The organism is Amycolatopsis sp. QT-25 (assembly GCF_029369745.1).
GTDB lineage: Bacteria > Actinomycetota > Actinomycetes > Mycobacteriales > Pseudonocardiaceae > Amycolatopsis.
The window spans coordinates 680028-795370 of sequence record NZ_CP120210.1; the positions used below are offsets into that span (position 1 = coordinate 680028).

General features: G+C 69.3%; 107 protein-coding genes and 3 pseudogenes (1 of these 110 only partly in view). 69 read left to right on the top strand and 41 right to left on the bottom strand.

Annotated elements, in window-relative coordinates; genetic code table 11:
- The 4 genes from glmM to P3102_RS03445 all read left to right on the top strand — a co-directional run.
- On the top strand, positions 1-1129 hold the 3' portion of the coding sequence (gene glmM / locus P3102_RS03430) for a phosphoglucosamine mutase (protein ID WP_276366441.1). Its footprint begins 206 nt before the window's first position; 1129 of the gene's 1335 nt are visible here — the last part of the coding sequence; the start codon falls outside the window, past its left edge; it ends in the stop codon at positions 1127-1129.
- A 136-nt stretch (positions 1130-1265) separates the two neighbouring features.
- The gene (locus P3102_RS03435) at positions 1266-1577 is read left to right on the top strand and encodes a hypothetical protein (protein ID WP_276366443.1); all 312 of its coding nucleotides are present in this window, start codon (positions 1266-1268) and stop codon (positions 1575-1577) included.
- Positions 1574-4066, top strand: coding sequence for a hypothetical protein (locus P3102_RS03440; RefSeq protein ID WP_276366444.1), 2493 nt, complete (start codon positions 1574-1576; stop codon positions 4064-4066). Before P3102_RS03435 ends, P3102_RS03440 begins: the two co-directional genes overlap by 4 nt.
- A gap of 29 nt (positions 4067-4095) precedes the next feature.
- On the top strand, positions 4096-4569 hold the full coding sequence (locus P3102_RS03445; RefSeq protein WP_276366445.1) for a hypothetical protein: 474 nt from the start codon (positions 4096-4098) through the stop codon (positions 4567-4569).
- Between the two features lie 4 nt (positions 4570-4573).
- On the opposite strand, the gene P3102_RS03450 is transcribed toward P3102_RS03445, so the two are convergent.
- Positions 4574-5506 carry a cytochrome P450 gene (locus P3102_RS03450; protein WP_276366447.1) on the bottom strand — a complete coding sequence of 311 codons (933 nt, stop codon included), beginning with the start codon at positions 5504-5506 and terminating at the stop codon, positions 4574-4576.
- Between the two features lie 39 nt (positions 5507-5545).
- On the opposite strand from P3102_RS03450, the gene P3102_RS03455 reads away from it, so the two are divergent.
- The 5 genes from P3102_RS03455 (at position 5546) to P3102_RS03475 (ending at position 10964) form a co-directional block, all read left to right on the top strand.
- Positions 5546-7240: a fatty acyl-AMP ligase gene (locus P3102_RS03455; protein WP_276366448.1), complete on the top strand. Its 1695-nt coding sequence runs from the start codon at positions 5546-5548 to the stop codon at positions 7238-7240.
- Complete coding sequence (locus P3102_RS03460) at positions 7230-7535, top strand: acyl carrier protein (RefSeq protein ID WP_276366450.1); 306 nt, start codon at positions 7230-7232, stop codon at positions 7533-7535. The genes P3102_RS03455 and P3102_RS03460 overlap by 11 nt, the downstream gene beginning before the upstream one ends.
- 138 nt (positions 7536-7673) lie before the next feature.
- A complete protein-coding gene (locus tag P3102_RS03465) occupies positions 7674-7988 on the top strand; it encodes a hypothetical protein (protein WP_276366451.1) in 315 nt (104 codons plus the stop codon).
- The gene (locus tag P3102_RS03470; RefSeq protein WP_276366453.1) at positions 7988-10399 is read left to right on the top strand and encodes a hypothetical protein; all 2412 of its coding nucleotides are present in this window, start codon (positions 7988-7990) and stop codon (positions 10397-10399) included. The genes P3102_RS03465 and P3102_RS03470 overlap by 1 nt, the downstream gene beginning before the upstream one ends.
- A 28-nt stretch (positions 10400-10427) precedes the next feature.
- Complete coding sequence (locus P3102_RS03475; RefSeq protein ID WP_276366454.1) at positions 10428-10964, top strand: hypothetical protein; 537 nt, start codon at positions 10428-10430, stop codon at positions 10962-10964.
- A 106-nt stretch (positions 10965-11070) separates the two neighbouring features.
- On the opposite strand, the gene P3102_RS03480 is transcribed toward P3102_RS03475, so the two are convergent.
- The gene (locus P3102_RS03480; RefSeq protein ID WP_276366456.1) at positions 11071-11895 is read right to left on the bottom strand and encodes an alpha/beta hydrolase; all 825 of its coding nucleotides are present in this window, start codon (positions 11893-11895) and stop codon (positions 11071-11073) included.
- 129 nt (positions 11896-12024) lie between these two features.
- Here P3102_RS03480 and glmS point away from each other — a divergent pair, with 129 nt between their 5' ends.
- From glmS to tsaE, 8 genes are all read left to right on the top strand, one after another.
- The gene (gene glmS, locus P3102_RS03485) at positions 12025-13887 is read left to right on the top strand and encodes a glutamine--fructose-6-phosphate transaminase (isomerizing) (protein ID WP_276366457.1); all 1863 of its coding nucleotides are present in this window, start codon (positions 12025-12027) and stop codon (positions 13885-13887) included.
- Positions 13888-13900: 13 nt separating this feature from the next.
- Positions 13901-15340, top strand: coding sequence for an NAD(P)H-hydrate dehydratase (locus P3102_RS03490; protein WP_276366460.1), 1440 nt, complete (start codon positions 13901-13903; stop codon positions 15338-15340).
- Between the two features lie 234 nt (positions 15341-15574).
- Complete coding sequence (locus P3102_RS03495) at positions 15575-16390, top strand: DeoR/GlpR family DNA-binding transcription regulator (protein WP_276366461.1); 816 nt, start codon at positions 15575-15577, stop codon at positions 16388-16390.
- A complete protein-coding gene (gene xylB, locus P3102_RS03500; RefSeq protein ID WP_276366463.1) occupies positions 16380-17807 on the top strand; it encodes a xylulokinase in 1428 nt (475 codons plus the stop codon). The genes P3102_RS03495 and xylB overlap by 11 nt, the downstream gene beginning before the upstream one ends.
- Positions 17808-17811: 4 nt before the next feature.
- Positions 17812-18903, top strand: a complete 1092-nt coding sequence (gene ugpC, locus P3102_RS03505; protein ID WP_276366465.1) for a sn-glycerol-3-phosphate ABC transporter ATP-binding protein UgpC — start codon at positions 17812-17814, stop codon at positions 18901-18903.
- Positions 18904-18931: 28 nt separating this feature from the next.
- Positions 18932-20071: an alanine racemase gene (gene alr, locus P3102_RS03510; RefSeq protein WP_276366468.1), complete on the top strand. Its 1140-nt coding sequence runs from the start codon at positions 18932-18934 to the stop codon at positions 20069-20071.
- Entirely contained in the window at positions 20068-21165 is a 1098-nt protein-coding gene (locus tag P3102_RS03515) for an alpha/beta hydrolase (RefSeq protein ID WP_276366469.1), read from the top strand. Before alr ends, P3102_RS03515 begins: the two co-directional genes overlap by 4 nt.
- Positions 21165-21629, top strand: coding sequence for a tRNA (adenosine(37)-N6)-threonylcarbamoyltransferase complex ATPase subunit type 1 TsaE (tsaE, locus tag P3102_RS03520; RefSeq protein ID WP_276366471.1), 465 nt, complete (start codon positions 21165-21167; stop codon positions 21627-21629). Before P3102_RS03515 ends, tsaE begins: the two co-directional genes overlap by 1 nt.
- A 63-nt stretch (positions 21630-21692) precedes the next feature.
- Here tsaE and P3102_RS03525 read toward each other — a convergent pair whose 3' ends face one another.
- The 4 genes and pseudogenes from P3102_RS03525 to P3102_RS03540 all read right to left on the bottom strand — a co-directional run bounded on the left by P3102_RS03525 (position 21693) and on the right by P3102_RS03540 (position 26739).
- On the bottom strand, positions 21693-23033 hold the full coding sequence (locus tag P3102_RS03525) for a carboxyl transferase domain-containing protein (protein WP_276366472.1): 1341 nt from the start codon (positions 23031-23033) through the stop codon (positions 21693-21695).
- Positions 23030-24451 (bottom strand): acyl-CoA synthetase, encoded by a 1422-nt coding sequence (locus tag P3102_RS03530; RefSeq protein ID WP_276366474.1) that lies wholly within the window; start codon positions 24449-24451, stop codon positions 23030-23032. The genes P3102_RS03525 and P3102_RS03530 overlap by 4 nt, the downstream gene beginning before the upstream one ends.
- Before the next feature lie 135 nt (positions 24452-24586).
- Positions 24587-25383, bottom strand: a protein-coding gene (locus tag P3102_RS03535) for an IS5 family transposase (RefSeq protein ID WP_276371037.1) whose coding sequence is annotated in 2 segments (ribosomal slippage) — positions 24587-25047 and positions 25047-25383 — 798 coding nt in all. Because the reading frame shifts where the segments join, the coding sequence is not laid out codon by codon here.
- Between the two features lie 58 nt (positions 25384-25441).
- Positions 25442-26739: pseudogene (locus P3102_RS03540) on the bottom strand (IS701 family transposase).
- Positions 26740-27083: 344 nt separating this feature from the next.
- Here P3102_RS03540 and tsaB point away from each other — a divergent pair.
- The 3 genes from tsaB to tsaD are packed head-to-tail and all read left to right on the top strand — an operon-like array spanning position 27084 to position 29265.
- A complete protein-coding gene (gene tsaB, locus P3102_RS03545) occupies positions 27084-27743 on the top strand; it encodes a tRNA (adenosine(37)-N6)-threonylcarbamoyltransferase complex dimerization subunit type 1 TsaB (RefSeq protein WP_276366476.1) in 660 nt (219 codons plus the stop codon).
- Positions 27740-28219: a ribosomal protein S18-alanine N-acetyltransferase gene (rimI, locus tag P3102_RS03550; RefSeq protein WP_276366477.1), complete on the top strand. Its 480-nt coding sequence runs from the start codon at positions 27740-27742 to the stop codon at positions 28217-28219. Before tsaB ends, rimI begins: the two co-directional genes overlap by 4 nt.
- Complete coding sequence (tsaD, locus tag P3102_RS03555) at positions 28219-29265, top strand: tRNA (adenosine(37)-N6)-threonylcarbamoyltransferase complex transferase subunit TsaD (RefSeq protein ID WP_276366479.1); 1047 nt, start codon at positions 28219-28221, stop codon at positions 29263-29265. The genes rimI and tsaD overlap by 1 nt, the downstream gene beginning before the upstream one ends.
- Here the strand turns inward: tsaD and wecB are convergent.
- The 3 genes from wecB to P3102_RS03570 all read right to left on the bottom strand — a co-directional run bounded on the left by wecB (position 29262) and on the right by P3102_RS03570 (position 31497).
- A complete protein-coding gene (gene wecB, locus P3102_RS03560) occupies positions 29262-30413 on the bottom strand; it encodes a UDP-N-acetylglucosamine 2-epimerase (non-hydrolyzing) (RefSeq protein WP_276371607.1) in 1152 nt (383 codons plus the stop codon). The genes tsaD and wecB overlap by 4 nt on opposite strands.
- Positions 30414-30519: 106 nt before the next feature.
- Positions 30520-30699: a peptidase gene (locus P3102_RS03565; RefSeq protein WP_276366481.1), complete on the bottom strand. Its 180-nt coding sequence runs from the start codon at positions 30697-30699 to the stop codon at positions 30520-30522.
- A gap of 21 nt (positions 30700-30720) precedes the next feature.
- The gene (locus P3102_RS03570) at positions 30721-31497 is read right to left on the bottom strand and encodes a choice-of-anchor P family protein (RefSeq protein WP_276366483.1); all 777 of its coding nucleotides are present in this window, start codon (positions 31495-31497) and stop codon (positions 30721-30723) included.
- 428 nt (positions 31498-31925) lie between these two features.
- Between P3102_RS03570 and xrtP the strand changes: the two genes are divergently transcribed.
- Complete coding sequence (gene xrtP / locus P3102_RS03575) at positions 31926-32429, top strand: exosortase P (RefSeq protein ID WP_276366484.1); 504 nt, start codon at positions 31926-31928, stop codon at positions 32427-32429.
- Positions 32429-33817 (top strand): glycosyltransferase, encoded by a 1389-nt coding sequence (locus tag P3102_RS03580; protein ID WP_276366486.1) that lies wholly within the window; start codon positions 32429-32431, stop codon positions 33815-33817. The genes xrtP and P3102_RS03580 overlap by 1 nt, the downstream gene beginning before the upstream one ends.
- A gap of 14 nt (positions 33818-33831) precedes the next feature.
- Here P3102_RS03580 and P3102_RS03585 read toward each other — a convergent pair whose 3' ends face one another.
- Positions 33832-35757, bottom strand: coding sequence for an N-acetylmuramoyl-L-alanine amidase (locus P3102_RS03585; protein ID WP_276366487.1), 1926 nt, complete (start codon positions 35755-35757; stop codon positions 33832-33834).
- 141 nt (positions 35758-35898) lie between these two features.
- Here P3102_RS03585 and P3102_RS03590 point away from each other — a divergent pair, with 141 nt between their 5' ends.
- From P3102_RS03590 to groL, 3 genes are all read left to right on the top strand, one after another.
- A complete protein-coding gene (locus P3102_RS03590; protein WP_276366489.1) occupies positions 35899-36561 on the top strand; it encodes an HAD-IA family hydrolase in 663 nt (220 codons plus the stop codon).
- A gap of 207 nt (positions 36562-36768) precedes the next feature.
- Positions 36769-37062: a co-chaperone GroES gene (gene groES, locus P3102_RS03595; RefSeq protein ID WP_007031106.1), complete on the top strand. Its 294-nt coding sequence runs from the start codon at positions 36769-36771 to the stop codon at positions 37060-37062.
- 100 nt (positions 37063-37162) lie between these two features.
- Positions 37163-38776, top strand: a complete 1614-nt coding sequence (gene groL, locus P3102_RS03600; protein WP_276366492.1) for a chaperonin GroEL — start codon at positions 37163-37165, stop codon at positions 38774-38776.
- A 339-nt stretch (positions 38777-39115) separates the two neighbouring features.
- Here the strand turns inward: groL and P3102_RS03605 are convergent, their stop codons facing one another.
- A complete protein-coding gene (locus P3102_RS03605) occupies positions 39116-39436 on the bottom strand; it encodes a WhiB family transcriptional regulator (protein ID WP_007031108.1) in 321 nt (106 codons plus the stop codon).
- A gap of 230 nt (positions 39437-39666) precedes the next feature.
- Between P3102_RS03605 and P3102_RS03610 the strand changes: the two genes are divergently transcribed.
- The 5 genes from P3102_RS03610 to P3102_RS03630 all read left to right on the top strand — a co-directional run bounded on the left by P3102_RS03610 (position 39667) and on the right by P3102_RS03630 (position 44063).
- Positions 39667-40581 (top strand): MerR family transcriptional regulator, encoded by a 915-nt coding sequence (locus P3102_RS03610; protein ID WP_276371608.1) that lies wholly within the window; start codon positions 39667-39669, stop codon positions 40579-40581.
- A 9-nt stretch (positions 40582-40590) separates the two neighbouring features.
- Positions 40591-41430 carry a hypothetical protein gene (locus P3102_RS03615; protein ID WP_276366494.1) on the top strand — a complete coding sequence of 280 codons (840 nt, stop codon included), beginning with the start codon at positions 40591-40593 and terminating at the stop codon, positions 41428-41430.
- A 140-nt stretch (positions 41431-41570) separates the two neighbouring features.
- Positions 41571-42167 carry a response regulator transcription factor gene (locus tag P3102_RS03620; RefSeq protein WP_003073605.1) on the top strand — a complete coding sequence of 199 codons (597 nt, stop codon included), beginning with the start codon at positions 41571-41573 and terminating at the stop codon, positions 42165-42167.
- A gap of 378 nt (positions 42168-42545) precedes the next feature.
- On the top strand, positions 42546-43118 hold the full coding sequence (locus P3102_RS03625; protein WP_276371610.1) for a sigma-70 family RNA polymerase sigma factor: 573 nt from the start codon (positions 42546-42548) through the stop codon (positions 43116-43118).
- Positions 43119-44063: an anti-sigma-D factor RsdA gene (locus tag P3102_RS03630; protein WP_276366496.1), complete on the top strand. Its 945-nt coding sequence runs from the start codon at positions 43119-43121 to the stop codon at positions 44061-44063. It abuts the gene before it with no gap.
- 91 nt (positions 44064-44154) lie between these two features.
- Here the strand turns inward: P3102_RS03630 and P3102_RS03635 are convergent, their stop codons facing one another.
- Positions 44155-44541 carry a DUF5319 domain-containing protein gene (locus P3102_RS03635; RefSeq protein WP_005166667.1) on the bottom strand — a complete coding sequence of 129 codons (387 nt, stop codon included), beginning with the start codon at positions 44539-44541 and terminating at the stop codon, positions 44155-44157.
- Positions 44542-44676: 135 nt separating this feature from the next.
- Here P3102_RS03635 and guaB point away from each other — a divergent pair, with 135 nt between their 5' ends.
- The 3 genes from guaB (at position 44677) to P3102_RS03650 (ending at position 47632) form a co-directional block, all read left to right on the top strand.
- Entirely contained in the window at positions 44677-46188 is a 1512-nt protein-coding gene (gene guaB / locus P3102_RS03640; RefSeq protein ID WP_125680005.1) for an IMP dehydrogenase, read from the top strand.
- Positions 46189-46245: 57 nt separating this feature from the next.
- Positions 46246-46371, top strand: a complete 126-nt coding sequence (locus P3102_RS03645) for a hypothetical protein (RefSeq protein ID WP_276366498.1) — start codon at positions 46246-46248, stop codon at positions 46369-46371.
- A gap of 127 nt (positions 46372-46498) precedes the next feature.
- A complete protein-coding gene (locus tag P3102_RS03650; RefSeq protein ID WP_276366500.1) occupies positions 46499-47632 on the top strand; it encodes a GuaB3 family IMP dehydrogenase-related protein in 1134 nt (377 codons plus the stop codon).
- A gap of 132 nt (positions 47633-47764) precedes the next feature.
- Here P3102_RS03650 and P3102_RS03655 read toward each other — a convergent pair whose 3' ends face one another.
- Positions 47765-48133, bottom strand: a complete 369-nt coding sequence (locus P3102_RS03655) for a hypothetical protein (RefSeq protein ID WP_276366502.1) — start codon at positions 48131-48133, stop codon at positions 47765-47767.
- Positions 48134-48253: 120 nt separating this feature from the next.
- Between P3102_RS03655 and P3102_RS03660 the strand changes: the two genes are divergently transcribed.
- The 3 genes from P3102_RS03660 to P3102_RS03670 all read left to right on the top strand — a co-directional run bounded on the left by P3102_RS03660 (position 48254) and on the right by P3102_RS03670 (position 52217).
- On the top strand, positions 48254-49960 hold the full coding sequence (locus tag P3102_RS03660) for a GMC family oxidoreductase (RefSeq protein ID WP_276366503.1): 1707 nt from the start codon (positions 48254-48256) through the stop codon (positions 49958-49960).
- 9 nt (positions 49961-49969) lie between these two features.
- Entirely contained in the window at positions 49970-50692 is a 723-nt protein-coding gene (locus tag P3102_RS03665) for a maleylpyruvate isomerase N-terminal domain-containing protein (protein WP_276366505.1), read from the top strand.
- A 79-nt stretch (positions 50693-50771) separates the two neighbouring features.
- Entirely contained in the window at positions 50772-52217 is a 1446-nt protein-coding gene (locus P3102_RS03670; RefSeq protein ID WP_276366506.1) for an FAD-binding oxidoreductase, read from the top strand.
- Here the strand turns inward: P3102_RS03670 and P3102_RS03675 are convergent.
- Both P3102_RS03675 and P3102_RS03680 read right to left on the bottom strand, forming a co-directional pair.
- Entirely contained in the window at positions 52214-53659 is a 1446-nt protein-coding gene (locus tag P3102_RS03675; RefSeq protein WP_276366507.1) for an aldehyde dehydrogenase family protein, read from the bottom strand. The two genes, P3102_RS03670 and P3102_RS03675, sit on opposite strands and share 4 nt — an antisense overlap.
- Positions 53660-53678: 19 nt before the next feature.
- Positions 53679-54713 (bottom strand): zinc-dependent alcohol dehydrogenase family protein, encoded by a 1035-nt coding sequence (locus P3102_RS03680; RefSeq protein WP_276366509.1) that lies wholly within the window; start codon positions 54711-54713, stop codon positions 53679-53681.
- A 433-nt stretch (positions 54714-55146) separates the two neighbouring features.
- Between P3102_RS03680 and guaA the strand changes: the two genes are divergently transcribed.
- The gene (gene guaA, locus P3102_RS03685; RefSeq protein ID WP_276366510.1) at positions 55147-56703 is read left to right on the top strand and encodes a glutamine-hydrolyzing GMP synthase; all 1557 of its coding nucleotides are present in this window, start codon (positions 55147-55149) and stop codon (positions 56701-56703) included.
- 289 nt (positions 56704-56992) lie between these two features.
- Here the strand turns inward: guaA and P3102_RS03690 are convergent, their stop codons facing one another.
- Positions 56993-57235: a hypothetical protein gene (locus P3102_RS03690; RefSeq protein WP_276366512.1), complete on the bottom strand. Its 243-nt coding sequence runs from the start codon at positions 57233-57235 to the stop codon at positions 56993-56995.
- Positions 57228-58499, bottom strand: a complete 1272-nt coding sequence (locus tag P3102_RS03695) for a PspC domain-containing protein (protein ID WP_276366513.1) — start codon at positions 58497-58499, stop codon at positions 57228-57230. Before P3102_RS03695 ends, P3102_RS03690 begins: the two co-directional genes overlap by 8 nt.
- Before the next feature lie 110 nt (positions 58500-58609).
- On the opposite strand from P3102_RS03695, the gene P3102_RS03700 reads away from it, so the two are divergent.
- The 3 genes from P3102_RS03700 to P3102_RS03710 are packed head-to-tail and all read left to right on the top strand — an operon-like array spanning position 58610 to position 60857.
- Positions 58610-59965 (top strand): ATP-binding protein, encoded by a 1356-nt coding sequence (locus P3102_RS03700; protein ID WP_276366515.1) that lies wholly within the window; start codon positions 58610-58612, stop codon positions 59963-59965.
- A gap of 40 nt (positions 59966-60005) precedes the next feature.
- Positions 60006-60680 (top strand): response regulator transcription factor, encoded by a 675-nt coding sequence (locus P3102_RS03705; RefSeq protein WP_005165099.1) that lies wholly within the window; start codon positions 60006-60008, stop codon positions 60678-60680.
- Between the two features lie 24 nt (positions 60681-60704).
- Positions 60705-60857 carry a hypothetical protein gene (locus P3102_RS03710; RefSeq protein WP_276366518.1) on the top strand — a complete coding sequence of 51 codons (153 nt, stop codon included), beginning with the start codon at positions 60705-60707 and terminating at the stop codon, positions 60855-60857.
- Between the two features lie 58 nt (positions 60858-60915).
- Here the strand turns inward: P3102_RS03710 and P3102_RS03715 are convergent, their stop codons facing one another.
- Both P3102_RS03715 and P3102_RS03720 read right to left on the bottom strand, forming a co-directional pair.
- Positions 60916-61257, bottom strand: a complete 342-nt coding sequence (locus P3102_RS03715; RefSeq protein WP_276366520.1) for a hypothetical protein — start codon at positions 61255-61257, stop codon at positions 60916-60918.
- Positions 61254-62192 carry a DMT family transporter gene (locus P3102_RS03720; RefSeq protein WP_276366522.1) on the bottom strand — a complete coding sequence of 313 codons (939 nt, stop codon included), beginning with the start codon at positions 62190-62192 and terminating at the stop codon, positions 61254-61256. The genes P3102_RS03715 and P3102_RS03720 overlap by 4 nt, the downstream gene beginning before the upstream one ends.
- A 102-nt stretch (positions 62193-62294) precedes the next feature.
- Here P3102_RS03720 and P3102_RS03725 point away from each other — a divergent pair, with 102 nt between their 5' ends.
- Both P3102_RS03725 and P3102_RS03730 read left to right on the top strand, forming a co-directional pair.
- Positions 62295-63227: a LysR family transcriptional regulator gene (locus tag P3102_RS03725; protein ID WP_276366523.1), complete on the top strand. Its 933-nt coding sequence runs from the start codon at positions 62295-62297 to the stop codon at positions 63225-63227.
- Positions 63228-63298: 71 nt separating this feature from the next.
- Positions 63299-63967, top strand: a complete 669-nt coding sequence (locus P3102_RS03730; protein ID WP_276366525.1) for an alpha/beta hydrolase — start codon at positions 63299-63301, stop codon at positions 63965-63967.
- Between the two features lie 51 nt (positions 63968-64018).
- On the opposite strand, the gene P3102_RS03735 is transcribed toward P3102_RS03730, so the two are convergent.
- From P3102_RS03735 to P3102_RS03765, 7 genes are all read right to left on the bottom strand, one after another.
- Complete coding sequence (locus P3102_RS03735) at positions 64019-65065, bottom strand: serine/threonine-protein kinase (protein WP_276366527.1); 1047 nt, start codon at positions 65063-65065, stop codon at positions 64019-64021.
- Positions 65066-65078: 13 nt separating this feature from the next.
- Positions 65079-66698 carry a serine/threonine-protein kinase gene (locus tag P3102_RS03740; RefSeq protein ID WP_276366528.1) on the bottom strand — a complete coding sequence of 540 codons (1620 nt, stop codon included), beginning with the start codon at positions 66696-66698 and terminating at the stop codon, positions 65079-65081.
- Between the two features lie 219 nt (positions 66699-66917).
- A complete protein-coding gene (locus P3102_RS03745) occupies positions 66918-67760 on the bottom strand; it encodes a hypothetical protein (protein ID WP_276366530.1) in 843 nt (280 codons plus the stop codon).
- Positions 67761-68015: 255 nt separating this feature from the next.
- Entirely contained in the window at positions 68016-69287 is a 1272-nt protein-coding gene (locus P3102_RS03750; protein WP_276366532.1) for a hypothetical protein, read from the bottom strand.
- A 338-nt stretch (positions 69288-69625) separates the two neighbouring features.
- Positions 69626-69931, bottom strand: coding sequence for a hypothetical protein (locus tag P3102_RS03755; protein ID WP_076163084.1), 306 nt, complete (start codon positions 69929-69931; stop codon positions 69626-69628).
- A gap of 239 nt (positions 69932-70170) precedes the next feature.
- Positions 70171-70458: a chorismate mutase gene (locus P3102_RS03760; RefSeq protein ID WP_276366535.1), complete on the bottom strand. Its 288-nt coding sequence runs from the start codon at positions 70456-70458 to the stop codon at positions 70171-70173.
- A gap of 166 nt (positions 70459-70624) precedes the next feature.
- Positions 70625-71044 carry a DUF1707 domain-containing protein gene (locus tag P3102_RS03765; protein ID WP_276366537.1) on the bottom strand — a complete coding sequence of 140 codons (420 nt, stop codon included), beginning with the start codon at positions 71042-71044 and terminating at the stop codon, positions 70625-70627.
- Positions 71045-71134: 90 nt separating this feature from the next.
- Here P3102_RS03765 and pcrA point away from each other — a divergent pair, with 90 nt between their 5' ends.
- Positions 71135-73552 carry a DNA helicase PcrA gene (gene pcrA, locus P3102_RS03770; RefSeq protein WP_276366538.1) on the top strand — a complete coding sequence of 806 codons (2418 nt, stop codon included), beginning with the start codon at positions 71135-71137 and terminating at the stop codon, positions 73550-73552.
- 694 nt (positions 73553-74246) lie between these two features.
- Here pcrA and P3102_RS03775 read toward each other — a convergent pair.
- Positions 74247-74933: a M23 family metallopeptidase gene (locus P3102_RS03775; protein WP_276366540.1), complete on the bottom strand. Its 687-nt coding sequence runs from the start codon at positions 74931-74933 to the stop codon at positions 74247-74249.
- Positions 74934-75540: 607 nt separating this feature from the next.
- Here P3102_RS03775 and P3102_RS03780 point away from each other — a divergent pair.
- From P3102_RS03780 to P3102_RS03820, 9 genes are all read left to right on the top strand, one after another.
- Positions 75541-77424, top strand: coding sequence for a hypothetical protein (locus P3102_RS03780; protein WP_276366543.1), 1884 nt, complete (start codon positions 75541-75543; stop codon positions 77422-77424).
- Positions 77421-77780, top strand: a complete 360-nt coding sequence (locus P3102_RS03785) for a hypothetical protein (RefSeq protein ID WP_276366544.1) — start codon at positions 77421-77423, stop codon at positions 77778-77780. The genes P3102_RS03780 and P3102_RS03785 overlap by 4 nt, the downstream gene beginning before the upstream one ends.
- Before the next feature lie 117 nt (positions 77781-77897).
- On the top strand, positions 77898-79067 hold the full coding sequence (sucC, locus tag P3102_RS03790) for an ADP-forming succinate--CoA ligase subunit beta (RefSeq protein WP_125796400.1): 1170 nt from the start codon (positions 77898-77900) through the stop codon (positions 79065-79067).
- Position 79068: 1 nt separating this feature from the next.
- Complete coding sequence (sucD, locus tag P3102_RS03795) at positions 79069-79956, top strand: succinate--CoA ligase subunit alpha (RefSeq protein ID WP_276366546.1); 888 nt, start codon at positions 79069-79071, stop codon at positions 79954-79956.
- Between the two features lie 307 nt (positions 79957-80263).
- Complete coding sequence (locus P3102_RS03800; RefSeq protein ID WP_276366547.1) at positions 80264-81097, top strand: DUF5336 domain-containing protein; 834 nt, start codon at positions 80264-80266, stop codon at positions 81095-81097.
- 137 nt (positions 81098-81234) lie between these two features.
- Positions 81235-82662 (top strand): DUF6350 family protein, encoded by a 1428-nt coding sequence (locus P3102_RS03805; protein ID WP_276366549.1) that lies wholly within the window; start codon positions 81235-81237, stop codon positions 82660-82662.
- 76 nt (positions 82663-82738) lie between these two features.
- Positions 82739-83356: a phosphoribosylglycinamide formyltransferase gene (gene purN / locus P3102_RS03810; protein ID WP_276366550.1), complete on the top strand. Its 618-nt coding sequence runs from the start codon at positions 82739-82741 to the stop codon at positions 83354-83356.
- Positions 83353-84915: a bifunctional phosphoribosylaminoimidazolecarboxamide formyltransferase/IMP cyclohydrolase gene (gene purH / locus P3102_RS03815; RefSeq protein ID WP_276366552.1), complete on the top strand. Its 1563-nt coding sequence runs from the start codon at positions 83353-83355 to the stop codon at positions 84913-84915. Before purN ends, purH begins: the two co-directional genes overlap by 4 nt.
- A gap of 230 nt (positions 84916-85145) precedes the next feature.
- Positions 85146-85907, top strand: coding sequence for a hypothetical protein (locus P3102_RS03820; protein WP_276366554.1), 762 nt, complete (start codon positions 85146-85148; stop codon positions 85905-85907).
- Here the strand turns inward: P3102_RS03820 and P3102_RS03825 are convergent.
- Positions 85904-86608 carry an SRPBCC domain-containing protein gene (locus tag P3102_RS03825; protein ID WP_276366555.1) on the bottom strand — a complete coding sequence of 235 codons (705 nt, stop codon included), beginning with the start codon at positions 86606-86608 and terminating at the stop codon, positions 85904-85906. The two genes, P3102_RS03820 and P3102_RS03825, sit on opposite strands and share 4 nt — an antisense overlap.
- Positions 86609-87000: 392 nt before the next feature.
- Between P3102_RS03825 and P3102_RS03830 the strand changes: the two genes are divergently transcribed.
- From P3102_RS03830 to P3102_RS03860, 7 genes are all read left to right on the top strand, one after another.
- A complete protein-coding gene (locus P3102_RS03830; RefSeq protein WP_276366557.1) occupies positions 87001-87705 on the top strand; it encodes a hypothetical protein in 705 nt (234 codons plus the stop codon).
- Complete coding sequence (locus tag P3102_RS03835; protein WP_276366558.1) at positions 87702-89312, top strand: DNA polymerase Y family protein; 1611 nt, start codon at positions 87702-87704, stop codon at positions 89310-89312. The genes P3102_RS03830 and P3102_RS03835 overlap by 4 nt, the downstream gene beginning before the upstream one ends.
- Positions 89313-89314: 2 nt before the next feature.
- A complete protein-coding gene (locus P3102_RS03840; protein ID WP_276366560.1) occupies positions 89315-89467 on the top strand; it encodes a hypothetical protein in 153 nt (50 codons plus the stop codon).
- A 3-nt stretch (positions 89468-89470) separates the two neighbouring features.
- Positions 89471-92824, top strand: coding sequence for an error-prone DNA polymerase (locus tag P3102_RS03845; RefSeq protein WP_276366561.1), 3354 nt, complete (start codon positions 89471-89473; stop codon positions 92822-92824).
- A 106-nt stretch (positions 92825-92930) separates the two neighbouring features.
- Positions 92931-93440 (top strand): hemerythrin domain-containing protein, encoded by a 510-nt coding sequence (locus tag P3102_RS03850; RefSeq protein WP_276366563.1) that lies wholly within the window; start codon positions 92931-92933, stop codon positions 93438-93440.
- A gap of 67 nt (positions 93441-93507) precedes the next feature.
- Complete coding sequence (locus tag P3102_RS03855; protein WP_276366564.1) at positions 93508-93990, top strand: VOC family protein; 483 nt, start codon at positions 93508-93510, stop codon at positions 93988-93990.
- Between the two features lie 157 nt (positions 93991-94147).
- Positions 94148-94771 carry a pentapeptide repeat-containing protein gene (locus tag P3102_RS03860; protein WP_276371611.1) on the top strand — a complete coding sequence of 208 codons (624 nt, stop codon included), beginning with the start codon at positions 94148-94150 and terminating at the stop codon, positions 94769-94771.
- Between the two features lie 70 nt (positions 94772-94841).
- Here the strand turns inward: P3102_RS03860 and P3102_RS03865 are convergent, their stop codons facing one another.
- Positions 94842-97496, bottom strand: coding sequence for a glycohydrolase toxin TNT-related protein (locus P3102_RS03865; protein WP_276366566.1), 2655 nt, complete (start codon positions 97494-97496; stop codon positions 94842-94844).
- A 154-nt stretch (positions 97497-97650) separates the two neighbouring features.
- Between P3102_RS03865 and P3102_RS03870 the strand changes: the two genes are divergently transcribed.
- Entirely contained in the window at positions 97651-97950 is a 300-nt protein-coding gene (locus tag P3102_RS03870; RefSeq protein ID WP_276366568.1) for a DUF3017 domain-containing protein, read from the top strand.
- Positions 97951-97956: 6 nt separating this feature from the next.
- On the opposite strand, the gene P3102_RS03875 is transcribed toward P3102_RS03870, so the two are convergent.
- Entirely contained in the window at positions 97957-99129 is a 1173-nt protein-coding gene (locus P3102_RS03875) for an MFS transporter (RefSeq protein WP_276366569.1), read from the bottom strand.
- Positions 99130-99260: 131 nt separating this feature from the next.
- Positions 99261-99522: pseudogene (locus tag P3102_RS03880) on the bottom strand (helix-turn-helix domain-containing protein); the annotation flags it as partial.
- A 421-nt stretch (positions 99523-99943) separates the two neighbouring features.
- Here P3102_RS03880 and P3102_RS03885 point away from each other — a divergent pair.
- The 3 genes from P3102_RS03885 (at position 99944) to P3102_RS03895 (ending at position 102075) form a co-directional block, all read left to right on the top strand.
- On the top strand, positions 99944-100462 hold the full coding sequence (locus P3102_RS03885; RefSeq protein ID WP_276366571.1) for a TrmH family RNA methyltransferase: 519 nt from the start codon (positions 99944-99946) through the stop codon (positions 100460-100462).
- A 22-nt stretch (positions 100463-100484) separates the two neighbouring features.
- Complete coding sequence (locus tag P3102_RS03890; protein WP_276366573.1) at positions 100485-101129, top strand: spermidine synthase; 645 nt, start codon at positions 100485-100487, stop codon at positions 101127-101129.
- Between the two features lie 367 nt (positions 101130-101496).
- Positions 101497-102075: a GNAT family N-acetyltransferase gene (locus tag P3102_RS03895; RefSeq protein WP_276366575.1), complete on the top strand. Its 579-nt coding sequence runs from the start codon at positions 101497-101499 to the stop codon at positions 102073-102075.
- Here P3102_RS03895 and P3102_RS03900 read toward each other — a convergent pair whose 3' ends face one another.
- Both P3102_RS03900 and P3102_RS03905 read right to left on the bottom strand, forming a co-directional pair.
- The gene (locus tag P3102_RS03900) at positions 102076-102663 is read right to left on the bottom strand and encodes an HhH-GPD-type base excision DNA repair protein (RefSeq protein WP_276366577.1); all 588 of its coding nucleotides are present in this window, start codon (positions 102661-102663) and stop codon (positions 102076-102078) included.
- Positions 102664-102701: 38 nt separating this feature from the next.
- Positions 102702-103580 carry a LysR family transcriptional regulator ArgP gene (locus P3102_RS03905; RefSeq protein WP_276366580.1) on the bottom strand — a complete coding sequence of 293 codons (879 nt, stop codon included), beginning with the start codon at positions 103578-103580 and terminating at the stop codon, positions 102702-102704.
- Between the two features lie 66 nt (positions 103581-103646).
- On the opposite strand from P3102_RS03905, the gene P3102_RS03910 reads away from it, so the two are divergent.
- Complete coding sequence (locus tag P3102_RS03910; RefSeq protein WP_276366581.1) at positions 103647-104261, top strand: LysE/ArgO family amino acid transporter; 615 nt, start codon at positions 103647-103649, stop codon at positions 104259-104261.
- Here P3102_RS03910 and P3102_RS03915 read toward each other — a convergent pair whose 3' ends face one another.
- From P3102_RS03915 to P3102_RS03925, 3 genes are read right to left on the bottom strand one after another with little or no spacing between them, the layout of a single operon-like run.
- A complete protein-coding gene (locus tag P3102_RS03915) occupies positions 104262-104432 on the bottom strand; it encodes an aldo/keto reductase (RefSeq protein ID WP_346660157.1) in 171 nt (56 codons plus the stop codon). It lies immediately after the preceding gene.
- Positions 104360-105085, bottom strand: a complete 726-nt coding sequence (locus P3102_RS03920; RefSeq protein ID WP_276366585.1) for an aldo/keto reductase — start codon at positions 105083-105085, stop codon at positions 104360-104362. The genes P3102_RS03915 and P3102_RS03920 overlap by 73 nt, the downstream gene beginning before the upstream one ends.
- A gap of 4 nt (positions 105086-105089) precedes the next feature.
- Complete coding sequence (locus tag P3102_RS03925; RefSeq protein WP_276366586.1) at positions 105090-105950, bottom strand: NAD-dependent epimerase/dehydratase family protein; 861 nt, start codon at positions 105948-105950, stop codon at positions 105090-105092.
- A gap of 46 nt (positions 105951-105996) precedes the next feature.
- Between P3102_RS03925 and P3102_RS03930 the strand changes: the two genes are divergently transcribed.
- On the top strand, positions 105997-106500 hold the full coding sequence (locus P3102_RS03930; RefSeq protein ID WP_276366588.1) for an Lrp/AsnC family transcriptional regulator: 504 nt from the start codon (positions 105997-105999) through the stop codon (positions 106498-106500).
- 371 nt (positions 106501-106871) lie between these two features.
- On the opposite strand, the gene P3102_RS03935 is transcribed toward P3102_RS03930, so the two are convergent.
- The 3 genes from P3102_RS03935 to P3102_RS03945 all read right to left on the bottom strand — a co-directional run bounded on the left by P3102_RS03935 (position 106872) and on the right by P3102_RS03945 (position 109079).
- Positions 106872-107867, bottom strand: a complete 996-nt coding sequence (locus P3102_RS03935; protein ID WP_276366590.1) for a DUF2203 family protein — start codon at positions 107865-107867, stop codon at positions 106872-106874.
- Positions 107868-107888: 21 nt separating this feature from the next.
- Positions 107889-108485, bottom strand: coding sequence for a hypothetical protein (locus tag P3102_RS03940; protein ID WP_276366591.1), 597 nt, complete (start codon positions 108483-108485; stop codon positions 107889-107891).
- A gap of 81 nt (positions 108486-108566) precedes the next feature.
- Positions 108567-109079, bottom strand: a complete 513-nt coding sequence (locus tag P3102_RS03945; RefSeq protein WP_276366593.1) for a hypothetical protein — start codon at positions 109077-109079, stop codon at positions 108567-108569.
- A 238-nt stretch (positions 109080-109317) separates the two neighbouring features.
- Between P3102_RS03945 and P3102_RS03950 the strand changes: the two genes are divergently transcribed.
- A complete protein-coding gene (locus P3102_RS03950) occupies positions 109318-110541 on the top strand; it encodes an NADP-dependent isocitrate dehydrogenase (RefSeq protein WP_276366595.1) in 1224 nt (407 codons plus the stop codon).
- Between the two features lie 195 nt (positions 110542-110736).
- Positions 110737-111042 (top strand): SH3 domain-containing protein, encoded by a 306-nt coding sequence (locus P3102_RS03955; protein WP_276366596.1) that lies wholly within the window; start codon positions 110737-110739, stop codon positions 111040-111042.
- A gap of 60 nt (positions 111043-111102) precedes the next feature.
- Here the strand turns inward: P3102_RS03955 and P3102_RS03960 are convergent.
- Positions 111103-111846, bottom strand: a pseudogene (locus tag P3102_RS03960) (MBL fold metallo-hydrolase).
- Positions 111847-111902: 56 nt separating this feature from the next.
- Between P3102_RS03960 and P3102_RS03965 the strand changes: the two are divergent.
- Both P3102_RS03965 and P3102_RS03970 read left to right on the top strand, forming a co-directional pair.
- Positions 111903-112709, top strand: coding sequence for an exodeoxyribonuclease III (locus tag P3102_RS03965; RefSeq protein WP_276366598.1), 807 nt, complete (start codon positions 111903-111905; stop codon positions 112707-112709).
- Positions 112710-113168: 459 nt separating this feature from the next.
- A complete protein-coding gene (locus P3102_RS03970) occupies positions 113169-114077 on the top strand; it encodes a hypothetical protein (RefSeq protein ID WP_276366600.1) in 909 nt (302 codons plus the stop codon).
- 354 nt (positions 114078-114431) lie between these two features.
- On the opposite strand, the gene P3102_RS03975 is transcribed toward P3102_RS03970, so the two are convergent.
- A complete protein-coding gene (locus P3102_RS03975; protein WP_276366601.1) occupies positions 114432-115316 on the bottom strand; it encodes a glycoside hydrolase family 19 protein in 885 nt (294 codons plus the stop codon).
- Between the last annotated feature and the right edge of the window lie 27 nt (positions 115317-115343).

Genomic DNA, 115343 nt, shown 5'->3' on the forward strand with positions numbered 1-115343 from the left:
CGGTGCCGACGTGCTCCGCCTCGGCGTCCTCCCGACGCCCGCGGTCGCGTACCTGGTCGGCGCGCTCGAAGCGGATCTCGGCGTGATGATCTCCGCCTCCCACAACCCCATGCCCGACAACGGCATCAAGCTCTTCGCGGCGGGCGGGCACAAGCTCCCCGACGGGATCGAGGACGAGATCGAAGCCGGTCTCGCCGCTCCCGTCACCCGTCCGACCGGCATCGGCGTCGGCCGCGTCAAGGACGTCGCGGACGCGGGTGACCGCTACATCCAGCACCTGCTGTCGGCCACCCCGCACCCGCTCGCGGGTCTGCGTGTCGTCGTCGACTGCGCCAACGGCGCGTCCTCCTTCGCCGCTCCAGAGGTCTACCGCAAGGCCGGCGCCGAGGTCGTCGCGATCCACGCCGACCCCGATGGCGTGAACATCAACGAGCACTGTGGGTCGAATCACCCGGACGCGTTGCGCGCGGCCGTCGTCGAGCACGGCGCCGACCTCGGGATCGCGCACGACGGTGACGCCGACCGCTGTGTCGCCGTGGACGCCGCGGGGGAACTCATCGACGGCGACCAGATCATGGCCGTCCTCGCGCTCGCTCTCGCCGAGACCGGTGAGCTGACCAAGAACACCCTGGTCGCGACCGTGATGAGCAACCTCGGCCTGCACCTGGCGATGCGCGCGCACGGCATCGACCTCGTCACCACCGCCGTCGGCGACCGTTATGTGCTCGAGAAGCTGCGCGCGAGCGGGTTCGCACTCGGTGGTGAGCAGTCCGGCCACGTCGTCCTTCCCGCCTACGCGACCACCGGCGACGGTCTCCTCACCGCGCTGCGGGTGATGAGCCGCATGGCGTCCACCGGCAAGTCGCTCGCCGAGCTCGCCGCCGTCATGAACCGCCTGCCGCAGGTGCTGGTGAACGTCCCGGTGGCGGACAAGGCGGCGGTCGCCGTCTCGGCCGCGGTCCGTGACGCCGTCGGCGCCGTCGAGGCCGAACTCGGCGAAGAAGGCCGTGTCCTGCTGCGCCCGTCGGGCACCGAGCAGCTGGTCCGCGTCATGGTCGAGGCCCCCGCGCACGACACCGCACAGGCGGCCGCGGACAGGCTCGCGGGAGTCGTCTCTTCTGCCTCGTAAGTCCTCTCGCGTTCTTCCCAAGTCGCTGCGCGCGAGTTACCGGCCCGGTACATTCCGTGGGCAAGGAGCGGCACCGGGAGGGCTTGGGCCACGTCTGATCTCCGCAGCAGATCGTTGCCCAGGATGAGGGGGAGACATGGCAGGCGGTCACCAGGTCGATCCGCAGGCGTTGACACAGGCGGCCAAGGCACTGCGCGACATTCCGAAGCACGCCTTGGCGCAGCCGTTGGCCGCGGTCAAGGACATCCAGCTGGTCGCGATGGACTTCGGGCAAGGGCACCAGGAGAGCTACGGCCCGTATCGGCCGGCCGTCACGCGGCTGGCCAACATGGCCGACAGCTACCTCAAGGCCGCTGACCTGTTCGCGCAGAAGCTCGACGCTTCAGGGGGCAAGTACGAGGCCAACGAGGCCGAGACGAGCCAGTCCGTGAAGGCGACCGGCCGATGACCGCCCGGGAAGAAGACGACCTCCCGACCCGTGCCGAGGTCGAACAGATCATCAACGACGAGCGGATCCCGTGGGACGTCCGGCGTGATCTCGCACTGCAGTACATCGACTACATCGAGGACGAAGACCCCGACGAGGTCGGCTTCGCCGGCGACGAGGACAAGAACGGTTTCCGTGACGCCGTAAAGGCGCAGATGAAGATCAGCGAAGGCGATCTCAACGGGAACAACTTCTGGGGCGGGATGCTGTCCGACGTCCAGGTGATCAACAGCCTGGAAGACAGCGTCCAAGTCGCTTACGGCAACGCGAAGGGCTACGTCGACAAGCTCGCCGAAGAGGGCAGGCAGGCGAATCAAAAGGCCAATGCCGACGCCAGGACGGGTCTCGACCAGATGGCCGCCAAGGCGAGTGCGACCAATCCCGCGGCGGAAACTTCGGATCAGATCCTGGATTTCGGCAAGCCGTCGTTCCGGAACATCGAGATCTTCGTTCCGCTCTACAACCGCTCGGTGGCGGCGGTGCGTTCCGGTGCTCCCGCCGACATCGACCAGTTGCGCGAGTTGTACGACCAGCAGCGGAAGATCCCGTTCGGCAAGTTCGCGGCCGGTGCCGAGGAGTTCACCAAGCTGAAGGAAGCGGTCGCGGCCTCCTCCGGTGATGTTTCCGGTGAGATGAAGAAGAACCTCGGCGGCTGGGAGGGCGCCGCCGCGGACCAGGCGCGGACCTACCAGCAGAACTACGAGGCCAAGACGAAGGTCGTCTCCGACGCCGCGGAGCACGCGGCCGTCGCGATGACGACGGCGGCCGGTTCGGTCGCGAAGTTCTGCCGCGACAAGGCCGACTGGATGATCAAGGCGTCGTGCGACCGGCTCGGCGAGGTGACCGCGCAGGATCTGGACCGGATCATCCGCATCGCGGAGCTCGGTGACAACGCCAGCCAGGACGATTTCAAGCACTGTTCGAAGTTCCTCGACCAGCAATCGCGCGACCTGATCGACGACGACGACTGCGACCTCGACGAAGAGACGACCAAGCACATCATCGGACAGGTCAAAAGCTACCTGTCGGGGACTTTCAACACTTTCTACTCGCAATACCTGACCGACTTCAAAACCATGTGCGGCAACACCCACGCCGCGGTCGCCGGGGCTTGGCAAGGCCTGACCGACTTCTTCAGCCAGCTCGAAGAGAACCCGTTCGCCGATCTCGACGCGGCGGCCGGGACTTCGGACGGTGGGTTCAAGACCGGTGCGGGATCGGACGACGGCGGCGGTCGTACCGGCGGCCCCGGCCCCGGAAGCGGCGCAGGCGGCGACACGACGCCGATCGGCGACACGAAGCCCCCGGCCCCACCGGCCCCACCAGCACCGCCGACCCCTCCGGACCCGAACATCAACCCGATCACGGACAAGCCGCTCGAAGTCGATCCGGATACCGGCGAGGCGTACCCGATCGATCCGCGCACCGGCGAGGCCGTGAAGCCAGAGAGCCCGGAAAGTGTCACCGTCGAGCAGGGCGATCACAAGATCTCCATGGCCGAGCCCGGCAAGGACGGCAAAATGGGGATCTCGGTCGATGACGGCACGGGACACGCGAAGGACTACAAGCTCGACTTCGGTGACCCGCGGCCCTTGCCGGACGGCACCCCGAACCGTGGCCCCGGCGCCGACGCGGCGGGCGGCGCGATCCACCGCGACACCGCGCAACGGCCGGACGCTCCGCATACCGATGACCAGGTGTTCGAACCCGGCCCGGACGGCAAGATCCACATCGAAGACGGCGATCTCAAGATCACCGCCGAGCGGCCGGACGGTCCTGACGGGCCCACTCGGGTGACGGTCGACGACGGCAGTGGCGAGCCGACGACGTACACCTTGGGTGGAGAGAGCCCTACGGCGAAAACGGCCGGTGGCGCCTCCGAGGCGAACATTCGTCCGGACGCCGTGATGCCCGGCGGCGAACACGTCGCCGAACAGGTTCCCGGTCAGCCGGTGGAAGCGGTGGCGAGGGAACACGCGGTCGCGCAGACCGCTTCCGGACCGGTGGAATCGGTTGCCCACGGCGCGCGGACATCCGAGGTTCCGGCCTCCGGCGCGGTCGAAGTCCCGGCCGCCGCCACCGAGCAGACCACGCCCGCGGCGGCTTCGGACTCGACGTCACCGCAGTCGCTGGGCAACCCCATGGGTGACGACGGCCTCGGCGAGACCTCCGACCCCTCGGGTGCCGGTGGCGGCGCGGCCACGCCCTCGACCTCGGGCCTCGGCTCGGCGCCGGGCGGGAACGGCGATCAGTCCGCCGCGGTCATGGGCGGGATGGGCATGATGGGCGGCGGCATGCTGGGTGGTGCCGGAGCGGGCGGCAGCGGTGGCGAGGACCAACAGCGCACCTCGAGTGGTTACCGCGTCGACGGCGGGCTCTTCGACACCGCGACGTCGAGCAGCCGGATCAGCGGTTCGCTCGACGACGACGGCGTCATCGGATTCCGTTAGCGGCCGGCATCGGCGAGGAAGGACTGATCGTGGGTTCCGAGGACGCGCTTGCCGCGATGAAGAGCAGATTGGCGGGTCTGGAGAGCGAGAACTCCGCCAGGATGGCTCTGCTCGACAAGCGCCGTGAAGAGGCGCTCGCCGAGGCCAAGGAGAAGTTCGACAAGCAGTCGAAGACCCAGGGCGGCGTCATCGTCCGGTTGCAGGAGCGCAACCGCAAGGCCAAGGCCGCGGGTGGCTGGGCGACCGAGGCGACGCTGGGTGAGAAGGCCGAGGACGACGGCGACTTCGGGTTCGAAGAGGACGAGGCCGAGAACGAACGCCGCGCCGGGTACCGGACGGCCGACGAGCCGCCGAGCGCGTACCGGCCGGCTCCTCCCGCACCGCAGGGACCCCCGCCGCCTCTGGCCCCGGTCGCCGAGGAGCGGCCGGCCGGGCGGCATCGGCGGGCGGCCGCACGTGGTGACGACGACGATTTCGCCGACACCGACTGGCTGGCGACCTGAGTTCTCAGGTCCGCAGCGCCACGATGGCCCGCTCGACGCCGTGGAAGACGGCGTGCTCCTTGTATCGCACGTCTTCGGCGACGTGGTCGGGAGTCAGGATCTCGGCAAGGGCGCGAAGCGCCACTTCGCCCTCGGCGATCGCGACTCGCGAACCGGGACAGGTGTGCCGTCCGAGGCCGAACGCGAGTTCGGCGTCGGGGCCAAGGGGGATGGCCAGTTTGTCCCCGGCGGCCAAGTCCTTGCCCGCCAAGGAGAACGGCGCGATCACGCGGCGCGCGGCGAAGCGGGTCGGGGCGATTTCGTGGATCAGGCCGCGTACGTCGTCGAGGACGTCTGGGCGGCGTAGCGTTTCAAGGGCGGCGAGGGCGAGGAAGTTCATGGAGTTCTCGAACGCCGCGTGGGCGAGCATCACGGGCGTGATCATCAGCTCGTCTTCGGTGATCCGGCCCGCTTCGTGCGCTTCGCGGAGCAACGCCAGCCCGCCGCCTTCGACGGCCGTCGCCTTGAGGAAGAACATCGCGACCCTGAGCGCGGCGGTGTCGGCTCCGGCGGGCCCGCCCGACCACACGTCCAGGTTCGCGGCGGTCTCCGAGAGATTCGTCAGCAGCTTCTCGCCGAGTGGCTCGACCGTGCCGAGCACCGCCTCCGTCACCCTGGCCGCCGCCGGCCTGGCGAAATCGGCCACCAGGTCGAAGCGCGAAAGCGACTTTAGCGGGCTAACCGCGATCCGGAGGTCGGCGAGCACGGCGTCCGGCAGGGGCTCCACCAGGGCGATGACCTCCTTGACGACCGCGCGCAGCCGCCGGTGGTCCGCGCCGTCCATCAGCAGGAGGTTCGGGGTCTCGGCGGCGGCGCCGCCGGGGTTCGAGCTGAGTTCGCGGTCGCGCAGCGCCTTGACGCGGTCCGCCGGATCGTCCAGCACGAAGAAGTCGTCCACGCTCGTATGATGCCCATGCCGCGGCCGGAGGATGTGCCAGTGCCCTCGAAACTGTCCGCAGAAGTGCCCGACGAAGTGTTGCGGACCCCGCTCGTACGCCGTCTACTCGAGCGCGCCGAGGTCGAGCGCCCGGCGTACACGCATCTCGACTGCTCGAACCGGCACGAACCCGTCGAGGACACGCTGACCTGGGCCGAGCTCCTCGTCCACGTCCGCGCAGTCGCGGCGAAGCTGCGTGAGCTGATCCAGCCGGGAGACCGGGTCGCGATCACGGCGCGGCAGGACCTCTCTTACGTCGTCGCGTTCTTCGGCGCGCTGTACGCCGGCGCCGTGGCGGTGCCGCTGTCCGCTCCGGACGTCCGCGCCCACCGCGAGCGACTCGTCGGAGTACTCGATGACTGCGACGCCGACATCTGGCTCACGTCCGAAGCGCTGGTCGGACGGCTGACGGAGTTCGCCGAGGCCGAGCGGGTTCCGGCACCACGCGAGATCGTCGCCGTCGACACCCTGCCGCTGGATCCGGCGGACCGATCCCTGCCGTCGCCGGTTTCCCCCGAGGACCCCGCCTACCTGCAGTACACCTCCGGCACGACGCGGGCACCGGCCGGAGTGGTCATCACGCATCGGGCGCTGTCGGCCGCTTGCTGGCAGATCTGCGACGCCTACGACGTCGGCGAGCACACGACGTGCGTCGGCTGGATCCCGTTCTTCCACGACATGGGGCTGGCGCAACTGCTCGCCGGGACGATGCACGCCGGCGGCCGGACGGTGTTCATCGCGCCGCTGGAGTTCATCTGGCGCCCGGAACGCTGGCTGCTGCTGATGTCGGCGTACCCGAACACGCTCACGGCGGCCCCGAACTTCGCGTACGACCTGGTGACCGAGGCCGTGCCCGAGGCGAACCGCGCCGAGTACGACCTCTCGACCGTGTCGGTCGCGCTCAGCGGCAGCGAACCGGTCCGGGCGGCGACCGTCCGGGAGTTCCTCGCGGCGTACGAGCCCCACGGCTTCCCGAGGGGCGCGTTCCGGCCGTCCTACGGTTTGGCCGAGGCGACCGTCTACGTGGCCAGCGGTGATTCCCAGGGCCCGGTGGTGACCGAAGTGGACGGCCGCGAGGTCGTGGAGATCGGCTGGCCACGGGGGCAGCGGGTCCGCGTCGTCGCCCTGTCGGATCACGTTTTGCCCGCTAAAGTCGACCTGGGCGCGACGGGGGAGATCTGGGTCAAGGGGCCCAACGTGGCGGCCGGGTACTGGCGGCGTCCGGAGCTGACCGCCGAGGTGTTCGACGCCGAACTCGACGGGGAAGGCGGCTGGCTCCGCACCGGCGACCTCGGCACGATCCGGGACGGCAGGCTTTCCGTGACCGGCCGCCTGAAGGATCTGATCATCATCGACGGCCGCAACCACAGCCCGCACGACATCGAAGAGACGGTCGCCGCCGCCCACCCCGTCCTCGGGCCGGAACGGGTCGCCGCCTTCTCGGTCGACGGTGACGAAGGCGAAGGCGTCGTCGTGGTCGCCGAGCGCGCCCGGAAGGCTTCCGACTTCGACGAATCCGAGATCGCGCGGGCCGCCACCCGCGCCGTCGCCGAGCGGCACGACGTGCGTCTCCGGGCCTTCTTCCTGGTGAAACCCGGCGGATTGCCGCGGACCTCCAGCGGCAAGGTCGCGCGTTCCGCGGCCAGAACGCGGTACTGGACGTCGGATGGGACAGAATCCCCCCATGGCAGCTGACGCGAGCGAGTACGTCGACGAGATCAAGGCCCTCGTCTGCGAGACCTTCGACGTCGATCCGGACACCATCGACGAGAACACGCCCTTCGCGGAGATGGGCGTCGATTCCCGGCGCCGCGTCCGGCTCCTGGCGACGGTCGAGGTGGAGTTCGGTGTGGACCTCGACCTCGACGAGCTGGATCGCCTGGTCGACATCCGGGGCGCGGCGACCGTTCTCGCCGAGGCCGTCGAGGCGGGCGCGAAACCGCGAAAACGCGGCCTACCAGGCTTCTTGCGCCGAAATCGTTTGAGTTAGCAAAGGTGTGAATGTTCCTGCGGTCTCGATGACCGATGGGTACATTCTGTGTGCATATGCGACGGCACCTGAGGCCACCGGCGTGCGTCGTAGGTAGGACAACGAGGCGAATACAGCGGGACGAAGGGGGCACCGGTCATGCCGGACGGGGGCTACAAAGCCGATTCAGAGGCGATGCTCACGGCGTCGACGTCGTTGGAGCGCGCGGCTGAGAACACGACGTCCGAAGCAGGGAAGGTGGGGCCGACCCAGGTTCAGCCCGCGGACTTCGGCCGGGTGCACAAGGACTACCAAAAGGGCTACGCCACCGGAATTCTCGCCATTTCCGACGCGATGAAGGGCTACGCGGGCCAGCTCACCCAGCTCGCCGGCGGGGTCAGCACCGCGTCGACCCGCTACACCTCTTCCGACCAGGCGAACGCCGCGGCTGCCAACAAGGCGGGAGCGCAGTAATGAGTAAACCGACGCCCGCCCAGATCACGGAAATCCTGAACGACCCCTACATCACGCAGGGCACCAAAGACGCGCTGCTGAACCCGTTCGTCAATCAGGAAGAAGCGTACAAGAAGGCCGTCGCCGAGCGTGATTCGAACGCGGCCGGGGACAAGAAGCAGAAGGCCGCCGCCGAAAAGGCGGACAAGGACCTCGATTCGTTGGCTCGCCCGGCGGGGGGTGGTTCGACGACCAAATCCGACCAGGTGCTCGATCTCGCGAAGCCTGCGCTGGACTTCTTCTCCGAATGGTCCGACCAGGTCTGGAACAAGATGCCGGACAAGCCGTCCGACATCAATTACAAGACCGACATCTGGGACCGGTTCCACGAGAACCGGGAAATCAATTTCCAGAAGATGTTCGACGAGGTCGAGGATCTCGGCGACGCCAAGAAGGCCGTCGAGCAGACCAGGACCGACGCGACTTCGGCGCTGACCACGCTCTTCCACGATTGGAAGGGACAGGGCGCGACGGCCGCGAAGGTCAAATACGAGCAGCGGATTCAGCCGGACGCCCAAGAACTCATCGCGCAGATGGACGGCGTCATCAAACTGGTGCCGTCGACCATCGACAAGATCTACAGTGCGCTCAAGCTGAAGGTCGACGAAACGCTGAAGCTCCGCGTCGACAAGGTCGCCACGGCGCCGTTGTACATCGCGAAGCAGGTTGTCGAAATCGCGAACGGCAAGGTCGATTCCAAAGAGAAGCTCATGGACGTCGCGTACTGGCTCGACTCCGCGTGCCCTGGCAACAATCTCGCCGAACGGCTGCGTCACGACGATTGCAATTTGAACGACGAGAACAAGGAATACGCGATCGGGGCCGCGAAACAGTGGCTGAAGGGTTCGTTCGCCACTGAGTTCGGCGAACGGTACGAAAACTTCAAGAAGCTCTGCAAGAACGCGACCGACACGATCAACACGCAGTATCACGAGCTTTCGCGGTTCATGGAGGACTACACGAACCCGTTCCCCGCGCCCGGAGCCGAGAAGCCGCCCGTCGACGACGGCAAGGGCAAGGGCAACGACAACGGCGGCGGAAACAACGGTGGTGGAAACAACGGCGGCGGCACCGGCGGTGGAAGCGGGAGTGGTGGTGGAAGCGGCAGCGGGGGCGGTGCCAGCACGCCGCCCGCCGCTTCGGTTCCCGAGGCGCCGAAACCGGAAGACAAGCCCGCCGAGGGCACGAACCCGGTGACCGGCAAGCCGCTCGAGCTGGATCCCGAGACCGGCAAGCCGTACCCGATCGACCCGGCGACGGGTGAGGCGATCAAGGACGGCGTCGACGGTCAGGACACCATGACCGTCCAAAAGGGCGACAACAAGATTGAGATGTCCGAGCCGGATAAAGACGGCAAAATGGACATCAAGGTCGACGACGGCAAGGGCAACGAGAAGGACTACAAGCTCGACTTCGGCGACCCGAAGGGTGAAGAAGGCAAGGACGCCAAGGACGGTAAGCCCGGCGAAGAGGGCAAGGACGGCGAGTTCGGGCCCAAGGGCGCGGTCAAGGAAGGCGAACCCGGCGCCGACGGCGTCTACCGGCCCGGCCCGGACGGCAAGATCCACATCCAGGACGGCAACCTCAAGATCACCGCCGAACAGCCGCAGGGGCCGAACGGCCCGACCGTGGTGACCGTCGACGACGGCAAGGGTGAGCCGACCACGTACACCCTCGACGAAAAGGGCGAGAAGAAGGAACTCAAGCCCGGCGACGTCCTCGATACCGATGACCTCAAGAACGGTCTCGACGACCGGAATCCCGGCAATCCGCAGCCCGGCAAGGTCGAAGACGTCCAGCCGATGCCCGCCCCGGCCGATGGCATCGCGCCTGCCGGTGGTGGTGGCTTCAGCGCTCCGGGCGGCGTCGAAGTCGGTGCCGGTGTCGGCGGGGAAGGGACCGCCGCGGAGACCGGCGGGGGTGCTTCGGGTGCCGGTGGCGATGGCACCGTGCCTGCCGCCAGTGGCGGTGGAGGCGGCGGCGGCTTCGAGGGCGCGCTCGGTGGCGCCATCGACGGCGGTGCGGCGGCTTCGCTGAACGAAGCCGGTTCGCTCGAAGCGGGCATTCAGACCGGGGGCGGCGCGCAGCCGGCCGGGGCCGACGCCGGTCTCGGGGTGGCTCCCGGCGGGATGGACCCGGCGCCCGCGGGTGCGGGTGCGGCTGCCGGCAGCTCGCCCGCCGGAATGGGCGGCATGATGGGCGGAATGGGTGCCATGGGCGGCGCGGCCGGTGGTGGTGGGGGTGACACGCAACGCGGGTCGAGCCAATATCGCGTCGAAGGTGGCATTTTCGAGACCAGTGGCGCGGGCGGCCGGATCAGCGGCTCGCTCGACGACGAGGGTGGCGACCGTTCGATCAGTTACGAGCGATGATCGGTAGCCGGGGAACGAGGGAGGACCGATGAGCGCTGTCGACCGGCTGGCGGCCGCCATGTCCAGGCAGGACGCCGCCATCACGGAGCAGTTGGAGCAGCGCGGGCTGCGGGAGCGGCATCTCGCCGACGCCAAGGCCCAGGCGATGGAAACCATGCAGAAGGACGCCGCCGTCCACGACAAGTACGCGGCCCACATGCAGGAGCTGGGGAAGCGGAGCAAGGAGGCGGGCGGCTGGCTGACCGGCAAGACGACCGCCGACCGCAGCCACATGATCGGCTTCGACATCGAGGACGACGACAAGCCGCACGCCCGGTTCGCCGAGTTCGGCGCCCGGCCCGACACCCCGGCGCCGCTGCCGCCGCCTCCTCCAGTCGCGCCGGGGGTGCCCGGGATCCCGGCGACGGTGGACGTCCCGCCCTCGGTACCGGCGCCGTCGCCCGCACCGGGCGCCGCGGCGCCCGAAGCGCCCGGGACACCCGCGCGTCGTCGAGGCCGCCACGCGCGCGACGACAAGGGGTTCGACGACGACGACTTCTCGAACAACTCGTGGATGGTCGACTGAGCGACAGTTCAGGGCCCGGCTCATCAGAGCCGGGCCCTTTGTTTTGCCCACCTCGCCCCTGCGGCGCCAGAGCGCGTTTAGGGGGCTAAACGCGCTCCGGAGCGGGTCAGGCGGCGGGTTCGTCCTGGGCGTCGATCGGGGCGCGTTTGACGTCGGCGTCCAGCAGGGGCTGGTACTTCGCCGTCCCCGTCAGATGCGTGAGGAAGAACGCGGTGAACAGCGCCCTCGTCAGCTGCTGGGTCCTGCGGTGCGGCTTCCCGTGCAACAGCAGCTGGCTCCAATGCCTGCCCTCGGTGACGCCGAGGTGCGACGACTTCCCGAGCCTCCGCAGCTGCACCGGCCCGCCCCACGCGTCCGCGATGGCCTCGGCGTGCCCGACCGGCGGCGCGACCAGGTCTTCGCCCGCCGCGAGATGCAGACCGGGCGCGGTCACCGACCGGGCCGACACGGTGGCCGGCGGCAGGGTCTGCGCGGGGGTGATGGTCGCGACGGCGCGAATCTCGGGCCGATCGTCGTTCTCGGCGGCCTGTCCGGCGGCGAGCACCGCCGAACCGCCGCCCGTCGAGTGTCCCGCCAAGCCGAGCTTCGCCGGGTCGACGCTGATGCCGTCCGGCCCGAGGCGGACCGTCGTGATCAAGTCGAGCGTGGTGAGCAGATCGCCGGCCAGCAGCCGGTGCGAAGGCAGCGGCCCGCGCTGGGTGGCCGGGGCCGCCGCGACGATGCCCCAGCTCGCGAGGTGCCGGAGCAGGTGCCGGTAGCTCCCGGTCGGCTGCAACCAGCCGTGCCCGAACGCGATCGCGGGCAGACCGAGCCCGGTACGGGGGGTGAACACGACACCGGGGAGTCCGACCAGGGCGAGGTTGCCGCGCAGCACCTCGTGCGGACCTGGGTGAGACAGCTCCGCGAGCAGCTGCTTGGGCTTGCTGGCCATGCCCGTGACCTTACTGCCCGCACCCCCGTCCGGCCCGCGCGCCGCCCCGCGCATCGCGTTTAGCCCGCTGAAGGCGACGCGTGGGCGCCCGGGCGAAGGGGCCGGATTTCCGTCGTTAGGCTGGCGGCCGTGTGTGGAATCGTGGGATACGTCGGACACCGCCCGGCTCTGGACGTCGTCATCGGCGGGCTTCGCCGGATGGAGTACCGCGGCTATGACTCGGCGGGCGTAGCCGTCCTCGACGGCGCAGGAACGCTGAACGTCGAGCGCAAGGCAGGGCGCCTGGCCAACCTGGAGACCCAGCTCGACACGGTCGGCAGGGACGCCTTCACCGGCACCGCCGGCATGGGCCACACCCGCTGGGCCACCCACGGCGCCCCGGTCGACCGCAATTCGCACCCGCACCGCGACGCCTCCCAGCGCGTCGCCGTCGTGCACAACGGCATCATCGAGAACTTCGCCGCCCTGCGCGCCGAGCTCGAGGCCGACGGCATCGAGATGGCGAGCGACACCGACTCCGAGACCGCCGCGCATCTGATCTCCCGTGCCTACACCGAAGGTGACACGAAGGGCGACTTCCCGGCCAGCGTCGCCGCGGTGTGCCGTCGCCTCGAGGGCGCGTTCACCCTGGTCGTGACCATCGCCGACCGGCCGGACACCGTCGTCGCGGCCCGCCGTTCGTCGCCGCTGGTCGTCGGCGTCGGCGAAGGGGAGCATTTCGTCGCTTCCGACGTCGCAGCGTTCATCGAGCACACCCGCGAGGCGGTCGAGCTCGGCCAGGACCAGCTCGTCGTGATCACCCGCGAGGGTTACGAGGTCACCGACTTCCACGGTGACGCCGCCCAGGCCAAGCCGTTCACCGTCGACTGGGACCTCTCGGCCGCGGAAAAGGGCGGCCACGAGTACTTCATGCTCAAGGAGATCGAGGAGCAGCCGGAGGCGCTGGCGAACACGCTGCGCGGCCACTTCGACGGCGGCCGGATCATCCTCGACGAGCAGCGCATCTCCGACCAGGACCTGCGTGACGTCGACAAGGTCTTCGTCGTCGCCTGTGGCTCCGCGTACCACTCCGGTCTCGTCGCCAAGTACGCCATCGAGCACTGGTGCCGCCTCCCGGTCGAGGTCGAGCTGGCCAGCGAGTTCCGCTACCGCGACCCGGTGCTGGACCGCGCGACGCTGGTCGTCGCCGTCTCCCAGTCGGGTGAAACCGCGGACACCCTCGAAGCCGTCCGCCACGCGCGCGAGCAGAAGGCCCGCGTCCTGGCCGTTTGCAACACCAACGGCGCGCAGATCCCGCGTGAGTCCGACGCCGTCCTCTACACGCACGCCGGTCCGGAGATCGGCGTCGCCTCGACCAAGGCGTTCCTCGCGCAGATCGCGGCCAACTACCTGGTCGGCTTGGCGCTCGCGCAGGCCCGTGGCACCAAGTACCCGGACGAAGTCGCCCGCGAGTTCGCTGAACTGGAGGCCATGCCGGCCGCGGTGCAGAAGGTTCTGTCCACTGTGGACCAGGTCCGTGACCTCGGCCGCCGGATCGCGGACTCGAAGGCCGTGCTGTTCCTCGGCCGTCACGTCGGTTTCCCGGTCGCCCTCGAAGGCGCGCTGAAGCTCAAGGAACTGGCGTACATGCACGCCGAGGGTTTCGCCGCGGGCGAGCTCAAGCACGGGCCGATCGCGCTGATCGAAGAAGGTCTGCCCGTCGTCGTGGTGATGCCGTCGCCGAAAGGGCGCGCGGTGCTGCACTCGAAGCTGGTGTCGAACATCAGCGAGATCCAGGCACGCGGCGCCCGCACGGTCGTGATCGCGGAGGAGGGCGATGAGACCGTCCGCCCGTTCGCCGACGAACTGATCGAGATCCCGGCCGTCCCGACCTTGCTTCAACCGCTGGTCTCCACGGTGCCGCTGCAGGTGCTGGCCGCCGAGATCGCCCGCACGCGTGGGTACGACGTGGACAAGCCGCGTAACCTGGCGAAGTCGGTCACCGTCGAGTAAGACCGGAGGCGTCGTGCAGGGAATCTGGACCACGGAACGGGTTCGCGCGGCGGAGGACCGGTTGCTCGCCGTCACGCCGGACGGCGAGCTCATGCGGCGGGCGGCTTTCGGTCTCGCGGTGCACGCCGTCGAACTGCTGGCCGGGCACGCGGGTTCGGTTTCCGGGCGGCGGGTGACGTTGCTCGTCGGGTCGGGCAACAACGGCGGTGACGCCCTGTGGGCGGGTGCGTTCCTGCGTCGCCGCAATGTGGCCGTCTCGGCGATCCTGCTGAAGCCCGAACGCGCACACGGGCCGGGTTTGGCCGCTTTGAAGCGAGCCGGTGGCAAGGTCGTGTCCCTTGCGGACGGTCCACAGTGGATCAGCCGGGCGGACCTCGTCATCGACGGGATCGTCGGTATTTCGGCGCGCGGGCCGTTGCGACCGGACGCCGCCGCGTTGCTGGAGCACGTGAGTTCGCCGGTGCTGGCCGCGGATCTGCCGAGCGGGGTGGATCCGGACACCGGCGCCGTCGACGGTCCGGCGGTCGTGGCCGACCGGACGGTCACCTTCGGCGCGCTCAAACCGGTGCACGCCCTCGCGCCCGCGTCCTGCGGTGAGGTGTCCTTGGTGGACATCGGGTTGGAACTCGGCGAGCCCGATCTGCGGCGGCTCGATACGGCGGACGTCGCCGCGGCGTGGCCGGTGCCCGGTCCGGGCGACGACAAGTACAGCCAGGGCGTGGTCGGGGTGGCCGCTGGATCGGCGACCTATCCGGGGGCGGCCGTGCTCGCGGCCGGTGCGGCGGTGCGGGCGACGTCCGGGCTGGTGCGGTACGCCGGTCATGCCGCGGACGTGGTGCGCGGGCAGTGGCCCGAGGTCATCGCGACGGGTTCGGTGACCGACGCGGGCCGGGTGCAGGCGTGGGTGGTCGGGCCGGGGATCGGCACCGGGCACGAAGGCCGGGACGTGCTGCGCTTCGTGCTCGGCCGGGGTGTGCCGGTGTGCGCGGACGCCGACGCGACGACGATCATCGCGCGTTCGCCCGACGTGCTCGACGCGCGCGATCCCGACACACCGCTCGTGCTGACCCCGCACGCGGGCGAGTTCGAGCGGCTGATGGGTTCGCCGCCGGGGGCGGACCGGGTCGCGGCGGCGCGTTCGGCCGCGCGGAAGTACGACGCCGTCGTGCTGTTGAAGGGACATTGCACGGTGGTCGCGGCGCCGGACGGGCGCGCGCTGGTGAACACGCCGCGAGGGTCGTGGCTCGCGACGGCCGGTTCGGGAGACGTGCTGTCCGGTCTGGTCGGCGCGCTGCTCGCCGCCGGCCTCGACCCGTGGCTCGCGGCCGGGGCCGCCGCGCACGTCCACTCACTCGCCGGCTCGCTGGCCGCCGACGGCGCCCCCACCTCGGCGTCCGGCATCCTCGCCGCGGTCCCGGCCGCCCTCCGGTCCGTCCGGTCCCCGACCTCCTGACCAGGGCACCGGCGTGACTTTAGCCCCCTAAGTGCGCTCTGCGGGCGGGTGCCCTCAGAGCGCACTTAGGCCGCTAAAGGCGACGCGACGAGGCCAGGGGGCCAGGTGAGAAAAAAGCGCGAGTTATCGAGTTACGTGTTAACTTCAGGAGAATAATCTGGTAAGAAGCAGGTGTGAGCGCCGACACCCACCCTGCCGAGACCGCGAAGGTCCGCGTCGTGAACGGTGTCGCCCATGTCTAAGACCAGGCCCTCGGACGCCGCCGTCGAGCAACGGCGCCAGGAGATCCTCGACCACGTCATCGCCACCGGCGAGGTCCGCATCGACGACCTCACGTCCCGCTTCGGCGTCAGCCTGATGACGATGCACCGCGACCTCGACGACCTCGCCGAGCGCCGCCTCCTCCGCAAACTCCGCGGCAAGGTCGAGGCCTACCCCGCGACGACCATGGAGTCGGCGGCCCGGTTCCGCGACACCTTCAACCAGGCCGCGAAGGACGCGCTGGGCGAGGCCGCCGCGGCACACGTCCACGCCGGGCAGACCGTCTTCGTCGACGACTCGACGACGCTTTTCCCGCTGGTCCGCCGCCTCGGTCAGGTCGAAGACCTCACGGTCATCACCAACTCGCTCGAAGTCGCCCGCATCCTCGGCCCGGCCAAGAGCGTCGAGGTCGTGCTGGCGGGCGGCCGTTACCACCACGAATTCGACTCGTGCGCCGGCCCGGACGTCATCGCGTTCCTCGACCGCACGCACGCCGACATCGCGTTCGTCTCGGTCGCGGCGGTCGCCGTCGGCCGCCTGTTCCACCCGGTCCAGGACTACGCCGAGCTCAAGAAGGCCGCGTTGCGCACCGCCGACCGCAACGTCCTGGTCGTCGACAACTCCAAGTTCGGCCGCACCGCCACCTACGCGTACGGCGACATCGGTGACTACGACCTCCTGATCACCGACGAAGAGGCGCCGACCGAGGAGATCGAGGCGGCGCTGACCGCGGGAACCGCCATCGAGCAGGTCGAGTGCGCACCGGAGGGCCCGGAATATGAGTTCTGACCTGGTCGCCGGAATCGACTCGTCGACCCAGTCGACGAAGGTCGTCGTCTGTGACGCGAACACCGGCGAGATCGTCCGCACCGGCCGCGCCGGGCACCCTGACGGCACCGAGGTCGCCCCCGCCGCGTGGTGGGACGCGTTCCGCCAGGCCACGGACGGCCTGCTCGACGGAGTCGGCGCCATCGGCGTCGGCGGTCAGCAACACGGAATGGTCACCCTCGACGAGTCAGGCGAAGTCGTCCGGCCGGCGTTGCTGTGGAACGACACCAGATCAGCGAAGGCGGCCGAAGACCTCGGCGTCGAACTGGGTCCCGAGAACTGGGCGAAGTCCGTCGGTTCGCTGCCGGTCGCCGGTTTCACCGTCACGAAGCTGCGCTGGATGGCGGACAACGAGCCCGAACTGGCCGATCGCGTCGCCCGCGTCCTGCTCCCGCACGACTGGCTGACCTGGCGGCTGCTGGATGACGGCGCCGAGCCGGTCACCGACCGCGGTGACGCTTCCGGCACCGGCTACTTCTCGCCCGCCACCGGTGAATACCGCAAGGATCTCCTCGCGCACGCCTTCGGCGGCCGCACGCCCGAACTGCCCAAGGTCATCGGCCCCGCGGAAGCCGCGGGCCAGACCCGGGACGGGATCCTGGTCTCGGCAGGCACCGGTGACAACATGGCCGCCGCGCTCGGTCTCGAACTCGTCCCCGGCGACGTCGTGGTCTCACTGGGCACCAGCGGCACCGTCTTCGGCGTCTCCGAAACCGCGAGCGCCGACCCCTCCGGCATCGTCGCGGGATTCGCCGACGCCACCGGCCGTTTCCTCCCGCTGGCCTGCACCCTCAACGCGGCCCGCGTGCTGACCGCCACGTCCGCGCTGCTCGGCGTCGAACTCGCGGAGTTCGACAGGCTGGCGCTCGCGGCCGGGCCCGGTTCCGGTGGCCTCACCTTCCTGCCGTACCTCGACGGTGAGCGGACGCCGAACCTCCCGGGCGCCAAGGGGACGCTCTTCGGCCTGACCCGCGCGAACATGACGCCCGAGAACCTCGCCCGCGCCGCCGTCGAAGGCATGCTGTGCGGCCTCGCCGCCGGTCTCGGCGCCCTGCGCGAGCAAGGGCTCGAAGTTCGACGCGTGCTCCTGATCGGGGGCGGCGCGCAGTCGGCCGCCGTCCGCGCGGCCGCGCCGATCGTGTTCGGCGTGCCCGTCGTCATCCCCGAAGTCGCCGAGTACGTCGCGGTCGGTGCCGCGCGGCAGGCGGCCTGGGCCCTCGCTTCCAGCACGGAACCTCCCCGCTGGCAGGAACAGCACGGCTACACCCCACTCGAGCCGACCGAAGCGGACAGCGCCGAGGGGCGCCGGATCCGGCAACGGCATCTCGAAGCCCGTGAACTCGGGCACGGCATTTCCGCGAAACCGAAAGAGGACTGAACCGATGGCCACGATCACCTACGACAAGGCGACCCGGCGCTACGCGGGCTCCGAGCGGCCCGCCGTGGACGCACTCGACCTCGAGATCGCCGACGGCGAGTTCCTCGTGCTGGTCGGGCCGTCCGGCTGTGGCAAGTCCACCAGCCTGCGGATGCTCGCCGGCCTCGAGGACATCGACGAAGGCGCCGTGTGGATCGGCGACCGCGACGTCACGCAGCTGCCGCCGCGCGCCCGCGACATCGCGATGGTGTTCCAGAACTACGCGCTGTACCCGCATATGACCGTGGGCCAGAACATGGGCTTCGCGCTGAAGATCGCGGGCCGCCCGGCGTCGGAGATCAAGCAGAAGGTGCTCGACGCGGCCAAGCTGCTCGACATCGAGCAGTACCTCGACCGCAAGCCGAAGGCGCTCTCCGGTGGACAGCGCCAGCGCGTCGCGATGGGCCGCGCCATCGTGCGTGAGCCGCAGGTCTTCCTCATGGACGAGCCGCTGTCGAACCTCGACGCGAAGCTGCGCGTCTCCACCCGTACGCAGATCGCCGCGCTGCAGCGCCGCCTAGGCGTCACCACCGTGTACGTCACGCACGACCAGGTCGAGGCCATGACGATGGGTGACCGGGTCGCAGTCCTGTCGGACGGTCTCCTGCAGCAGTGCGACACCCCGCGCGCCCTGTACGACCGGCCCGCGAACGCTTTCGTGGCCGGCTTCATCGGCTCGCCCGCGATGAACCTCGTCACCGCGAAGCTCACCGAAGACGGTGCCGAGCTGGGTGGCGCGCGGGTGCCGCTGACCCGCGAAATCCTCGCCAAGGCCGACGGCGACACCGTCACCCTCGGTTTCCGCCCGGAGTCGCTCGAGGTGACCACCAGCGAAGACGGCACGCTGCCGATCAAGGTCGACCTCGTCGAGGAACTCGGCTCGGACGCGTACGTCTACGGCAAGCTCGCCGAGACCGACGCCGAGGGTTCGAAGTCGAACGTCGTCACCCGCGTCGACCCGCGCAAGCCGCCGGCCATGGGCGACACCCTGCACCTGCGTATCCGTCCCGACGAGCTGCACGTGTTCTCCGCCACCGACGGGGCGCGCCTGTCCTGAGCCGGTTCGTGGGAAACTGGTGGTCGTTATGACCGCCAGTTTCCCGCGTGCCGAGGTCGTCATCGACCTGTCCGCCATCCGGCACAACGTCGCCCTGCTCGCTTCCCGTGCCGCCGGTGCCCAGACGATGGCCGTGGTCAAAGCCGACGGCTACGGGCACGGCGCCCTTGAGGTCGCCCGTGCCGCCATCGAGGGCGGGGCGACCTGGCTGGGCACCTGCTCCCTCGGCGAGGCGCTCGCGCTGCGCCGCGCCGGGATCGGGGTCCGGCTTCTCAGCTGGCTCGACACTCCCGAGACCGACTTCGCACCCGCGGTCACCGAAGACGTCGACGTCGCCGTCAGCTCCCTCGACGAGCTCGCTCGCGTGGCCGACGGCGCGCGCCGGGCGCGCGACTTTAGCCCCCTAAACGCGATCTGTCGCGTGCACCTCAAGATCGACACCGGGCTGTCCCGAAATGGCTGCTCACCTGCGGAATGGCCGGCGTTGGTCCAGGCAGCCGCGGCCGCGAATCCGCTCATCGAGGTCGTCGCCATCTGGTCGCACCTCGCCTGTGCCGACGAACCCGGCCACCCCTCCATCGACGCGCAGGCGAAACGCTTCGACGAGGCTTACGACATCGCCCGTGCGGCCGGCCTCGACCCGATGCGGCACATCGCGAACTCCGCCGCCGTGCTGACCAGGCCGGATCTGCACTTCGACCTCGTGCGCCCCGGGATCGCGATCTACGGGCTGAATCCGGTGCCGACCGGCGACGATCTGCGCCCCGCCATGACCTTCAAATCGTCGGTCGTGCTCACGAAGCGGATCCCGTCCGGCGAATCGGTCTCATACGGTCACACCTGGACGGCCGAACGCGACACCACCCTCGCGCTGGTTCCGGTCGGATACGCGGACGGCGTGCCGCGGTCGCTGTCCGGGCGGATGGACGTCCTGCTCGCCGGAAAGCGACGACCGGTCGTCGGCCGTGTCTGCATGGACCAGCTGATCGTCGACTGCGGAGACGACGAACCGCCCATCGGCAGCGAAGTGATCCTCTTCGGCCAGGGCATGTCCGGCGAGCCCACGGCCAGGGAATGGGCCGACAAGCTGGGAACGATCGACTACGAGATCGTGACTTCGATGTACCGCCCGCGTATCCACCGGACGTATCCGGAGGCAGGCTCGTGACACCTTCACGAAGACTGCTGGCCATAGTCGGCGGAGTCGGGGCGGTGGCCACTGGCACCGCCGCGGCGATCGCCGTCGCCGCGCAGCAGCGGCGGCAAAGTGAGGATCCATTCGTGGACGAGCCGTTGGGGGATCTCGACCCGGACCGGAACTCGACAGTGGCGGCGGAGGACGGCACGCCGCTCGCGGTCGAGGAAATCGATCCGGCCGATGGGGGAGAACCGGAGCTGACCGTCGTCGGCGTGCACGGTTTCGCGTTGTCGAAGCGCTGCTGGCACTTCCAGCGGCGAGACCTCGCGTCACTGAAGCTGCCGCGGGTGCGTCAGGTCTACTTCGACCATCGCGCGCACGGGCAATCCGGCGCCGCGACCGCCGAAACCAGCACCATCGAACAGTTGGCGCGCGATCTCGACATGGTTCTGCGCTCGGTGGTGCCGGAAGGACCCATCGTGCTCATGGGGCATTCGATGGGCGGCATGGTGATCATGGAGCTCGCCGCGGAGCGCCCCGAGCTGTTCGACGACCGGGTCTGTGGCGTCGCGTTCATCGCGACCGCGGCGGGCGAGGTCGGCGCCCGGGGACTGCCGAGATCGCTGCTCTCGAAGTACAACCCGCTCACCCGCGGCGTCGGCGGACTGGCAGGCTGGCAACCGGGACTCGTCGAGTTCGTGCGCGCGGCAGGCGGGCAGCTGACCCGGCAAGCCGTGCGCAGACTGGCTTTCGGCAGCCGAGGGGTGTCTTCGCGACTTGTCGACTTCATGTTGGAAATGCTCGAAGTGACGCCGGTGCGCGGGCTCGTTAACTTCGTCGACACCCTCGGCAGCCACAATCGGTACGCCGCGCTCGCCGGATTGAAGCACGCGCACGTGCTGGTGATCGGCGGGGATTCCGACCGGTTCACCCCCATCTCGCACGCCGAGCGGATCGCGGCGGAGTTGCCGGACGCGGAGCTGGTGCGCGTCCGCGGCGCGGGGCACATGGTGCAGCTGGAACAACCCGAACTGGTGAACAGCCACCTGATCGACTTGGTGCAACGGTGCACGGGCACCGATGGTGAGACTTCCGAACGGCGGACCTGGTGGTGGCAACGCTGATGAATTTCGCTTTTCCGACTCCCGAATCGACGATGGACTTCGGGCGTGAGCTCGGACGTTCGCTGCGCGCCGGCGACCTGGTGCTGCTCGCCGGGCCGCTCGGGGCTGGCAAGACGACGCTGACCCGCGGGATCGCGGACGGTCTCGGCGTCGGCGGGCGAGTCAGCTCGCCGACGTTCGTGCTCGCCAGGGTGCATCCGGCGGGCGAGGCGGGGGTCGCGCTGGTGCACGTGGACGCGTACCGGCTCGGCGGGGATCTTTCGCAGCTGGACGATCTGGACCTCGATACCGAACTGGAGCGGTCCGCCCTCGTCGTCGAATGGGGCGAGGGGGCCGCCGAGCGCCTGTCGGACGACTACCTCGTCGTGCGGCTGGAGCGTCGTGAGGACGACGTCCGCATGGTCACCTTGGAGCCGCACGGCACCTGGACCTCCCGCGCGCTCGACTTGCGTTTAGCGGGCTGATCGCGATCTGGGGCCCGACTTGCGTTTAGCCCCCTAATCGCGATCTGTGGCACCGGATCGCGATTAGGGGGCTAAACGCAAGTCCGCGGGGCCCACCACGGAGCGCGCGATTCCCAGGTCGACCAGGTCTTGGGGACGAAGCCGCAGGCGGTCCGCGAGAGCGGGGACTTCGTCGGCGGGCAGCTTGAGGATCGCCGCGGCCGCCTCCGGTGAGGTGACCGAGAAGTACGCGTCGGGCGTCATCCAGGTCGACCCCGGCGCCGCGAACGCGAGCGCGCCACCGGAGCCGCCTTCTCCGATCACCAGCGTCGTGATCGGCACAACCGCGCTCGCGACCGCTTCGAACAACTCCGCGATGGCCGCGCCGGCCCCGGCCTGCTCGGCCGCCCCGTCGTTCGCCGCGCCCGGGGTGTCGACGAGGGTGAGGACCGGGATCCCGAGTCGCGACGCGAGCCGCACCAGACGCGCCGCCGTCCGGAAGCCCGCGGGCAGCGTCGGCGTCCCGCACTGCGCCGCGTACGCGATCGCGCGGCCGTCTCGCCAGCCGAAGCCGCACAGGACGCCGGAGTCGACTCCGCCGCACCTGTCGCCCGAGACGTTCTCACGCCAGTCGAAGTACGCGTCGAGGTACTCCGCGGCCCTCGGCCGGTCAGCGGAGCGCGCGGCCTGGACCGCGGCCCAGCCGCTGTCGGGCAAGTCCGTCACCCCGAGCGCGCCGGGAGGCTCGGCGGCTTCCGCCGTCGACGATGTCAGCAGGCGCAGCCACCGTCCCAGTACGGCGGGAAGGTCGGCGGGGGCGACGATCCGGTCGACCTGGCCCCACGCGAGCTTCGCTTCGGCCGTGTACGCCTCGGCGGGCGCGCCGGCAGGCCGCACCCGGGAGCCCGCGAAACCGACCTGGGCCTCGGGCAGCGCGAGAACGACGTCGGCACTCGCACCGAGGGTCGCCCAGCCACCGCCGGTGGTCGGATCACGCAGCACCGAGATCTGCGGCACCGACCGGGCGCCTGCCGCTGCCCGCGCGATGCGCTGCAACTGCGTGAGCGCGCGCATGCCTTGCTGCATCCGGCTTCCGCCGGTCGCGATCAGCGACACCACCGGTAACCGCGATTCCACGGCCCGCGCGAACGCGGCCTCGACGCGATCACCGGTCCGCTGACCGATCGACCCGCCCAGGAAGCCGAACTCGAAGGCGATCACGACCGCCTCGACGTCGCCGATCTCGGCGGTCCCACAGAGCACGGACTCGTCCTCGCCGGTCCGCTCCTCGGCGGCCTCGCGTGCCGAGCGGTACCCCGGCCAGCCGATCGGCCCGTCGTGCGGCTCGTCGGAACGCGGAACGTCCAGCTCCTCGAAACCGGTCGCGATCTCCTTGATGACCGACCGCGCCGAGAGCCTGCTCATCCGAGCGCTCGCTTCATGACCTTGCCCATGTCGTTGCGCGGCAACGCTTCCAGATAGCAGACGACCCGAGGTCGTTTGTGCGGCGACAACAGGCGCGAGACATGGTCGGCGAGTTCCGACTCGGTCGGGGGCTCACCGGCCGGCACCACCCAGGCCACGATGCGTTCACCGAGGTCGTCGTCGGGCTCGCCGGTCACCGCGACCTCCGCGACGCCGGGATGCTCCATGAGGGCGTTCTCGATCTCGCCCGCGCCGATCTTGTAGCCGCCGCTCTTGATCAGATCCGTCGCCTTCCGGCCGACGATCTTCACGTATCCGGCCGCGTCGCGGGTCGCCACGTCACCGGTGCGGAACCAGCCGTCGTCGAAGGCGGCTTCGGTCGCGTCGGGGCGGTTGAGGTACTCGGTGAACAGGTTGGGTCCCCGGACCTGGATCTCACCGACGGTCTCGATCTCCTCGACGGGCCTTCCCGCTTCGTCGACGAGCCGCAGATCGACGCCGCGCAGCGGGACGCCGACAGTGCCGGGGACCTGGTCGCCGTCGGCGCGGATGCTGGTGTTCATGAGGGTCTCGGTCATGCCGTAGCGCTCGATCACGCGCCGTCCGGTCGCCGCGGTGATGCGTTGGTGGTCGTGGACGGGCAGCGCGGCCGATCCGGAGACGAGCAACCGGGCGCTGCTCAGGGCCTCGGCGAGCGACGGGTCTTCGCCGACTTCGCCCGCGATGCGGTGGTACATGGTCGGGACGCCGAACAGCATCGTCGCGCCGGCGGCGAGTTCGCGTGCGACGCCTTCGGTGGAGAACCGGCCGAGATGCCGGACAGAGCCACCGCGCCGGAGCGGTCCGAGAACGCCGAGGATCAGACCGTGCACGTGGAACAGCGGGAGACCGTGCACCAGGACGTCTTCAGCGGTCCACGCCCAGGCGTCCTCGAGCGCGTCGAGGGTGGTCGAGATCGCGCGGCGGGGGAGGACGACGCCCTTGGGCGGGCCGGTGGTGCCCGAGGTGTAGACGATGAGAGCCGGGGCTTCTTCGTCCGGCTCCGCGGGGAGATCGGCAGGGACGCCTTCGAGGGGGATGTCGCGGCGCGGCAGACCGTCGAGACCTGCGGGCAGGCCGGCGCCCGGTTCGGCCAGCACGAGGCCGGGCTCGCTGTCGGCGAGGATGTGCGCGAGTTCGCGCTCGCCGATCTTCGGGTTGAGCGGGATGGCGGGGACGCCGGCGAGCAGCGCGGCGACCACGGCGATGCTGGTGTGCACCGTCGGTGTCGCCCAGACGGCGACGCGGCCGCTCGGCAGGTCGCGGGCGAGCGTGCCGGCGACGGCCGCGAGATCGGTGTAGGTCAGGGAGGTGTCGCCGAAGCGGAGCGCCTCCTTGGCGGAGCCGCTCGCCAGCGCGGAGAACAACCGATCGGGCACCGTGTGACCTCCTGCTCGACTTCGCCGGCCGGGGCACGTGGCCCTCGCAGGACCGTACCGCGCTGCCCACCCGCACCCCTGCGACCTGCTTCACACCCTGCCACCGGAGCGCGTTTAGCGGGCTAAGAGCGTGTCTCAGTAGGTGATCTTCTTGAAGCAAGTGAGGGTGGCGGCGAGGGTGAGGAAGGCGCAGAAGTGGTTGGCGTAGCGGTCGTATCGGGTGGCGAGCCGGTGGTAGCCGAAGAGCCAGGCGATGGATCGTTCGATGACCCAGCGGTGTTGACCGAGTTTCCTGCTCGACTCGATGCCTTTGCGGGCGATCCGGACCTTGATGCCGCGTCCGCTGACCCACCTTCGCAATTCGACCTGGTCGTAGGCCTTGTCGGCGTGCAGCTTCCCTGGTTTGCGCCGGCGAGGGCCGCGTCGGGATCTGATCGCTGGGACGGCCATCACCAGCGGCTTGAGGGCGTAGGAGTCGTTGGTGTTGGCCGCCGACACCGCCACCGACAGGGGTAGCCCGGCCCGGTCGGACAGAACATGGATCTTCGAGCCACTCTTGCCGCGATCGACCGGGTTCGGGCCGGTCATGGATCCCCTTTTTTGGCTCTGACAGACGCACCGTCACAGACCGCCCGAGACCAGTCGATCATGCCCCGGCCACCGAGTTCATCCAGGACCACGCGATGCAGCCGGGGCCACAGGCCCGCCTTGGTCCATTCGGTGAACCGCCGATGCGCGGTCGGCACGGTGACACCGAACGACGGCGGCAGATACCGCCACGCGCAACCGCTGGTCAGCACGAACACGATCGCCGTGAACACCGCCCGGTCGTCCACTCGCGCCGGTCCACCGCCCTGCGGGCGAACCCCATGCTCCGGAATCAGCGGCTCCGCCAGCGCCCATAACTCATCCGGCACCAGCCGCCGAGACAAATCGTCCACAGCTCAAGATCATGCACTATGACCAAGCAAACCCCTACTGAGACACGCTCTAATACTGCAATGACACTTCGTGATGGCCGCGCCGGCGGTAGTGGCTGGTTCGGGCGCGGGCTTGGCTGGTTCGTCGCCATCGTGACCAGTGCATAGCGTGCTGGATTGTGTGCTGGACCCGCGTGGTGACACGGTTGAATAGCTTGCGGATTTCGTTGGACGTGAGCGGTATCAGGCCGGGTGTAGATCCCCTTTTTTTGCGGTCTCTCGAGTGATGACGAGGAATGCTGCCGCTGCCATGGAGAGAGTTATATGCCGATACCATGCTTCGTATCGGCGGACCTGGTAGTGGTCGAGCCCGGTTTCGTTCTTTGCGGTTTGGAAACTTTCTTCGATCGCCCAGCGGCTGCCAGCGACGCGTACCAGTTCTCGGAGATCGGTTTCGGCGGGGCCAAAGCAAATGTAGTAGGAAATCTCGGTGGGGTCGCTGACCGAGCGGCGGGCCAGCAGCCAGTGGCCGACTTCTCGCCGGCGCAGCGGGCGGATGTCAACTACGGCCCAATCGTAGATCCGCTGCCCGTGGGCGCCATCGCCGCAGGACAGGCGCTGCCAGGCAGTCGGGGCGGCGTCCGCGATAACCGAGTGGGCGCGCCGCTGCCGCAGATCCATGGAAATCACCATCTGGGACTTGGGCACCGCCAGTACATGTGCGATGTCGTGTTCTTCCAGCCAGAGCCGCAGCCGTCCAACCTGCCCGTACGCTTCGTCGGCGGTGAACCACGCGAACGGGATACTCGCGGCGAGCGCGCGTTCCAACATTAATTGCGCCAGTTCGGGTTTCGTCGCGAATCCGACGCCGTTAGGAATGCCCGCAGCGCTGCACCGATCCCGATCGGCGATCCACTCTTTCGGTAGATACAACTCCCGATCGATCAAAGCCCGCCCCCGAGCCGATACATACGCCAAGAACACGCCGATCTGCGAATTCTCGATGCGCCCGGCCGTGCCCGAATACTGGCGCGCTACGCCCGCGGACTTCGTGCCCTTCTTCACGAACCCGGTCTCGTCCGCGATCAACACGCCACGTTCGGCGTCCGCCAGCACCTCGACCACCGTGGCCCGCACATCATCACGCACGCCTTCGGCGTCCCAGGCGTAGAAGTTCAGCAGCCGCTGCATGCCCTGCGGGCCGGCCTCGCCGGCCATCTCCGCCAGGGTCCAGCCGTTCTTGCGCTCGACTTCAGCCAGCAGTCCCCGCAGGTAAGACACCATCTGACGCCGCGGCTCCACCCGCGAGAACCGCGACGCGAACCGCCCCGCGAACGCAGTGAAATGCGCCGACCAACCCGTCGCCATCTCCAACACAGGAGATCAACTACACGATCGCCGGGCCAAAGCCTAACCGACACACTCAACCACTCTATAACGAAATGTCATTGCAGTACTAAGTGCGATCTGCGCGCCTGGAGAGCGGGAGCGACTTTAGCCCCCTAATCGCGATCCGGCGGGTAGGGCGCCGGACCGGAGGCGGGCACCGTGCGGAGCGACTTTCGCGGGCTAAACGCGATCCGGGGGTCCGGAGGGCGGGAGCGACTTTCGCGGGCTAAACGTGCTCCGGTGGCAGGCGCGCCGGCCCCGGCACCTGATCGCGTTCAGCCCGCTAAACGCGCTCCGGTGCGTGGGTCGTAGGCTGGGTAACCGTGCTGGTACTGGCCATCGACACCTCGACCCCGGCGGTCACCGCGGGCCTCGTCGCCCTGGACGGCGACGCCCTCGAGTCACGCGGCGACCGCCTCACGGTCGACCCGCGCGCGCACGGCGAGCTGATCACGCCCCACGCCCTCGAAGCCGTCAAGGCCGCGGGCGTCACACTCCGCGACCTCGACGCCATCGTCTGCGGCGTCGGCCCCGGCCCCTTCACCGGCCTCCGCGCCGGGATGGCCACCGCCGCGTCGCTCGCCCACGCCCTCGGCATCCCCGCCCACCCGGTTTGCGGTCTCGACGCGATCGCCGCCGACGTCGCCCCCGGCGAAGCGCCCTTCCTCGTCCTCACCGACGCGAGGCGCCGCGAGGTCTACTGGGCCGCGTACGCCGCTGACGGCTCCCGCACCGACGGGCCACACGTTCAGCGTCCCGCCGAACTCGAGACCACCATCGAGGTCGCGGCGGGCGACGGCGCCCTTCTCTACGCGGACGCCCTCGGTGTCCGGCCGATCGAGCCGCGCTTCCCGTCACCCCTCGGGCTGGTCAAGGCCGCCCGTGAGGATTTCGGCAAAGAGCCCGCCCCGCTCACCCCGCTCTACCTGCGCCGCCCGGACGCCGTCGAGCCGGCCGCGCGCAAGAAGGTGACCACGCCGTGAGGCTGGAACCCTTACGCCGCAAGGACATCCCCCGCTGTGTCGAGATAGAGAAAATCCTCTTCCCCGGTGATTCGCCGTGGACCGCCTACGCCTTCCACGCCGAACTGGACGCCGGCGGCCACTATCTCGTCGCCCGTCCGGAGGAAAGCGACGAGGTCCTCGGCTACGCCGGGCTCGCCGTCGTCGGCCGCCGCGGTGACTACGAGACGAGCATCCACACGATCGGCGTCGATCCCGATCATCAGCGCAAGGGCATCGGCACCGCGCTGCTGAAGGCGCTCCTCGTTCGCGCGGACGAGCTCGCCGCGCCGGTGTTCCTCGAGGTCCGCACCGACAACGACGCGGCGATCACGCTCTACGAGCGGCACGGTTTCGAACGTATCGGCCTCCGGAAGCGCTACTACCAGCCTTCCGGCGCCGACGCCTACACGATGGCCCGCCCGCGGGCCCAGGTCCGAGACGAGGTGGCGGGCTGATGCCGCGCATCATCATGGGCATCGAGAGTTCATGCGACGAGACCGGCGTCGGCCTCGTCCGCCTGCACGACGACGACACGGTCGAACTCCTCGCCGACGAGGTCGCCTCCAGCGTCGACCAGCACGCCCGGTTCGGCGGTGTCGTGCCCGAGGTCGCCAGCCGCGCGCACCTGGAGGCGATGGTCCCGACGGTCGAGCGGGCGTTCGACAAGGCCGGGCTGAAACTGTCCGATGTGGACGCCATCGCGGTCACCGCCGGACCCGGTCTCGCCGGCGCGCTCCTGGTCGGCGTCGCCGCGGCCAAGGCGTACGCCGCCGCGCTCGACATCCCGCTCTACGGCGTCAACCATCTGGCCGGGCACATCGCCGTCGACACGCTTCAGCACGGGCCGCTGCCCGACCGTTGCCTCGCCCTGCTCGTTTCGGGTGGGCACACGCAATTGCTTCTGGTGGACGACATCGCGTCCGGGATCACCGAACTCGGGTCCACTGTGGATGACGCGGCGGGGGAGGCCTACGACAAGGTCGCCCGCGTCCTCGGCCTGCCGTACCCCGGCGGCCCGCCCATCGACAAGGCCGCCAAGAACGGTGACGGCGCGGCCATCGCGTTCCCCCGGGGAATGACCGGTCCGCGTGACGCCGAATTCGATTTCTCCTTCTCCGGCCTGAAAACCGCGGTCGCGCGCTGGGTCGAAGGCGCCGAGCGCCGTGGCGAAGAGATCCCCGTCGACGACGTCGCGGCGTCGTTCCAGGAAGCCGTCGCCGACGTGCTGACCAGGAAGGCGATCCGCGCGGCCAAGGAACACGGAGTGGACACGTTGGTGATTTCCGGTGGAGTGGCGGCGAATTCACGGCTGTCCGAACTCGCCGCCGAACGCTGCGCCGAGGCCGGGATCACCCTGCGCGTCCCGCGGCCGCGGCTGTGCACGGACAACGGCGCGATGATCGCGGCGCTCGGCGCCCACGTGGTCGCGGCCGGACGTCCGCCGTCCTCGCTCGACTTCTCCGCCAATCCGGCGCTGCCGGTGCGGATCGTCTCGATCTAGCGCGATTCGGCGCCCGCGCGCGGTGCCGGGGCGAGGTCGAGCAGTTCCTCCAGCGCTGCCACCGACAACGCGGCGGCATTGCCGTCACCGTAAGGGTTTCCGACGTGCGTCGGGTGGAGATCGCCACGCAGGATCTTCGCCGCGGTGTCGGCGATGAGGCCGGTGTCCGTCCCGACGAGCCAGGCGCAGCCCGCCTCGATGGCTTCGCGCCTTTCGGTGACGTCGCGGAGCACGAGCACGGGAGTGCCGAAGGTCGGCGCTTCTTCTTGGATACCACCGGAATCGGTCAGGACGAGCTCGGCGAGCCGCAGCGCCCGCACGAGATCGGGATACTCGAGCGGTTCGGTGATCGTCACCCGCGGCGTCCCGCCGAGCGCGGTCACGACCTGCTCCCGCACGGCCGGATTGGGGTGCACCGGGAACAGCACCTGGACGTCGCTGTGCTCCGCGACGATCAGTTCGATGGCCGCGAGGGTGCGGCTCAGCGGTTCGCCCCAGGACTCGCGCCGGTGCGAGGTCACGAGGACGAGGCGTTCGCCCGCTTCCGCGATCTCCATCTCCAGCAACGCGAGCGCGGTGTCCCTCGCCGGGAGATCACGCTCGGCGATCGCGATCACGGCGTCGACGACGGTGTTGCCGGTGACGGCGATCCGCCGGCGCGGCACCCCTTCCTCGCGCAGTGCGGCCGCGGCACCCGGCGTCGGCGCGAGGTGCAGGGCGGCGATGCGCGAGATCATCTGCCGTGTGCCCTCTTCGGGGAACGGCGCGGTGAGGTCGTGCGTGCGCAGTCCCGCCTCCAGGTGCACGACCGGGATGCCGAGCCAGAACGCGGCGAGCGCGCCCGCCAGTCCCGTCGTCGTGTCACCTTGGACGACGACGGCCGCGGGCGTGACCCGCCGCAGCAGCTCGTCGAGCGCGGGAAGCACCCCGGAAACGAGTTCCGCCTGGGTGCCGCTGGTCCGCGGCGGGAGGTCGAGCCAGGCGTCGACCGGCAGGCCGAACGGGATCAGCGCCTGTTCGACCATGCCCTGATGCTGTCCACTGTGGACGACGAAGGGCCGTAGGTGCGGGTGTTCCGCCAGGGCCAGTGCCAGCGGTGCGAGCTTGACCGCCTCCGGGCGGGTCCCGGCCAGCAACATCACATCCACGCGTTCGCGCTCCTCATCCACGATTTCGAGTGTCCCCGCGAAACGCGGGTGGCGGCCGCCGGCGTACGAGGGGCACACGCCGGCGGCCGTTCCGGCCAGGGCAGCGTCAGCTCCCCGGTTCGCCGAGCCGTTTCGTGCGGCGGTAGCCGGCGATGACCGCGATGGTTCCGAGGACCAGCAGGATCACCCCGACGGCCAGCCACCAGCCGATATCGGCCCCGGTGGCGGCGAGGGCACCCACCCCGCCACCGGCGACGCCGACTCCGGCGCCAGGCAACTTGTACATTTCGACCTCACTTCACCCTGGTCAGGCAGTGGTCGCCGGACGCCGGTTGCGCACGACGCGGATACCGACCGGGACGGCGACGGCGCCGAGCAGGCCGACACCGATCCACAGCCCCGCGCCCGAGGCGAGCGGTACGGGCAGGCCGGCCGGACCGCAGGTGGCCGACGAGACGATCACGTCGCCGGAACCGAGCGGGGTGAGGGCAGCGCCGAGCAGCTTCACGTGGATGGCGTTGACCGTGAGGCTGCCGTCGCTGTTCTTGATCTGTTCGTTCAGGATGATCGTCGCGACGTTGACGGTGCCGAGGCCGACTTTGATCTGCGTGTTCGGCGCGGGCGTCGAATCGGCCATCCCCGCGCTGCCGAGGTTCGCACCGACGAGTTTCGTGGCGCCCTGTACGCCCTTCTGGGTCGCGGTGCAGGTGGCTTCGACGACCTTGATGCGGACGTCACCGAGCGCGCCCTTGAGCAGCGGCAGGCCGACATCGGCGGTGCCGGCCTTCGCCGTCACCGCACCGGAGTTGTCGTCGCGTTTGGCCTCGGTGTTGACGGCGCCCGCGGTGAGCACACCGGTGAGGTCGACCTTCGCGAGGCTGTTGGCGTTCGGCCCGGACGTCTTCGCCTCGGCGAGCGGCCCGGCCTGCACCGCGTCGCGGCCGAGGAGCTTCACATCGACCTTGACGCCATACGCGGAGCCGTCACCGGGGGCCGCCGAGGCGGGTGCCGCACCGGCGAGAGCCACGCTCGCCACCACAGCGGCGAGCAATCCGCCTCGTCGCAAGAGATGCGTGTTCTTCAACTGGTCCTCCGAAATGATGGGTGGGGAGTTCTCTCATCTGCGGTCGGCACTCGGGCACAACCGTTGCGGACGAATCCTCGGCTGGCCTGACTCGGCTCGCGGATCGTCTATCGCCGAGTGTTTCCCAAATTGAACGAAAAATTGCGAGTATCACCGGATCGGGTGATCTTCCGAGCATTTTCCCGCGGGTCGACGAGGACGTCACTCTTTCGGTCTAGTCAGCTTCTCCACGATCGTGCCGAAAGGGCCCACGACCACATTCGAAACGTGAACCCCGGTCGAAAGGGGCGGTTCTCGCTGACTTACTCTGCTTGGCGAGGTCCCTGCCCGCTTCGCCGAATCCCGTCGTCTGCTGCGCCTTTCCTGAGAGGGTCACCGTGGCCGTTGCGAGCGCTCCTTTGCCTGGTCCAAGCCGGTTTCCGCTGCGTATGGCGATGCTGGCGGTGATCGCCGTCGCCGTCGGCCTGGTGCTGGCCGAACGCCTGTACCGGGTGTTCGAAGTGCAGCTTTCCGGCCTGATACTGAGAGTTATCACCACATCGGGTGTCTTCGTCGCCGGTGAACGCGAGACTGTCTACTTTGGGTTGTCCGGTGATACTCCACTCGGGTTGAGAATGACGCCGGAATGCTCTTCGGCATTCATGTTGCTGCCTCTGTTGCTGGTGACCGCCGTCATGGTGTATTTCCGTCCCGGAAATGCGAAGAGGCTGTTCTCTTCGCTGGCGATTTCCGTGATCGTCGTCGTTCTTGTCAATCAGATGAGGGTTTTGGCGATCGTGGGGCTCGTGCACCTGATGGGTATCGACGAAGGTTATTACTGGGGTCACACTCTGCTCGGCTCGATGGTCAGTGTCATCGGCGGCGCGATCGCTCTCGTACTGTTCGTCTGGCTGAGCACACGCAAGCCCCGGGCCGAGCGCGGGACCGTCTGATGGGCGGCGGCTCGATCAAGATCCTGCTCGCGATCACGCAGGCTTTCGCCCTCACCATGAGCGTCGCCTTCATCGTGTACGTGGTCGTGATCGTCGTGCCGTACCTGCGGCGCAAACCCGCGCCCGTCGGGGACGCCGCCGACTTCACCTGGCATTTCTTCGTCCCGTGCCGGGACGAGCAGACCGTCATCCGGGAAACGGTGCGGTACCTGCGTTCGACGTTCCGGCACGCGCACGTCTGGGTCGTCGACGACGACTCCGAGGACCGAACCGCCCGCGTGGTCAAGTCGATCTGGCGGCGCAACGGCGGCTACGACCCGTACCTGCACCTCGTTCCCCGGCGCCGTCCGGAGGCGAGGACGGGCAAAGGGGACGCGCTCAACGCCGCCTATCAGGCGCTCAACGACTGGATGGGCCCGGACGCGAGCCGTGACGACGCGGTCGTCGTGGTCGTCGACGCGGACGGCCGTCCGGCGGAGAACTGCCTCGAAGTGTGCGCCGCGGATCATCTCTTCGGCGACGAGACGATCGGCGCGGTGCAACTCGACGTCTGGATGGGCAACGCCGGCACCCGCCCGCCGGGGAAGAACTGGTTCTCGCGGGCCTTCGGACTGAAGCTGGCCCAGATGCAGGACCTCGAGTTCCGTACGGCCATCGCGGCGATCCAGACCTCGCGCGGCTTCACCGGCACGATCTCCATGGGCGGCAACGGTCAGTTCACGCGACTGTCCGCATTGGACTCGATCGCGGGCGAGGACGAGCAGCCGTGGCGCGGTTCGCTGCTGGAGGACTTCGAGCTCGGCGTGCACCTGCTGACCGCGGGCTGGCGGACCGGGTACACGCCGGATTCCCACGTGAAGCAGGAAGGCCTGTACAGCCTGCGGCGATTTCTGGTGCAGCGCACCCGCTGGGGCCAGGGCACGATGCAATGCTCGCGGTATCTCCGGCGCATCTGGGACTCGCCGCATGTGAGCACGCTGGGCGCGGCGGAGATGATGTACTACCTCGCGCAGCCGTGGATGCAGTTGCTCGGCTCGTTGCTGTACCCGATCCCGTTCATCCTGCTCCTGGTCACCACGGCGGGCGATCCGGCGCGGATGTGGACCTGGTTCGCCGACGACGGCGCGTGGATCCTGTTCGCCATCTACGGTTCGTTCGGGCTGCTGCCGTTCGTCGTGTGGGGCCCGATCTATGAGTTCAGATGCCGGAAGAGCCGTAATCCGCTGCGCGGGCTCGGGATGGGCTTCGCCTACGCGCTGTACATCTACACGTTCTACATCACGTCGTGGCGGGCGCTGTTCCGGCTGGTGCGCGGCCGTAACGGCTGGTCCAAGACGCGGCGGAACACCGAGCACGCCCCCGGGGTCAAGGTCGCGCTGGACTCCTGACCCCGGGAACGGTCTCAGGCGGCGGGCAGGATCCGGACGTCGTCCGCCTTCACGAAGGCGATCCGGTGTCCGAACTGGATCTGCACGTACTTCGTCCTGCCCTTGACGACCACGTGATTCGCCGGGTCGAACGTCGTCGCCGAGTAGTACTCGGAGCCGAGCAGGTTGCCGAGCGAGTACCGCTGCCCGGCCGCGAACGTGTACGGCAGCGGGACGACCTGCTGTACCGGCACGTTCGCCGGGTACGCCTCCGCCTCGGGATACGCGCGCCCGAAGACCGGTACGGTCGCCAGCCCGGGCTTCGGCGTGACGACCAGGCCGAACGCCGGGCTCGTCGTGCGCTGGTCGCGGAACCAGCCCTTCTGGCCCAGATACCAGATCGCCGTCCAGCCGTCACGCCGCTCCGCGACCACGTACCGCTGCCCGGTCTCCGCCCGGCTGCCGATGTCGGAAACGGCCATCGTGCTCGCCGAACCGTCCGGACGCAGGCCGACGTCCTTGAGCAACGGCGCCGAGTCGGTGGGCTCGCTGCGCAGCACGACTGAACCGGAACCCCTTACCGGGCAAGGCTTTCCGGCGGTCTCGCAGCCGGTGAACGCGGGCTGGTTCGTGGCGAAGTCCGGCGTGATGGTCACCAGCGGCGAACCGGGGCGGCCGAAGCCGGACAGCGGCGCGCCCATCAGGTCGAAGTAGTGCGCCCAGTCCCAGTACGGGCCCGGATCCCAGTGCATGCCCTTGATGGTCGAGGGGAGCGTGCCAGGGACGTTGTCGTGGCCGAGGATGTGCGCGCGGTCGAGCGGGATGTCGTACTTCCGCGCGAGGTGGCCGACGAGCTTCGCGGAGGTGCGGTACATCGCCTCCGTGTACCAAGTGCCCTTCGCGGCGAAGCCCTCGTGCTCGATGCCGACGGACTTCGCGTTGACGTACCAGTTGCCCGCGTGCCACGCGACGTCCTTGGTCGGCACGTGCTGCGCGATCTGGCCGTCGGACGAGCGGATCGTGTAGTGCCAGCTCACGTACGTCGGGTCGGTGACCAGGTCCATCGCCGTGTCCCAGTAGCCCTCGGTGTCGTGGATGATGATGTATTCGACCCTTTGGCTCTTCGGCCGGTCCGCCTTGTCGTGGTTGCCGTAGTCGTTGTCCGGCAATTCCTGGTACGGCGCCGGCACCGAAAGACACGAGACCGTCCTCGGGCACTCTGTCTTAGGGTTTTCCGCCTTGGGGTTTTCGGTCTCCGGGTTCTCGGTCCGGACGCGGGCGGGGCTCGTCGGGGTCGCGGTGAGGGTGACTTTCTGGCCGTCGTCGGTCGTCCGGCTGACGCCCTTGGAGATGGTGTCGAAGACTTCGTCGGCGAAGGACTGCGCTCCCGCGGCGTCCTTCGCGCCGCTGTAGCGCGCGACGGCGGCTTTCCAGTCGCCGGTTTCACGCTGGTATTTCGCCAGCAGAGCGGCGCCACCGCGGATGTTCTGGGTGGTGTCCGTGCGCAGCGTCGCGACGTCTCGCCCGATCAGCGTGGCCGCTTCGTCGATGGTCTGGAGACCGGGGGGAGGGGGCTTCGGGGCCGGTGTCGCCGGAAGCTTCGCGCGGCGGGCGTCGTCTCCGCGTGGATCCTCCTCGCCTTCGTCGTGGTGCGTGCCTGTGCCCGCTTCGCGCAGGTCGGTCAGGTGCATCGGGCCGTATCCGGCGGACGTGCTCGGGGTGCCGGCGTTGAAGTCCCAGCGCGACTCCAGGAACGAGACGCCGAGCAGGACGTTCTCGGGAACGCCGAATTCCCGCGCGGCGGCCGCGAAGTCCCGCTGACGTTGTTGATCGGCGGCGGCGGCTTCGGCGGGGACGGCGGCGAGAAGTCCGGCGGCGAGGGCGAGGACCGCGAGTCCGGCGGTTCGTCTGGACCGGCGCCGGAGCGGTTCGAGGGCAACAGGACGGAAGGGACGCGGCATGGACGTGAACCCCCAGTGACTAGGTCTGCGGAACAGGACCGACCCCAATGGTCGGAACCTAACCAGAAACCGGCCTGCTCCGTAAGGTCCCTCCGAATCGCGTTCAGGGGGCTGAACGCAAGTCGATGGCAAGGTGGGGGCATGACCGGGGTTAAGGAGCTTCTGCAGGAGAAGGACCACGTCTTCCTCGATTTCGACGGTCCGGTGTGCGACGTGTTCGCCAGGTTGCCGTCGAGCGAGGTGGCGGACAGGCTCAAGCGCCTCGTCGGACCCGATCTGCCCGCCGACGTGCAGGCCTCCGCCGATCCGTTCGACGTGCTCCGATACGCGGCCTCGTGCGGGCCGAACACCGCGCACGTCGTCGAGCGGCAGCTCAACCGCCTGGAGGGAGAGGCCGTCGCCCTGATCTCGCCGACGCCCGGTATCGCGGAAGTCCTCCGCGAGTGGGTCGCGCAAGGGTTCAGCGTGACGATCGTGAGCAACAACTCCGTCGACGCGATCCGGTCCTTTCTCGCGCTGCACGAACTCGCCGAGCAGATTCGCCGGATCAGCGCACGGACGACGAGCGACCCCATGCGGTTGAAGCCGCAGCCGGCGCTCCTCGACGCGGCGGTGAGGGCTCTCGGTACTTCACCTCGGCAGTGCGTCATGGTCGGCGACTCGGCCGCGGACATCCTGGCCGCTCGCGCCGCCGGCGTCGCTTCGATCGCTCTCGCGACGACCCCGGCGAAGCGCAGGACTCTCGCGGCTCTCGGCCCGGATGTCCTGGTGACGGACGTGGCCGACTTGCGTTTAGCGGCCTAACCGCGATCCGGCGGAGCAAAACGGCCGGTCAGGCGCTCGGAGACGGAGATTTCACCGGGTGAGTGGACCCTCCTTGCGAAGCTGGCACTCACATGGCTAGAGTGCTAATCGCACGGCCCGAACACGCCCCGGCACCCGCGACGGCGGGGGTGGTAGGAGCCGTAACTCATCCTGCCAACGCTTTCGACGACCGTGGAGGTCAACCCGGTGAGCGTGAACATCAAGCCGCTCGAGGACAAGATCGTTGTCCAGACGAGTGAGGCCGAGGAGACGACCGCTTCCGGCCTCGTCATCCCCGACACCGCCAAGGAGAAGCCCCAGGAGGGCAAGGTTCTGGCCGTGGGCCCGGGCCGCATCGACGACAAGGGCAACCGTGTCCCGCTCGACGTTTCCGTCGGCGACGTCGTCATCTACTCCAAGTACGGCGGCACCGAAGTGAAGTACAACGGTGAGGACTACTTGATCCTCTCCGCCCGCGACGTGCTGGCCGTCATCAACTGACGTCCGCTCTCAGCGCATGACGCCCCGGGCCCCGCATTGCCGGGGAACGGGGCGTTCGTGTTTTCCGAGCTTTAGAACTGGAAGGTAAGCGGAACACGCCATGCCCAAGCAGATCAGTTTCGACGAGGACGCTCGTCGCGCGCTCGAGCGCGGGGTGAACAAGCTCGCCGACGCGGTCAAGGTCACCCTCGGCCCGCGCGGTCGCCACGTCGTGCTCGACAAGAAGTTCGGTGGCCCGACCATCACCCTCGACGGCGTCACCGTCGCTCGCGAGATCGAGCTCGACGACCCGTTCGAGAACCTCGGCGCCCAGCTCGCCAAGAGCGTCGCCACCAAGACCAACGACGTCGCCGGTGACGGCACCACGACCGCGACCGTGCTCGCGCAGTCGCTGGTGAAGGTCGGCCTGCGCAACGTCGCCGCCGGTGCCAACCCGACCGCGGTCGGCCGCGGTATCGAGGCCGCCGCGGAGAAGGTCATCGCGGTGCTCAAGGAGAAGGCGACCCCGGTCAAGGGCCGCGACAACATCGCCCAGGTCGGCACCGTCACCTCCCGTGACGCGGCCATCGGCGCCCTGCTCGGCGAGGCCGTCGAGCGGGTCGGCGAAGACGGTGTCATCACGATCGAGGAGTCGTCCACGCTGGCGACCGAGCTCGTGATCACCGAGGGTGTGCAGTTCGACAAGGGTTTCCTGTCGGCGCACTTCGCGACCAACCCGGAGGAGCAGAAGGCGATCCTCGAGGACGCCTACATCCTGCTGGTCCGCGAGAAGATCTCGGCGCTGGCCGACCTGCTCCCGGTGCTGGAGAAGGTCGTCGAGGCCAAGAAGCCGCTGCTGATCATCGCCGAGGACGTCGACGGCGAAGCGCTGTCGACCCTCGTGGTGAACTCGCTGCGCAAGACGATCACCGCCGTCGCGGTCAAGGCGCCGTTCTTCGGTGACCGCCGCAAGGCGTTCCTGGACGACCTCGCGGTCGTCACCGGCGGCGAGGTCGTCTCGGCCGAGATCGGGCACAAGCTGTCCGAGACCACGCTCGCCCAGCTGGGCAACGCCCGCCGGATCGTCGTCACCAAGGACGACACCACGCTCGTCGACGGTGCCGGTACCAAGGACGACATCGCCGCGCGCGTCGCGCAGATCCGCAAGGAGATCGAGAACACCGACTCCGACTGGGACCGCGAGAAGCTGCAGGAGCGGCTGGCGAAACTCGGCGGTGGTGTCGCGGTGATCAAGGTCGGCGCGGCCACCGAGACCGAGCTGAACGAGCGGAAGCACCGCATCGAGGACGCCGTGGCTTCGACCAAGGCGGCCGTCGAAGAGGGCATCCTGCCCGGCGGTGGCTCGGCGCTCGTGCACGCGGTCAAGGAGCTCGACGGCGGCCTCGGCCTTGAGGGCGACGAAGCGACCGGTGTGCGCATCGTCCGCGACGCGCTGTCCGCCCCGCTGTTCTGGATCGCGACCAACGCGGGCCACGAGGGTGCGGTCATCGTGAACAAGGTCCAGGAGCAGAGCTGGGGACACGGCTTCAACGCCGCCACCGGCGAGCTCACCGACCTGCTGGCCGCCGGCATCGTCGACCCGGTCAAGGTGACCAGGTCCGCGGTGGCGAACGCCGCTTCCATCGCCCGGCTCGTGCTCACGACGGAGAGCTCCGTCGTCGAGAAGCCGGTCGAAGAGGAGCCCGCCGCGGCCGGTCACGGCCACGCGCACTAGTTCCACCCCTCGAAGCGGGGCGGTACTCCACCGGGAGTGCCGCCCCGTTTCGCTGTCCCGGCCCCTTGTCAGAGCGACTTTCGCGGGCTAATCGCGATCCGAAGGCGGGGGAGCGCGACTGCGGGCGGAGCGACTTTCGCGGGCTAATCGCGCTCCGGTGGCCGGCGGCGCCGCGGCCGGGGCGGAGCGCGTTTAGCCCCCTAAACGCGCTCCGGTGACGTGGGCACCCAGGCCCGGCCGGAGCGACTTTCGCGGGCTAAACGCGCTCCGGTGGCCGCAGACGCGGAAGGGCGGCACCCCACCCGGATGCCGCCCTTCCGCGTCGCCGACTCGGCCGGATCAGCCGTTCGACATGCTCAATGTGCGCTTGTCCGCCTTGATGATGTGCTCGCGTTCCGATTCCGACAGCCCGCCCCAGATCCCGTACGGCTCGTGCACGGCGAGTGCGTGGTTCCGGCACATGGCCAGTACCGGGCAAGCCAGGCACACGGCTTTGGCCCTCGCCTCGCGACGGGCTCTGGCCGGCCCCCGCTCGCCGTCAGGGTGAAAGAAGGACGCGCTGTCCATGCCTCGGCACGATCCTTCGAGCTGCCAGTCCCATACATCGGCGTTGGGCCCCGGGAGCCTGCGTGTGTCCGCCATCCTGACCGCCTCCGTCATCCGGTCGAAGCGTTTACCTGCTCTGCTGCGCTGCGGATACTCCATTCGGTGCAACGGCGGTAACGTTAGAAGCGCGCCAATACTTGTTCAAGAGATTCGAGACGATTCAGCCGTTAGGCATCCCCCGGAGGTGTGAGCGGTACTTTCCGTTCCGGTTGCCCCGGTCCCTGCCTGCCTGGATATTGGGTCGAGTGGGATCTCGGATCAGCAGTGAAGAACCCACCCTGCCGGTGGCCTCGGTCGCTCGCCGGCTCGGGGTCGCACCGTCCACCCTGCGCACCTGGGACCGCAGATACGGCGTAGGACCGAGTCGCCACACCAACGGCCGTCACCGCCGCTACGGCAGCTCCGACATCGGCCGTCTCGAACTGATGCAGCGCGCGTTGCTCCGCGGCGCCTCGACGGCTGAAGCGGCGAAGTACGCGCTTGAACAGATGCCTCGGACAGCGACAACGCCTCTGGAGAGAGCCGTGGTCCGAGTGGAGGAGCAAGCCACCGCGGTGCCCGCCGACGATCAGGACGTCCCCTCCCGGCTCGCCAGGCGGTTGAGCATGGCCGCACTGGCGATGGACTTCGGCGCGGTTCAGCGCATGCTCGCCGACACGATCCGCGAACTCGGTGTGCTGCCGGCCTGGACCGGCGTCGTGTCGCCGGTACTGACGGCGCTCGGCGCGCGCTGGCGCGGTGTCAGCGCCGGCGCGGAGGTCGAGTATCTGCTCGCCGAGTGCGTGTACGCGGCCCTCGTCCGCGCGACGCCGGTGCTCCGCGAGCCGCGCAACCAACGGCCGGTCCTGCTCACCTGCGTGCCGGACGAGCGCGACAACCTGCCCATGTACGCGCTCGCCGCGGCACTCGCGGGACGCCGGATCGGCACTCAGCTGTTCGGCGCCTCCCTGCCCGCGGAGGTGCTCGCGGTGACGGTCCGCCGCAGCGTCCCGGCGGCGGTGGTGCTGTGGTCGGGACGGCGGGCGACCGCCGATCCGCGCCTGTTCGCCAGGGTGTCGCGCGGCCGTCAGCGCAGCCGGATGTTCGCCTGCGGTCCGGGCTGGGATCCCGCCGCGCTCCCGGACAAGATCGAACTGCTCGGGGAATTGACGACCGCCGCCGACCGGATCGAGCACGTTCTTGTCGGTGCGAGGCGATAGAAAGGACGCATGGAAGCGTCCCTGCGGTCCGCCGCGTTCGGCGACGGCGTGCCGCCGCCGGACCCCTTCGTGGTGCCCGCGTCGCCTCGTGGACGGCTGCTCGCCGCGATCGGGCTCGGTGCTCGCGGCCGGTACGCGGCGGCGGCCACGCTGCTGAACGGTTTGCGCGCGGGCGAGGATGCGGTGATCGCGTCGTTGGCCGCCAGCACGCTGGCGTCGCACCGGCGGCAGTTGGGCGGGCACGCGGCGGCGCTCGTTCTCGACGGTGAAGCGCTCGCGCTGGTGCTCTCGGAGCCTCGGGGTGAACCGGACCCCGACGGTCTGGACGCCGAGGGCGCGCGGGCGGACGCGCTCCTCGGTCTCGCGGCGGACAACCTCGGGCGCGGTCGGCTGACCGCTGCCCGGCGGCTGCTGGCCCGTGCGGGGGCGCACACCGGTGACTGGCGGACCGCGACCAGGGCCGGTTGGGTGAGCGCGGAAATCGAACTCGCGGGTAACACTTCCGCCGCGGGGATCGCACCTGCGGAAATGGCGCTGGAAACGGCGCTGGTGAGAAGTTCGGCCCGGCACGTCGTCAAATCACAGCTTGTACTCGGCGTGACGATCCGGAATGCCGGTACCGCCGGGTGGGACCACGCGAAAGCGCTGGTCGAGAGGGCGCGGGAATCCGCCGAGAAAAGCGAATTCAATTCACTTCTGTGGGTGGCGTGGCGCGTCTCGGCCGACTTCTCGGCAGGACACGCCGATGAGTATCGATTCAGAGGGGCCGAAGTGTTGCACGCAGTGTTACGGCACGCAGATCCTTGCGGGAGGCGGCTCGCACGGGAATCTCCGTGGGTCCCGCGCTGAGGGCGTCTAGCCTGTTGGAGGGCCCATTCCGGCAACCGGGCTAAAAACTTTCAAAAAAAGCCACCGGATCGTGTCAAGGTTCGGGCTAAAGCGTCCGATAGGGGAAGTGGAATGTCACCCGGCTGCAGGAAGGAAACCCCGTGACGACGGTCTTGATCTGCGACGACCGACGCAGTGTCCGCGAAGGGCTCACTCGAGTGATGTCCGCGGTCCCAGGGGTCAGTCGCATCGACTGCGTAGCGCACGGTGACGAGCTGCTGGCCCGGTACTCCCGCCAGCCGGTCGACGTCGTGCTGGTGGGAACCCAGCGCGCTGTCCCGACTGGCGTCGAAGCCACCCGGCGGCTCGTCTCGGCGAACCCCCAAGCGAACGTGATCGTGTTCGGCGCCCCGGACGACGCGGGCAGTATCGCCGCGGCCATCGCCGGCGGTGCCCGCGGCTACCTGCGTTGGGACGCTTCGCGTCCCGAGCTGGTCGCCGCACTGGCCCATACGCTCGCCAGCACCTCGGTGCCGGCGCCGCGTCAGCCGTCCGACCCCGGCGTCCAGCTCACCGAGCGCGAGCTCCAAGTGCTTCGCGGGATGAGCCAGGGCAAGAGCAACGGACAGATCGGCCGCGAGCTGTATCTGTCCGAAGACACCGTGAAGACCCACGCGCGCCGCTTGTTCCGCAAGCTCGGCGTTCGGGACCGCGCACAGGCGGTCGCCCACGGGTTCCGCCGTGGACTTGTTTCCTGACAACGCTTTCTTGATTTCATCGCTGAGATCGCACAACGGGTGACGAGCGGGCCGGGGTGTACCCCTGGCCCGTACCTGTGTTCCCTGTCACGCTTCGTGCCTTCATGTTCACCGTTCGGGCACGCCGGCCCGAGCGTGTCCGCCTCCGGGTGGACCGTCGTACCCCACTGCGTTCCGGCTCGTGGAAAGCTCGACCACGAGCGAAGGGGAAGCAAGACCCGGGTTCAGCGCGCTCGCCGGATGGGCGGCGCGCCGATGACGGCCGTCAGCGAAGTTGTCGGACCCGGGCGGTACGGTAGCTGTCACCGGTAGTGGTTTCCGAAGTCACACGCCGGACTCTTTGCACGCCTATACGTAACACTGGGACTGTTGTCTGCGATGGCCAATGTGGGGGACGGACTGGATGAGCCGGTCGCCGCTGCTGTTGAGGGTGATCCTCGAGCGGTCGAGCGGTTGCTGGCGGCCATCCGTCCTTTGGTAGTGCGGTACTGCCGCGCTCGGGTTGGCAGGCAGGAGCGTTCGTTCGCTTCCGCAGACGACGTTGCTCAGGAGGTGTGTCTCGCGGTGCTCACGGCATTGCCTTCGTACCGTGACCAGGGCCGCCCGTTCCTGGCCTTCGTCTACGGGATCGCCCAGCACAAGGTGGCCGACGCGCATCGCGCCGCGGCCCGCAACCGTGCCGAGCCGGTCGCCGAAGTCCCCGACGAGATCGAGGGCGGCGTCGGCCCCGAGCAGCGTGCCCTCCAGGGCGAGCTGAACGAGCGCATGTCACAGCTGCTGCGCGTACTTCCCGACAAACAGCGTGAGATCGTGGTTCTGCGGGTGGTCGTGGGGCTGTCCGCCGAAGAGACGGCCGAGGCCGTGGGGTCCACCCCCGGTGCCGTCCGGGTGGCCCAGCATCGCGCCCTCGCGCGCCTACGTAAGGTTCTGGCCGCTGAGGAGGTGATCTGAGTGACCGATCGCGACCATCGGTTCTCCCCTGGGACCGATCGTGAACTGACCGCTTTCGAAAGAGGGCTGACGCCCTCGGAAGCCGAGTTCGCCGCAGATCTGTCGGCCGTCCAGGCCGATGACGCGCTGCTCGACGCGCTCGGCGGCTCGGATCCGAAGATGGCCGACGACCTCGGCGATCAGGAGCTGAACGCGCTGCTGCTGGCCTGGCGGCGTGACATCGACAGCGAGCCGCTCGCGGAACTCGTCGACGTCGACACAGCCGTCGTCACCGTGAAGACCGCCGCGCTCGCCCGCAAACACGGGGGAAGACGCCGGCTGCTGGTCCCGGTGGCCGCCGCCGCGGCCGTCCTGGCCATCGCCTTCGCCGGTACCGGTCTCGCCGCGAAGGACGCGCAGCCTGGTGACACGCTCTGGGGACTGACCAAGGTGCTTTACGCCGACCACGCCCGGTCGGTCGAGGCCGCCGCGGCGGTCAAAATCGATCTCGAAAAGGCGAACCTGGCGCTCGCCGGTGGACGTCTCGACGACGCGCGCAAGGCGCTCGACGAGGCACAGGCCGCGCTGAGCCAGGTGACCGACGAAGAGAACCGCGACCAACTGCTCGAACAGCACCGCCAGTTGAGTGCTCAACTGCAGAACCCCGGACAGCCGCCGCTGCCGCCGGATCAGCAGTCGCCGTCGCAGACCCCGGTCGCGACCACGCCCAAGCAATCTCCGCAGCCCACTCCCGCGCCGACATCGCTGCCCGGAGGCGGTAATCCCGGCACGAGCCTGCCGGGCACCACGACTCCTTCGCCGACTCCGCCGACCTCGTCCAGCGAGCCACCGCCGCCCACGACGTCGACGACACCGCCGGCCTCGGGGAACGACCCGGGTGGCCCGCGGACCGACCCGACACCCGGTGCCGGAGCGCAGACGCCCGCCACGGGCGCGACGACGTAACCCCCCCGGAACGCCGAAGGGCCTGGTGAGATCACTCTCGCCAGGCCCTTCGTTATGTGCCTACTAATCGCCTTTAGCGGGCTGAACGCGATCAGTAGGCGCTCTCGTTGGCGGTGACACCGTCCGCGAAGCCACGGCAGTAGTCCCAGCTCACGTAGTCACCGGGGTTCGGATCGAAGGCGGGCTCGTGCGGCCGCATCCGGCCGTCGGCGAGCAACTGTTCGAGACTGGCGCGCAGGAGATGCCAGTCGTGATAGTGGGGTTCGTCGCATTCACCGCAGTCGACCACGATCCCGCGTACTCCGCGCGGTTCGAGAAGCGCTTGGTAGACGGCGAGATCGGAGAGATCGGCCAGCAACTCGGTGCGCTCTTCGTCGCTGATCGGCTCGTCGAGCCGGTCGGCGTCGTCGATGAACGCGCGGGCCGGGTCGTCCGGGTCATCCGCGAACGGGTCTGGGGGCAACGCATCTTGCGGCACGCCTGCACGCTACCGGGCGCCCACCCGGGCCGGGCGGCCGCCCGGCCCGGATATCATGAGGGGCAGGCCCCCGCCACCATGCCACCAGCCACGGCGGCTCCCCTCCATCACCGCCAGGAAGGCCCTTCGCCTGCTATGACCAGCGACAGCGTCACCGCCCCCGTCCCGAGCAAGTTCGCCATGCTCGGGCTGACCTTCGACGACGTGCTGCTGCTGCCGGCCGAGTCCGACGTGGTGCCCAGTGCGGTCAGCACCCGCACCCGGCTCTCCCGCAACGTCACCCTGAACATCCCGCTGGTCTCCGCCGCCATGGACACGGTCACCGAAGGCCGGATGGCGATCGCGATGGCGCGCCAGGGCGGCATGGGCGTGCTGCAGCGCAACCTGCCGATCGACGACCAGGCCGCCGCCGTCGAGGTCGTGAAGCGCTCTGAGGCGGGAATGGTGACCGACCCGGTCACGTGCTCGCCCGAGGACACCCTCGCCGAGGTCGACGCGCTGTGCGCGCGGTTCCGGATCTCCGGGGTGCCGGTGACGGACGCGGCCGGAAGCCTGGTGGGGATCATCACCAACCGCGACATGCGGTTCGAGGTCGACCACACCCGCCCGGTGCACGAGGTGATGACGAAACCGCCGTTGGTCACCGCGCAGGTCGGGGTCACCGCGGAGGCCGCGCTCGGCCTGCTGCGCCGCCACAAGATCGAGAAGCTGCCGATCGTCGACGGTGCCGGCAAGCTGCGCGGGCTGATCACGGTCAAGGACTTCGTCAAGACCGAGCAGTACCCCAACGCCTCCAAGGACACCAACGGCCGCCTGATCGTCGGTGCCGCCGTCGGCGTCGGCCCGGACGGGCACAAGCGCGCGATGGCGCTGGCCGACGCCGGGGTCGACGTGCTGATGGTGGACACCGCGCACGGGCACTCCCGCGCCGTCGTCGAGACCGTCGCGCTGCTGAAGAAGGAACTGGGCGACACCGTCGACATCGTCGGTGGCAACGTCGCGACCCGGGCCGGCGCGCAGGCGCTGGTGGACGCGGGCGCGGACGGGATCAAGGTCGGCGTCGGGCCCGGCTCCATCTGCACCACCCGCATCGTCGCCGGCGTCGGCGTGCCGCAGATCTCCGCGATCTACGAGGCCGACCAGGCGGCGCGTCCGGCCGGAATCCCCGTGATCGGCGACGGCGGCATCCAGTACTCCGGCGACATCGCGAAGGCGATCGCGTCCGGCGCGTCCACCGTGATGCTCGGCAGCCTGCTCGCGGGCACCGCCGAATCGCCCGGTGACCTGATCCTGGTCAACGGCAAGCAGTTCAAGACCTACCGCGGGATGGGCTCGCTGGGCGCCATGCAGTCGCGTGGACAGGCGAAGTCCTACTCGAAGGACCGCTACGCGCAGGACGACGTGCTGAGTGAGGACAAGCTGGTCCCCGAGGGCATCGAGGGACGGATCCCGTTCCGCGGGCCGCTCGCGAACGTCGTCCACCAGCTGGTGGGCGGGCTGCGGTCGGGGATGGGCTACGCGGGCGCGTCGACGATTCCCGAGCTGCAGGAGGCGCAGTTGGTGCGGATCACCGCGGCGGGACTCAAGGAGAGCCACCCGCACGACATCACGATGACCGTCGAGGCGCCGAACTACACCACCCGGTAGTCCGCCCTTGAGGACACCGAGCTGACCGGCCGCGGCCAGTGGCGCGGGTCGGACGGGGTGGTCTCGCGGGAGAAGTCGAAGGTGATCATCGTCGTGTACCCGTTCAGCGACCGCGAGATCGAGGAAATCCGGACCGGCTCCAGGAAGGCCTCCGGCCCCACCCGAGCGCCTTTAGCGGGCTAAACGTGAAACGGGTGGGGCGTATGGGGCAGGTGGGACTTCGAGGCCGGTTTGGGTGCCCCGTGCGCAGGTCACCCACGCGGCCTAGCGACAATGGGGTGTAACGGTCGTCGGTGAGAAGGGACTTGACGTGCGGGATCTGGTCGAGATCGGCATGGGCCGCACCGCGCGGCGGGCGTATGACCTCGATGACGTAGAGGTCGTGCCGTCGCGGCGCACCCGGTCGTCATCGGTCGTGTCCACCGCCTGGCAGATCGACGCGTACCGGTTCGAGCTGCCGCTGGTCACCCACCCCACCGACGCGATCGTGTCGCCGGGAACCGCGGTGGCAGTCGGCGAGCTCGGCGGGCTGGGCGTCCTTAACGCCGAAGGGCTGTGGGCGCGGCACCCGAACGTCGAGGACGCGATCTTCCGCCTCGTCCGGGCGGCCGAGGACACCGAGGATCCGACCGCGGTCGTGCGTGAGCTGCAGGAACTGCACTCCGCCCCGATCCGGCTGGACCTGCTGAGCGAGGCGATCAAGACCGTCCGCGAGTCCGGGGTCACGGTGGCCGCGCGGGTCAGTCCGCAGCACGCCGCCGAGCTCACGCCGGACCTGCTCGCGGCGGGCGTCGAGATCCTCGTCGTGCAGGGCACGATCATCTCCGCCGAGCACGTCCAGCGGGACGCCGAGCCGCTGGACCTGAAGGACTTCATCGGACGGCTCGACGTCCCGGTGATCGCCGGCGGCGTCAGCGACTACCGCACCGCGATGCACCTGATGCGCACCGGCGCGGCAGGCGTCATCGTCGGCCACGGGGCCAGCCGCGGCGTGACGAGCACCGACAGCGTGCTCGGGATCGGAACGCCGATGGCGACCGCGATCGTCGACGCCGCGGCCGCGCGCCGCGACTACCTCGACGAGACCGGTGGCCGGTATGTCCACGTGCTCGCCGATGGCGGGATGAGCGTGTCCGGCGACATCGCCAAGGCCATCGCCTGCGGTGCCGACGCGGTCATGCTGGGCGCGCCGCTGGCCGCCGCCTCCGAGGCGCCGGGGCAGGGGCTGTACTGGACGTCGGCGGCCGCGCACCCGTCGCTGCCGCGTTCGCGTGTGGCGCTGGGGCCGGACTACGCCGTCGACCTCAAGACGCTACTTTTCGGGCCGTCCTCGGACGCCGAGGGTGTCGTCAACCTCTTCGGCGCGCTTCGCCGCGCGATGGCGAAGACGGGCTACTCGGACCTGAAAGAGTTCCAGCGGGTGGGCCTGACCGTCCGCCGCTGACGCTCGCTTCCCGGCCCGGATCGCGTTTAGCCCGCTAAACGCGATCCGGGCCGTTTTGCATGCTCACGTGCCCCAGGAGTCACAGCAGCCCCAGGCGTCTCTCCTGTGTCGCGTTTAGCCCGCTAAAGTCGCTCAGGTGGGGCGGGGGCGGTAGTGGGCCGAGCCGAGTGCCCGGGCGATCTTTCGCTGGAGGTCCCGCAGGATCGGGAGGGTTTCGTCGTCCGCGAAGCCTGTGCTGGTCGACCAGTCCATCCCGGAGCCGAAGACGTCACTGGCGAACACGATCTCGGTGGCGATCAGGGTCTTGCGCCACTCCGAGGCGCGTAGCGGTTCTTCGTCGGCCAGTGCCGCGCGCAACCTTCGCGCTTGCTCGAGGAGGTCGGGCACGTCCTCGAAACCCATCGCGACGGCGAGTTCGTCGGTGCAGGCGGCCGGTCCACCCCATTCCGCCAGGCCACAGCGCAGCACCGTGCGCTCGTCACGCGTCAAGTCGATCGCCATCGGGGCATCCGTATCCACCGGTCGATGATGCCTCAGCCGCGTTCGCGCATCCGGGTGGAACATAACTGGCCGGTAACTTACCTCTGGTCAGAAGTGGTGGCCGAGGTTACAGTCGAAGGTGTGACTGCCAGTAACACCACCACTGAAGACGACTTCGACTACGACGTGATCGTCGTCGGTTCCGGGTTCGGCGGGAGTGTCGCCGCCCTTCGCCTGACCGAGAAGGGCTACCGCGTCGCCGTCATCGAGGCGGGCCGCCGCTTCGCGGACGACGAGTTCGCGAAGACGTCCTGGGACCTTCGCCGCTACGTCTGGGCGCCTCAGGTCGGCTGCTTCGGCATCCAGCGCATCCACATGCTCAAGGACGTCATGGTGCTCGCCGGCGCGGGCGTCGGCGGCGGCTCGCTGGTCTACGCGAACACGCTGTACCGCCCGCTGAAGCCGTTCTACGTCGACCCGCAGTGGTCCCACATCACCGACTGGGAGTCCGAACTCGGTCCGCACTACGACCAGGCCAGCCGCATGCTGGGCGTCGTCACCAACCCCAGCGTCACGCCGTCGGACGTCGTGATGAAGGGCGTCGCCGAAGACATGGGCGTGGCCGACTCGTACCACCCGACGCCGGTCGGCGTGTACTTCGGCAAGCCGGGGGAGCGCGCCGAGGATCCGTACTTCGGCGGCGCGGGCCCGGCGCGCACCGGCTGTACCGAATGCGGCGCCTGTATGACCGGCTGCCGCGTCGGCGCCAAGAACACGCTGGTCAAGAACTACCTGTACCTCGCGGAGAAGGACGGCGCGAAGGTCGTCCCGCTCACCACCGTGAGCGCGATCAGCCCGCTGAACGCAGGTGGGTACGAGGTGAGCATCAAGAAGACCGGGACCACCTCGCGCAGGTTCCGGCACAAGCTCACCGCCGCGCACGTGGTGCTCGCCGCCGGCACGTGGGGCACGCAGAACCTGCTCCACGGCATGCGCGACACCGCCAAGCTGCCGAAGCTGTCGCCGCGCCTCGGTGAGCTGACCCGCACCAACTCCGAGGCCATCATCGGCGCCGCCCGCACCTCCGTCGACGAGGAACGGAACTTCAGCCGAGGTGTCGCGATCACGTCGTCGATCCACCCCGACGACAACACGCACATCGAGCCCGTCCGCTACGGCAAGGGCAGCAACGCGATGAGCCTGCTCCAGACCATCGCCACCGAAGGCGATTCGGCGGTCCCGCGCTGGCGTCAGGCCGTGAACTTCATGGTCAAGCACCCCGTCCAGACCGTGAAGCTGCTCAACGGCTACCGCTGGAGCGAGCGCACGGTGATCCTGCTGGTGATGCAGAGCCTCGACAACTCCATCACCACCTACACCAAGCGCGGGCTCTTCGGCCGCCGCAAGTACACCTCCAAACAGGGCCACGGCGAGCCGAACCCCAGCTTCATCCCCGCCGGGCACGCGGCCAACCTCCGCACCGCCGAGCGCATCGGCGGGATGGCGGGCGGCACCTGGGGGGAGATCTTCGACATCCCGCTGACGGCGCATTTCATCGGCGGCGCCCCCATCGGCACCTCCCCCGACAACGGCGTGATCGATCCGTACCACCGCGTCTTCAACTACCCCGGCTTGTCCATCGTGGATGGTTCGGCGATCACGGCGAACCTCGGCGTGAACCCTTCGCTGACCATCACCGCGCAGGCCGAGCGGGCCTTCTCGTTCTGGCCCAACAAGGGTGAGCGGGACAGCAGGCCGGCACAGGACTCACCGTACGCGCGGCTGGAGCCGATCGCACCGAAGAACCCGGCCGTTCCGGCGGACGCGCCGGCGGCGCTTCGGCGGTAACTTGGGGGCGTGACAGCCTCCGAACGGGCACTCGCCCTGCTGAACCGAGTCCGCGCCCTGCACGACGAATGGGAGCGCGTCGTGCGCGGGATGGACGAGGAGGCCGTGCGCGGCCCCAGCGCGCTGCCCGGCTGGACGCGGGCGCATCTGCTGTCCCACCTCGCGCGTAACGCCGACGGCCTGGTCAACCTGCTCACCTGGGCGAAATCGGGCGTCGAAACACCGATGTACCTCGGTGAAACGGTCAGGGACCGCGACATCGAGAAGGGGGCGTACCGGTCCGTCGAGGAGATCGCCGAGGACGTCGTCGGCTCCGCCGCGCGTTGGGTCGAGGTCGCCGAGAGCCTGCCGGACGACGCGTGGCAGGCCAGGGTGCGGGCCAGGCAGGGGCGTGAGATCCCGGCGGAGTTCGTGCTCTGGCTCCGCCTCTCCGAGACCTCGATCCATCTCGCCGATCTCGACCTCGGCTACGATTTCGCCCGCGTCGCCGAGCTGCTCGGCGACGAGTTCGACACCGTCGTCGGCAACGCCATCGGAATGTACGGCGGCGAACTGCCCGCCGTGCTCCTGGTCGCCGCCGAAGACGACGGGTATCGCCACGAGTGGCGGATGAGCGAAGGGGAACTGACGACGCTGACCGGGACCCGCGGCGAAGTGCTCGCCTGGATCACCGGCCGCAGCGATGGATCCTCTTTGGACGGTACCGTGCCGACGCTCCCGCGCTGGCTGTGACGGCACCGTGGAAGAGGAAAGCATGCACACCTTCGGGGGTGGGGCCGCAACCTGCCCGTCCCTCGGGCGTCCAACGGGCATGAAGCTGGAGAGAAGGGCGTTCCTCAAGCTCGCCGGCGCGACCGTGGCGGGGGCGGCCGCGACGGCGTGTTCCGCCGCGCCTCCCGCGCAGGCGCCCAGTTCGGCGCCCGGTACGCCCTTGCCGCCGAGCACCAGCGTCACGCCGCCGTCCGGCCCGCCGGACTGGGCCGCGCTGCGGAACAAGGTCTCCCTGCTGCTGCCGGGGGATTCCGGTTACGACAACGCCAAGCGTGTGTTCAATCCGGCCTTCGACGGTCTCAACCCCGCCGCTCTCGCGAAATGCGCCAAACCCGAAGACGTGCAAGCCGCCGTCTCCGCCGCCGCGCGGCGGGTTCCCATCGCCGCGCGCGGTGGCGGGCACAGCTACGCCGGTTACTCGGTTCCCGACGGTGGCTTGATGATCGACCTCGGCGAAATGTCCTCAGTGGACGTTCAAGGGGACCGGGTCGTGATCGGTGCGGGCGCGAAGCTGAAGGACGTCTACGCCACGCTCGGCGGCTCGGGACGTTGCCTGCCGGCGGGTTCGTGTCCCAGTGTCGGAATCGCCGGGCTGACGCTCGGGGGCGGAATCGGCGTGCTCGCCCGTAAATACGGCCTCACCTGTGATCATCTGGTGTCCGCGCGTATCGTCACGGCGGACGGGCAACTCCGGACGGCGTCGGCGGATTCCGAACCGGAACTGTTCTGGGCGTTGCGTGGCGGGGGAGGCGGCAATTTCGGTGTCGTCACCTCGTTCACCTTCCGCACGGATCCGGCGCCGCCGGTGGTTTCGGTGTTCTCCCTGCACTTTCCGGCAGGCAGCGCGGACGACGTCGTCGCCGAATGGCAGCGCTGGCTTCCCGGAGCGCCGCCGGAGTTGTGGGCGAACGTCGTGCTGTCCGGTGGGTCCTCGGTCGGTGTACGTGTTTCCGGTTGCTACGTCGGCGATTCCGCTTCTTTGGGCAAATTACTGGACGGATTCTCCGGTGGGACGCGTTCGGTCAAGCAACTCGACTATCTCGGCGCGATGAAGTACTTCTCCGGCGGTGAGAGTCGGCAGTCCTTCGCGGCCTCTTCGCGGATCCTCAATGAACCGGTGGAACCCGCCAAGCTGACGTCCGTCCTCAAGGGCAGGAGCGGAATGGACCTGCTGGTCGACGGTCTCGGCGGCGCGGTCGCCGATCTCGCCCCGGACGCCACCGCGTTCTGGCATCGGAAGGCGCTCGGCAGTGTGCAGATCTACGCTCAAGCGGACACCGGTAACCGGTCCGCGGCAACGGATTCCGTCGCGGAAGTGGTGACGGGGCTCGGCCTGGGCGGGGGCTACGTCAACTACATCGACCCCGCCCTGCCCGACTGGATGACGGCCTACTACGGCGGCAACGCCCCTCGCCTCAAGCAGGTGGCGAAAACCTACGACCCGGACAAGGTGTTCGGCTTCGCGCAGGCCGTCACCCCGGACTAGAGGTCGATGCCGGTGAAGACGGTGACCCGTTCTTCGGTGAGGTCGTGCATCGCGGCGAGGACGCCTTCCCTGCCGACACCCGATCCCTTGACGCCGCCGTACGGCATTTGGTCCGCGCGGTAGCTCGGGACGTCGCCGATGATCACGCCGCCGACTTCGAGTTCCGTCGACGCGTAGAAGGCGAGATGCACGTCGCGGGTGAACACTCCGGCCTGCAAGCCGTAGGCGGATTCGTTGACCGAGGCGAAAGCCTCGTCGACACCGTCCACAATGGACATAGCGAGCACCGGCCCGAAGATCTCCTCCGCCCAGGCCTTCGTGGACGGTGGCACGTCGGTGAGCACGGTCGGCTCCACCGTCGCGCCTTCTCGGTTGCCGCCGGTGAGGATCTTCGCGCCCGCGGCGACGGCCTCGTCGATCCAGGCGACGATCCGCTGCGCGGCGGCCTCGTCGACGACCGGGCCCACGTCGGTGTTCTTGTCGTACGGGTCACCGGTGCGCTGTGCCCGCACGGCTTCCACCAAGGCGGGCACGAATTCCTCGGCGACCTCACGTTCGACGACGACCCGTTGCACGGCGATGCAGGACTGCCCGGCCTGGTAGTTGCCGAAGGTCGCGATGCGCTCCGCGGCGCCTTCCGGATCCGGCCAGTCGCGCAGGACGACGGCGGCCGCGTTGCCGCCGAGTTCGAGCACCACGTGCTTACGCGGCGCGGCGTCCGCCAGCGACCAGCCGACCGGACCCGAACCGGTGAACGAAACGACCGGCAACCGAGGATCCGAGACCAGCGCCGAGGTCTCCTCGTTGCCGAGCGGCAGCACCGAGAACGCGCCTTCCGGCAGGTCCGTCTCGGCCAGGATCTCACCGAGGATCAGCGCGGACAGCGGCGTGCGCGGCGCGGGTTTGACGATGATCGGCGCGCCGACCGCGAGCGACGGCGCGACCTTGTGCGCCACCAGGTTCAGCGGGAAGTTGAACGGTGCGATACCCAGCACCGGGCCGCGCGGAACGCGGCGAGTGAGCGCCAGCCTGCCTTCCCCCGCCGGGTCGGTGTCCAGGCGCTGCAGGTCGCCGCTGAACCGGCGGGCCTCCTCGGCGGCGATCCGGAACACCGACACCGCGCGCCGCACCTCGGCGTCGGCCCACTTGAGCGGTTTGCCGTTCTCGGCGGTGATGACCTCGGCGATCTCCTCGGCCCGGCCGGCGATGACCCGCGAAACGTGGTCGAGTGCCGCGGCCCGGCTGTGCGCCGAAGACCGGCGGAACTCCTTCGCGACGCTCGCCGCCGCGCTCACCGCCCGTTCGACCTGCTCCGGTCCGGGCACCGCGATGGTGGCGACTTCGCTGCCGTCGTAGGGATGGTGCACGGTGACCGTCGAAGCGCCCTGCTCGGGGCGTCCGGCGATCCAGGCCGGGCGCGGCTCCGTGGTGATCTCGTCCATGAGTGAGAAGGTATTCCAGTCAGGGCTTGACGAGCACCTTGAGCGCTTCGCGGTCCGCCATGGCGCGATAGCCGTCGGGGACTTCTTCGAGACCGATGGTCCGGTCGAAGACCTTGCCCGGCTGATACCGGCCCTCGACGACGTCGTCGAGCAGCTCGGGGATGTAGTGGCGCGCGGGTGCCACGCCGCCGGTGACGGTGATGTTGCGGCGGAAGAGCGACGGGCCGATCGGGCCCTCGGCGTACTGCGGCACGCCGACGCGGCTGACCGTGCCGCCGGGGCGGACCGCGCCGACGCCCATCTCGAAGGCCGGCTTCGTGCCGACGCATTCGAGGACGGTGTGCGTGCCTTCACCGCTTGTCAGCTCTCGCACCTTCTCGATGCCTTCGTCACCGCGCTCGGCTACGACGTCTGTCGCACCGAACTCGCGGCCGAGGTCCGTGCGGGTCCGGTGACGGCCCATCAGGATGATGCGCTCGGCGCCGAGGCGCTTCGCCGCGAGAACCGCGGAGAGACCGACGGCGCCGTCGCCGATGACAGTGACGGTGGTGCGTTCGTTCACGCGCGCCTTGACCGCGGCGTGGTGGCCGGTCGCGAACACGTCGGAGAGGGTGAGGAACGAGGCGAGCAGGTCGTCGTCCTCGGTGTGCGGCAGTTTCACCAGCGTGCCGTCGGCCTGCGGGACGCGGACGACCTCGCCCTGCCCGGCGTCGACGCCCTTCGCGCCCCAGTTGCCGCCGTGCAGGCAGGAGGTGTGGAGGCCTTCGCGGCAGAACTGACAGGTGTTGTCGGAGTAGACGAACGGCGCGACGGCCAGGTCTCCCGGTTCGAGGGTGGTGACGTCGGAGCCGACGGCCTCGACGACGCCGAGGAACTCGTGGCCGATCCGGACGCCGCGGTCGCGCGCGGGCATGCTGCCGTACGGCCAGAGATCGCTGCCGCAGATGCAGGAGCGGACCACGCGGAGGAGGGCGTCGGTCGGTTCGCTCAGCTTCGGGTCCGGGACGGTCTCGACGCGCACGTCGCCGGCGCCGTAGATGAGAGTCGCTCGCAAGACGGGTCCTTTCCTCGGCTGGCCCCAGTATGGGCGCGTCGCGTTCAGCCCGCTAAACGCGATCTGTTCGCGGGCGTGACCGATAGGGCCTTCGGCTTCGCCTCAGGGACGCTCGAGGTCTTCGGCGGTGAGACTGTGGACGCCGTCCCGCCAGCGCGCGTAGACGTCGTCCAGTAGTCGTCGAGCAGTCCTCGACGGATTCCCAAAGGTATTCGTCGTCGGTCAGAGTGCCCAGCCTGGGCCGGAGGTGCCGCGTCCAGTGCCAGTCGAGCTGTGCGGAGAGTTCCTTGCTCCAGCCGATGCCCATGTCCCGGACGTCAGGACGCCTCGCGGTCGTCCACCGTCCTGAATCGGGAGGGGGTTGGCGGCGAGGTGACCCGGCCCACCTGGGACGATGGAGAGGAAGCGTACTGCTCTGCTCTGGAGGTTTCAGGTGCCCAGTCCCACCGGTCCGGTAGTCGTCGTGGACTTCGGGGCGCAGTACGCGCAACTGATCGCGCGCCGCGTGCGCGAGGCGCAGGTGTACTCCGAGGTCGTCCCGCACACCGCCGCCGCCGACGACATCCTCGCCAAGGACCCCGCCGCCATCATCCTTTCCGGTGGTCCTTCCAGCGTGTACGCGGAGAACGCCCCCGCGCTCGCTCCCGGACTGGTCGACGCGGGCGTGCCGATCTTCGGGATCTGCTATGGCCATCAGGTGCTCGCGCAGGCCCTCGGCGGCACGGTCGAGCCGACCGGGATCCGCGAGTTCGGCCGCACCGAAGTCCGCGTCGCCGGTGAAGGCGGTGTGCTGCACGCCGGCCTCCCGGACAACCAGCCCGCCTGGATGAGCCACAACGACAGCGTCACCAAGGCCCCCGAGGGCGCTACCGTGACCGCTTCGAGTGACGGCGCCGCCGTTGCCGGGTTCGAAGACGTCGAGCGCCGTTTCGCCGGCGTGCAGTACCACCCCGAGGTGCACCACTCGCCGCACGGCCAGGAGGTGCTCCGCCGCTTCCTGCACGACATCGCGGGCATCAAGCCGCAGTGGACGACGTCGTCCATCGTCGACGACCAGGTCCGGCGTATCGCCGAGCAGGTCGGCGACGGCCGGGCGATCTGCGGGCTCTCCGGCGGCGTCGACTCCGCCGTGGCCGCCGCGCTGGTCCAGCGTGCCATCGGTGACCGGCTGACCTGCGTGTTCGTCGACCACGGCCTCCTACGCTCCGGCGAGCGCACCCAGGTCGAACGTGATTTCGTCGCGGCGACCGGGGTCAACCTGGTGACCGTCGACGCGCGCGACCGGTTCCTCGACGCGCTGGCCGGGGTCACCGACCCCGAGGAGAAGCGTAAGATCATCGGCCGCGAGTTCATCCGCGTGTTCGAGCAGGCCGAGCGCGACCTCAAGGCCAAGGGCGACTACAAGTTCCTCGTCCAGGGCACGCTGTACCCGGACGTCGTCGAATCCGGCGGCGGCGAGGGCGCGGCGAACATCAAGAGCCACCACAACGTCGGCGGGCTGCCCGACGACCTGCAGTTCGAGCTCGTCGAGCCGCTGCGCCTGCTGTTCAAGGACGAGGTGCGCCGCGTCGGGCTGGAGCTCGGGCTGCCGGAGACGATCGTGCGGCGGCAGCCGTTCCCCGGCCCGGGGCTCGGCATCCGGATCATCGGTGCCGTCGACGCCGAGCGGCTCGAGACACTGCGCGCGGCGGACGCCATCGCGCGCGAGGAACTCACCGCCGCCGGACTCGACGGCGAGATCTGGCAGTGCCCGGTGGTGCTGCTGGCCGACGTCCGCAGCGTCGGCGTCCAGGGCGACGGGCGGACCTACGGGCACCCGATCGTGCTGCGGCCGGTGTCGTCCGAGGACGCGATGACCGCGGACTGGACGCGCCTGCCGTACGAGGTGCTGGAACGGATCTCGACCCGCATCACCAACGAGGTCGCCGAGGTGAACCGGGTGGTCCTGGACGTCACGTCCAAGCCGCCGGGCACCATCGAGTGGGAGTGACGCCCCCCGCTCCGACCTGCGTTTAGCGGGCTAAGCGCGATCTGCCGGGCCCTGGGCACCCAGGCGACCGGATCGCGTTTAGCCCGCTAACTGCGCTCTGGACCCCCGGGGCACCCGCGCGGGTCGGATCGCGTTTAGCCCCCTAAACGCGATCCGGTGGGCCTCGGGTGCCAGGAGGCGTCAGATCGCGATTAGGGGGCTAAAGTCGCTCCGCTCAGGGGGCGAGCAAGGCGAAGGCCCCGGCGAGGGGCCGGGGCCTTCGGAGTGGGGTGAATCGTGAGCGGGGCCGCTAGCGGCGGCTCTTGCGCACCGAAGCGGCGAGAAGCAGGACGCCGACGAAGATCGCCCCACCCGCCATGACCCACCGGAAGTCGAACTGCGGGAGCCACGAGGCGCCGTCCGAGAGGACGTAACCCGACACCAGCAACGTCGCGATCCCGACGATCAGGGTGAAGGGGTCGACGCCGCGCTTCGCGGGCTGAGCCGACTGGGTCTGCGTGCTGCCGTAGTTGTCGTAGTCGTACTCAGCCACGACGCACCTCCACGTTCCCGACACCGTTTTCGACCTGCAGAGTGATCGTCTGCCCGTTGCTCCCCGGCGCGGTGAAGTCGACGGCGGCTTCGCCCACCCCCGAGCGGGACTGGCCGAGGCAGTCGACCTCGCCCGCCCCCGTCTCACAGAAGACCTTCACTTCGGCACCCATCGGCACGCGCACCGTCGAGTTACCCGCTCCGTTCGAGACCTTCGTGGTCACCGAAGTTCCCGCAGGCAGCCTGGTCAGGTCGACGTCGATGTTGCCCGCCGAACGGTGGTACTCAGGCAGCACCTCGGACACCTGGCTCGGCGTCGCCTTCAGGTCGCCGACGCCGTCCTTCACGGAGAAGTTCTCGAACGGCACCGTGGTGAGCGCCATCCCGGCGATCGCCAGCGGCACCGCCAGCCCGATCAGCCCGCGACCACCCCGGACGAACGAACCGGCCACCAGCCCGATGCCGACCACGCCGAGCGTGAGGCCGACGACGTGTTGCAGGGTGAACCAAGGCTCACCGTCCAGACCGAGGACGGTACCGACGCCGGCGACCAGCACGGCGATGCCGAACGTCGCGGCACCGATCTTCGACTTACGGCCGCGAGGGGCCGGCGACGCGGAAGGCGGCGGAGTGGTCTGCGGCGGCAGCCCGCCGGACGGCGAGGCGTTCGGCAGGTCCCAAGCCGACGGGTCGGCCGCGAGCGGGTCCCAGCCGCCCTCGGTCGCCGTGGAGGCGGAGGCCGTCGATGCCGACGCCATCGAGAACGCGGCCGTCGGATAAGCCGGAGCGGGCATCACCGGCCGGTTGAACTGACCGCGGTTGCGGTGCAGCAGGTACAGCGCGACGGCCATCAGCGCGAAACCGATCAGGCCCGTGCCGTCGGTCATCCAGCCGCCGCTCAACGTCCAGGTGAGCCCGGGGAACAGCAGAATCAGCAGCAACACCGCGAAAGCGGGTGAACTCGACGCGCGCCCCTGGCCGATCAGGCTCTCGAACGCGGAGACGGGGTCACCCTCCTGCGGCAGGAACAGCCAGCCCAGCAGATAGACGAAGACGCCGAAACCGCCGAACACCGTCGCCGCGACCAGTGCGACGCGGACCACGGTCGGGTCGATGCCGTACCGGTGACCGATGCCCGCGGCGACCCCGGCGAACTTGCGGCCCGCCGCCGGGCGGACCGGCCTGCTCCGCCAGAAATCCTTGACGGTCTCCTCGAAGCCGGCCGCGGGGCCGCGCTTCGGAACCTGTGTCTCACTCCCACTCATGCCACAAAGAATGCGCTCCGGCGAGCCCTCACCACATCCGGGAACGTCCCTGAGGTTTTCCCAGCGGGAAGAGTCAGGGGTTTCCCCGATGGATCGGTGTCCCACTCCGTGTGACCATGGAGAACGTGCAGGAATCCGCCCCCAGCGACCTCGCCGAACAGGTGAAGCCGACGATCATCGAGCGCCTCCCGGTGCCCGTTTCCGGCAGCCTGTCCCCGGCGCCGTTCGAGCCGCCCAAGATGTACCGCCGTCGCTCCGGCCGCGCCATCGCGGGTGTCGCCGGCGGCCTCGCCGACCACCTCGGCGTCAAGGTGCTCTGGGTCCGGACTGCGTTCGCGTTGCTGGCTGCGCTGAACGGCGCCGGATTGCTCGCGTACGGCCTGCTCTGGGTTTTCGTCCAGCAGCAATCCGGTGAGGTCGAACCGGAGAAATCCGCGCCGAAGGAGAAACAGCAGGCTTTCGGCCTGATGGCGCTGGGCGTCGGCCTCGCCGTCGCCAGCGGCACACTGACCGGCCTGATCAGCGGCTGGGTCGCCATTCCGCTGGCCTTGGCGATGATCGGCGCGGCCGTCGTCTGGCGGGAGGCCGACGAGTCGCAACGACGGCGCTGGCGCCTCGGCGCCAAGGGCGGTGTCGCCACGGCTTTCCTCGGCGGCGGGGGCTGGTCGGCCGCGATCCGCGTGGTCGCCGGGGTCGCGCTGGTGATGACCGGCATCGGCGTCGTGGTCCTGGAGAGCGGCAGTATCGACCAGGTCAAGTTCGCGCTGGTCGCCGTCATCGCGACGCTGTTCGGGGTGGCCGTGCTGACCGTCCCGTTCTGGCTGCGCCTGGTCCGCGATCTGTCGGACGAGCGCACCGCGCGCATCCGCACCGACGAACGTGCCGAGATCGCCGCGCATCTGCACGACTCGGTGCTCCAGACCCTCGCGCTGATCCAGAAGCAGGCGGATTCGCCGCGTGAGGTCGCCCGGCTCGCGCGTGGTCAGGAACGCGAGTTGCGTGGCTGGCTGTACGGGCCGTCGGGGTACGGCAAGAACAAGAAGACCGAGGAAGAGGCCGTCAGCGGTCAGTTGTCCGAAGTGCTCGCGGCCGCGTGCGGCGAGGTCGAGGACGCGTTCGCGATCTCGGTGCAGCAGGTCGTCGTGGGGGAGGCCACGCTGAACGAGCCGCTGACCGCGCTGGTCCAGGCGGCGCGCGAAGCGATCGTCAACGCCGCCAAGCACGCGGGTGTGGACGAGGTCAGTGTGTACGCCGAGGTCGAGCCGACGGCGGTGACGGTTTTCGTGCGGGACAGGGGCAAGGGGTTCGACCCCGATGTCGTGCCGAGCGATCGGCACGGGCTCGCCGATTCCATCCGGGGGCGGATGGAACGGCACGGGGGCAAGTGCAAGCTGCGTACCGCACCGGGTGAAGGAACCGAGGTCCAGCTGGAGATGCCGGTCAAGGCGGGGAAGGGCGCGGCGTGAGGTCGCTATGCTCACGGCACAGGGCGAGCGAGGGAGCATCGTGACGGAGAACCAGCAAACGCGGGAGCCGGTCAAGGTCTTCCTCGTCGACGACCACGCGCTCTTCCGCGCCGGCGTGCGCACCGAGCTGGATTCGATCACCGACGACGTCCGCGTGGTCGGTGAGGCGGGCTCGGTGGCCGAGGCGGTCGCGGGCATCGCCCGGACCAAACCGCAGGTCGTGCTGCTCGATGTGCACATGCCGGACGGCGGCGGCGCCGAAGTGCTGCGCCGGGTCCGGCCGGAACTGCCGGACGTCGTGTTCCTCGCGCTGTCGGTCTCCGACGCCGCGGAAGATGTGATCGCCGTGATCCGCGCGGGGGCCCGCGGGTACGTCACGAAGACGATCTCGTCGAAGGAACTCGTGCGCGCGGTCGTGCGCGTTTCCGACGGCGACGCGGTGTTCTCGCCGCGGCTGGCCGGCTTCGTGCTCGACGCGTTCGCCGACCGGCCGGGTTCCGCGCCGATCAGCGATCCGGATCTCGATCTGCTGACGCCGCGAGAGCGCGACGTGCTGCGACTGCTCGCGCGCGGGTACGCGTACAAGGAGATCGCGTCGGAGCTGTTCATCTCGGTGAAGACCGTCGAGACGCACGTGTCGAGCGTGCTGCGGAAGACGCAGCTTTCGAACCGGTACGAGCTTTCGCGCTGGGCTTCCGACCGGCGTCTCGTCTAGGCGGGGCCTGTTCTCGGCGGCCTGATGACCGTGTTCTTCCTCGGCGTTCTTCCTCGGCATGGGGCCGCTCGGGCTCGCCGCGCCGGGCGGCTCATCCGGCCGTTCGGCATCAGGCTGAAGTCGGCGATGGCGCGGGCCCTGCTCGTCGTCGCGGTCGCGTCGCCTTTAGCGGGCTAAACGCGATGCGGCGAACCCCCAGGCCCCACCGCATCGCGATTAGCCCGCTAAACGCAGGTCAGCGGAATTCGTGGGTGACCTCGATCTTTCCCACGATGTGCGCGTTGAACTCCGCCAGCTCCTCGGCCGGGACCCAAAGCTCGAGGATGGTCTTCCCGCCCGCCTGCTGGACGGGATACCGCTCGACGAACGAGGTCTCCACCTCGAACCGGGTCACGAAGCCCGCGCCGTCGTAGCGCACGTTCCAGTCGCGGGCGATCTTGATCGCGTAGTCCTCGTTCAGCACCGGGTAGAAGATCGGCTGCTCCGGCAGCCGCGGCGGCCACTCCCGCCAGCCCGACTCGCGGACGAGGTCGAGCTCGGCGGGCCCGGCCGGACGCCACAACGTCGTCGTGGTCATGGCGTGGCGTCCCCGGTGGTGGCGAGGGGCCGCTCCACGGGGGCGGTAGCAAAGGTCCCTCGCTCCTTCGGCCGGAGCCGGGTCAGCGCGACCCCGCCCAGCACGACGACCATCCCCGCGATCACCCGGAAGTTCAGCGGCTCGGCCAGGAACACCGCCCCCAGCAGCACCGACACCACCGGCAGCAGGTACCCGACGATCGACGCCGCGACGGCGCCCTCGCTCGCGAGGAGCTGGTAGTTCAGCGCGAACGCGACCCCGGTCGACCCGATGCCCAGGATCACGACCGCGACGATCGCGCCGGTGCTCAGGTTCACCGGTGCGAAACCGCCCATCGGCAGCGCGAGCAGCATGAGCCCGGTCGCCAGCAACATCTGCCCGCCTGCCAGCGCGAGCGGCGAGTCGCCGGTGCCGGTGAGGTACCTGCCCTCGTACACGAACGCGAAACCGTAGCTCGCCGCCGCCGCGAGGCACGCCAGCGCGCCCCAGCTGACCAGGCCGGACGCCTCCCACGGCGCGAAGATCAACAAAATGCCGACGAGGCCGACGACCAGCCCGGCGACCCGCACCGCGGTCATCTTCGTCCGCGCGCCCATCATCGGCGCGGCCAGCAGCACCCACAGGGGTGTCGTCGAGTTCAGCACGCCGGTGATCCCGGAGTCGACGGTCAGCTCACCCCACGCGAACAGCAGGAACGGCAGCGCGTTGTGGAAGAACGCCGCGACGGCCAGATGTCCCCAGATCCGCCGCCCCGACGGCAGCCGGTCCCGGCCGAGGTGGCAGAGCCCGATCAGCACCGCCGCGCCGAGTATCACCCGCGCCAGCACGAGCTGCACCGGCGAGAACGCGCCGAGCCCCAGCTTCATCCAGAAGAAACTCGATCCCCACATGAGCGCCAGCGCGCCGATCCGCAGCAGGGTCTTCGTTTCACCCACCCCAGTCCTCCTTACGTGCCTGGCTCAGCTTCGCCGCGCCGACGCGTAAGGACAAGCGAAAATAACTGCAGGGAGGCTTAAGAAGAACTGTAAGATCGGACCATGCTGGACGTCCGCCGCATGCAGGTCCTCCGGGCCGTGATCAGCAGTGGTTCGATCACCGCCGCCGCCCGGAACCTCGGCTACACACCATCCGCGATCAGCCAGCAGTTGTCCACCTTGGAAAGGGAAGCGGGGGTCGAGCTGCTCGAGCGCGTCGGCCGCGGCGTGCGGCCCACGCCCGCCGGTTCGCTGCTGTCCGAACACGCGGAAACGCTGAGCACCCAGCTCGCCAAGGCCGAAGCCGCGCTCAGCGAACTCAAGGAAGGCCGCACCGGAAGACTCGCGATCCGCTACTTCGCCACGGCGGGCGCTTCTCTCGTGCCGTTGGCCGTCGCGGCGCTGCGCCGGGACTTCCCGGGTGTCCGCCTCGACCTGAAACTGGTCGAGCCCGACGTTTCGATGCCCGAGATCGAGTCGGGCAAGGCCGACGTCGCGATGATCGTGCTCGCCGGCAGCACTCCCCGGGTCAAAGGTGTCGAGTACATCCACCTCCTCGACGACCCGTACCGCGCGATCCTGCCGAAGAACCACCGGCTCGCCCGCAAACGCGTCCTCGATCTCGGCGAGCTCGCGGAGGATCCGTGGGTCGGCGTCGACGGTCTCCCCGGCGCTTGCCGCGACATCCTGCTCGACGCCTGCGGCGCCGCCGGATTCGCCCCGAACCACGTCGTCGAATCGGAGGATTACCAGACGGCGCAAGGGTTCGTGGCCGCCGGGCTCGGTGTCGCGCTGATTCCGGAGCTCGGCCTCGGCGCCCCGCACCCCGGGGTCGCCATCCGCAAGGTCCGGCGGCCGGATCCGGTCCGTTCCATCCACGCGGCCGTCGCCGCGCACGCCAGGGAGCACCCCGCGGTACGCCGGTTCCTCGGCGCGATCCGCGAAGGGGCCGGACAGGTAAGCGGGACTGGCCGAGTGGGCACGAAAACCGGCTGAGCTTGATCAGCCGCGCCGGCGGTCGAGAACCTGGCAGGGAAGCCACGAATCCCGCCAGAGAAAGGACCTCCGTGCGTCCCCTGATCGTCCTGCACGGCGCTTGGCACCAGCCCGCCCATTTCGACGACGTCGTCGAACGTCTGCGCAGGGAAGGCGCCGACGTCACCGTTCCCGATCTCGGCGGGCGTCCGATCGCCGAGACCACGCGCACCGTCCAGGAATTCGTCGACCGGGCGGCCGAGCCGCCGGTGGTGCTCGCGCACTCCTTCGGCGGGCTCACCGCCGGCGGGCTGCGCGGAGTCGCACACCTGATCTTCCTGGCGGCGATCGTCAGCGAACCGGGGGAGACCGCTCAGTACTGGATCGAGCGGCTCAGGGAGGAAACCGGCCGCGAACCCGACCAGGTGCCGTCGACCTTCGACGACGCGGGCCTGACCCACCTCGACCTCACCGCCGTCCGCGAGGCCATGTACGCCGACTGCACGGACGCCGTCGCCGAGCGCGCCACAGGGTTGCTGCGCCCCGAACCCGTCAGGATCTTCGACGAGTCGCCGGAAGGCGCGGCATGGAAGGACACCCCGACCACGTACGTCACCTGCACCGAAGACCGGGCGCTCGCGCCGGAACTGGTGGCTCACTGCGCCGCGCGCTGCGAAACGACGGTGACCTGGCGGGCGAGTCACAGCCCGTACCTCAGCCGTCCGGTGGAATTGGCGACGCTGGTCCGAGAGCGGCTCTAGCCCGGACCCCGCCCCGCCACCACCCTCAACGGGCAGGCGGTGCCTGGCTGGTCAGATCAGGAACAGCTCCGCGAACAGCACACCGATGAGGATCGCCGCCACGACGGCACCGGCCACGATCAGCCGCTTCCGGGTGTCGGACGACTTCGCCGCGGCCGGCGCGGCGGGTGTGTACTGCTGCGCCGGCGGCGCGTACTGCGGCTGCTGCGGCTGATACTGCTGCGGCTGGTGCTGGGGGAACTGCGGCACCGGCTGCCGCGGGGACGCCTGGTTCATCGGCATCGGCATCGAAGCCGGAACCGTCGGCATGGCGGGCGCGGTCGGCGGGATGAACGCCGTCTGCCTGCCCTCGGTGATCGCACCCAGCGAGCGGACCGTGTCGGCCATCGTCGGCCGCGCGTCCGGCTCCGCCCGAAGCATCTTGCGCAGCGCGCCTGCCAGCGGGCCGGCGGTCTGGGGCGGTCGTTCCGAGGACTCGCCGTCCTCACCGAACGGCGGCACCCCCTCGACGGCCGTGTACAGCGTCGCGCCCAGCGAGAACACGTCGGACGCCGAAGTCGCCGGTTCGCCGCGCGCCACCTCGGGCGCCCGGTACGCCGGGCTCGGCCCGCCACCGGTGATGCCGATGTCGGTGAGCTTCACGCCGCCGTCGTCGGCCAGCAGGACCGTGCCCGGCTCGACGGTCCGGTGCACCACCCCGGCCTCGTGCATCGCGGCCAGCGCCCGGCCGAGCACGATGCCCAGCCCGGCCGCCTGTTCCGCGGTCAGCCTGCCGTGCTCGGCGAGGAAGGTCGCCATCCCGCGGGACGGGATGTACTCCATCACCAGCCACACGTCCTGCCCGTCGGGCAGCACGTCGTACACCTTGATGGCGGTGGCGTGCTCGAACTTGGCCGCGTCCTTGCCTTCTTGGATGACGACGGCCTTGGCTTGCTCCGCCCGGTCCGGCGGCAGGCCGACGGGCAGGTACATCCGCTTCATCGCGACCGTGCGCAGCAGACGCGTGTCGAACGCCAGCCACACGATGCCCGCCCGGCCCCGCCCGATGGGCTGGTCCAGGCGGTACCGGCCGCCGACGATGGAACCTTCAGAACTCAATTGCAGCCTCGGATCAAGTGCCGGCCGGGGTCGAACTCACCGGTGGGTCGGAAGAAGTCGGCGGTTTGGGCGTCGTCTTCGGCGGAGTCGGTGTGTTGGGCGGCTTCGGGGTCGATTTCGGCGTGGTCGGCCGATCCGGCTCGTCCGTCTGGCTCGCCTTGCTCTGCGTCTTCTTCACCGAACTCGCCGTCTCCTTGGGCGGCTCGGCCGGTTGCGTCTCCGCCGGCGTTTCCGTCGTCTCGGGAGCAGCAGACGTCGTCGAAGGAGGCGGCGGCTTCGTCGACGAGTTCCCCACCTGGGCGGGTGTCTCCGGGTTGTTCGGGCTCAGCAGCCAGAAGCCCAGCGCGGCCAGCGCCACGAGCACGGCACCGCCGATGATCGCGGGTTTCTTCCACGCGCCCGGCTTCTCGTCGTCGTCCTTGTCCACCGGGCTGGTCTGCGTCCGGGTGGGCGGCGGCGGAGGAGGGGGCGGCGGGCTGTCGTGGTCGTCGTCGTAGGGATCGTCGTCGTAGTCGCCCACGGGGATCGGGACGGCGCGCGTGGGCGCCGGTCCGCCGCCGGGGTGGCCGCGTTCGGCCAGCAACGCCGTCTCGTCGTAGTTGTCGTACCCGTCGTAGTCGTCTTTCGGGTAACCCGACGCGGGCGGCTGGTGGTAGTCGTCTTCGTCGTAGTACGAACCGGCCGCGGCCTGCTCGTCGAGGAGGGAGCCCGAATGACCGGCCGCCTCGCTGTCGAGGGCCTGGGTCACGCCGGCCCCCGCGACCGGGGCGGCGAGCATGGTCTCGTCCGCGGGGCCGCCCAGCGGCGTCTCACCCCGAGCGACAGCGGCGAGGAGTTCTTCGCACTCTTCGGCGGTGGGCCGGTGCCGCACCTCCGGGTGCAGCAGCACGGCCAGGACGCTGGCGAGCGGGCCGGACTGACGCGGCGGGATGATCTGCCCGGCCGCGACCGCGTGCAGCAGGCTCAGCGTGTTCTCGCTGAGGCCGAACGGCGGCTGGCCTTCGCAGGCCGCGTAGAGCGTGGAGCCGAGGGAGAAGACGTCGGACTCCGGGCCGGGATCGCCGCCGATGGCCACCTCGGGCGCCAGGTAGGCGGGGGTTCCGGCGATCATCCCGGTCTTCGTGACCGTGACGTCGTCCTTGGCCCGTGAGATGCCGAAGTCGGTGATCTTCACGGTGCCGTTGGGCGCCAGCAGGATGTTGCCGGGCTTGATGTCCCGGTGCACGATGCCGACCGCGTGCGCCTCGGTCAGCGCCGCCGCGACCTGCGCGCCGATCCGGGCCACCTCCGTCGGCGGCAGCGTCCCCTCCTCCTGCAGCACCTGGGCGAGGCTGGTGGAGTTCAGGTACTCCATGATCAGGCAGGGCTGGCCGTTGTCGTCGGTGACGACGTCGAACACCGAGATGGCGTTCGGGTGGTGCAGCCTGGCGGCGATCCGTCCCTCGCGCATCGTCCGCTGGCGGGCGTCTTCGGCGTCGTGGGCCTCGAGACCGGGTTGCAGCAGCAACTGCTTGATCGCCACCGTGCGGCCGAGTACCTCGTCGTGCGCTTGCCACACGGCACCCATCGCGCCCGTGCCGATCCGCCCGGCGATGCGATATCGACCGGCGACCAGGCGACCCTCGTCGCTCACGCGACCTCCCTTTGGGCTCCGTCTTCACGTCGCGGAGTCGTCCGCGCACATGGTGCGGCCTTCGACACGCCACAGCGTTGGAGCGTATGCACATGTAGTGGTCTGTGTGCCGGCTTTTCCGAGACCGACTCGTGACAAGGCTAGGCGCTCACTCTGCGCACACACACGCGGCACACTCTGATCGCGGTGGGTGGAGAGCCGTTACACGCGGGGTGTCCGTCACATGTGCTGCGCGGACAGCAGTCGCGCGTCGGTGATCAGACCGGTTTTCTCGTCGGCGAATTCGAGCACCTGTGTGACCCGCACCAGGCCGCCGTCCGCGTTGCGCATGGTCACCACGGCGAGGATGGTGCCGTCGGCCTGCTCGCGGAGATCCTGGATCTGGATGGCGTCCATCGCGCTCCACGCCTCGACCAGCCTGCCCATTCCGGACTTGGCCAGTACCGGCGTGAGCAGCGACATCGCACCGTGGGGATCGGTGTCGACGGTCCGGTAGAACTGCCGTACCGCGTCGATCTTGTCCTCGGCCGTGGTGATCGCGGCCGGTTGGGGGACCGGCTGGGAAGCGGTGCTGGTGGACGCGGGACCCTGCTGCGTGAGCGAGCCCGAGGCGGTACCCGAAGACGGCCGCGCCGTCGTGCTGGTGCCCGCGGACGTCGGTGTCTCCGGCTTCCGCCGCGGCTCCGGGGAGTCCGGCACGGCGAGCCCGCCGAGCGCGGCGGCCCCGCTCCCCACCTCGGGTGCAAAGGCATCCGGCGCCGTGCCTTGGCGCTGAGCGCCCGCGAGCACGCCCGCGGTGACGACGGCGCCCGCGACCAGCAGTCCGGCGGCCACCAGCCCGGCCAGCTTGGCCCGCCGGGCGGCGCGGCTTTCCGGCTCTTCTTCGGGCTCGGGCCGCGGCGACGGCTCTTCACGGGTGCGGGCGGGAACGAACTTCTGCGGCTCGCGGAAGACCTGTTCGAGGTACTCGCGGTCCACACGGGTGTCGTTCAGGATCTCTTCCGGGATGACGTCCTCGACACGTACGGCGTCCTCACGCCGTATGCGCTGTCGATCAAGCACGAAATTCCTCGCTCTGGTCCGGGGCAGGCGCTGGGCCGTTCGGCCGGCACCTGTGGTCCGCGCGGCCGTCTTCTGAACGGTGCGGACCCTGCAGTCGCCAGGTAACCCTGTGCGGACGGTTCACGGCCAGGCTCCATCGCCGGAATGCCGTCGCGATACGACGAACGGCAGCTTAGGTCACCCACCCGGACCAGGGACGACCGCTCGTCGCACCGCACGTGCAGAGGAACGGAACACCTGCACGTGCGCGGTTCGCTACAGGCCGTCATCGATGATCTTGTCGTCATCACCGAAGGTCAGCGTGCGCTGCTCCATGGTCTTGGTTCCGTCTTTGTGGGTGACCTCGACGGTGTTGACGGTGACGCCGCGGCGCTGGTCGATGCTGACCTTCTTCACCTCGAAGTAGGCGACATCCGCGTAGCGCTCACGGAGACCCTGCGCGCCTTCTTCGCGCAGACTGCCGGAGGTCACCGAAGAGGCCTCGTGGGGATCGGTGGTGACGCTGTTGAGGAAGATTTCGGTGTGGTCGCCCATCGCCTCCGCGTCCGGCTGCGACGCGTACCAGGGCGAGGTCGTGGTGGTGCGGTCGGCGGGCACGACCGGCGGTTTCCGCGGCCGGTCGCTCGGCGACGGCGCGGGCCGTCCGGAGGTGACCGGTCCGTCCGAGCCGGGCTGCGACCGGTCGCCGGGGCCTTCGCTGTCCGACGAGGTGCCGGAGTTGGCGGAACTGCGGTCGTCCCCGGGGGAGGACCCGGACTCGGAGCTGGGCGGGTTGTCCGCCGCGCCGCCCTGCGGTGGCGTGGCCGGATTGCCGGCGAGGCCTTCCTGTGTCAGCGGGCTGCCGCCGCGGTAGCCGGGCCAGCCGCCTTGGCTCTGCTGCTCCGGGAGGGGCTTGCCGACCAGGAACGAACCGGCGAAGAGCAGGCCGACGACGACCAGCGCGGACGCCGCCGCCGCGAACCAGGCGGCCTTGCGCCAGGTCTTGGGCGGGGTCACCGAGGCGGGCACCGAACCGAGGTCGAAGGTGCTCAGGCCGTCGACGGGCGGGGCGAGGTAGACGCAGACGTCATCATCGATACCACCGACATCACCGACACCGTCCGCATAGTCGTGATCGTCGATCTCCACCGGCTCGGGACGGCGGGGAGCGGGGGCGGTCAGTGTCACCTTCGTGCGCTGAGCGGCCTTCGCACGCCGTTCCTCGGCGGAGGGCCGGACCGGTTCGCTGAACGAGACCTCGAGGCGGGCGGGGCTCTCCACGGGTACCTCGCGAACGGGCTGCGGAAGCGGCAGGCGGCCGCTCGATGAGGTGTAGCCGGGGCTCGCCGCCCTCCCGTTCCGCGGTGGCGGCAGCGGCAGGGAACCGGTGGAAGGCGGGGCGAACTCACGGTGTGCGTGATGCCCGTGCCCGCCTACGCGCTGCCGCCTCGGCGGCACGGGCGGGGTCCAGCCTTCGGTACCGCCCGCCCGGTGGCGGCCCGCGTGCGTGGCGCCGCCCCGTCCTTGGTGTTCGGCCCAGCCGTTCATGTTCGAGCGACCCCCTCGCGGGCCGTCCCTGACGGCGGAACGAACTCGATTGAGCCGATCAGAGCAGTGCTTTCACGGGATCCCTCGCTTGCAGACTCCCGGGCACTCTCGTGAGCAAATGCACGCGCATGCGACTGCGGACGCGCGGGGCCATCGCCCCCGCGCGTCATGCGGGCATCGCCCGACCCAGACGCAAGGGTCCTCACGGGTCACACAGTAAAAGTTCGACACGCGCAAGTCTTCACCCACTCTGCAAGTTGCAGATGTTTCACTCGGTCGGGCGCGACCGAACGGGCCGGGGTGACGTTACGCAGTGCTATCGGCGCTGGTGGAGCCGTTCAGTTGCCGCTGCGGTACTTCTGCTGGGTCGACTGCAGGGCTTTGGTGGCGGTTATTCCACTACCCGCTGCAAGCAAGATGGCGATGATGTCGAGCGTCGTTCCCCCACTGGTGAGCAACCAGGCGAAAAGCGAGGCCGCGGTGGTACCCGCTGCGATCGGCCAGCGCGACTTGACGTACTGGGCGATGGGCGTGCCACCCGCACGCTTACCCGCCGCGTTGTTCAACATGGCGAGATAACCGAGATGGCCCAGCGCGGCGAGCACGCCGGCGATCGCGATCACGACGGCGATGAGGTTAATCATGTGTCCAGTTTGCCTGTTCTTTTATCGCGCTGTTCGCGATCGTGCTGCCAGGGCGCGACTATCACCTGATCGTTACGTGGACTCCGAGGGCGCCCTGACAGCACGATCGCGAGGCCTAGCGGCCGAAAGGCGCGCGACTTCAAGGGATCAAGAGACTCTGGTCACGACAGCGTCGGTCACGTCGGTCACGTCGGTCACGTCGGCCTTGGTCACCTCAGCGTCGGCCGGGTCGGTCGTGGCTATCGCCCCAGCCTGCCCCGGCCCAGATTCAGCAGCGCCATCGCCAGCTGCCGTCCCTCCGGCCCGAGCTCGCGGTAGCGCGCCAGCACGTCCATCTCGCGGTTGTAGACGATCTTGGTGCCGCCGGCGGCCATCCTGGCCGCACCGATCATCTTGGAAACTTCCACGCGGCGGTTGACCAGCCGCAGGATTTCGCCGTCGAGCCAGTCGATCTCCTTGCGGAGCTCATCGATCTCTTCGGCCGTGGCGGTGGGTTCTTCGGCGTCCGGCTTCTGTGTGGTGTTCATCGGGACCTCTCTTCGGTCCGGATTCCCTGCTGGCCCCCGGAACAGCGTAAAGCCCCGGGGTCCGTGGACTCCGGGGCTTCGGGTGATGGCATTCGGCACTATGCGATCACGGGAGCCGGAGTCCGGGTCCCGTGAAAAAATCGCGTCGCGCGCCGCATGCCGATCATTATGCCACAGCGAGTCCGTCCTCCGGCTCGAAGCGGTGGCGTGCGCCGCGGACGCGGGCGTGCACGAAGACGCTCATGGCCAGCCAGAACATCGGCATCGCCGGCCAGAAGAACGGCATCCCCGACGTCGCCCAGCGGACGATCAGCAGCACCGAAAGCAGGACGGCGCTCGTGAGGTGGACCCGCATCGCCGGATGCCCGAAGACGACAGGCCGCCGCTGCGGCACGGGTTTCGGCAGATCGGCCGTGAGCGCGAAGAGTTCGTCTGTGTACTTGGTGGAATACACAGTGCCGAGCCGCTCTTCTACTTCTTCGAGGCTGAGACGGCCTTCGCCGCCGGCGGCCTGGATGAGCGAGACGACCCGCTCCCGGTCGGTGTCGGCGGCCCTGATCCGGGAGGGAATCCCGTTGGTGTCCATGACATCCGATCCTCCGCCGCGAACACCGTCCGCGCGTCGGACGGCAGGCGGCAACACCGCCTACGCCCGGCGCTGTAGCGTGGACCGGCGATGAACACCCTCTTCGATCTCCCAGCGGACGGTCCGGCCAAGCCCCGGCACGCGGACCTGCTCGACGACCTGAACCCCGCACAGCGCGAGGCCGTGACCCACGCGGGCTCGCCGCTGCTGGTCGTCGCGGGCGCGGGTTCCGGCAAGACCAGGGTGCTGACCCGCCGGATCGCGTACCTGCTGGCCGAACGGGGCGTGCACCCCGGCGAAATCATGGCGATCACCTTCACCAACAAGGCGGCCGCGGAGATGCGGGAGCGGGTGAGCGACCTCGTCGGCCGCCGCGCGAACGCCATGTGGGTGTCGACGTTCCACTCCATGTGCGTGCGGATCCTGCGCCGTGAGGCCAAAACGCTGGAGATGTCGTCGAGTTTCTCCATCTACGACTCGGACGACACGAAGCGGCTGATCACCCTCGTCGCCCGCGATCTCGACATCGATCCGAAGAAGTACGCGGCGCGCACGCTGGCCGTGCACATCTCGAACCTCAAGAACGAGCTGATCGATCCGGAGACGGCGGTCGCCGACGCGGGCAACGACCTCGAACGCCGTGTCGCCGAGGTCTACGTCGAGTACCAGCGGCGGTTGAACCAGGCCAACGCCTTCGACTTCGACGACCTCATCATGCGGACGGTCGAACTCCTGCAGACGTACCCGGACGTCGCCGAGTACTACCGGCGGCGGTTCCGGCACGTGCTGGTCGACGAGTACCAGGACACGAACCACGCGCAGTACACGCTGGTCCGCGAACTGGTCGGCACCGAGGCGAACGAGGCCGGGATCGAGCCGGCCGAGCTGTGCGTCGTGGGTGACGCGGACCAGTCGATCTACGCCTTCCGCGGGGCCACCATCCGCAACATCGAGGAATTCGAACGCGACTTCCCGAACGCCCGGACGGTGTTGCTGGAGCAGAACTACCGCTCGACCCAGACGATCCTGAACGCGGCGAACGCGGTCATCGCGCGAAACCCGAACAGGCGCGCGAAGCGGCTGTGGACCGATTCCGGTGACGGCGAGAAGATCGTCGGCTACGTGGCGGACAACGAGCACGACGAGGCGGCGTTCGTCGCGGGCGAGATCGACGCGCTGGCGGACAAGGGCGAAGCGGACTACTCCGACGTCGCGGTCTTCTACCGCACCAACAACCAGTCGCGCGTCTTCGAAGAGATCTTCATCCGCCTCGGCCTGCCGTACAAGGTCGTCGGCGGCGTGCGGTTCTACGAACGGCGCGAGGTCCGCGACATGCTCGCGTACCTGAGGGTGCTGGCGAACCCGGAGGACACGGTCAGCCTGCGCCGGGTCCTCAACGTCCCCAAACGCGGCATCGGCGATCGCGCCGAAGCGGTCATCGCGACGTACGCCGAGCGTGAGCGCATCTCGTTCGCGCAGGCGCTGCGCGGTGCCGTCGACGGCGAGGTGCCGCTGCTGAACCCGCGCTCCGCCAAGGCGATCACCGGTTTCGTCGAGTTGATGGACGAGCTCGGGGAGGTCGTCGAGAGCGGCGCCGAAGTCGCCGACATCCTCGAAGCGGTCCTGGAACGCACGGGCTACCGTGCGGAACTCGAGGAGTCCGACGACCCACAGGACGCGTCGCGGGTGGAGAACCTGACGGAGCTCGTCACCGTCGCGCGGGAGTTCACCGAATTCACCGCCGAGGTCGCGGGTCCGGACGGCGAACTCCCCGAACTCGAGGCCGTGGATCCCGGAGTGCCGGAGCCGGGCTCGCTGCCCGCGTTCCTGGAGCGCGTTTCGCTGGTGGCCGACGCGGACTCGATCCCCGCGGCAGACGGTGGCGATGACGGCGACGGGCACGACGCGGGCGTGGTCACGCTGATGACCGTGCACACCGCGAAGGGTCTCGAGTACCCCGTCGTCTTCGGGACTGGCTGGGAAGACGGGATCTTCCCGCACATGCGCGCGCTCGGTGACCCGGCCGAACTGGCCGAGGAGCGCCGGCTCGCCTACGTCGCGATCACCCGGGCGAGGAAGAGGCTGTACGTCTCCCGTTCGATGGTGCGCTCGGCGTGGGGCCAGCCGCAGATGAACCCGGCTTCACGGTTCCTCGACGAGCTCCCCGCCGAACTGGTCGATTGGCGCAGGCTCGCGCCTTCCTCGTCCTCCGGTGGCTTCGGTTCCTCGGGTGGTTCGCCGCGAGCCGCGACGACGTGGGGAAGCCGCGGTGGTGGTGGTTCCTCGCCGTCGAGGTCGACGGGCACGAGTCCGTTCGGCAAGGGCTGGAAGGACACCGTCGCGCTCAAACTCGACGTCGGCGACAGGGTCAGCCACGACAAGTACGGTCTCGGGACCGTCGTCGCCTGCGACGGTGCGGGCCCGCGTGCCACGGCGACGATCGACTTCGGCGCCGCGGGCAAGGTCCGGCTGATGCTCATCGGCAGCGTTCCGATGGTCAAACTCTAGCCCCGACCTGCGGTTTCTTCGTCGCATACGAAAACTGTCGGACCCTTCCCGTATACCTGTGCCATCGAACACGAGTTCGATTAGCTGGGGTAGGCTGGAGGAGCCGGTGTGCCCCGTTCAGGAGGAGGGGCACACGGTGTGGACGGGGTCTTGTTTGGGGTCCTCTCGAGTGGGGTACTCGAGTATCTGCGGGGTGTTGAAGAAGGGGCGGAGACGGATCGGGGTCCGGAACCGCCGGAAGTGCTCAGGCTGGTCGCGGCCTGGCGCGCGTTACTGCGGACGCACGAACCGGACGGGGACGGACGGTGTGTCGTATGCGGGCACGCGCGGCGATGGCTGTTCGGGCCGCGGCCAGCCGGGTGCCGAATGCTTTCCCGGGGACGTTTCGCCGGATGGCGGCCGAGCACACGGCGTCCGGCCGGTCTTTGCACGGTCTGGCAGATCGCCGTGGGGTACTTCGTCCGCAAGCTGCCCGCATGAGGCTTGTGCGTGCGATGAGGGCCCGAAAGGCTGCACATACCCGGGGCCTGGTGCGCTACGACGCTTCCCGGTGTCCCCGAAACCGATGTCTTCGGTGAGGGAAGCGGAGATCCCGAAGGCGCGCCAGAGTGTCGTCGCCCGGCGCGCCCTTGCCGCGGGCGGGGTCACCGGTGTGGAGAAAAAGTGTTGTGCCGAAAGAAGAGTCGTGTGTCGATCAGCCGACGTTCACGCCGCGGGCGGCGAGCCACGGGCGCGGGTCGATCTTCTTCGTGCCGTTCTGCCACACCTCGAAGTGCAGGTGCGGGCCGGTGCTCTGGCCACGGTTGCCGACCTCGGCGATCTCCTCGCCGCACTTGACCTTCTGGCCTTCGCGGACGGAGAACGAGTTCATGTGGCCGTAGACGTGGACGGTGCCGTCGGGGAGCTGGACCTTGACCCAGAGGCCGAAACCGCTGGCGGGGCCCGCTTCGATGACCGTGCCGTCGGAGGCCGCGACGATCGGCGTGCCGATCGGGGCCGCGACGTCGATGCCGAGGTGGCTCGTGCCCCACCTGGCACCGAAACCCGAGGTGAAGGTGCCCTTGGTCGGCATGCAGGTCTTGGGGCGCTTGGCCTCTTCTTCGGCCTTGCGGGCCGCTTCGGCCTCACGCTTCACGCGGGCCTGGGTGATGCTGTTGTTCTCCGAAAGCTTCTGGGCTTCGGCGGAGGCGTTCGTCGACTGGCTCGTCGGCAGCAGCTCGGGAGCGCCACCACCGGCTCCGCCGCCGAGGGCGAACGAGGCGCTCGCGTCCTGGGTGCTGGCCAGCGGGGTGACGGCGGCGTCGGAGGATTCCGAAACGGACTTCAGGGTCTGCCCGGCAGCGGCGGCCGCGAAGGCGCCGGCAGCGACGGCTGCGACCACGACGCGACCGCGAAGGGCCGAGGACGGGGGCGACAGGCGGTGCGAGCCCCGGACGCGAACGACCGCACCATCGAGTGCGTTCTCGAGCGCCGGGGAAGGAGCTTGGCCGCCGGGGGAGCGGTGTGAAGCCAAGACGGGGCCTTCCGTGTTCGGGGAGTCGGATCAAGAGCCCGGGCGGGGGAACCCGGTGAACGACCTCGGGGGTGGTTCGTTCAGTGCTCTCATTCGTGATCTGACTGTAATGGGGACCCCGGGACAGTAACGAAGCGGTACCCCGGACAGCAAGATCTGACGGCGCTCTCGGCCGTTCGGGCGACGGCGATGTGGCCGTTGTCCAGTGGGGATTACCCAAAGTTAGAGGAGGTTTACTCGTGAACATGTGACTTGCGTTACAGGATCACAGGGCCATTCGGGCGTACCGAAGGGCCGGAACGGGGGCAAACGAAGGAAATAAGCGGTTGCCCCGCGCTGTTGAAGGAGGTTTACCCGGGTCAAATCTCTCTACACGTCTTTCTGGTGCCTCTTTAGTGGCTTGGCCGAGTGTCGGTGGACCAGCGGCGCCCTGCTGCCGGGCCCAGCCGACTTCGGCTTGCTAGCGTCGCCGTCGATGACTTCGCGTTCACGGCACCCTGGCGGCGACTCCGCCGGGCACGCCGTTCCCGGTGCCGCGTCCGCCGAACTTCTCCGGAGCGAACCGGGCTCCCGCCCGCGAGCGCTCCTGCTGTCGGCGGGGCTGGTGTCGGCCGGTGCGGTCGCGCTGGCCGCCGGCGCGCTGCTGCCCGTCATCCAGGGTGGTTCGTCTGGTTTCACCGCCGGACCCCTGCTGGTCGTGCTGGCCTGGGCGCCCGCGGCGGCCGTGCTCTACGCGCTGTTCACCGGGCGCGCCGGGCTCACGGCCGGGTTGGTGCTCGGGCTCACCGCGCTCGCGCCCGGGCGGCTGCTGCTCGACCTGCAGTTGCTCGCGGACGGATCCCTCGCCGCGCGTCCGGAACTGTTCCTCGCCGACAGGCTGCTCGCGCTGCCTCCGGCCGGGCCGGGGCTGTGGCCGCTGGTGGTGGGCCACCTGCTCACCCTCACCGCCGGGGCGTTCGCCGCCGGGACCGCCCGCGACGAGGCGGAACGGGCGGGTGAACTCGACGGGCGGCGTCGCTGGCGGTTGCTCGGGCCCGTGCTCGGCGTGGCGGGTGGGATCGGCCTGCTGCTCGCGCCCCTCGGTTCGGGCAACGCGTATCTCCTGGCCAAGAACGCCTTCGAAGGTCCGACGGTCGCGATGGCCGGATACCTGCTGCTCGCGGCGATGCTGCCGTTGACCGTGCTCGTGGCCGTGAGTTCGCCTTCGGCCGGGGTCGGCGAGGGCGGGTTCGCCGGAGCAGGGCTGGCGTCGCTCGCGGTCGGTGTTCCGGCGGTGGTCTCGGGGCTGGTCGTGGACCGGCTCTGGGTCGCGCCGGGTTCCGTGGTGGTGACCGTCGCGGGCCTGGCGCTGGTCGGGCTGGCCTTCACCCGGTTCGACGTGGTGAAAGCCGACGACGCCGTGACCGGTGACCTCGCCGGCGAGGCGAGGCTGCCTGGGCTGTTCTGGTGGCGGCTGACCACCGGCGGCTTGGCACTGCTCGCCGCCGCCGCGGCGGTCGCGGGGGCGCTGACCCCGGTCCTGAAGGCCAACGGTCCGGCGCCCGTCCCCGAGACACCGGCGCGCTGGCTGCTGCTCGGTGCCGCCGTCGTGCTCGCCGTGCCTGCCCTGTGCGTCTTCGTGCCGCGGCTCTCGGCGTTCGCCAGGGGAGTCGTCGCGGCGACGTGGGCGGGTGTCGTCCTCGCGGGCGCGGCCGTGCTGGGCGCGGCCTTGTCCGTGACCGAGGACAAGGCGGTGGACCCGGCGTTGTTCGGGGTCGACCTCCCGATGCCGTCGCCGGACCAGGTCGGTTTTTCCGCGGGCCCCGGCGTCACGTGGACGTTCGTCGCGCTCGTACTGGCCGCGGTGGCCGCGCTCGCGGCGGTGATCACCGGCGTCGTCGAACGCGATGTCGCCGCCGACACCGCCGACACCGCCGACACCGCCGACACCGCCGACACCGCCGACGAGCCGGACAACGTGCTGGACGGTTCGGGAGCGAACGGGACCGTGCTGACCCCGGTCGTCGCGGCGGCGGTCCTGGCGATCGCCGCGTTCGGTACCCCGGTGTTCACCGCGCCCGGCTACCGGGCCCCCGGTCTGTGGTCGAACTTCGGTGCGGCGTCGTGGGGCCTGCTCGGTGCGCTCGCGGTCTTGCTCGGCCTGTACGCGCTCGTCGTGCGCTCGCGGCCGGTCGCGGCGGCGTCCGCCCTGGCCGGTGCCGCGCTGCTCCTCTGCCTGCGCGCGGCGGAACTACCGCTTGTCGGCTCGGAATACGACGGCGCGTCGGCGGGGATTGGGTTCTGGCTCGCGCTGGCCGGTGCCCTCGTCTCCCTTGTCGCGGCCGGGATGACCGTCGCGAGTGCGCGGCGGACCGGATGACGCGCCGCCTCCTCCGGGTCGTGCTGGCCGAGTTCGAGGTCGCGGACGGTTCGGCGGTCGCACTCGGGCGGGCGCTGCGCGACGACGGAGTGGAGGTCGTCTACGCCGGGCGTCTCGACACCGCCGACCAACTGGTCCGGACGGTCGAACAAGAGGACCCGGACATCCTCGGCGTCCTGTGCGGCGCGAGTGAACCGGAGGGGCTCGCCGAAACGCTCCCTGGCGTTCTCCTCTTCGCGGTCGGTAACGGCCCGAGCGGGTTCGAGAACGCCTTCGAAAGCCTGGAAGAGGCGTCGAACTGGGTCTCCGGTGTGCGGTCTCACACCGTGGAAACACCATCTGACCGCGTACGGTGACCGACTTCACCAGGTGCGGAGTGCCCTGCTTCTGCGCAGGTCGCTAACCTCGACTGGTCCGACAGCGCGGTCCGGAAACGGACCACCACAGTGGCGTGTCGTCAGGAGACTGGAGTAGTGGACCTCTACGAGTACCAGGCGAGGGATCTCTTCGCCGCCCACGGAGTACCGGTTCTGCCGGGTGCCGTGGCAAACACCCCCGAAGAAGCCAAGGCCACCGCCGAAAAGATCGGCAACCAGGTCGTCATCAAGGCGCAGGTCAAGACCGGCGGCCGCGGCAAGGCCGGCGGCGTCAAGCTGGCCCAGACGCCGGACGAGGCCGCGGAAAAGGCCGAGGCGATCCTCGGTCTCGACATCAAGGGCCACATCACGCGTCGCGTGCTGGTGGCCGAAGCCTCGGACATCGCCGAGGAGTACTACTTCTCCTTCCTGCTGGACCGTGCGAACCGCACCTTCCTCGCGATGGCTTCGGCCGAAGGCGGCGTGGAGATCGAGCAGCTCGCCGTCGAGCGTCCCGAAGCGCTCGCGAAGATCCCGGTCGACGCGATCATCGGTGTCGACAAGGCGAAGGCCGTCGAGATCCTGACCGCGGGCAAGTTCCCGGAGAAGGTCGTCGACGAGGCCGCCGACGTCGTCGTGAAGCTCTGGGAGACCTTCGTCTCCGAGGACGCGACCCTGGTCGAGGTCAACCCGCTGGTCCGTGACCCGCAGGACAAGATCATCGCCCTCGACGGCAAGGTCACCCTGGACGAGAACGCCTCCTTCCGTCAGCCGGGCCACGAAGCCCTGGTCGACAAGGACGCCGAGAACCCGCTCGAGGCGAAGGCCAAGGCCAAGGACCTCAACTACGTCAAGCTCGACGGCGAGGTCGGCATCATCGGCAACGGCGCGGGCCTCGTGATGTCCACGCTGGACGTCGTGGCCTACGCGGGCGAGAAGCACGGCGGCGTCAAGCCCGCCAACTTCCTCGACATCGGTGGCGGCGCGTCGGCCGAGGTCATGGCGGCCGGTCTGGACGTCATCCTCAACGACACCGACGTGAAGAGCGTCTTCGTCAACGTCTTCGGTGGCATCACCGCCTGCGACGCGGTCGCGAACGGCATCGTCGAGGCGCTGAAGATCCTGGGTGACGAGGCCACCAAGCCGCTCGTCGTGCGGCTGGACGGCAACAACGTCGTCGAGGGTCGCCAGATCCTCGCCGACGCGAACCACCCGCTGGTCACCGTGGTGGACACAATGGACAACGCGGCCGACAAGGCCGCCGAGCTCGCCGCGGCAGGTGCGTGAGATGTCGATCTTCGTCAACGAGAACAGCAAGGTCATCGTCCAGGGGCTCACCGGCTCCGAGGGCATGAAGCACGCGACCAAGATGCTGAAGTCCGGCACGAACATCGTGGGTGGCGTCAACGCCCGCAAGGCCGGGCAGACCGTCTCCGTCGAAGGCAAGGACCTCACCGTGTTCGGCACGGTCGAGGAGGCCATCAAGGAGACCGGCGCCGACGTGTCGGTCATCTTCGTGCCGCCGAAGTTCGCCAAGGACGCGGTCATCGAGGCGATCGACGCCGAGATCCCGCTCGCCGTGGTGATCACCGAGGGCATCCCGGTGCACGACTCGGCCTACTTCTGGGCGCACGCGGTCGCGACGGGCAACAAGACCCGCATCATCGGGCCGAACTGCCCCGGCGTGATCAGCCCCGGCAAGTCCAACGCGGGCATCATCCCGGCCGACATCACCGGTGCCGGCCCGATCGGCCTCGTGTCGAAGTCCGGCACGCTGACCTACCAGATGATGTACGAGCTGCGGGACATCGGTTTCTCGACCGGTGTCGGCATCGGCGGCGACCCGATCATCGGCACGACGCACATCGACGCCCTCGAGGCGTTCGAGGCCGACCCCGAGACCAAGGTCATCGTGATGATCGGCGAGATCGGCGGTGACGCCGAAGAGCGTGCCGCGGCCTACATCAAGGACAACGTGACGAAGCCGGTCGTCGGCTACGTCGCGGGCTTCACCGCGCCCGAGGGCAAGACCATGGGCCACGCCGGCGCCATCGTCTCCGGCTCCTCCGGTACGGCCGCCGCCAAGAAGGAGGCCCTCGAGGCCGCCGGCGTCAAGGTCGGGAAGACCCCGAGCGAGACCGCCGTCCTGGCGCGCGAGCTGTACAACAGCCTCTGATCCTTCGGAGACTGACGCTTTCCCCGGCGGGCCGGGCATCTCACCGGTGCCCGGCCCGCCTCTTGCGCCGTTTCGCGTTTAGCCCCCTAATCGCGATCCGGGGGCCGTGTCGCCTTTAGCCCCCTAATCGCGATCCGGTCGTCGCCGAGGGGTTCCGCACGGAACCCGATCGGGTGTACAGACGTCTCAGAGCCCGAGGCGTGGGGTGACCGCGTGTGCGCTAGCGTTCGAGCATCACAGCCGCCTCGTTTGTCCCGGGAGTCCCGCGCGCCCCGGGGTGCCGGTCGAACGACAGGAGAGCATTCGGATGTCCTATCCCAGCGGTGGGCCCGGCTACCCCCAGCAGGGTGGCGGCCAGCAACCCCCTCAGTCCCACCCCGGCTCGGGAGCCTTTCCCCAGCAGCAGGCGCCGTCACAGGCCACCCCGCTGAACCTGGCGCTGCTCGCGCTCGCCGTCACCGTCCTCGGCTTGGTGCAGTTCTTCATCGGTTTCTCCGACGAGGCCGACGCCGCCAAGGAGGTGTCGCTCTTCCTGCTGGTCAGCGGTCTGCTCGCGGCGCTGCACGCGTTGCCGCGCGGCCCGAAGACGCTGCCGTTCGCCGCGCTGTTCAGCGTCCTCGGCGCGTTCGGTGCGCTCGATCTGATCGTCGGCTACCCGACCGTCGACGGCGGGGAGGGCCGCGCGGAGGTCTCGCTCCCCGGCATCCTCACCGTGGTGCTGATCCTCGGCATCCTGCAGATGCTGGTCGCGGTCGCCGCGCTGCTGTTCGAGCACGAGGTCATCAAGCTGCCCGCCGCGAAGCCGCAGCAGCAGGCGCCGCAGGCCCCGTACAGCCAGCAGTTCCCGCAGCAGGGCCCGCAGGGTCCGTTCGGCCAGCAGGGTCAGCAGGGCCAGCAGGGCCCGGCCGCCACCCAGGTCCAGCAGTTCCCCGGCGCGGGCCAGCAGGGACAGCAGGGCGAGCCGTCCAGTCCGTTTTCGCAGCCGGGCGGGTTCCAGCCGCCGGTCACGCAGCCGCCGGGTCAGCAGGCCACGACGTACGCGCCGCAGCAGGGCCAGTTCTTCCAGCAGCCGCCGTCCTCCTCGTCGGAGTCGGGACAGAACCCGGGCACCCCGCCCGGTGGTTTCGGCCAGCAGAGCTGATCTTCCGCAAAAACCCGCTGTGACTCTCCGTGTCACAGCGGGTTTTTTCGTTTTCCGCGTTACCCGACCGGGTGGGTTGGGCCACGTGCGCTGTCCGGCGGCGGCGTGCCTCACCCGGACGGCTCAGTCCGGATGTCATGGTGCGGATCATGAAGCTGCTCACCCGCGACGGACGCCCGTCGGGCGAAGAGCCGGTGAGCGACCTCGTCCCCGAGCCGGAGGTGTCCAGGGCGAAGCGGGTTCGTGTGTTGCTCGCCGTGATCTTCGTGCCTCTGGTTTCCTCCTATACCGCCGTCGCGGCCGTCCTCGCCGTGGTGTCGTTCACCGCCGACCGGTCGCGGTTCTCCGCCATCGGAGCGCTGCTTGCCGCCGGCCCGGGCTGGCTCGCTTCGTGGCAGGTGGAACTGGAACTCGGCGGTCATCCGCTCGGCGTGCTGCCGCTGCTGCCGACGCTCGTCGTCGGCTGGCTCACGGCGAGGACGGCCGCGCGCGCCGCCCGTCGCCTCGGCGGCCGGACCCCGGCGGACGCCGTCCCGATCGTGACGGTGACAGCCGGGGCGCACGCGCTGTCCGGCGTCTTCATCGCGCTGATGGCGGGGGGATCGCCGATCATGGTGAACCCGCTGACCGCCTTCTGCGTGCCGGGGCTCCTCGCCGGTCTCGCCGCCGTCGCGGGAGTCGCCAGGATCTGCGGGCTTCCGGCTGCGGTGGGGGACCGGTTCGACCCGGTCGCCGTTCACGGGCTGCGGGCGGGTGCGCTCGGCCTCGCCGCGTTGATCGCCTGTGGTGCGATGGTGTTCACCGCGGCCACCGCGCTTTCTTGGTCCACTGTGGACAGTCTGTTCGAGCCGGGTTTCGGCGTGAGCTTCGGCATGTTCGTGCTCTCCGTGGCCTACCTGCCGAACGCGGTCGTCGCCGCGCTGTCGTTCACCACGGGGCCGGGCTTCTCGATCGGCTCGCTGACCGTCGGCATGTTCGGCTACCAGGAAGGCGAGCTGCCCGGGGTGCCACTGCTGGCGGGGATCCCGTCGCACCAGGCGGTCTGGTGGCCGGCGTTGCTGCTCCTGCCCGCGCTGGTCGGCGCGCTGGTCGGCTGGCGGATCCGCGCGATCGACGAGGACCCGATGCTGCGGATGCGGGCGATCGCCGTCGCGGGCGCGATCGTCGCGTTCGGTTGTGTCGTCCTCGGGACGCTGTCCGGCGGAAGGCTCGGCGACGGGCCGTTCGACCCGGTCAGCGTGCCGGTCGGGATCGCGTCGGTGATCGCGTTCTGCTGGATCGTCGTCCCTGGCGGGTTCGTCGCGTTCTTCGCCGGACCGCACGAGGCTCCCGAACCGCCGGGTGACCCCGAGGACCTCGCCGAAGTCGAAGAAGAAGCCGTCGAGTCCGAAGACGACGAACCGGAAGAGGAAGCCGAAGCGGGCGACGAGACCGAAGAACCGGCGGAGGACGTCGACGAAACCCCGGCCCGACCCGAGCCGGAACCAGAGCCCGAGCAGGAGATCGCTGTGACCGAGTCCACCGACGGGTCCGGCGACGAAAGCGCCCCCGGCGACGACCGTTAGGGTGGTCGCGACCAGGTGAAGCGCCGTACGCCCGAGTGCGTACCGCCGTGGCAAGGAGCCCGTTCTGGCTAGTCGGTTGGACCTGCCCACTCCGGTGAAGCTCGTCGTCCTCGCGTCCGGATCCGGCACGCTGCTGCAGGCCGTGCTCGACGCGGCCGAGAAACCGAACTTCCCGGCGAAGGTGGTCGCCGTCGGAGCGGACCGTGCCGGAATCGCGGCCCTCGGCCGGGCCGAACGCGCGGGCGTGCCTTCGTTCACCGTCCGGATGGCCGACCATCCGGACCGCGCGGCGTGGGACAAGGCGATCACCGAAGCCGTCGCCGCCTACCAGCCGGACCTGGTCGTCTCGGCGGGATTCATGAAGATCCTCGGCGCCGAATTCCTCGCGCGGTTCCCCGGCCGCGTACTCAACACGCATCCGGCGTTGCTGCCGTCGTTCCCCGGCGCGCACGCCGTGGCCGACGCGCTGGCGATGGCCGTCAAGGTCACCGGGTCGACGGTGCATTTCGTCGACGCCGGAGTCGACACCGGGCCGATCATCGCGCAGGAGCCGGTGATCGTGGAGCCCGACGACGACGAAGACGTCCTGCACGAGCGGATCAAGGCCGTGGAACGCAGGCTCCTGGTGGAAACGATCGAAAAGCTCGGCCGGAGCGGGTGCGCGGTCGAGGGACGAAAGGTGAGGTTTTCGTGAGTACCGCACAGGGACAGCGTCCCGTCCGGCGCGCGCTGATCGGCGTCTCCGACAAGGCAGGCCTGCTCGAACTCGCCACCGGGCTGCACGCGGCCGGGGTCGAGATCGTGTCGACCGGCGGGACGGCGAAGGTCATCGCGAACGCCGGGGTGCCGGTGACGCCGGTCGAGCAGGTCACCGGGTTCCCGGAGTCCCTCGACGGCCGGGTCAAGACGCTGCACCCGCGCGTGCACGCGGGCCTGCTCGCCGACCGCGATCGTCCGGAGCACGTCGAGCAGCTGAAGCAGCTCGACATCGCGCCGTTCGACCTGCTCGTGGTCAACCTGTACCCGTTCACGCAGACCGTCGCCTCGGGCGCGAGCCCGGAAGACTGTGTCGAGAACATCGACATCGGTGGCCCGGCGATGGTGCGTGCCGCGGCGAAGAACCACAACAGCGTCGCCGTCGTGGTCGACCCCTCCCGCTACGAATGGGTGCTGGACCGCGTCGCCGCCGGTGGTTTCGAGCTGGCCGACCGCAAGCGGCTCGCCGCGCGGGCCTACGCGCACACCGCGGCGTATGACACCGCCGTCGCTTCTTGGTTCGCCAACGTCTACGCGCCCGCGGACGACTCCGGCTTCCCGGACTTCACCGGCGCTACGTGGGAGCGCGGCGATGTCCTGCGCTACGGCGAGAACCCGCACCAGAAGGCCGCGCTGTACAAGCACTGGCGGCCGGGCCTCGCGCACGCGGAACAGCTGCACGGCAAGGCCATGTCGTACAACAACTACGTCGACACCGACGCCGCGCGCCGCGCCGCCCACGACTTCGACGCCCCGGCCGTCGCGATCATCAAGCACGCCAACCCGTGCGGGATCGCCGTCGGCGAGGACATCGCCGAAGCGCACCGGAAGGCGCACGCGTGCGACCCGGTTTCGGCCTACGGCGGGGTGATCGCGACCAACCGGCCGGTGAGCCGTGAGGCCGCCGAGCAGATCTCCGAGGTGTTCACCGAAGTCGTCCTGGCGCCGGACTTCGACGCCGAGGCGCTGGAGATCCTGCAGCGCAAGAAGAACGTGCGGCTGCTGAAGCTGCCCGCGATCACGTCGCCGGATTCGATCGAGTTCCGGCCGATCTCCGGCGGCATGCTGGTGCAGACGGTCGACACGATCGCCGCCGAGGGCGACGATCGGGCGAACTGGACGCTGGCCACCGGGGCGCCCGCCGACGAGCGGACGCTGGCCGACCTCGAGTTCGCGTGGCGTTCACTGCGCGCGGTGAAGTCGAACGCGATCCTGCTGGCGAACGACGGCGCGACCGTCGGCATCGGCATGGGCCAGGTCAACCGGGTCGACTCCTCACGGCTCGCGGTCTCGCGGGCGGGTGACCGGGCGAAGGGCTCCGTCGCCGCTTCGGACGCCTACTTCCCCTTCCCGGACGGGCTCGAGGTCCTGCTCGAAGCCGGCGTCCGCGCCGTCGTCCAGCCGGGCGGCTCGATCCGCGACGCCGAGGTCATCGCCGCCGCCGAGGCCGCCGGGGTCACCCTGTACCTGACGGGCACGCGCCACTTCGCCCACTGACGCCGACTCGCCTTTAGCGGGCTGAACGCGATCCGGCCCCGGACTTGCGTTCAGCCCCCTAATCGCGATCCGGGGGTGCCCGCGGGCGTTTCCGGTGCTCGGCCGTGGTCGTCGTGCCATGCTGGCCCCGGACTTGCGTTCAGCGGGCTAATCGCGATCCGGGCGCGCGTCGCGTTCAGCCCGCTAAACGCGATCCGGGCACGTACGCGAGATCGGTAGGGGAGGATCGGATGCACCAGCCACCGCAGGGGTACGGCCAGGGGCCGGGTCACGGTCCGCCACCTGGGCAGGGCTACGGACACCAGCCGGGTCACGGCCCGCCCCAGCCCGGCTACGGCCCGCCTCCCGGTTACGGCCCGCCCGGCTATGGCCCGCCGCCCAAGAAGAAAAAGACCGGGCTGATCGTCGGCCTGATCGTGGGCGGCGTCGTCCTTCTCGGACTCGGCATCCCCGGCGGCATCTTCGCGTCGGAGTACTACTCGTCGGTCGGCAAGGCGCCGGTCTCGCAGCAGCCGCCCGCCGAGTGTCAGGTCTCTCCGGAGGTCCTGAACGAGACGGTCACCACCAGCTTCCAAGGCGTCCGCGAGAACGAGATCAAAGCGGGCGAGATCGTCACCAAGCAGTACGGCTGCTCGTGGTTGCCGCCGGAGAGCGACAACGTCCACGACCGTTCCCTGCAGATCACGGTGTACCGCCACGAGGGGCCGGACGCCGAGAAGCGCGCGGCGGAGTCTTCCACCGGGTCGGCCGCGCCGTCCGAGCGTCAGCAGCAGGTGCGGGGCATCGGGGAGAAGGCGGTCCTCGTCTCCCTGGACACCGACAGCGCCTTCAGCGGCGCCGAGCTGCGGTACACCCAGGGTGTGTACGTCGTCATCGTCACCTACAAGGGCTGGGACAAGGGGTTCTTCACGAACTCGCCGATCCCGCCGGCGGAGTCGGCCGAAGCGGCGAAGTCGGTCGGCGCCGAGATCGCGAAGAACCTGCCCCGTTAGCCGTACAGGCCGTTCAACCAGGCTGTCCACGCCCTCTCGGCCTTGTCCGCGTCGGCGTCTTCGGCGAACAGGTGGTGTCCGATGCCGACAGGCCAGCCCCAGACGTTCCGGCCGTAGAAGCGGTACAGCGCGTCTTCGGTCCGGACGCCGATGAAGGTGTGCGTCAGGTAGTCGACGACACCTTCGACGCCGGGGACTTCGAGGTACGCCCGGTCGCCGACGGCCGTCGCGCCGAGGGCCGCCCGCACGGCCTCGAACGCTTTCGGAGCCTTGGACGCTTCAGGCGCGCCGGCCTTGAAGTACTTCGCCTGGCGCCGGTTGAAGTGCGTCAGGTACTCGCCCAGTGAGTGGTGGTAGAACGACGTGTGCTGCTCACACGCGTCGTATTCGACCTCCCAGTCGTCGAGGACCGTGGTGTGTTCGTAGCGCAGGTACGTGCCGCCGTCCTTCGGCTCGAGGACGTACTCGAGCGTGTTGAACCAGCCGTTTTCGTCTTCGGCGTAGGTGACGAAGTGCCGTGACGGCTTCCAGACGGTGACCATTCCGCCGTAGGGGGTGAGGCCGGACTCGGCGCCGCCGTCCCGGGGTTCGTACCGGATCGGCCAGAGCCAACCGCCGCTGCCCGTGGTGATCGCGGCCCAGGTGTCGGCGGGCGTGGCGGGCATGAAGCCCTCGAAGCGGACCTCGGATTCCTTCGTCATGGTCGTTCCTCTCTCGTATGCCTTCCTGAGAGCGACGCCTGGCCGGGGGCCGTTTCGACAAACAGATCGCGGTTAGCCCGCTGAAGTCGACGTGACTCAGGTCACATCGGCCCCTCGTGTTGCGGTAGTTCTCGAGATGGCCTCGCCTTGGCGATTTCCCGCCGTTCATCGGCCCAGGTCCAGCGTCGTTCAGTGCGATTTCCCTTTCCTGGCAAAGAGATTTCCGGTCTCGGATGTGACAGGTCCGGTGATCGCCCCCGGTTCGCTTGACAACCGCTGCGCCACCCGGTGTACTGGAGTCATCGAACAAGCGTTCGAAGTGTCGCCTTCCCCGCGGCGCGTCCGGAGCCGTCCACGGAGGACGGTCCAGAGGTCGTGGGGAGGCGGGTCCGTTGACAGCGGAGGTGGTCGAGGCACGGGCCTTGCCGTTGGCGAGGCTGGCGGCTTTGCCAGGAGTGAGCACGGCCAGTGGCGTGGCTTCCGTGGCCGAACACGCGAGGACGACGGGAAGGGTGCTCCCGGTGTCCCCGGCGTTGTCCGGTCTGCTGCCCGCCGCGGGGCTCCGGCGCGGGAGCACCGTTTCGGTGCTGGGGTCCACGTCACTGATGCTCACCCTGCTCGCCGCCGCGACCGCCGGCGGTGCGTGGGCGGTCGCGGTCGGCCTGCCCGCGCTCGGGGTGGTCGCCGCCGCGGAACTCGGGGTCGAGGTGGGCAGGCTAACGCTGGTCCCCCGCCCCGGTGCCGAGTTCCCGGCGGTGACCGCGGCCCTGCTCGACGGCTTCGATCTCGTGGTGGTCGGTCCGGGGCTGGCCCGGCCCGACGTGGCGAGGCGGCTGTCCGCCCGCGCGCGCAACCGTGGTTCGGTCCTGCTTTCGCTGGGTCCCTGGCCCGGTGCGGAGGTCGAGCTGAGCTGTCGTCGTTCGCGCTGGACGGGCTTCGACGGCGGTGGCGCGGGCCATCTGCGTACCCGTGAGGTCGAGGTGCGGGCCGGTGGCCGGGGTGCGGCCGCCCGGCCGAGGTCGGCCCTTCTGCGCTTTCCCGGTGAGGGCGAGGCCGAGCGAACCGGCTTCCCCGCGACCAGGTGGGGGACGGCATGAACCCGCCTGTGCGCATGCTGGTGCTGTGGTGCCCGGATTGGCCGGCGGTCGCCGCCGCGGCCGTCGCCGGCGAACCCGTCGGCCGCCCGGCCGCGGTCTTCTCGGTGAATCGTGTGGTCGCGTGCACCGCAGTGGCCAGGGGATACGGCGTCCGCCGCGGGATGCGGCGGCGCGAGGCCCAGTCCTGCTGCCCGGAGCTGGCGGTCTTCGGTGAGGACGACGGTCGTGACGCCCGGCTCTTCGAGTCCGTCGCACGGGCGGTGGAGGAGCTGGCCGTCGGTGTCGAGGTGGTGCGGCCCGGGATCGTCGCCGTTCCGGTCGAAGGCGCGGCCGGTTATTTCGGCGGTGAGCACGGCCTTTTGGAACGGCTGGTGGACGAGGTGTCCGTGGCGGCGGGGGTGGAAAGCCAGGTCGGCGTCGCCGACGGCCTGTTCGCCGCGACGCTCGCCGCACGTCGCTCGATGCTGGTCGGGCCCGGCGGGACGGCGGAATTCCTGGCCCCGCTGCCCATCCGCGAACTCGACCAGCCCGAAGCGGGCCGGGCCGAGCTGGTCACCTTGCTCAAGCAGCTCGGCCTTCGCACGTTGGGCGCCTTCGCGGCACTTGACGAAAGTGACGTCTCCGCACGCTTCGGGACAGAGGGGGTGCTCGCGCACCGGCTGGCACGAGGGCGGTCCGAACGTCCGCCGTCGCGCCGCCGTCCGCCGCCGGAACTTTCGCTCGCGAAGGCGTTCGACCCGCCGATCGACCGGGTCGACGCCGCCGCGTTCGTGGCGAAAGGGCTCAGCGAACGGTTTCACGCGGGGCTCGCCGCGCACGGGCTGGCCTGCACCCGGCTCGGTATCTACGCCACCACCGAGACCGGTGAACAACTCGGCCGGGTGTGGCGCTGTGCCGAGCCGCTGACTCCGCTCGGCGTCGCGGACAGGGTGCGCTGGCAGTTCGAAGGCTGGCTGAAAGCCAAGGACCGCCCCCATTCCGGGGTGGTGCGGCTACGGCTGGAGCCGGAGGAGACCGTCGAAGGACGGTCTCTGCAGCTCGAGTTGTGGCAGGCGGGCGCGACGGGCGTGCTGCGTCCGTCCACCGAGGACGAAGGTCTGTCCGGCGAGCGGGCCGGCCGGGCGCTGGTACGAGTACAGGGCCTGCTCGGTCCGGAAAGCGTCTTCACCGCGGTGCTCGACGGCGGCCGCGATCCCGCCGAGCGGGTCCGGCTGGTGCCGTGGGGCGACAGGCGGGAGAAGTCGGCACAGGCGGCCGCGAACTGGGCCGGGAGGCTTCCGTCGCCTTCTCCGGCCACAGTGTTCGTGTCACCGGTTCCCGCTCAGGTACTGGACGAGAACGGCCGCGCCGTGGAAATCACCGCGCGGCGCCGGGTCACCGCCGCACCGTTCCTCGTGAGCTTCGAGGGCGGTGAGCCGCGCGAGGTCCTCGCCTGGGCGGGGCCGTGGTTCGTCGGTGTCCGGGCCGGGGCGGGGCACGCGCGGTCGGGGACCCGGATGCGGTTGCAGGTGCTGCTGACCGACGGGGCAGATGCCGGGGAAGCGGTGCTGCTCCGCTTCGAACACCACAAGAAGCCGATGTGGACACTGGAAGGGAAGTACGACTGAACATGGACGAGGAGTACACGCGGCTGGTGCGTCGCTGGCTGGAGGAACCGGCCATCCCGGTGCAGCGTGCCGAGTCGGACACCGCTTGGGCGGCGTGCGTCCCGCGCGCGGAGGTGTTCGTCCCCGCACCGAGAAGCTCGACCGAGAACCGGTGACCGATGGGGTGGAACAACCCTCCTCGGCCGTGGAAGGACCTCGCTCGCGAGCTCGACGGCGAGGTCCCGCCCGGTGACGGTGGTGACAGCCCCGCGTGGAGTGCCAAGCGTGAGGGCTATCAGCCGCCCGCGGACCTGGCCGGGCTGATCGGTGACGACGACGGGGCCACCGCGTGCCGGGTGCCGTATGCCGAACTGCACTGCCATTCGAACTTCAGCTTCCTCGACGGGGCGAGCCATCCCGAGGAACTGGTGGAGGAGGCCGCGCGGCTGGGCCTGGACGCGATCGCGCTCACCGATCACGACGGCATGTACGGCGTGGTGCGGTTCGCCGAAGCGGCGCGGGAGCTGGGCGTGCACACCGTCTTCGGCACGGAGCTCAGTTTCGGCCTGTCCGGACCGCAGAACGGGTCCGCCGACCCCGAGGGCGAGCACCTGCTCCTGCTGGCCAAACAACAGGACGGCTACCTGAGCCTGAACCGGGCGATCACCGCCGGTCAGCTGTACGGCTTCGACAGGCAGTCGTCGTCCCCGAAGGAAAGGGCGGAAAAGGGCAGGCCGGTCTACGACCTGCGCGCGGTCGCCGAAGAGGTCCGCGGGAAGTGCGTCGTGCTCACCGGTTGCCGCAAGGGCGCGGTGCGTAGGGCGCTCGTCACCGAAGGCCCCGCCGCGGCCGTCGAGAGACTGAAGGAACTCATCGACTGCTTCGGTCGTGAAAACGTCTATGTCGAGCTCATCGACCACAGCCTTCCCTTGGACAGCACGCACAACGACCTGTTGAGTGACATGGCCGAGGAGTTCGGGCTTCCGACGGTGGCGACCACGGCCGCGCACTACGCCCGGCCGGAGCGGGCCCCACTCGCCGACGCGCTCAGCGCCATCCGCGCCCGGCGGGGCCTGGAGGACATGGAGGGCTGGCTGCCCGCCGCGGGAACGGCGTTCCTGCGTTCGGGGGAGGAGATGGCCGAGATCTTCGCGCGGTACCCGGGCGCGGTGCAGCGGGCGGCGCTGCTCGGCCGGGAGTGCGCCTTCGAACTCCACCACATCGAGCCGAAGCTGCCGCCGTTCGACGTTCCGGAGGGGTACACCGAAGCGTCCTATTTGCGGTATCTCACCAAGAAAGGCGCTGAGGAGCACGCGAAGAACAAGGACGAGGAATACCGCGAAAAAGCCGGGAAGCTGATCGACCACGAGCTGGAGATCATCCGGGAACTGGGCTTTCCCGGCTACTTCCTGATCGTCTGGGACATCGTGCGCTTCTGCCGGGACAACGACATCCTCTGCCAGGGCCGGGGTTCGGCCGCGAACTCGGCGGTCTGCTACGCGCTCGGCATCACCAAGGTCGACGCCGTGCGCTACGGCCTGCTCTTCGAACGGTTCCTCGCCCCGGATCGCGACGGCTACCCGGACATCGACCTCGACATCGAATCCGATCGGCGCGAGGAGGCGATCCAGTACGTCTACGAGAAATACGGGCGGCTGAACACCGCGCAGGTGGCGAACGTGATCACCTACCGGGCCCGGTCCGCGGTCCGTGACGCGGCGCGGGCGCTGGGGTACTCGCCCGGCCGGCAAGACGCCTGGAGCAAGCAGATCGATCGCTGGGGTGCGCTGCGCGCCACGGAAAAGGACCACGAGCACGACATCCCCGAGGAGGTCGTGGAACTCGCCTGCGCGCTCGAAGACTTCCCGCGGCATCTGGGTATCCATTCCGGCGGGATGGTGATCTGCGAGCAGCCGGTGAGCGAGGTCGTCCCGATCGAGTGGGCCCGGATGGAGAAGCGCAGCGTCGTGCAGTGGGAGAAGGAAGACTGCGCCGCGGCGGGGCTGGTCAAATTCGACCTGCTCGGCCTCGGAATCTTGTCGGCCCTGCATTATATGATCGACCTGGTTCGTGACCACAAAGGGGAAGAGGTCGACATCTCCGAATTGGATCTCAAGGATCAGAACGTCTACGAAATGCTTTGCCGCGCCGACGCGATCGGCGTCTTCCAGGTGGAGAGCCGTGCGCAGCTGGCCACCCTGCCTCGCTTGCGCCCCAAGAAGTTCTACGATCTGGCCGTCGAGGTCGCGCTCATCCGGCCCGGCCCGATCCAGGGTGGTTCGGTGCATCCCTACATCCGGCGCAAGAACGGCCAGGAGAAATGGGATTTCGACCATCCGAAGCTGGTCAACGCGCTGGAAAAAACCCTCGGCGTTCCGTTGTTCCAGGAACAGATGATGCAGATCGCCCTCGACGTCGCCGATTTCACCCCGGCGGAGGCGGATCAGCTGCGGCACGCGATGGGGTCGAAACGTTCCGAGTACAAGATGGAACGGCTCAAACGGCGTTTCCTCGAAGGCGCCGCGAAGAACGACATCGAGGGAGAGCTCGCCGAGAAGATCTTCGGCAAGCTCAAGGCGTTCGCGAACTTCGGTTTCCCGGAGAGTCACGCGCTGAGTTTCGCCCTGCTGGTGTTCGCGAGCGCCTACTTCAAGTACTACCACCCGGACGCGTTCCTGGCAGGTTTGCTGCGCGCGCAGCCGATGGGGTTCTACTCGCCGCAGTCGCTGGTCGCCGACGCGCGGCGGCACGGGGTGCGGGTGCTCGGCCCGGACATCAACGCGAGCCTCCCGCACGCGACGCTAGAACCCCTGCCGGAAGGGGGAAGGCTGCTCGCCGTGCGGGGTGGCCTGTCCACCGTGCGGATGATCGGCGAGAAGCTGGCGAAGAAGATCGTCGAGGAACGGGAAAGCGAAGGCCCGTTCGCGGATTTGGCCGAGGTCGCCCGGCGCGTACGGCTGACCGAACCGCAGGTCGAAGCGCTGGCCGCGGCAGGCGCGTTCGGCTGCTTCGGCGAGACCAGGTGGAGCGCGCTCTGGGCGGCGGGCGCGGTCGCCGACGAAAGCCCGGAGAAGCTGCCCGGCCTCACCACCGGGGTCAAGGCGCCGATGTTGCCCGGCATGGACGAAATCGACGTCGCGGCCGCGGACGTCTGGGCCACCGGGGTGTCGCCGGACAGCTTCCCGACCCAGTTCATCCGGGAGCACCTCGACGGACTCGGCGTCGTCACGGCGGCGGGTCTGCGCGAGGTCCCGCACGGCACCCGGGTGCTGACCGGGGGTGCGGTGACCCATCGCCAGCGGCCGGCGACGGCGGGCGGTGTCACCTTCATGAACCTCGAAGACGAGACGGGGATGATCAACATCGTTTGCCCGGTGGGGGTGTGGCAGCGCTACCACCGGGTCGCCCGCGGCAGCCCCGCGCTGCTGATCCGCGGCGTGGTCGAACGCACCGGCGAGGTGGTGAACGTCCTCGCCGAACAGATCCGGCACCTGCCGCTGCGGATCACCGCCAAGTCCCGTGACTTCCAGTGAACCCTCTTGACGATCATCGGAGGGGCGTGCTCAGATTGCTCCAGCGTCGCAGTGCACCCGGCAAAGAGACCGTCGCGGGCATGGAGGCGCCGGACCATGGGAAATCATGGAAACCCCCTCTCGGACGAACGGCCGGTTGACGGCGTTCGGAAATCAACTCGTTCAGGTTCACAATTGGCTGCGCAAGGAACTGGCCACGCTGCACGACGACCTCGAATCGGTCGCGGCAGGGCGCGCCGAGCGGCTGCGTGACCTGCGGGCACATTGCCTCACCTTCTGCTCGGCGCTGACCAGGCACCACACTGGCGAGGACGGCGGCGCTTTCCTTGTCCTGGCGAAGAAATTTCCTGAGCTGCGCCCGGCACTCGAAGAGCTCGCACACGATCACGACGTCGTGACAGGCATCCTCGAACGGCTCGAAGAGCTGGTCGCCGGAGTCGGCCCGGCGTCGAGTCAGGCCGAGATCCTGCACGTCCAACGGGAGCTGGACGGGCTCACGGCGATCATGGAAACGCATTTCCGCTACGAGGAGAAGCGGATCGTCGAGGCGCTCAACTCGCTGGACATGCCGGAATGGCACGAGAAGAAGCCGCCTTTCCTGCTCGAAACCCATTAGGACACGATCTGTCCTATACGGGCTCTAGCGTTCTTCTCAGCGCACCACGACGACTGAGGAGAACTCGATGAGCAACCCGATCCCCGACGGCTACCACTCGGTCACCCCGTGGATCATCTCCCGCGACACCGCGGGTGTGATCGACTTTCTCGACCGCGTCTTCGACGCCGAGCCACTGGGTGACCCGGTGTACGTCGAGGGCGGGAAGATCGGGCACGCCGAGGTCCGGATCGGTGATTCGGTCGTCATGCTGTTCGACGCGCGGGACGACTGGGTCGACACTCCGGCGTACTTGCGGCTCTACGTCGAGGACAGCGTGGAGACGCAGCGCCGGGCCGTCGAGGCGGGTGCCGAAGAGGTGACGAGGCAGACCGAGCTCTTCTTCGGCGACCGCGTCGGCCGGGTCCGCGACCCGTTCGGCAACCTGTGGTGGATCCAGACCCGGCTGGTCGACCTCGACTACCCGGAGATGGAACGCCGGATGAACGACCCGAAGTTCATCGAGGCCATGCGATACGTCTCCGGCGCGGAGATCGTCCCGAGCCGCTGAACTCGGCAGGGTGGTGTTCGCGCACGGAGATGAGCCGGCGGATCGCCACCCACTTCGGGGAAACCCTGGGGAGTACGAAGACGGCGAAACAAGGCGCCCCGCGCGAGGTTCGACAGGATCACCTGGGTTTGAACGGGTATGCGATCCTGGACGGGTGATCGAAACCACGGAGGCTCAGCCGGACGAATTCTCAGCGGGAAACAGTGCTTCGAATTTCCGAGAAGCCGATCTTTCCCAGCAGTGGTGGGAGAAACGCAGTTTCGTCGGCGGTGATTTCACCGAGGCGGACCTGCGTGGCCTGCGCACCCAGGGCTGCACCTTCGACCAGTGCGATTTCACCAAGGCCGACTTCGAGGGCTCGCGTCACGAGGCGTCCGCGTTCCGCTCGTGCACCTTCGACCGCAGTGTGCTGGCGGGCACGCGGTGGAGCTCCTGCTCGATGCTCGGATCGTCCTTTGTGGACTGCCGGTTCCAGAAGATCGCGTTCACCGAATGCGATCTCTCGCTGGTCTCGCTCGGCAAAGCGCGCTTGTCCAAAGTGGACTTCGGTGGCCTGCGCCTGCGTGAGGCGAACCTGCTCGAAGCGGACCTGACCGGCGCCGACCTCCGTGGTGCGGATCTGACCGGGGCGCGGCTGGCCGGTGCGAAACTCGAGGGCGCGGACCTGCGCGGCGCGCGGCTCGACGCCAACGGCCTGGTGCAGGCGAACCTCGCCGGTGTCCACGTGGACACCGAGACCGCGATCGCCTACGCCGCCGCGCACGGCCTCGTCATCCACTGACCCCCGGGTGCAAGGAAAGGTCCTTTCCTGGCAAATTTTGCGAGGAAAGGTCCTTTCCTTGCAGAACGGGTCAGTCGATCGGCGGTTCGCCCGGGTCCAGCTCGATGAGGTCGCCCTCGGCGAGCAGCTCCTCGATGGACGCCGGCAGCAAGTACGCCGAACCGCCACCGGGCTGGTTGAACCACGGGATCGCGACACCGGCGAGCGCTTCGAGCGGACGCTGCACGCGGTACACGTGGTACGGCCGGTTCACCCACTCCGGCACGAGCGAGCGCTCCTCGAACGGCGTTCCGGCCGCGTAGGTCAGGTTGCCGGTCGGGCCGCCGAAGCGGTCCAGTTCGCTGCCCGCGGGCAGCTCGCGCAGCTCCTTGCCGCGGAACAGCGTCAGCGGCGGCTCGCCGTTGAGCGGCGAGATCGGCCAGTTCTGCTTGGCGTCGGGCGCTCCGGCGGCGTTCGCCGCGACCGGCGGACGGGCCTGCTCCTCGCGCCGCATCGGCGGCGGAGGCGGCGTCAGCGGCGGTTCGCGCCGCGGCGGGAGCGGGGGCGGCGGGAGCGGGGGCGGCGGGCTCGCCAGCACCGGATTCGGCCGCACCGGGGGCGCGGGCGGGACCGGTGCTGGGGCGGGCTCGTCGTCCGCATCGTCGCCGAGCAGTTCCGCGGCCGTCGTGAACGCCGTCTGCTCCTGTGCCGGGATCGACTCCCGCGGCGGTACCGGATGCGAACCGGTGGCGATCTCGGGGGAGAGCGTCGCCAGCACAGGCGGCGCCGGAGCCTGCTCTTCGACGGGCCGCTCTTCGACAGCGGGCTGTTGTTCCTCGGGAGGCGGAGCGCCGTTCGGGTTCAGCAAAACCTTGCCGAGCATGAACGCGGCCGCGTCTTCGGCGTCGCCGAACACCGCCGGATTGGCCAGCTTCCCGTCGTACCAGCCGACCCGCCAGCCGCCGTCGACCTGCTCGACACTCCAGCCGTGCTCGGTGGGGGAGCCGATGCGGTAGACGTCTTCGGGCACGTCGAGGTCGTCGAACTTCGCCTGCAGTTCGTTCAGCACCGGCACGGGGTGCCCGGCGCGACGCGGACGTTCCGGGGCCGCGCGGCGCGGCTCGGGTTCGGGGCGGGACACGGGCACCGGCGGCGGGGCGTCGACCTGCGTGACCTCGTTGTCCGACGGCGGGGGCGAGTCCGGCTCCGCGTCGTGCGTGAGGAGGGGCAGCTCAGGACCGGCGTCGGCCTGCTCGACCGGCGTGTACCCGGCGGTCGTCTCCTCCTCGGGCGGTGCGTACGGCTGGTCTTCTTCCTGCCGGGCGTACGCTTCCCGCTCCTCCGCGAGAGGCGGCTCGTAGGCGTCGACCTGTGCCGGCCGCGCGTACGTGGTGGCCTCCGGGTCGGCGATCCGCGGTTCCGGCGCGGGTTCGGCGCGCTGCGGCGACGCCTCGTCCTGCCGGGCCTCGTCGGCGTACGCGTCCTGTTCGGACTCGTGGAACTGCGCTTCGTCGTGCGCGTACGGGTCTTCGTACTGCTGCTCGGCGGCGACCTCGTGGAAGTCCTGCGCTGGGTAGTCCTGGGTGTCGTAGTCCTCTTCGTATCGCTGGGCCTGTTCGGCCTGCTCGGGAATGGTGGACTCGGCGGAGGGAACGGCCGCCGCCGCCGCGACCGGTGCCGCGGCGGACGCGGCGGCGGCTGCCTGATCCGGGCCCTGCTGATGCGGCGGCGGGACCGGCGGCTGAGCGGCCTGGTTCGGGCCGGGGCCGGGCTGTCCGGGAGCACCCTGGTTGGCCTGCTGAGGCGGCACCGGGCCGTTCTGCGGCGGACCCTGCGGAGGCGGGCCCGCGGGCACGCCGTTGGGGCCACCCGGGCCACTGGGACCGTTGGGGCCGCTGGGGCGCTGCTGCGGGGGCTGATTCCCCCGCGTGAGATACCCCGCCGCGGCTTGCAGCGTCGGGGCGTCGACCTCGGGCAGCGTGAACTCGTTCTGCCGGACGTGGTCGATCAGGTCGAGTTCCGGCGAGACGCCGTACTCGCGCAGGTAGAAGTTCACGGCGGCGGGCCAGATCCACTGCCCGTCGCTGTGGAAGGCGACCGGGACGGTGGCCTCGGGGGTCTGCGCGAGCCGGTCGATGTCGTAGCCGCGTTCGGTGACCACCAGCGGCGCGCGGTCGAGGTAGTCGAGCAGCCTGTCCTGCTCCTCGATCTCCAGGTCGGGCCGGTCGATCACCGGACGACCGGCCGGGCCGATGGTGTCGAAGATGCGGGCGATGCGGAAATGCGGTCCGGGCTGCTCGGGGCCGAGGCCGGACATGCGCCGGATCAGCCATTCGGGCACGTTCTCCTCGGAGCGGGGGAACATGCGCAGTTCGTCGGAGAGTGCCTGCGGAGGCGGCGCGAGGCGCCACTGGGGCTCGTCGCGGTTGTACTCGAGGTTGTAGCTGGACGGGTGATCGAGCTGGTAACGGGCGTTGAACCAGGTGCCACGGCCGTCGCGATACATCCCGGCGCGGAGCCTGCCGAACAGCGTCGCGATGTCATGGGTCGCGACCCACTCGTGCGCGGTGCCGTCCTCGGTGATGATCTCGCCGGTCATCTCGTGGTACCTGCCGACGGCTCGGTACTCGGCGGTCACCTTCCGCCAATCACGCGGTGCGGCCCGCAGCAGGGCGAGGCCGATCTGTTTGACCAGGGTGTCCTGCTCGGTCGCGTTCAGCTGAGTCGTCGGTTGTGCCACGGTCACATTTTGACCGTATCCGGGCTCGCGTGCACCCCGCATGTGGGTTTTGCCGCTATTGACTCTTCGGGAAGACGCCCTGACCTGGTGTCTGCTCACTCACCCGGGATACTGACGGCGTGAACGGATCTGCCCGCGAGACCCTGAAGGACGAGGACTGATGGCGGTGGCCGGACAGCGGCGTGACCGTGGGGCACTGCTCCATCACCTGCCGTTCCTGGTGGTGATGCTGGTGGTGGCCGTGGCCGCCTTGCGGATCGGCCAGTACCACTGGCGGCAGGGGGCCGCGCTGATCGGCGGCGCGCTGATGCTCGCCGGCCTGCTCCGGGCGGCCCTGCCCGAGGCGAAGGCCGGGCTGCTGGCGATCCGGGGCAAGCCGGTCGACGTCCTGACCTACGCCGCGCTCTCCGTCTTGATCTTGTTCATCGCGTTCACGATCATCGGTGGACCGCTGTCCTGACTCGGCTCAGGAGGACATGGCGGGGCTGAGCCGTGCTTCGCGGCGGTCCAGCCCGCCGGAGACCACGGCCAGCGACAGCCCCAGGACGGCCAGCGACGCGCCGACCCAGTTGGGCGCGACCAGGCCGAGGCCGCCCGCGATCACCAGGCCGCCCAGATAGGCGCCGATGGAGTTCGCGATGTTGAACGCCGACTGCACGGCCGCGGAGACCAGCGACGGCGTCCCGCCCGCCTTCTCCATGACCCGGGCCTGCATCATCGGGCCGATCATGAATCCGGAGAGGCCGACGAAGAAGATCGTCACCGCCGCGCCGACCTTGCCGTTCGCGGTGACGGTGAAGATCGCCAGCACCGAAGCGAGCCCGATCAGCGCGACGTAGAGGCCCGGCATCAGCGCCTTGTCGGCGAGCCTGCCGCCGAGGTAGTTGCCGATCGTCATGCCGACCCCGGCCAGTGAGAGCAACAGGGTGACGTTCGACGGCGAGTAACCGGTGACGTCGGTCAGCATCGGCGCGATGTAGGACAGGCAGGCGAACACGCCGCCGAGACCGAAGGTGACGATCGCGAGCGCGAGCCACACCTGCGGGCGGCGGAAGGCGCCGAGCTCGCCACGCAGCGACGGCTCGACCGGTTTGCCCTGGTGGGGGATCAGTTTCGCGATCGCGGACATGGCGAGCAGGCCGATCACGGCCACCACACCGAAGGTCGCGCGCCAGCCGACCTTCTGGCCGAGCAGCGTCCCCAGCGGCACGCCGACGACGTTGGCCAGGGTCAGGCCCATGAACATCATCGAGACGGCCTTCGCGCGTTCGCCCGGCTTGGCCAGGCTGGACGCGACGACGGCGCCGGCGCCGAAGAACGCGCCGTGCGGCAGGCCGGCGAGAAACCGGAAGGCGACGCCGAAACCTTGGTTCGGCGAGAGCGCGAAGAGGGCGTTGCCGAGGGTGAACAGCCCCATCATCGCCAGCAGCATCGTCTTGCGCGGCAGCCGGACCGCGGCGGCGGTGAGCAGTGGGGCACCGACGACGACGCCGAGGGCGTAGCCGGAGATGAGGTAGCCGGCGGACGGGATCGACACGCCGAAATCGGCGGCGGCTTCGGGCAGCACACCCATCATGACGAATTCGGTGGTCCCGATGCCGAAGGCACCGATGGCGAGCGCGAGCAGCGCGACGGGCACGGCTCTCCTTCCGTGGGTCGTACAGGAGGTAAACGATTACTCGCCCCGCGTCGCGGAGGGGGAGCTGAATCGATTTAGGTCTCGGACATAAAAGAAGACAGCGCGTGCGTCCTCGCTGTCCTGTGTCCAGTTCAACCGATCGAGGGGCCTTTGTCATCCCGGTTTTCGGGTGAGGCTGCCCACCCTCCACGGCGCGCGGCGAGCACTCCCTGGAGCAGTCCGAGGGACGAATTCGTCGAGATCGTTGCGGCGCAAGGAGTTATAGCGGGCGGTGCCCTGACGGCGGCCCGTGATGATGCCCGCTTCGCGCAGGGTGCGCAGGTGATGGGTGAGTGTGGACTTGGTCACGGCGACGGGGAAACCACTGCACGAGATCTCGGTGCCGGACGCGGCCGGCTGGGCGGTCGACCCGCCGATCCGGCACCGGCTGATCGAGCCGTCCCGCCAGAACGCCGGGCTCTCCGAGCCTGGTCGGGGGAGCCGTGCACAGTGGCGGCGGCCCCCTCTTGCTGCCCGAGATCACGGCGATCCTGACCGCGATCGGCGCGGCCGTGATCGTGGCGGCCCGGAGGAACCGCCCGTGCCGGTCGGGCGACGCCTATTCGGCGCGAGACTGGACTTCGCAGTCGGAGCCGGGAAAGCCCAGCCCTCGTGTCCGTCCGCGAACCGGACCGCCGCGCTGCCCGGCCGAGCCGCCCGTTCGCCTGCATGAGAAATCACCTTCGACACTGCAAGGTAAGGAAACGTCGGGGCGATCCCGCTACAGTGTCGTCATGATCCTCGAAATGCTTGGAGGCGCGACGCCTCACGTCCGGTGAGCCCGTCGATCCGCGTCCGGACGCCTTCGGAACTGCGTGCGGCCAGAAGAAGGAAATCCCATCCCTGCTGGGGACATCTCGTCGCGGCACCGCTGTGGCCACTGCACGGCGCGAACCTCGGCACCCTGCTCAGGACCTGCGACGCGGTCGGCGCCTGTCTCGCCGTGCCGAGGTTTCCGTGGGTACCGGAGGCGTTACGCCGCGGGAACACGTTGCGGCGCCCGGCTTGTGTGCACTGGGTGCACGACCCGCCGGGCTGGCTGGCGCGGGAGCGGGCGGCGGGCACGGCGATCGTCGGTGTCGAACTCGCCGAAGAGTCGGTGCGCCTCGCCGATCTCCCGGCCGCACGAAGCCGGACGATCGCCGTGCTCGGCCATGAGCAGCACGGCATTCCGCCGGATGCGCTCGATCTTCTCGACACAGTTGTCGAGATTCCCATGGTGGGTACCGGCGCGAGTCTCAACGTCGCCGTCGCGGGCAGTCTCGTCTTGTACAAATTGGCGGGCCTGCTGTGACCTTCGTCGATAGGCTGGCCGGATGACCGACGTACTCGACAAGGTGGCCGGGAAAAGCGGCGAATTGGTGCTTCGCCGGGCCGGAAAAGATTTCGAGGTCATCGCCAACGGCGTCTTTCTGATGGACACCCGAAACGGTGAATCCGAACGGTTGCTCGTCTCGGTGGCGGCCGATCTGGTGCCGGGCAAGGCGCGGATGCTGATCGGTGGCCTCGGTGTCGGCTATTCGCTGCGCGCCGCGCTCGACCACCCCGGTGTCGGCGAGATCGTGATCGTCGAGCGCGAGCCGGCCGTCGTCAAGTGGAACCGCGAGGGTCCGCTCAAAGAGGTTCATGATGACGCGCTGTCCGACGACCGGGTCACCCTCGTCGAGGCCGATCTGGTGAAATGGTTGCGCCATACGGAAGAGCGGTTCGACGCGCTCTGTCTGGACATCGACAACGGTCCTGAGTGGACGGTCACCGACGGCAACGCGAAACTGTACTCGGACAACGGCCTGGACATGCTCGCCGCGCGGCTGCGGCCCGGCGGCGTGCTCGGCGTGTGGAGTGCCGAGTCGGTGCCGTCCTTCGCGAAGCGGTTGCGGGCGCGGTTCGGTGAGGTGCGGGAGCTGAAGATCCCGGTTCCGCAAGGAGAACCGGACGTGCTGTGGTTCGCGCGGGTGTAGCGGACGCGGCGCGGGCCAACGCGCGCTGGTGTGACCCGGTGTGCCAGATGGGCACTTTCAGCGCTCGCGTCTGGAGGTCGGCTCGCCGCACACGGGCTTCGAGGTGCTCTTCGAAGCCACGTGGGTCACCCGTACGGTTCAGATGCCGCTCGAACCGGGTTGAGCCCGCGTCGATCGCTGGACTGTCCGCTTCGTGCACTCAGAGTGATCTGGACGGGGCCTGGGCGCGGCGCGGCCTCGGCCGTCGCGGCGAGTTTTCCGGGCTTGCCGATCACCGGCTACGAACACGGCGGTGATTTCGACGCCGCCCTCCGCAACGTCTAAACGGCTCTGAGGCCGTTGCGGGTTTGGCTGAAATGATCGCCGCATGGAGATCACCACCTGGCACCTCGAGCAGACCTCACCGTACGACCTGAGCGCGGCCAAGCCGCCTGCCGTCCCGGTGACGGTCACCCGCGCCGAGTTGGTCAGCCCGGAACTGAACCGCTACCTCTACACCGCCGTCGGCGGCGACTGGTTCTGGATCGACCGGCTCGGCTGGACGTGGACGCAGTGGATCGAGTGGCTGGATCGGCCGGGCGTCGAGACGTGGGTGGCGTACGCGCAAGGGACGCCGTGCGGCTACTTCGAACTCGACGGCGCTGTCGACGGTGGTCTTGATGGCACGGTGGAACTCGCGTACTTCGGCCTGATGCCGTCCTTCTTCGGGAAGGGGCTCGGCGGGCACTTGCTGACCGTCGCGCTGCGAGAGGCGTGGGCGCTCGCGGAGCGCTGGCCGGACAAGGCGACGACGCGCCGAGTCACGGTGCACACCTGCACCACGGACGGCCCGGCCGCATTCAAGAATTACCGGGCACGCGGCTTCCGGCTGTTCCGCACCGAGGTCGAGCAGACGGAACTGCCCACCGAGACACCGGGACCGTGGCCTGGAGCCGCGAAGAGGTAGCTACTTCGCGGGAACCTTGGCGGCGGCCTTCGCCGCCTTCTTGAACGCCCGCACCTCGCCGAGGGTCTTCGCGTCCACGACGTCGGCGATCGACCGCCGCGAGCCGCGGTCGCCGTACGAGCCGGTGGCCGCGCGCCAGCCCTTGGGCTGGACGCCGAGCTGCTTGCCGAGCAGCGCGAGGAAGATCGCGGCCTTCTGGTCGCCGAAGCCGGGCAACGCCTTGAGCCGCCGGAGGACTTCGGGGCCGTCCGGCTTGGGGCGGCCTGCCGTCCAGATTCCCGCCGCGTCCCCGTCGTAGACCTCGACGACGTGCTGGGCGAGCTCTTTCACCCGCCGGGCCATCGAGCCGCCGTAGCGGTGGATCGCGGGCGGGACCACGCAGAGCTCGACGAAGGTTTCGGTGTCCATCGCGTGGATCTTCTGGAGGTCGAAACCGTCCATCCGGTCCGCGATCTTCTGCGGGCCCCGGAACGCGTGTTCCATCGGGAACTGCTGGTCGAGGAGCATCCCGACGAGCAGGGCGAACGGGTCTTCGGTCAGCAGCCGGTCCGCTTCCTCGTCCCCGACCAGGTGCAATGCGCGCGTCATGCGCCCAGGATCTCACGACCGGGTCACCGTGCGCGCCCTCATCCGCGCGGATCGACCAGCAGGTCCGCGGCCGCGGTGAGGACGGCGGCCGACACCGCGGCCAGTGCGGGCGAGTCGAGTTTCCACTGTTGCCAGAACAGCGGCACGTCGATCGGATGGTCCGGGGCGAGACAGGCGAATGTGCCGTCCCGCAGGCGGTCGCCGAGCTGTGCGAGCGGCACCATGCCCCAGCCCATCCCGGTCGCGACGGCGTCGAAGAATCCTTCGGACGAGGGAACGTAGTGCCGCAGCGGACTGGCGATCGTGCCGCGCTCTCGGGCGAAGCGGTCCTGAAGGTCGTCTCGACGGTCGAAGACGACGACGGGTGCTTCGGCGAGGTCGAGGTCCGTACCGAGGGCCGGGCTCGCGACGGCCAGGTAACGCATGTGCCCGAGCCGGTGCACGGAACATCCGGCGACCGGATCGGGTGACGACGTCACCGCGGCCATCACCAGGCCTTCACGCAGCAGGGTGGTGGTGTGGTCCTGATCCTCACGGTGCAGTTCGAAACAGATCTTCTGAGCGGCGGGCACCCGGGTCAGTGCCGGCAGGAACCACGTCGCCAGCGAATCGGCGTTCACCGCGATCGGCAGCCGGACCGGTTCGTCGCCAGCGGTCAGGCCGAGTTCGGCCCGGGTGTCGGCCTCCAGCAACGCCAGCTGGCGGCCGAACCGCACGACCGCCTGCCCGGACGCGGTGAGACGCACCGGTTTCGTACGCATCAGCAGCACCCGGCCGGCGCGCTGTTCGAGTGCCTTGACGCGCTGGCTGATCGCCGACGGCGTCACGTGCAACGCCGAGGCTGCCGCGTCGAACGTGCCTTCGTCGGCGACGGCCAGCAGCGTGCGGACCAGGTCGAGAGGCAGCTCGCTCATCATGAGCGCTAACGTTACGTAAGAATCTTTAGCTGTACTGTCGATGCCTCGGTTTCTACCGTGGCCGATATGGGAGATGTTCTGTTCAGCGCGGTCGCCGGGTTCGGCGCGACCATGGCCCTCATCGTCGCGATCGGCGCGCAGAACGCTTTCGTGCTGCGGCAGGGCATCCGGCGCGAAGCCGTGCTCGTCGTGGTGCTGATCTGCATCTTCTCGGACGCCGTCCTGGTGAGTCTCGGCGTCGGCGGGGTCGGCGCCCTGGTGGGGACCTCACCCGAAGCGCTGACCATCGGCGCCCTGGTCGGCGGCGCTTTCCTGCTCTGCTACGGCGCTCTCGCGGCCCGTCGGGCGTTCAAGCCGGCGGCACTGGAAACCGGTGGCCCGGAGACCGGCGGATCCCTGCGCCGCATCGTGCTGACCACGCTGGCGATCACCTGGCTGAATCCGCACGTCTACCTCGACACCCTGCTCCTGCTCGGCGCGATCGCGGCCGGACACGGCGATGACCGATGGGCGTTCGGTGTGGGAGCGGTGTCGGCCAGTGTGCTCTGGTTCCTCGCGCTCGGTTTCGGCGCGCGGCTGCTCAGCGGGTTCTTCCGCAAGCCGTCGTCGTGGCGGGTGCTGGACGGTCTGGTCGCCGCGACGATGATCACCCTCGGCGTGGCACTGATGGCCAGTGCCTGATCACGGCAGCCGGGCCAGTTGTCCGGCGGTGAGCACGAGATCGGCCGCGGCCGCCGAATCGCGGATCGTCGCCGGCCTCGTCGAGCCGGGGATCGCGATCATCGACGGCGACTTCGCGAGCAGCCAGGCCAGGCACACCCGGTGCGGGCTGATCCCGAGCTCTTCGGCCACGGTGAGGAACTCCCCGCCGATCCCGCGAAGCGGCCCCACGGCAGATAGGCGAGCCCGAGCTCGGTGCACAGAGCCAGTTCCGGTTCGTGCGACAGCTGTGCGGGCGCATGCTCGTTCTGCACCGAAACGAGTGTCCCGCCGAGGATCTCCCGCGCTTCCATGATGTGCGCACTGGACACATTGGACAGTCCGGCGAGCCGGATCTTGCCCTCGTCGGCCAGCTCCTTGATCGCGCCGACGGATTCCGCCCACGGCACGTTCTCGTCGGGTTTGTGCAGCTGGTAGAGCCCGATCGCGTCGACGCCGAGCCGTTTCAGCGAACCCTCGCAGGCGTTCTTGAGGTGCGCGGGTGTCCCGGTGACGGTCCACGAGCCGTCACCGGGACGGCCGCGGCCGCCTTTGGTCGCGACGAGTACCGCGTCCGACCCGCTGTGGTTTGCCAGCGCTTCGGCGATCAGCACCTCGTTGTGACCGACTTCGCCCGCGTGCCAGTGGTAGGAGTCGGCCGTGTCGATCAGCGTGACACCGGCGTCGAGCGCGGCGTGGATCGTGGCGAGCGCGCGGTCGCGGTCCGGCCGGCCCTCGATCGACAGCGGCATCGCGCCCAGTCCGATCGCGCCGACCTCGACGTTTCCGATGCGGCGGTAATGCATGTGGTCAAGCCTTTCTGGCGGCTTCGACGGCTTCGCTGAGCCAATCGGTGGAGGTGGAGAAAGAGAAGCCGAGACCGGCCGCGCGTGAGGTGTCCAGGACGGCGTACCGGTCGAAGGAGAACGGCGAGGCGTCCCGCTCGACGGTCCGGAACCGGGGCTCGCCCGAAATCGCCCGGGCGATGTCCACGACGGAAAGCTCGCCGCGGGAACCGGCGTTGACCGGCCCCGTGAAGTCGGCGATCACCGCCCAGGCCAGGAAAGCCGCGATCTCACGCGCGTGGACGAACGTCGACGGCCGCGGTTCCGCGTGGATCGCCACGGCGTCCCCCGCGTCCAGCCGTTCGACGTAATGCCGCAGCCGACCGGTGAAATCGTCGCCCCCGAGGACGTGCGCGACCCGCACCGAAGCGAACGGCGTGTCTCCCACCGCGAAGACCGTCTCGGCCTGCCGCTTGCCTTCGCCGTAGTGTGCTTCGAGGAAATCCTCGTCGTGCCACGGAAGTCCGAAGTCGGGCGTCGAGCGGGAAATCAGCGCCTCGGTCATCGGGGTCTCCGCCCGGACCTGGTCGTAGACCTCGATCGTGGACGTCATCACGTACCGGCCCGCACGGAGGACGCGGCGCGCGATCGCCGCCTGGACCGGGGTGTAGCAGACCTGGTCCAGCACGACGTCGAAGGAACGCGAACCCAGCGCGGCCTTCAGCGCGGCTTCGTCGTCGCGGTCGGCGATCAGGTGGGCGACGCCGGAGGGCGCCGGAGTGGAGCCGCGGTTGAGCACGGTGACGTCCAGCCCCCGGTCGCGAAGCCGCTCGACCACCTCGCGGCCGAAGTACCGGCTCCCGCCCAGCACGAGCACTTTCTTCATGTCCACCAGTGTTATGGTGGTGATCCGGTCGGTTGAAGGGGATGACATGGGTGAATCGGCGGAATTGCTGAAAGAACCTCGGCCGCATCGTGGTTTCACCGAAAGCTCACTGGATGTGATCGACAGGCGACTCCTCGAACTTCTTCAGGAGGAAGGCCGCATCACCTTGAGCGAGCTCGGGCGGCGTGTCTCGCTGAGCCCCGCCGCTGTCGGCGAGCGCGTCAAACGGCTCGAAGCCGACGGCACGATCACCGGCTACGCGGCGCTCGTCTCGCCGTCCGGGGTCGGCCTCGGACTGCGGGCGTTCGTGCGGATGGCGCCGCACAGCGGTTTCACCGTCCGGCATCCGCGCACCCGGAAGATCATGGACCGGCCGGAAGTCCTCGAACTGCACCACGTGGTGGGGGAGGACTGCTGGATCCTCAAGATCGCCGTGCGCGACACCGATCACCTGGAAGATCTGCTGGAGGATCTGTCCACGCTGGGCGCCACGACGACGTCGATCGTCATGTCCAGCCCGATCGAGCGGCGTGTGTTGCTGCCCTTGTGATCCGGCACAAGGGGCGGCGCCCCACCCTGGTCGTTCCACCGGTTTCGCTCGCCGGTTTGTGACGCATGATGGCACGCCTCACATACCGACGAGTAACCGGAAGAAGGGATGCGGGCTCGGGTCACCACTGCGGTGCCGCGAAGACCAAAGGATCCTCACCACGCTTGTCGCGGCTTTGACGTTCACGATCACCGTCCCTGGCACGACCGACATCGTGGTGCAGGACCGCTGCGGCGCGGACGTTGCCGGGCAGCTGAGCCTGGCGATCGATCCGAACGTGACGAGCCTGATCCTCCAGGCGCTCGACCCGGAAGGCGCTCCCGCGCCGAAGTGCGTGCCGTTCTTAGCGCCACTGTCACACGCTGTAGGTCTCAGGGCCGGGTCGCGTGCACCACGAACACCGACCGGGTCCGGTCCGGCGTTTCGACGTCGAGGCGTTTCACGGTCACCTCGGTGAAACCCGCTTCGGAGGCCAGTTCCGCCGCCTCGTCCTCGGTTTCCGGCAGCGTCAGATCGGTGGGGACGATGGCGGCGAACGCCTCCGACGGCCGGAACGCCGACGCGAGCGGCAGGCTGAAACCCACCCTGCCGCCCGGGCGCAGCGCCCGCAGCCAGTCGCGGAGCGCGGCCGCGCCGAGGAAGTGCAGCGAAGACGCGCACAGCACGGCGTCCGCGCCTTCGTCCTCCACCGGCGACGGAACCGCCGATGCGACCTGCCAGGTGATGAGCCCGCCGGGATCGTGCGTGGCCGCCTTCGACTCGGCCTGGGCGATCATGCCCGGCGAGATGTCGATCGCGAGCACTTCACTCGGCTCCAGGCGCAGCGCGGCGAACGCGGCCACGCCCGTACCGGTCGCGACGTCGAGAACTCGCCCGGGCGCCACAAGGCCGAGGCCATCGACGAGCGCGTCGGCGACGAGGCCGTGAAAGCCGTCTTCGTCGTAGTGCGCGGCGATGCCGTCGAACAACCCGGCCGCGAGCTCCTCGCTCACGACGGCGACCTTGTCCGGGAGGCGGCGCCTGCCGGCGAAACCCAGGTCGACGCGGTGATACCAGCACAGTTCCGGGTCACCTTCGAGCCAGCACAGCAGGACGTCGACGCCGTCGAGTTCGGCGGGGAAGTCGATCAGGAGCGGAGCGAACCCCTTCAGCTCCGCGCCCGTCCGCTGGACGGTCGTCATCAGATCGTCCAACCTGGCCTGCGCGGCCTTCCACTCCGGCATCCCGCCGAGCGCGGTCTCCCGGCCGCCGGGACGCAGGGACGCGGCGAGTTCGGCCGCGTCGGCGCGAAGCCGGACCAGCTCGTCGAGCACGGGGCGTAGCCGGACGAGCTCGGCGCGGGCTTCGGGAACGGTGAACAGACCCATGCGCCGATGGTCCCAGCCCGTTCAGCGGCGCCGCCGGGCGAGTCTCGACGCGAGGCCCGCGCCGATCAGGAGGAAGCCCGTCGCGAGCAGTCCGCCGATGAAGAGCCAGCTCGTGACGCCGTGGGTGACGTCGTTCCGCGGCAGGTACTTCACCAGCCGGAAGCCCCATTCCGGGACCGCGATGGTCGCCACGCCGGGCGCGACGCCCCAGACGAGACCGCCGAGGATCGGTCCGGTCGCCGACAATGCGCCGAGCAGCCCGACCGCCAACAGCAGGAGGCCGCCGCCTGCGAGCAGGCCGATGCTCAAGACGTCACGCTGGTTGCCGAGCGTCGCCTGGACGAGCATCTGCTGCCGCAGGCCGCCCCAGGACAACAGGCCGAGCGCGACCGGCGTCAGGATGAGACCGCCCGCGCCGCTGAGGACGCGACGCACGCCTCTGCCCGCGCACGGGTCTTCGGCGCCCAGGTCGTCGTCGAAGGGCGGCTCGTACGGTTCGTACGACTCGACGTCCTCGTACGGCCTCCGCGGGTCTCGCGGGTTTCCGGGGTGCTCGTACTCGCCGTACTCCTGGTAGTCCTCGTCGTCGTACTCCGCGACGTACCGGTGCGATGACATGGCGGGTCACCTCCCTTACCCGCACTACGGAGGTCAGCCCCCTTCGGTTCACTTCGATCTCCGCGGCGCGCGTTCAGCCCGCTAAACGCGATTCGAGCGGCGCCGCGCGAGGGTGCCGACCAAACCGGCCCCGACGAGCAGGAATCCACTCGCGAACAGGGCGCCCATCACGAGCCACGTCACCAAGCCCGTCCCGAGGCTCGCCCCGGTCATGTCGTAGGTGAGGCTCATGATGTCCTGCGGGCTCAGCAGGAACGTCAGCCCCGGCAGCACGCCCCACATCAATCCGCCCACTACGGGCCCGATCCCGGACAGCACCCCGAGGAGCGCGACGCCGAGCAGGAGCACACCGCCGAGGGCCAGCAAGAACAGGTCGAGCGGGTCTTCACCGACGGACAGATACTGCGAGAAGCCGCGCTGCAGCTCTGAACCGCCGTAGATCACCAGGCCGAGAGCGACAGGTGTCAGCAGCACTCCGCCGAGCGCGCTGAGCACGCGCGGCACGGCCCGGCTCGCTTGCCTAGGCTGAGCGCCGTAAGGCTCCGGGGCCTGAGGCTGTTCGTACGAGGGCACGGCGTAGGGGTTGTTCGTCATGGGACCGCCCTTTCCGGTGGGCCGGCGGAGGAGTGCTGTTCGATGATGTCGCGGCCCGCGCGGCTCCGTGACGGTCGGATGGCCGTCGCCCGACCGGTGACGTCGGTCACAACGGCCTCGTGGAGACTTGATACCGCCCACTACCGGAACCATCCAGGACCGTTAAGCAGTACGCTTGTACCGCTACCGGAGAGACTGAAGAAGAACGCGAAGATCCGCGGAAGGAGCACCGCTGCTCATGGCCAAGATCAAGGTCCAGGGCACCGTCGTCGAGCTCGACGGCGATGAGATGACCCGCATCATTTGGCAGTTCATCAAGGACAGGCTGATCCACCCGTACCTTGACGTGAACCTGGAGTACTACGACCTGGGTATCGAGGAGCGAGACCGCACCGACGACCAGGTCACCGTCGACTCGGCCAACGCGATCAAGAAGCACGGCGTCGGCGTCAAGTGCGCCACGATCACGCCGGACGAGGCGCGCGTCGAAGAGTTCGGCCTGAAGAAGATGTGGCTCTCGCCCAACGGCACGATCCGCAACATCCTCGGCGGCGTGATCTTCCGCGAGCCGATCGTCATCCAGAACATCCCGCGGCTGGTGCCCGGCTGGACCAAGCCGATCATCATCGGCCGTCACGCGCACGGTGACCAGTACAAGGCGACCAACTTCAAGGTCCCCGGCCCCGGCACGCTGACCATCAGCTACACCCCGGACGACGGCTCCGAGCCGATGGAGTTCGAGGTCGCGAAGTTCCCCGAGGGCGGCGGCGTCGCCATGGGGATGTACAACTACCGCAAGTCCATCGAGGACTTCGCGCGCGCCTCGCTGCAGTACGGCCTCGACCGTGAGTACCCGGTCTACATGTCGACCAAGAACACCATCCTCAAGGCCTACGACGGCATGTTCAAGGACGTGTTCGAGGAGATCTACCAGGCCGAGTTCAAGGCCGACTTCGACGCCAAGGGCATCTCCTACGAGCACCGCCTCATCGACGACATGGTCGCCGCGGCGATGAAGTGGGAGGGCGGCTACGTCTGGGCCTGCAAGAACTACGACGGTGACGTCCAGTCCGACACCGTCGCGCAGGGCTTCGGGTCGCTGGGCCTGATGACGTCGGTGCTGCGCACCCCGGACGGCAAGACCGTCGAGGCCGAGGCCGCGCACGGCACCGTGACCCGGCACTACCGCCAGCACCAGCAGGGCAAGCCGACCTCGACCAACCCGATCGCGTCCATCTACGCGTGGACCAGGGGCCTCGAGCACCGCGGCAAGCTGGACTCGAACCCGGAGCTGATCGGGTTCGCGAACAAGCTGGAGCAGGTCGTCGTCGAGACCGTCGAGAGCGGCAAGATGACCAAGGACCTCGCGCTGCTGATCAGCAAGGACCAGGCATTCCAGACCACCGAGGAGTTCCTCGCGACGCTGGACGCCAACCTGGCCGAGAAGATCGCCCAGGGCTGAGTCTTTCGTCAAGTACGTGAAGGCCCCCTTCCCTCGCCGGAAGGGGGCCTTCACGTACTTGTGACGGTGGGTAGTACGCCCGCCGGCCCGTTGGCGCCTCCGGGTGGTTGGCAATTCTGGAGCTGGGCGGCCGCCCCGGCTTCTGCCACTCTGGACCGGACGGAAAACGATTCCCTTGTTCGAGGAGTGACCATCATGGCCATCTCGAAACCGGTCCTGTTCGTCGGTGGCGGACTGGCGCTGCTCGTCGTCGTCGCCATCTCGGGACAGGACAGGGAGTCCAGCGCGTCGAGCCCGACCGGGTGCCAGGTGGTGGTGACGGCCGACGTGCTCAACGCGCGCGACGCCCCCGCTGGGCAGAAGATCGTCGGCAAGTACGTGAAGGACGCGAAGATCGACGCGCTGCCGGTGGTGGAGAACGGCTTCCGCAAGGTCGCCGAGGGCAAATGGGTCTCCGCCGAGTTCGTGACCCCGGTCCAAGGCGCCCAATGCGGCCCGTGACCTGCGGCTTCGCGTTTAGCCCCCTAACCGCGATCTGCCCCCTGACCTGCGGGATCGCGGTCAGGCCGCTAAACGCAAGTGGGCACCTTCCTCGGCCGCCAGCACCTCACCGCTGAACTCCTTCCGCGCTTCGGCGACCGAAACCTCGCGGTCGGAGCCTGGCCAGAAGTGGGTCAGCAGCAGCCCCTGGGCACCCGCGCGCTCGGCCCAGTACCCGGCCTCACCCGCCTTCGACACCAGGCGCGGCGTCTCGTCGGGCGAAGGGCCCTGCACCGTGGCGTCCGTGATGACCAGGTCGGCGTCGCGCGCCAGCTCCGCCAGGATCGGGCTCGGCCCGCTGTCCCCGGTGTAGGCGACGGTGAGGCCGGGCGCGGTCAGCCGGACGCCGTGGTTCGGGACATGTGCGGCAACAGGAACGTCGTCATCCGGAACGGCCCGACCTCGCGCGGCGAGCCGAGGTCGTACACGTCGAAGATCGTCGTCGGATGCGGCCGCGGTTCCATCGCTTCGAGCCGCCGCACCGTGCCCGGCGTGCAGTGCAGCGGGATCCTCGGCTCGTCCGGCAGCCCGAAGGCGCGGGCACGTCCGAGCGCGCTCACGTCGGCGCAGTGATCCGGGTGTTCGTGTGTCACCACCACCGCGTCGACCCGGCCGCCGGGACAGTGTGCGAACAGCCGTGACGCGGCGCCGTAACCGAGGTCGAGTACGACCTTGAAACCCTCGTGGACCAGGAGGAAGCCGGGCGCAGGCCCGCCCCGGTTCCGGCCAGGCGCCGCAGCTGCCCGGCACGGTCAGCTCACTCAGGCGGGCAGTCTCGCAGAACGCACGCCGTTCCGGTTCTGTCGGACCCTCCGGGTAGCGTGCGACGGGTGCTGACCGTCTCCACTGTGAATGTCAACGGCCTCCGTGCCGCCGCGAAGAAGGGCTTCGTCGAGTGGCTGGGCTCGACGAAGGCCGACGTCGTCGCCTGCCAGGAGGTCCGGGCCGAGCTCAAGGAGCTTCCGGCCGGTGCCGCCGCGCCCGAGGGCTGGCACGTGGTGCACGCGCCGTCGGCGCAGAAGGGGCGCAACGGCGTCATGCTCTTCAGCCGGGCCGAGCCGGAAGAGGTCCGCATCGGGTTCGGCGAGCCCGAATTCGAGGACAGCGGCCGGTACGCCGAGGTCCACCTGCCGAACGTCGTGGTCGCGAGTCTGTACCTGCCCAGCGGTGACGTCGGCACACCGCGTCAGGACGAGAAGGAGCGCTTCATGGCGGCGTTCCTGCCGTACCTCGTCGACCTGCGCGCCAAAGCGGTGGCCGGGGGCCGCGAGGTCGTCGTCGTGGGCGACTGGAACATCGCCTACGACAAGATCGACCTGAAGAACTGGCGCGGCAACCAGAAGAGCTCGGGCTTCCTGCCGGAGGAGCGGGAGTGGCTCGGCCGCGTGTTCACCGAGGCCGGGTACGTCGACGTGCAGCGCAAGCTCGATCCGGAAGGCCCCGGCCCGTACACCTGGTGGTCGTACCGGGGGAAGGCCTTCGACAACGACTCGGGCTGGCGCATCGACTGTCAGATCGCCACCCCCGGGCTGGCCGAGCGGTGTACTTCCGTCGTGGTCGAGCGCGCGGAGTCCTACGACCAGCGCTGGTCCGATCACGCGCCGGTGACGGCGACGTACAGGGACTGAGCGGTCGGCCGGATGTTCGCTTCACGGCTGTTCGCCGTGACGTTCGGGATCCGGTCAGGCACGATCGGACTCAGGAGGCGGCGGTCGTGCACGAGTCGATCGAATCGAAGAAGCGTGACATCGAGGGGCTTTGCCGAACACGCGCGGTGCGCCGCCTCGCTTCGTTCGGCTCTGATCCATGCAGCGGGACGCTCGCCCTCGTCTCCGGATGTCTTGAGGTCGGCGGAGCTGGTGGGCGAGTTCAGTGAGGGCGAGGACTTCGAGGGTTACCGGTCGAACGCCATGCCGCGTTCCGATCCATGGTCAAGCGACGGTTGACGATGCCTTGGTGTGGCAGGTACTTACCGAGAGAGTGCCTGGATTGATCGGTGTGCAGCGGCGGTCGCGAGATGCGTAGGTCCGACCACGCGCCGGCGAAGTACTCCGGATAGCCTGCGCGCGGGAGATCCGGGGGTTGCGATGGAAACGAACGAAGCCAGGCGTATCGAGGCGACGAACGCCGAGCGCTACGCCATGTCCGGCCAGTACGGGTGGGAGTTCAGCCCGGACGCGCCGAACCTCCTGGAGCGGTGGACGGTGCTGCCGTTCACCCAGCGCGGGGACAAGCGGATGGCGTTCGGCGCGCTGAGCGGCGCGTACCAAGGGCTGCGGTTCAGCGTCTTCGACTACCACCGCCGCCCGACGGTCACGAGCGTCCACACGCGGTGGACCAACAAGAAGGTCAACGAACTCGACACGATCTCGATCGACACGGTCTGGGTGGTCACCCTGCCCGCGCCGATGCCGAACTTCCAGATCGTGTCGAGCATCGAGTCCGCCTGGGACGTCGAGCAGTATCCCGAGCCCGCCACGGCGGACCGGAAGTTCAACCGCTGGTACAAGCTGATCGACACCGACCCGAACGTCGCGGTCGGCGTGCTGACGCCGCAAGTGGCCGCCACGATGCGCTCGTCGAAGCTGCACACCTGGTCGCTGGTGGGCGCGGAACTGGTCTACGTCGAGAATCCGACGTTCGGCCGGATCAAACCGGACGAGATCCTCGCGACGCTCGGTAAGCTCGCGCAGCTGGTGTCGCTGCTGCCGTTCCACCTCGGCGGTGGTCAGCCCGCCCCGCCACCGCCACCACAGCCGCAGTACCCGCAACAAGCCCAGTACCCGCAACAACCCCAGCATCCGCAGCAGCCGTATCCGCCGCAGAATCCCGGTTATCCGCAGCAGTATCCACCCCCACCGCAGTACGGCCCGCCGCCGTATCCGCCGCAGCAGCCGGGATATCCGCCGCCCCAATATCCGCATCCCCAGTACCCGCCGGCGCAGTACCCGCATCCCGGGTATCCGCCGCCGGGTTACCCGCCGCGCGGTTACTGACGTGCCTTGGCGCTTTCCGTCCACACTGGACTTTCGACGAAGTGGTTGTCGAATCTTTCCTGACTGTCCAAGAAACCTGGGACGGTCGCTTCGTCGTGGCCCACCTTTCCAGTAGGCGGAACCCCGAGGACCGGCGCAGTTTCGGGGTCACGCTGACCGGGCGCGGATTCGAGGTCGCCGACGCCGCGATGACCGAGCACGCGGCGAATGTCGCGAAGCTCCTGTCGCCACTGGGCGAGGACCTGGGTGTCCTGGACGCCGCGCTGCGCCGCCTGCTGGTGTCCTCGATGAAACCCGAAGGGGCCCTCCACCGCGTCACATGCGGTGAAAGGCCCCTTCGGTTCCCTGGAGCGATCAGCAGTACAGGTTGTTCCCGGGAGCGACGCCGAGGATGCCGGTGAACTGCTGGTACTTGTTCACGCGGCTCTGCACCTGGGCCGGGTTGCCGCCGTTGCACTCGATGCTTCCGTTGATGCTGCGGATGGTCTCACCGAAACCACGGCTGTTGACCATCGCGTCGTGCGGGGTCATCGTGCCGGGGCCGTTCTGGGTCATCCAGTACCAGATGCCGGTCTTCCAGGCGACCGCCGCGTCGTTCTGCACCAGCCACGGGTTGGTCAGCAGCGGCAGGCCCAGCGCGTCGCCGGCGGCCTTGTAGTTGAAGTTCCAGCTCAGCTGGATCGGGCCGCGGCCGTAGTACGCGGCGTTGCCCGCGGGGCAGCCGTACGACTGGCTCGTGTCGCAGTAGTGCGGGTAGTTGGCCTGGTTCTGTTCGACGATGTGGACGAGGCCGCCGGTTTCGTGGTTGACGTTCGCCAGGAAGGCGGCCGCTTCCTGCTTCTTCACCGTGTCGCTGCCCGTGCCGGCGAAGGCCGGGTACGCGCTGAGGGCGGTGACGAGGCCCTTGTAGGTGTAGAAGGGGTTCCGGCTCGGGAACATCTGATTGAACTGGGCCTCGCTGACCACGAAGCCGGACGGATCCGGCGGGTTGGTCGTGCCGCCGCAGGCGCCCTGATCGGCCCAGACCTGCGTTTTACCAGGGGTTTCGTTCTGTGTCCACCACTTCGCGGACCAGTTGTGCCCGTTGTGGGAGGCGGTGTTGCCGCCCCGGTAGACCGAGCTCGCGTTCCACGGTGCCACACAGTCCGCGGCGGAGGCGGACTGGGCCGGGACGACCACGGCGACCGTGGTGGCGGCGAAGGTGGCGGCGACCGCCGCGAGAATACGTCGAAGAGACATCGGTGGCTCCTTCGTACGAGGGGAGCA

Excerpts from the sequence above, each read along its gene's own strand:
- P3102_RS03435 (WP_276366443.1), top strand. The coding sequence starts at position 1,266 with ATGGCAGGCGGTCACCAGGTCGATCCGCAGGCGTTGACACAGGCGGCC.
- P3102_RS03440 (WP_276366444.1), top strand. The coding sequence starts at position 1,574 with ATGACCGCCCGGGAAGAAGACGACCTCCCGACCCGTGCCGAGGTCGAA.
- P3102_RS03460 (WP_276366450.1), top strand. The coding sequence starts at position 7,230 with ATGGCAGCTGACGCGAGCGAGTACGTCGACGAGATCAAGGCCCTCGTC.
- P3102_RS03465 (WP_276366451.1), top strand. The coding sequence starts at position 7,674 with ATGCCGGACGGGGGCTACAAAGCCGATTCAGAGGCGATGCTCACGGCG.
- P3102_RS03470 (WP_276366453.1), top strand. The coding sequence starts at position 7,988 with ATGAGTAAACCGACGCCCGCCCAGATCACGGAAATCCTGAACGACCCC.
- P3102_RS03475 (WP_276366454.1), top strand. The coding sequence starts at position 10,428 with ATGAGCGCTGTCGACCGGCTGGCGGCCGCCATGTCCAGGCAGGACGCC.
- P3102_RS03480 (WP_276366456.1), bottom strand. The coding sequence starts at position 11,895 with ATGGCCAGCAAGCCCAAGCAGCTGCTCGCGGAGCTGTCTCACCCAGGT.
- P3102_RS03495 (WP_276366461.1), top strand. The coding sequence starts at position 15,575 with ATGTCTAAGACCAGGCCCTCGGACGCCGCCGTCGAGCAACGGCGCCAG.
- xylB (WP_276366463.1), top strand. The coding sequence starts at position 16,380 with ATGAGTTCTGACCTGGTCGCCGGAATCGACTCGTCGACCCAGTCGACG.
- ugpC (WP_276366465.1), top strand. The coding sequence starts at position 17,812 with ATGGCCACGATCACCTACGACAAGGCGACCCGGCGCTACGCGGGCTCC.
- alr (WP_276366468.1), top strand. The coding sequence starts at position 18,932 with ATGACCGCCAGTTTCCCGCGTGCCGAGGTCGTCATCGACCTGTCCGCC.
- tsaE (WP_276366471.1), top strand. The coding sequence starts at position 21,165 with ATGAATTTCGCTTTTCCGACTCCCGAATCGACGATGGACTTCGGGCGT.
- P3102_RS03525 (WP_276366472.1), bottom strand. The coding sequence starts at position 23,033 with ATGAGCAGGCTCTCGGCGCGGTCGGTCATCAAGGAGATCGCGACCGGT.
- tsaD (WP_276366479.1), top strand. The coding sequence starts at position 28,219 with ATGCCGCGCATCATCATGGGCATCGAGAGTTCATGCGACGAGACCGGC.
- P3102_RS03565 (WP_276366481.1), bottom strand. The coding sequence starts at position 30,699 with ATGTACAAGTTGCCTGGCGCCGGAGTCGGCGTCGCCGGTGGCGGGGTG.
- xrtP (WP_276366484.1), top strand. The coding sequence starts at position 31,926 with ATGGCGATGCTGGCGGTGATCGCCGTCGCCGTCGGCCTGGTGCTGGCC.
- P3102_RS03580 (WP_276366486.1), top strand. The coding sequence starts at position 32,429 with ATGGGCGGCGGCTCGATCAAGATCCTGCTCGCGATCACGCAGGCTTTC.
- P3102_RS03585 (WP_276366487.1), bottom strand. The coding sequence starts at position 35,757 with ATGCCGCGTCCCTTCCGTCCTGTTGCCCTCGAACCGCTCCGGCGCCGG.
- P3102_RS03590 (WP_276366489.1), top strand. The coding sequence starts at position 35,899 with ATGACCGGGGTTAAGGAGCTTCTGCAGGAGAAGGACCACGTCTTCCTC.
- groL (WP_276366492.1), top strand. The coding sequence starts at position 37,163 with ATGCCCAAGCAGATCAGTTTCGACGAGGACGCTCGTCGCGCGCTCGAG.
- P3102_RS03605 (WP_007031108.1), bottom strand. The coding sequence starts at position 39,436 with ATGACGGAGGCGGTCAGGATGGCGGACACACGCAGGCTCCCGGGGCCC.
- P3102_RS03615 (WP_276366494.1), top strand. The coding sequence starts at position 40,591 with ATGGAAGCGTCCCTGCGGTCCGCCGCGTTCGGCGACGGCGTGCCGCCG.
- P3102_RS03625 (WP_276371610.1), top strand. The coding sequence starts at position 42,546 with ATGGCCAATGTGGGGGACGGACTGGATGAGCCGGTCGCCGCTGCTGTT.
- guaB (WP_125680005.1), top strand. The coding sequence starts at position 44,677 with ATGACCAGCGACAGCGTCACCGCCCCCGTCCCGAGCAAGTTCGCCATG.
- P3102_RS03655 (WP_276366502.1), bottom strand. The coding sequence starts at position 48,133 with ATGGCGATCGACTTGACGCGTGACGAGCGCACGGTGCTGCGCTGTGGC.
- P3102_RS03670 (WP_276366506.1), top strand. The coding sequence starts at position 50,772 with ATGAAGCTGGAGAGAAGGGCGTTCCTCAAGCTCGCCGGCGCGACCGTG.
- P3102_RS03675 (WP_276366507.1), bottom strand. The coding sequence starts at position 53,659 with ATGGACGAGATCACCACGGAGCCGCGCCCGGCCTGGATCGCCGGACGC.
- P3102_RS03695 (WP_276366513.1), bottom strand. The coding sequence starts at position 58,499 with ATGAGTGGGAGTGAGACACAGGTTCCGAAGCGCGGCCCCGCGGCCGGC.
- P3102_RS03710 (WP_276366518.1), top strand. The coding sequence starts at position 60,705 with ATGACCGTGTTCTTCCTCGGCGTTCTTCCTCGGCATGGGGCCGCTCGG.
- P3102_RS03715 (WP_276366520.1), bottom strand. The coding sequence starts at position 61,257 with ATGACCACGACGACGTTGTGGCGTCCGGCCGGGCCCGCCGAGCTCGAC.
- P3102_RS03725 (WP_276366523.1), top strand. The coding sequence starts at position 62,295 with ATGCTGGACGTCCGCCGCATGCAGGTCCTCCGGGCCGTGATCAGCAGT.
- P3102_RS03750 (WP_276366532.1), bottom strand. The coding sequence starts at position 69,287 with ATGAACGGCTGGGCCGAACACCAAGGACGGGGCGGCGCCACGCACGCG.
- P3102_RS03755 (WP_076163084.1), bottom strand. The coding sequence starts at position 69,931 with ATGATTAACCTCATCGCCGTCGTGATCGCGATCGCCGGCGTGCTCGCC.
- P3102_RS03760 (WP_276366535.1), bottom strand. The coding sequence starts at position 70,458 with ATGAACACCACACAGAAGCCGGACGCCGAAGAACCCACCGCCACGGCC.
- P3102_RS03765 (WP_276366537.1), bottom strand. The coding sequence starts at position 71,044 with ATGGACACCAACGGGATTCCCTCCCGGATCAGGGCCGCCGACACCGAC.
- pcrA (WP_276366538.1), top strand. The coding sequence starts at position 71,135 with ATGAACACCCTCTTCGATCTCCCAGCGGACGGTCCGGCCAAGCCCCGG.
- P3102_RS03780 (WP_276366543.1), top strand. The coding sequence starts at position 75,541 with ATGACTTCGCGTTCACGGCACCCTGGCGGCGACTCCGCCGGGCACGCC.
- P3102_RS03785 (WP_276366544.1), top strand. The coding sequence starts at position 77,421 with ATGACGCGCCGCCTCCTCCGGGTCGTGCTGGCCGAGTTCGAGGTCGCG.
- sucD (WP_276366546.1), top strand. The coding sequence starts at position 79,069 with ATGTCGATCTTCGTCAACGAGAACAGCAAGGTCATCGTCCAGGGGCTC.
- P3102_RS03800 (WP_276366547.1), top strand. The coding sequence starts at position 80,264 with ATGTCCTATCCCAGCGGTGGGCCCGGCTACCCCCAGCAGGGTGGCGGC.
- P3102_RS03805 (WP_276366549.1), top strand. The coding sequence starts at position 81,235 with ATGGTGCGGATCATGAAGCTGCTCACCCGCGACGGACGCCCGTCGGGC.
- P3102_RS03820 (WP_276366554.1), top strand. The coding sequence starts at position 85,146 with ATGCACCAGCCACCGCAGGGGTACGGCCAGGGGCCGGGTCACGGTCCG.
- P3102_RS03825 (WP_276366555.1), bottom strand. The coding sequence starts at position 86,608 with ATGACGAAGGAATCCGAGGTCCGCTTCGAGGGCTTCATGCCCGCCACG.
- P3102_RS03835 (WP_276366558.1), top strand. The coding sequence starts at position 87,702 with ATGAACCCGCCTGTGCGCATGCTGGTGCTGTGGTGCCCGGATTGGCCG.
- P3102_RS03840 (WP_276366560.1), top strand. The coding sequence starts at position 89,315 with ATGGACGAGGAGTACACGCGGCTGGTGCGTCGCTGGCTGGAGGAACCG.
- P3102_RS03845 (WP_276366561.1), top strand. The coding sequence starts at position 89,471 with ATGGGGTGGAACAACCCTCCTCGGCCGTGGAAGGACCTCGCTCGCGAG.
- P3102_RS03850 (WP_276366563.1), top strand. The coding sequence starts at position 92,931 with ATGGAAACCCCCTCTCGGACGAACGGCCGGTTGACGGCGTTCGGAAAT.
- P3102_RS03855 (WP_276366564.1), top strand. The coding sequence starts at position 93,508 with ATGAGCAACCCGATCCCCGACGGCTACCACTCGGTCACCCCGTGGATC.
- P3102_RS03870 (WP_276366568.1), top strand. The coding sequence starts at position 97,651 with ATGGCGGTGGCCGGACAGCGGCGTGACCGTGGGGCACTGCTCCATCAC.
- P3102_RS03890 (WP_276366573.1), top strand. The coding sequence starts at position 100,485 with ATGACCGACGTACTCGACAAGGTGGCCGGGAAAAGCGGCGAATTGGTG.
- P3102_RS03895 (WP_276366575.1), top strand. The coding sequence starts at position 101,497 with ATGGAGATCACCACCTGGCACCTCGAGCAGACCTCACCGTACGACCTG.
- P3102_RS03900 (WP_276366577.1), bottom strand. The coding sequence starts at position 102,663 with ATGACGCGCGCATTGCACCTGGTCGGGGACGAGGAAGCGGACCGGCTG.
- P3102_RS03905 (WP_276366580.1), bottom strand. The coding sequence starts at position 103,580 with ATGATGAGCGAGCTGCCTCTCGACCTGGTCCGCACGCTGCTGGCCGTC.
- P3102_RS03910 (WP_276366581.1), top strand. The coding sequence starts at position 103,647 with ATGGGAGATGTTCTGTTCAGCGCGGTCGCCGGGTTCGGCGCGACCATG.
- P3102_RS03920 (WP_276366585.1), bottom strand. The coding sequence starts at position 105,085 with ATGCATTACCGCCGCATCGGAAACGTCGAGGTCGGCGCGATCGGACTG.
- P3102_RS03925 (WP_276366586.1), bottom strand. The coding sequence starts at position 105,950 with ATGAAGAAAGTGCTCGTGCTGGGCGGGAGCCGGTACTTCGGCCGCGAG.
- P3102_RS03930 (WP_276366588.1), top strand. The coding sequence starts at position 105,997 with ATGGGTGAATCGGCGGAATTGCTGAAAGAACCTCGGCCGCATCGTGGT.
- P3102_RS03935 (WP_276366590.1), bottom strand. The coding sequence starts at position 107,867 with ATGGGTCTGTTCACCGTTCCCGAAGCCCGCGCCGAGCTCGTCCGGCTA.
- P3102_RS03940 (WP_276366591.1), bottom strand. The coding sequence starts at position 108,485 with ATGTCATCGCACCGGTACGTCGCGGAGTACGACGACGAGGACTACCAG.
- P3102_RS03945 (WP_276366593.1), bottom strand. The coding sequence starts at position 109,079 with ATGACGAACAACCCCTACGCCGTGCCCTCGTACGAACAGCCTCAGGCC.
- P3102_RS03950 (WP_276366595.1), top strand. The coding sequence starts at position 109,318 with ATGGCCAAGATCAAGGTCCAGGGCACCGTCGTCGAGCTCGACGGCGAT.
- P3102_RS03955 (WP_276366596.1), top strand. The coding sequence starts at position 110,737 with ATGGCCATCTCGAAACCGGTCCTGTTCGTCGGTGGCGGACTGGCGCTG.
- P3102_RS03970 (WP_276366600.1), top strand. The coding sequence starts at position 113,169 with ATGGAAACGAACGAAGCCAGGCGTATCGAGGCGACGAACGCCGAGCGC.
- P3102_RS03975 (WP_276366601.1), bottom strand. The coding sequence starts at position 115,316 with ATGTCTCTTCGACGTATTCTCGCGGCGGTCGCCGCCACCTTCGCCGCC.